Below are 115343 nucleotides of genomic sequence, written 5' to 3' on the forward strand. Positions count from 1 at the left end.
CGAGCCGCGAGGATGCTCAATTTGAACCCCTGGGAGCTCTAGTCCACTAGCGCTAAACCGCCAGCCCACGGTTGCGCCGCCATTGGCGGTACACCAGCGCAGTCACGGTTCCCGCGTACAGCATGCCCGTCACCATCAGAACCGCGTGCAGGCCCACCTGGACATACATCCAGCCGCCCAGCAGTGCCCCGCAGGCAAGCGCCATCCACAGAGCGAAATAGCGGAGCCAATCCAAGTGCGGGCCACCGAAGAGTGCGGCCACGAACCGCTGAGACATCTTCACCAGCGTGCCCGTCATGTACGTCAGGGAAATGCTTACCTCGCCGTCGCGTTCGAACGTGGAATTCATAGCGCCCACGGTGAAGGACAGGCTGTACACCGCCAACTGTTCGTGCCCGGTTAAGACCAGTACGGAGGCAATTGTTGAGGTGGTGCAGATAAACAGAAGAATCGCCTCGCGCGTGCGCGTCGGGGGCAAAAAGCGCCGCCCTAGTTGGCTGATTAGCGCTCCGATTCCCACGCCGATGAGGAACAACGCCATGACCCCGCCAGCCGTCATCGCAACGTCCCATTTCCCCGCATTGACCGCCGCAGTCAGGCGCGTGGTGTTACCCGACATAAACGACAGGAAGTACCCTCCCAGATACAAAAAGCCCAGCGTATCTACGAATCCTGCGATAGAGGATAGGTAGATAGCCAGTGCGTGTTCTCCGGTGCGGTAGCCTTTCATGGCGCAATCGTAGCAACCCTAGCTAGTCATCCCAGCTGGGATTGGTGATTCCCTCCTGCTTCGCACGGTGCTCTACTAGCGAAAGCAGGTAATCCTGTGCGCCCTGGTAAGCCTCGGCAAAACGCTCGTCGTCCACGTACATCCGCGCCAGAATCAGCTGCCGCGAGGTCGTAACCTCGTACCACTGGTTAATCGTTGCGCGGTGCCGCTCCACGAGTTCTTGTGCTTTTTCGCTATCGGGGGTGACGCCACCATCTCGGGCAGCGACCAAATCCGCCACGAAGCGGTCGTGGTTGGCCTTAACCTCCTGGAAGTCGCCGTCACTCATAGAGGCCAGCTTTTCCTGGGACTGCTGGTATTCAGGGGTGTCGCCCCAACGCTCGCGAGCTTCCTCCTGGTAGGCGGGCATCTGCTCGCCGAAGTACTGCTTGATCTTGTCCATTTGTTCCATGGTGTATCCCTCCACTCGGGTTGTTGTTATCAAATCCTCGACCGCACGCAATTGGCTCTCCACCTCGTCGCGCTTGCGCGCCAAGGCTTCCCGATGGGCGCGGAGGGCACGGTCAAGGGCAGCGTCGGAAGGCGCTTCAATCAGGTCGGGAATCTCCGCCAGCTTGAAACCCATGTCCCGGTACAGCACAATGGCCGCGCCGACGCGCAGATCTTCCTCGGTATAGAGGCGGTAGTCGCCCAGTGTGCGCCACTGTGGGCTGAGTAGCCCAATGGAATCCCAATGGCGCAGGGCTTTGGGCGTCACACCCAAAAAATCTGCAGCATCACCAATCGTGTATTCGGTCATGGGCTACATCCTTTCGGTTGCCGCAACGGCAAGGTCAAGCGAAGTGGTCAAGCGGTGGAGAGGGAAGACGCGAAGTTGTTATGAATTCATCTTCAGGAAACCTTGCGCTTACCTGCGGCCGATAGCTTGTGGAAGTTCAATTCTCGCAGGAAAAGGAACTCAATTACCTTGTCTAGTAATTCATCTAAAAAATCGCAGCAGCTGGAAGGCCAGAATGCGCCCAAGCAGTTCAATGTGAACCGCCGTAACTTCCTGGCGGGAACCGGAGCGTTGGGCGTCACCGCTGCACTTGCGCCAGCAGCGCAGGCACAGGCGTGGAACTCGTCAGCAGGCTCGCTGGCCGGATCCAGCTTCGGCCCGGGGCGCGGAAACGGCGGTGGCGACAACAACGGCGGCGCGGACATGCCGCTGAAGTTCAACGGCGACGGCAAGTTCAAGATCGTCCAGTTCAATGACACTCAAGACGATCACCTTACTGATCGCCGCACGATCGAGTTCATGGGCAAGGTGTTGGACCAGGAGAAGCCGGACTTCGCGCTGATCAACGGTGACGTGATCTCCTCTGGCCCCAAGACCACCGAACAGGCATTCCAAGCCGTCAACAACGTGGTGCTGCCGATGGAATCCCGCCAGATCCCATGGGCCATCACATTCGGCAACCATGACGAAGACTCCATGGAGGACGGCACTCAAGCCGACGAGATCGCGCTGCTGAACTTCGTGCGCAAGTACAAGTACAACCTCAACGTCGCCGACGACCCGATTCACGGCGAATCCAACGTATCCCTGTTGGTTCAGGGCAACGCCAACCCGGATCCGGCATTCGCCATCTGGCTGCTGGATTCCGGTAACTACATCGGCGAGGAGCTGGCGGGTCAGGAGACCAAGGAGATCCCCGGCTACGACTACATCCACAGCGACCAAATCCAGTGGTACCGCGATACCTCCCGGGGCTACGAAGAGCGCTACGGCAAGAAGATTCCAGGCCTGATGTACTTCCACATCCCGACCTACGAGCACCGCGATATGTGGTTCGGCGGGCCATACAATAACGACCTCATCAAGCATGGCGAGGCCAAGAAGCGCCACGGCATCGAGGGCGTGAAGAACGAGGATGTCTACGTCGGCGCCTTCAACCCCGGCATCTACTCCGCCGTTCGCGAGCGCGGCGACGTCCTGGGTATCTACTGCGGCCACGACCACATCAACACCTTCAACGGCAACTACTTCGGGGTAGAACTGGGCTACTGCCCGGGAACCGGTTTCGGCCCCTATGGGTTGAAGGACGGCACCTGGTCCATGCACACCCTGCGCGGCGCTCGCGTGTTCGAGCTGGACGAGGCTGACGAGCGAGTCTACAAGTCCACCCGCCTGGTATTCGCCAAGGAGCTGGGGCTGGACATGAACCCGAAGAAGCAGCCGTTGGAAAGGCCTGCTGACCTTCCGGAGTACGTGTCCTTCAAGTAACGCGCCGCCGGGTTCTGCGTCGCCGAGTTGTGCGCCGCCAAGCGATGCGCCGGCGCTCCCGGTGCAGCCAGCTAGGATAGGGGGCAATGTCCGTCAATTCCCCTGAGAACATCCTGCTGAACCTGCCCGACGAGCAAGCCACCACCGTCCGCGGCATCTTCGACGAGCTCGCGGCCCGCGGGTTTCCGCGACAGCGGCAGACTCCGCACATCACGGTCACGTTCTCTCCGAATATGGCCCCGCACGTCGTGGAGCGCGCCCGCGAGATCCTGCCATCCGCCGTGCCCTCGGAGCTTAGCCGCCGGGGCGTGGTCGTCTTCGGCACAGGAAAGAAACAGACGGTGGCGTGGCTGCTCGAAGCCACGGATGAGCTGGAGAACGCCGCCCGCGAGCTCAGTGCGCTCAACCCGGACGGTCGCGGCCCGCGCTGGGTTCCGCACCTCACGGTCGGATTAAGGTTGCCGCGGGATGTTGTTCCTTCCTTTATTGACGCCCTGTCTCAGATCACACCGCGAGAGTTTAAGTCCATCACCGCAGTTGAGGCGGCATATTGGAGGCCAAGCGTGGGGGAGCGTGTGGTGCTTGCCTGATGTCTGATTGAGGGTCGGGTGCGTAGGGGCGTCCCAAAGAAAGCACGAAAGAAAGAACACAGAAAAGTGGCCCCTGTCTCACCGAGGCTGCAGATGTTTGGTAACGTGCTCCGCGGCATAAAAACATAAACACAATTAAATGAAGAAGGTGTTCCTAACGTCCGCACCAACGAAAGAGCCGGTTGTAACACCGGCTTTTGTCTTTGCATGGTTAGTAAACTTCGCCCAGTTCATGATCTTCTACGTCCTCGTGACGACCATGGCGGGCTACGCCGTCAAGGAGTTTGCGGCCAATAACGCGAGCGCGGGCCTGGCCTCCAGTGCCTTCGTGATCGGCGCGACGGGGGCTCGCGTATTCTCGGGATTCCTGGTGGACGCGGTGGGGCGGCGGCGAGTGCTATTCACCGCGCTGGTGTTGGTCATCGTGACCTGTGCCTTCTACATTCCCGCAAACTCCCTGGGGCTGCTGATCGCCGTGCGCATTATCCACGGCATCGGTTATGCCTTCGCCAGCACCGCAGTGATGGCCGTCGCCCAGTCCGTGATTCCCAATGCACGCCGCGCGGAGGGAACCGGCTACTTCGCTCTGGGTACCACGCTGGCCACCGCGATCGGCCCGGCGCTGGGGCTATGGCTGGTGGGCTCCGTCGGCTACACCACCATGTTCCAGGTCGTGGTGGGCATGTCCATCGTGGCCTTCCTGCTGTCCTTGCTGGTGCGTTCCCCAGAGCCCAAGGGCGCGGATGCGCACCACCACCGTCCCACCTTTAGCCTCTCGGCTATCGTGCACCCGAAGGTTGCCCCCATCGGCTTCTTTATGCTGTTGGTCGGTGTGTGCTACGCAGGTGTGATCACCTACCTGAACAGCTACTCCGAGGACAACGACCTGGTCACCGGCGCCAAATACTTCTTCCTAGCCTATGCACTGGTGACCCTCGTGATGCGCTTCGTTCTGGGCAAGATCCAGGACCAGAAGGGCGACAACATTGTGATCTACCTGGGCTTGGTTACCTTCGCCATCGCCCTGGTTGTGCTCGCGTTTTCTACTCAGGACTGGATGGTGGTTTTGGCCGGTGCGCTGACGGGCTTGGGCTATGGTTCGCTGATGCCGGCCGCGCAGGCGATTTCCGTTAAGGCGGTCGAGCCACACCAGATGGGCGCGGGCATCTCCACGCTCTTCCTGCTGTTGGACGTGGGCGTGGGCTTCGGCCCGATCCTGCTGGGGATGATCGTTTCTGCCACCAGCTACCAGGCGATGTACACACTGCTTGCCGGGCTGGTCGCGGTCAGCGCTGCCGTGTACTTCCTTGTTCACGGCCGGAAGGTTAGCTAGAGTTCGCTAGAGTTCAACCTCCCCTTCCCGCGCCCTGACCCAAGATTGTTCAGGAAGATCGTTCAGGTGCTGCGGGAACCTCCGAAAGGATTCACCGTATGCTGCACGCCGTGAGCTTTGCGTTGGCCGATTCCGTCAACGTGCTGCTCATCGGCGTGCTTTTCGCTGTCGCGGTGATGCACCCGAGGCCGCGCCGCTACGCGCCCATCGCTGCAGTGCTAGTAGCGGGGGACTGGTTCGGGGTGTTCCTTCTGTCGCTGGCCGTGTTGTTGCTGTTCAACGGAATTTCGGACGCCGTGCAGACGGCCTTGGCCTCGCCGATTTTTGGTCTGGTCCTCATCGCGGTGGGTCTTCTAAGTGCCTTTTTGACGCTGCGAGGCGGCGATCCCACCCCGATGATCGATCGCCTGGCCCGCCCCCTCCGCCAAGCGTCGTGGAGGACCTTCCTTTCGGGCATGGCCCTGGGAATCGTTCAGTCGGCGACGTCCGCGCCTTTCTTCGCTGGCTTGGCGTACTTGAGCACCGTGGGGATCAGCTCCGCCGCGAAGTATTTTGCGGTCTTCCTCTACGCCACGCTCGCGCTGAGCCTGCCGGCGCTGTCTGGCCTGGCGCTGGGCTTTGTTCTGCGTAAGCCGGAAAGCGGGCTGGCACGGTTCATTGATGGGCTACGCCATAGGAAGGAACAGATGGTGGCGCTAGCGGGCTATGTGGTGGCGGCGATGCTCATCGTGCTGGGCCTGCTGAGCATCATTTAGGTTCGCCCAGAAACTCCATCCACGTGTCCCATTCGCGCTTGGTCTGCTCCAACCCGTCGTTCCAGGATTGCTCCAGGCGATCCATCCGACGCTCGGTATTGCTGACGTGCATCTTCTCCGGGTAGAACACCAACGCTTGGCCCTTAGCCTCCAGCTCCGCGATCTTGTCGGAGGCCAGGTTGTACTTCGGCGGCCGGTCGATCATTGCCTGAGCTACGGCGGGGCGTGAGCGCAGTAGGGCCTTAACAAGCTGCGGGCTGCGCAGTGCGGGGCGGACGTAGCCCTTGGGCTTAGTGCGAAGCACGAGGAACTTCTCAAAGCCATCCTCGATGGCGGCATCGATCAGCAGGCCACCGGAATCTCCGAGGGCACCATCGACATAATCCACCCCGTCGATGGTGGGCACGGGCATGAGGCCCGGCAGGGTAGAGCTGGCGCGGACCTTGCGCATGAGGTCCGGCAGATCCTTGATGTCCTCGCGGCGCCAATAGACCGTCTCTCCGTTGTCCGCGCGGGTCGCGCCGATGCATACCTGGGAGTTTGAGCGCTGGAAAGTCTCCCAGTCGAAGGGAAGATCATTTCCAGGGGCGCCAGCGGTCTCGTAGATGTACTCGGCGTTGAAGTAGCCGGTGCCACGGAGCAGGGATTTGAATCCGCCGGTTTTTGGGTGGCCGCCGAACTCCACGAAGGACTCGCGAGCGCGCTTCCTATCGCCGGAGAGGAAGTTCACGGTATGAGAAGCACCGGCGCTGATGCCGCCGACCCAGCCGAACTCGATATTGTGCTCCAGCAGCTGGTCGATGCAGGCGGCGGTGTAGCTGTTGCGCATGCCACCGCCCTCGAGCACGAGGGCTACGTCCTTCGCAGACAAGAGGTGAGCCTCCTTAGGCTTCTAGCGGATTTCTATATTTACATGTGTAGCGCACCTGCAGCGCTTAGTGGGCACGCAGCTTCTTTACCCCGCCGACCACCACGGCGATGAGTGCACCGACAAGCAGGCCGAACAGCAAGCTAAAGCCGGTCTCCATCAGCCAGGTAACCGCTCCTCCAAGGTGCTCAAAGCTTTCCACCACGTGGTGAACCGACTGGTACGGCCAGTGCAGGCCCAGCTCGTCGAAGCCAACCAGCAGGATATGACCACCGACCCACAGCATAGCCAGCGTGCCGACGATACCGATGGCGGTGAGCAGTTTCGGCATGCCCTTGACCAGGAGCAGACCGAACTTCTTCATACCCTTGCTGGCGCCTTCCCTGTTGGCGAGGGCAAGCCCGATGTCGTCGATCTTGATCAGCACGCCCACCACGCCATAGACGGCGAAAGTGACAATGAGGCCCACCAGGACCAACACCAGGGCGCGGGTCAGCAGCGGCTGGTCCGCAACCTCGTTGAGAGAGATCACCATGATCTCCGCAGAAAGGATCAGGTCGGTCAAGATCGCCCCGCGCACCAGTGCGCTCTCGGACTGGTCCTTCTCCTCATCGCCCTCGCCGGCCTCATCTTCGCCGGCCTCACCCTCGCTGTGACTACCCAGGCCGACCTTCTCTAGGACCTTTTCAGCGCCTTCGAAAGAAAGGTAGAAACCGCCGAGCATCAGCAGGGGAGTCAGCGCGCCGGGCAGCAGCCAACTCAGCAGCAAAATGATCGGCAGGATAATGATCAGCTTGTTGACGAGGCTGCCCTTGGTGATTTTCCAGATGATCGGCAGCTCGCGAGCCGGGGATACACCAGCGACGAACTTCGGGGTGACGGCGGCGTCATCAATAACAACACCCGCCGCCTTGGTTGAGGTACGTCCGGCGATGGCAGCGACGTCATCTGTCGTGGCCGCGGCCTTCTTGGCGATAAGTGCAATGTCGTCTAGTAGTGCCGCTAGGCCAGCTGCCATGAAATTCTCTTTCTCTTAAGCCGATTGGTTCTCGGCGTGTGCGTCGAGCGCCTCGGTGATGGGGGTGTCGCCCTTGTTGAACTCGATGAAGTGGCCGACCAGGTTCGGGCGATCCACAACCTCGGCGATCACTGCGGCCACATCGGCGCGGGAAACCTGGCTGGCCTGCAGCGCGTCGTCGCCGTTGGCGGTGCCATCAGCCTTCGGGGAGCGTGTTTCGATCTTAGCGGTCGGTTCGTCCATAGTCAGTGCGGACGGGCCGACGATGGTCCACTGGGTCGAAGATGCTCGCAGGTGGTCGTCCGCAGCGGCCTTGGCCTCGCAGTAGGTGAACATGGAGTGATCCTCCGGTACACCGTGATCGGTGCGGGAGTTGAAGTAGCTGACCATGACGAAGCGCTTGGTTCCGGCACCGTCGATGGAGCGGATCGCCGCATCGCGGTCCACACGGAGGGTGCGCGCATCGTCGCCACCGCCCACGCCCGCGGACCAGATGATCACGTCCTGATCGGCGAAAAGTTTCTCGAAGCCGGCCACATCCAGCTGCTCGATGTCCTGCACCACGGCCTTCGCGCCGGTGGCCTCCACATCCTCCACGTGATCGGGGTTGCGAATCACGGAAGTGACGGTGTGGCCGGCCTCTACGAGCTTCGGAGCCGCCAGCAGCGCCACCTTGCCGTGGCCTCCGAGGATCATGATGTTCTGTGCATTCTGGGTCGACATAGCTTCAATGCCTCCTTGAGGTGGGCTTGGTTCGTTCCTAACCACCCTCAACGGTACGGAAAGTCGCACTATTCCATCTATCCCAGCTTTAGTCCGCCTTCGCCACGAGCGGGCCGATGCCACCCGCCCCGATGCATACGGATTCGTCAGATGCACCAGAATCCGCCTCTGCACGCACCAAAAGGATTCCGCCGCCCCCGGAAACCCGCACCCAGCGGGGCTTTAGCTCCGTACCAACGTGCACATCCACGGCACGACTCTTGGTCTCCTTGGCATCCTCCAGCCCGTTGGGCGTGGTGATGGTCAGCGTCATATCCGTGCTGGCCGTCGCGTTCAGCTGCCACGTCCAATCCCCGAACGGCAGAGCGTTATCCAGCAGGATGGCCTGGGAGCGCCCTGCGGCGATGCGCACCCCGCACTCGGGTTCTTTACCTGCGGTGCTTGTTGCGGACGCCACCACCTCCGCATCCACAATCTTCCCCGACTCGTCGATGATCCGTGGCGGCTCGTCTACCTGCGTGACCGCCGGCTGGCCCGTCAGAGTGGAGACCCGGTCATAGGGGTGGACCACCGGTGTGAGGATGTCCAATGGAACCGGCTGATCCAACAGTTGCGGAGGTTCCCCCGAGCCATCCAACTTCGTGGAGGCGCGCAGGTTGGACAGGTAATCGGCGGTCCGGTCATTGCTCCACGCGCCAACCCAGGTGTAGGTGGAGGTAACGCTGATGGCTACCGCACTGAGAATCGCGCCCACCCCAACCCAGCGGGAGCGCGCGGCCGCGAAGCTGGGGGCGGGGCGGTTGGCGAGGTAGGGGCGTCCATAAGAAAGGGCGCAACAACCCACAACCAGTACGGCGAAAGTGAACCAGTCCGCGAAGTAGTGCATAGAGGAGAGCAGCAGCCCGGAAGTGCCGGTGCTGTTGCGAGCGCGGCCCAGCAACATGTAGATGGCGGCCAGGTAGCCGAGAACCAGAAGCAGGCCGAGAAGACGGTGTCGAGTATCGCGACGCAGCCACAAAGCGACCAGGACGAGCAGCAGGGCAATGCTGGCGATGCTCCACCACGTCGGAGCGGTGGCGAAAGTGCTGGAGGGTGACCAGCGATCCCACGACAACGGGCCACCGAGCGCGCCGGGTATCACGGTGGTGAACAGGCTGTTGGGCAGGGCAGACCACAGCGACTGGCTATTCGACTCCTCGCGCGGCAGCGGCGAGAGGGTGAGGAAGAGCAGCGACCAGACGACAAAAAGCGCGCCGGGAGCTGAAAAGAAGCGGGCGATGTCGCGCCGGGCCATGCCCACAAGCACAGCGAGGGCGAGGGCGGCCGGGACGATCGTGAGGGCTTTCTCCGTGAACAGCAGGGCTATGAGCAGAAACCCGGTGGCGAACACGGAGTAGCGGAGAAGCGCCTTGGGGGCTTTGGGAGAAGACAGCAGGCACACCATGAATCCCGCCATGCCGATCTGCCAGGCCAAGGCGTTGATGCCTGCGGACCACCAACCGGCGGCGTCCATGAGGAAAGGGCTGAAAATTAGCGCGGTGTAAAGCCCCAGGGTGGCGAGGCTGCGGCCGGTGAGTTGCACGCATACCTTCGCCCAGAGTGCGGCGGCGAGGGCGCTGAGCAGCATCAGCACAGTGGTGGGGAGCCACCAATTGAGCGGAGCTATGCGATGTGCCAGCACTTGCACGAGTGCGGAAGCCGGCATGAGGTGCCCGTCGTAGCTGGCGAAATAGTCGCCGAGGGAACCGCCGCTGAAGGTGGCGGGGATAAGGAAATCATCCCAGTAGAACGTGCGCTGGCTGAGCTGGAAGCCGCGGACAATGAGGGAGAGCAAAGCCACCGCACCCAGCCAGGCGGTGAACCCGCGGGGTGCGGTGCGGGAAGAGCTGTGTGGTGAAGGCACGGTGAAATGGTGTGGGCGGGGCGGCGCTACTCGCCGGCTTGGCCGCTTTGGTTTCCTGTGCTGACGGGCTGCACCGACAAGTACTCGACCTCCCCGGAGCACCCCTCCAGGTTCTTTACCGGCACGTAGGCGGCCTTGGTCTGCTCCGGTGGGTAGACGCGAAGCCCATCAGCATCCTGGGGCTTGCACTCCTGCGGGTCCAGGGCGCCGACCTGGGTGATTTTCACGGCCGCAGTAGCGGATGCGCCGGGGTCGAGGTTTACATCCTTGCTGGGCACTTCCTTTTCCCTCTGAGCGGGCTTGCCCAGTTGAGTGCCGTTGTGGTTCGCGACCATGGAAACGCCCGGGAAACCGCGCATCGAGCACGGCTTGGAGGAGGTGTTCTTAAAAACTACGTTGACCAGCGTGGAACCGGCTGCCCCCTGCGAGTCTGCGGTGGTGATCTCTAGATCGTTGGTGGCGCACATGCCGTTCTTGCCTACGGAGCCGTCTTCGGCCTTACTGTTGGCCGCGCCGGTGCTGGCTGTGCTGCGATCGGTAAGAGATTGGGCAGAGCTCTCGTCTGCAGATTCCTGGGTAGACGCTGCGTTGGAGGGGGTGGTGTCCTCGTCTTCGCAGGCGGTCAAGGTGAGCGAACCACCGGCGAGTAGCAGTGCGGCTGCGCCCGCGGCCAGGGCGGAGCGAGGAGCGCGGGATCGGGAGGTGACCGGGTGACGGCGTAGGCTCTTCATAGTTATCACTGTAAACACAAGGTAAGTATGTGGCCAATGAGATTGGCGTTTTGTTACCGAATGGTGAGCGGAAAGTGATGGAGCCGTATCCGGCGAGGGGGAGCACTGAAGGTAAGTTTCTTATGTAAATATCGCTTTCAAATCACCGAACCGCCGGAGCGCATTACACTCGGTGGGAAAGAACGTTCTCAACTTCACTGCTAGAGAGGCGAAGAATTAACCATGGGCTTCAACCCTGATTTCGAACCATTCCGTCTGCCCGACGAGTACCTCGCACTGCGCGAGGCCATCCGCGACCTGGCCGAGCAGCAGATCGCACCCCACGCCAAGGACGTTGACGAAGAAGAGCGCTTCCCACAGGAGGCCCTGGAGGCCCTGAACGCCGCAGGCTTCAACGCGATCCACGTTCCGGAGGAGTACGGCGGCCAGGGCGGCGACTCCCTCGCAGCGGTCATCGTCATCGAGGAGGTTGCCCGCGTTTGTGGTTCTTCCTCCCTCATCCCGGCCGTGAACAAGCTGGGCACCATGGGCCTGATTCTGCAGGGCTCCGAGGAACTGAAGAAGGAAGTCCTGCCGGATATTGCTAACGGTGCGATGGCTTCCTACGCGCTCACGGAGCGCGAGGCTGGTTCTGACGCCGGCGCGATGAAGACCCGCGCTGTCCGTGACGGCGACGAGTGGGTTATTAACGGCTCCAAGTGCTTCATCACTAACGGTGGTAAGTCCACCTGGTACACCGTGATGGCCGTGACCGATCCGGAGGCCGGCGCGCGCGGCATCTCTGCGTTCATGGTGAACAAGGATGACCCGGGCTTCAGTGTTTCCGGTTACGAGCACAAGCTGGGCATCAAGGGTTCCCCGACGGCTGAGCTTTTGTTCGAGGACTGCCGCGTTCCGGCTTCCCGCATGATCGGCGAGGAAGGCACCGGCTTCAAGACTGCTCTGCAGACCCTGGATCACACCCGTCCGACCATTGGCGCGCAAGCTCTGGGCATCGCTCAGGGTGCGTTCGACCAGGCCGTTGCGTATGTGAAGGAGCGCAAGCAGTTCGGCAAGGCTATCGCCGACTTCCAGAACACCCAGTTCATGCTGGCCGATATGAAGATGAAGATCGACGCAGCCCGCCTGATGATCTACACTGCGGCCTCCAATGCGGAGCGTGGCGTGGCTGAGGATGGTGCCAAGCTGGGCCTGATGGCTGCAGGCTCCAAGGCCTTCGCCTCTGACATCGCCATGGAGGTCACGGTGGACGCCGTCCAGCTGCTCGGTGGCTACGGCTTCACCCGCGACTTCCCGCTGGAGCGCATGATGCGCGATGCTAAGATCACCCAGATCTACGAGGGCACCAACCAGATCTGCCGTATGGTGATGGGGCGCCAGATCCTGGCGTAGCGGGCCGCAGCCCGTTCCCAGGGGGGAGGGCTCCCGCAATGTAGCTGCAGCGACAAAGGGTCCGAGCAGGATTGGAGATAGACGATGGAATTTGGGGTATTTGAAGATCCTGCTCGGGACATCTACGAAGAATTCCTCGAGCGCTACGAACAGCAGTATTACGCAGCAGGCTTAGATGATGCTTTCGATGCAGATCTAGGCGGCGAATGTGAGTATGCGTTGATGGATGCGGTGTTATTCAACGACGGCACCGAGGTGGTTATCGCACCTGACATGCTGGACAAGATTCTTTCTCTATTCTCCCCACAGAGCGAAAACGGTGAGATCCTGCGCGAGCATCTGCAGGAATGCCGCCCTGACTACGTAGAACGACCTATGCAGTAAGAAGATAAGTAGCCAGTAATGCTATTGGGGATTGCTGTATCGAGGAAGCTTCCGAGAACGGGGTCTCAAATAGTCGGAGAATTCGGAGATAGGCTATGGCTGTGGTCGACCCAATTTTAGAGATTTACGAAGAGTTTCTCGAACGCTACGAACAACAGTTTCTCGCTGCCGACATGGAAGAGGTTTTCTTCTCCTCTTTAGGTGGCGAATTCGAAACCACTCTTTTTAACGCTGTAGTCACTAGTGTGCGTTCAGAGGTAAAAATCGCTGATGACATGCTAGATAAGATCCTCTCCCTTTTCAGCCCAGACAGTTTTTTCGGACAGGTGCTACGCGAAGACCTAAAGAAATACCGACCTGATTACGTAGAACGGCCTGTGCCGTAAGAAAAAGAGTGGCCAGTAATGCTATTGGGAATTGCTGTATCGAGGAAGCGTCCTAGAACGGTGACTCTAATGGCCGGAGAATTCGAAGGAAGACGAAAGTGATCGAAAACCCTGCTCTAGCAATCTACGAAGAATTTCTCGAACGCTACGAACAGCAGTTCATTGCCGCAGACATGGATGAAGTATTCAGTCCAGCATGGGGAGGAGAATTCGAAGCAGCTCTCTTCGACGCAGTACTCACAAGCGCTGGCACGGAGGTCGTCATCGCGGATGACATGCTCGACAAGATACTAAGTCTGTATTCCCCCGAAAGCTACTTCGGCAAGGTGCTACGCGAAGACCTAAAGAAATACCGGCCTGATTATGTAGAACGGCCTGTGCAGTAACACGGCCTGTCAGTTCGGTAGTCCGCCCAACCAGACGGTGATCTGAACTGAGTCGTTGTAATACCTGGCTCGAGTTCCAGGAGAACTAAACGCCATGCCGGACGGCTTTTGCACCCCGCGTGGATGTATGAGAAAAGCACTTTCTCTTACTTCCGAGATGGTTGGAGTACATGTCCTTGCCATCGCCATTGGCTCTGATCTTGGCGTGCTTGCTGGAAATGTGAGATAGGCGGTTTCCGAAGTATGTCACCGCCCACTCGAACCCATCAAAATCGGGGTCGTACTTATAAGCAGCAATTCTTCCCAGAAGCGCGCACAGCCAGTCTGCGCACTGCACAGTTTGATAGAGGTGACTTTCCACCTCGAGAGGCGGTTCGAGGAGCTTTTCCGCGCTCTCATTGGTGAACATGAAAGCAGCGCTAGACGCGAAAATCTCTGCACGCTCTCTGGGGCCCTGTTTATCGAGAATCAGGAGGTAATTCTCATCGCTTGGGAGGCTCCAGCCAATACGCTGGATCAGCTGTTTCATAGCATGGTCGTACCGATCCTTTTCATACTCTCCAGTATCTTCGTTTGTTCCTCGAGGTTTCTCCTGTCCGTAGAAGACAACTTGGGCGTCTAGCTTGTCGAGGATGTTGAGAAGTCGGTTAATAAGGCGGCGCAGTTCAGAGTATTTCTGGGCGTTGCGGGTGGTGAGTAGTGCTGCACCCTTCTTCTCCCAATGCTCTACCTTCTTGCCTTTAGCCCTAACTTTGGCTTCTATTTCCTCTCTGAGCCCCGTTTCTTTTAGGTGTTTGAAAGAGCCGGAGAGTCGTCGGACATTCTGAGCGGGGATTATGAATCCACCGATGCCGAAAACTGGGTGGGTCTTAAAACGTGCATCGTATCGATTGACGTATGCGCCGTTGTGCCCAAATTCGTCGAAGTATCCGATGTGCATTGATTCCCCCTAATATGCACGAAAGCCCGTGTGGTGTTCACACGAGCCTCGGAAGTGGAGCACCTAGGTGCGTCCTCTACCGAGTCTAGTGTGGCTAGCTATCTGTGGTCAATATGCAGTGCGGGTTATGGCGTATTCAAATCGCCATTCGTCCGGGGCTGTGTAAGAGCTTCGCAGAGCTTTAGTTTCAGGGTTGCCTGAACATAACGATTATGTCCTCCGCACCCGACAGAAGGAGTAAAGGTGTTCGATTTCGGGCTGATGGCATGGCTGTCGAGGGCGCTAGTAACCCAAACGCACGCCCTGGGTGGCCAGCCAATCGGCCACGCTGCCGTGCTCGTGCAGCCCATCCAGCAGTCGCTGCGTGGAATCCAGCGCTCTGCGGGCTTCGTCGGCGGTGATGTAACCCGCCAGGAGTGCTTCGCCCAACTCGTCCAGGTCCAGTACCTGGACTTTCGTCTTTGAAGATGTGCCCGGGACGTAGCTAGAGCTCGACTGAGATTGTTCTGGGGAGGGAGCCTCCGGGAGGTGCGTCACCACATCCACGTAAATGTCGCGGGTGCGCCAGGTTGGTGGGGTGGTGGCGTCATCAATCTCGATAAAGGCTATGTCTATATAGAGATCCTGCGTGGGCTCGATACCGTCGAAGAAGTGGAACTTATTGAGGCGAATGTCCAGGTGGGGGACTAGCCAGGATTCGAGGTAGTGAAAACGCGGGTGGCCGGGAGTGGGGCGGCGCATGTAAAGCACTGGGTTGGGGTGGGCAGTGCCAGACTGCACAGTGGCGGGCTGGTTGGGGGAGAGCTCGTAGGCGTCTACGGCGCGCTCGAAGCCCTTCGGGTCGATGTTGATCGCGCGGGCGAGGTCGAAGGTTTCTTGCTTTACTTTATGCAGATCGGCCATGGTTCTGAGCGGTTGCGGTGAGTAGTGCGGGCGGGTCCAGAGGGGGTGTGGGGAGAGCGAGGTGTAGGTAGTGAATGCGGATATGAAAAAGGCCGCGCAGATATGCGCGGCCGAGGGGGCTTGAAGGCTCTGGAGTGTCTAGGCGAAAGCTACTAGACCTGCAGCAGTGCCGCGGTCGGCAGGAAGTTGCAGTTGGAGTTGCCGGACTCCTTCTCGTGAGTGGTTACGCCACCCTCGAGCAGGGCGATGACGGTGCCCTTGCCAGTCTTGGCAACACCGTTAACGGTGGCCGGACCCTTCGGATTGATGCCGGTGTAGCCCAGCGGGGTGCGGCCCATCTTGCCAGTGTTGATGTTGATCCAGTGGACGTTCATCGCGGTGGTCTGCTTCTTAGCTACCGTGCCGGTGCCCATTGCGGTGAAGACGAAGTTGACCTCGCCAGCGCCGATGCCTGGCAGCGGAAGCTTTGCTGGTCCGGGCACGCCCATTGCGGTGCCGACAGCCTTGTTCTTGCCGCCGATGCACTGGCCGGAAACGGTCGGCCAACCGAACTGGGTGAACGCCGGGGCGTTCTCCGGAACGTCAACGCCCGGCTTGCCATCGCCACGGAAGAAGCCGACCAGCTTCTTCAGGGAAGCCTTCACGTTCGGCGGCAGCTGCGGATTGTTGGCGAAAGCCTCGATCTGATCCAGGACGTGCGGCGCGGGGCGGCCCAGGTGATCGATGGAGCCCTGTACCTGGGCGCCGGCGGTAGTAGGAGCCACCACGGTCGGGACTGCCAGTGCGCAGGCAGTGGTCAGTGCAGCGGCGGCACGGGTCAAGCGTCGAGAGAAAGCCACGGTGAACCTTTCGGGTTTTTATTCAGTCATCTCAAATGCGTTTAAACAGAAGATGGGAACAACATTAGTCACATCTGTCACATTTGTCACGCTAGTAACGTTCGCTGGGAACCTTTTGTAAACAATAACACCTGTCTGCAAGCTTTTCTCAAGGTTTTGGGAAAAACTTCTTCGCGCCCTATGCGTTATTGTGGAGGACCAAAGGAGTAGGCTGTGAAAGGTTCCCCTGAAGTGCCTACACTGCACAACTAGCTTGAACTCTAGACTCTAAACACCCAAGTAAAGGAAAGTTCGGATCTGTGTCTTTGACTGAATTCCGCAATGTCGCCATCGTCGCGCACGTCGATCACGGCAAGACCACTCTCGTCGACGCCATGCTGCACCAGTCCGGCGCCTTCTCTTCGCACGGCGAAGTTGAAGAGCGCGTGATGGACTCTGGCGACCTGGAACGGGAAAAGGGCATCACGATCCTGGCGAAGAACACTGCCATCCACCGCAAGGGTCTGGGTAAAGAGGGTAGCGACCTGATCATTAACGTGATCGATACGCCCGGCCACGCCGACTTCGGCGGTGAGGTCGAGCGCGCCCTGTCCATGGTGGACGGTGTGGTTCTTCTTGTTGACGCCTCTGAGGGTCCACTGCCGCAGACCCGTTTCGTGCTGGGCAAGGCCCTGGCTGCCAAGATGCCGGTGATCATCTGCGTGAACAAGACCGACCGCCCGGACGCCCGCATCGATGAGGTCGTTGAAGAGTCCCAGGACCTGCTGCTGGAGCTGGCCTCCACCCTGGAGGACGACGAGGCTGCAGAGGCCGCCGAGCAGCTGCTGGACCTTCCTGTGCTGTACACCTCCGGCCGCGAGGGCAAGGCATCCACCGAGAACCCGGGTAACGGTAACGTTCCGGACTCCGAGGACCTGCAGCCGCTGTTCGACGTGCTCTACGACGTTCTGCCGGAGCCTTCCGCAGACGTGGATGGCCCGCTGCAGGCGCACGTCACCAACCTGGACTCCTCCTCCTTCCTGGGTCGCATTGGCCTGGTGCGCATCCACGCCGGCCGACTGCGTAAGGGCCAGCAGGTCGCCTGGATCCACTACGACGAGGACGGTAAGGAGCACGTCAAGACCGCCAAGGTGGCCGAGCTACTGCGCACCGAGGGCGTGACCCGCGTGCCGGCCGAGGAAATGATCGCCGGCGACATCGCCGCTATCTCCGGCATCGAGGACATCATGATTGGCGATACCCTGGCTGATCCCGAGAACCCGGTTGCCCTGCCGCGCATTACCGTCGACGAGCCCGCGATCTCCATGACCATCGGCGTGAACACCTCTCCGATGGCAGGCCGTGGCGGCGGCGACAAGCTGACCGCCCGTATGGTCAAGGCTCGCCTGGATCAGGAGCTGATCGGTAACGTCTCCCTGCGCGTGCTGCCCACCGAACGTCCGGATGCCTGGGAGGTTCAGGGCCGTGGCGAGATGGCTCTCTCCGTTCTGGTGGAAACCATGCGACGTGAAGGTTTCGAGCTGACCGTCGGTAAGCCGCAGGTGGTTACCCGCACCATCGACGGTACGGTTTACGAGCCCTACGAAAACCTGGTCATCGACGTCCCGGAGGAGCACCTCGGCGCCGTCACCCAGCTGCTGGCCGCCCGCAAGGGCCGCATGGAGTCCATGGACAACACTGGCACCGGCTGGATCCGCATGAAGTTCATCGTTCCGGCCCGTGGCCTGATCGGCTTCCGCACCGTGTTCATGACCGAAACCCGCGGCACCGGCATTGCCAACAGTTACTCCGCTGGCTACGAGCCGTGGGCGGGCGAGATCAAGGGCCGCGCCTCCGGCTCCCTGGTTGCCGACCGCTCCGGCCAGATCACCGCCTACGCGCTGATCCAGCTGGCGGACCGCGGCACCTTCTTCGTCGAGCCGGGCGCAGAGGCTTACGAGGGCATGGTCGTCGGCGCGAACAACCGCGACGAGGACATGGACATCAACATCACCAAGGAAAAGAAGCTGACCAACATGCGTTCCGCAACCGCGGACGCGACGGTGACCTTGGCCAAGGCCCGCACCCTGACCCTGGAAGAGGCCATGGAGTTCTGTGGCTTCGACGAGTGCGTTGAGGTAACTCCGGAGGTCATCCGCGTGCGCAAGGTGACCTTGAACGCCACCGATCGCGCCCGTGCCCGTTCCCGCGAGAAGCAGCGCAATAACAACTCCTAAAGTTGCCCTTGTTCTCATTCTTTCCACTGTCTAGCTCGTCGGCGCGCCGTTCTACCGGCGCACGCCGTCGCGGTTTTTGGGGTGTGACGCCCACCGCCGCGACCGCCCTGACGTCGGCGACACTCGCCTTAACGCTGGCCGCCTGCCAGGCGAATCCGGGCGAGGCTCCGACGGTGGAAGACCCTTCCGCCTCCACCCAAACTCAGCAGCCGCAGCCGGTTGATGAGAGCCTGCGGGAGATCGCGGTGGGCGTGGATCGCTTCACCGGCAACCTCAACCCGCACCTGGTGGGTAACCGCAACCCGGTGGTGGCGGCGGTTGCCGACTTGACCCTGCCGAGCGTCTACACAGATGGCTCGATGGGGGAGAACCTCAACGATGATCTGATCAGCGAGGTCAAGCCAAACGACCGGGAGAATCCGACGGAAGTGGTCTATACCCTGCAGCCGGAGGCGCAGTGGTCCGACGGCACGCCCATCACTATCTCCGACTTCCAATACCTGCATAAAGCGATTGTGGACGAGCCCCTCGCGGAGGCGAAGGGGCTGTACCGCCACATCACCTCCATCGAGCCGGAGAAGAAGGAAAAGAGCTTCAAAGTCACCTTCGATAAGCCTCTGAGTTCCTGGAAGCGACTGTTCACCCACCTTTTGCCCAGCCACATTTACCGGGCAGAGGGGCGCAGCTTCAGCACGATGATGGACGGGGGCTCCGTCGCTTCTGCGGGGCAGTACTCCGTGAAGTCCGTGGACGAGGGGCGCGGCCTGCTGGAACTGCAGCGCAACGACCGTTACTGGGGTTCTAAGGCGGCCAAGACGGACATCATCCGCTTCACCGCCGTGCCGAATGAATCTACTGGCGCGCAGATGATGCGCACTGAGCAGATCCAGATGTACATGACGCACCGTTCGGCCACCACCGACCTGGCTCTTAACCAGCTGCCCTACACGCAGATGCGCAACACCGCTCGGGGGGTGCAGCTGAACCTGCAGCTCAACCAGGCCAGCCCGATTTTCGCTGACCAGCAAACCCGCCGCCGGGTACTGGGCGCAATCAACGCGGAGAGGATCGCACGTATCGTCTCCCAGGATCCGGAGGTGGAGGCCCCGCGCTGGAACGTCACCCCGAAAACCGCCGCGGAAATGCCGCGTAACCTGCAGTCCGACCAGCGCCCAGACGGCATCGTCATCGGCGCAGTCACTGACGATCAGGTAGCGGTGGATGCCGCCCGCTCCGTCGTGGACCAGTTGCTGCACGCCGGAATTCCCGCCACCGTGCGCACTGGTAACGCGGGGGAAATTCTCGGCTCGGCTGTGGAGCAGGGAGAAGTCGATGGCGTGGTGACGTGGCAGCGTAGCCCGCAGGCCACCTTCGACTATGTGGAACAGTACGGTTGCACCACCGCTCCCGTAGGGGAAGACTCCGCGAAGCCGTCTGGCGACGCAGATTCGAAGGACCCGGCTGAGGGGAACGACAGCGGGGACGAAGGGGCGTCACACCCCAACATCCCCAAGGGCGGCAACCTCAGCGGCACTTGCGACCGTGACCTGGAAGAACGCCTCAACAAGCTCAGCGAAGGCCGTGCCGACCTCAACGACGAGCGGGAGAAGCTCGACGAGCGGATCGCGGAGATCTCCACGGTGCTGCCCATCCTGTCCGACCGTTTCACCGTGGTGACGTCGGACAGGCTCAACGGACCGACCCCGGGGCTGGAAGACTGGCCACTGGATAACAGCAGCTCGGTGCTGATCTCGGCGCCACGGTGGACCCTGAGCCCCATCGAGGAAAACAAACGCAACGCCGCAGAGAATGCCCTCAAGGAGGATTAACCCGTGACCAGCACCCCCGCCGAAACGCAGAAGATCACCGTGATGGCGGTGCATGCGCACCCGGACGACGAAACCCTGTGGACGGGGCTGGCGCTGGCTAAGGCGCGGCGGTTGGGCCACGACGTTTCTGTGGTCACCTGCACCCTCGGCGAGGAAGGCGAGGTTATCGGGGAGAAGTATCAAGCTCTTGTGGACGCCCAACAGTACGAGCACGGCACGGGAATGCTCGGTGGTTACCGTATTGCTGAGCTGCAGCGGGCGCTCAGTGCGCTGGGTGTGCAGCACGGGCCGAACCTTCTGGGCGGCTGCGGTGCGTGGCGAGATTCAGGCATGGAGGGCAGCGAGTCCATCCGCCACCCGCGGGCTTTTGCACGCGAAGATGAGGCCGCGCAAGATTTGCTGGATACGCAGGTCGAGCAGCTGATTGAGCAGATTCAGCGCGTCCGGCCGGAGGTGATTCTGACGTACGCTGCCGACGGTGGCTACGGGCACCCGGACCACAAGCAGGTGCACCGCATTGTGCACGAGGCCGTGCGGCAGCTGAGCGGCGCGGGTGCGGAAGGTGCTGGCGCAGACGTCTTCGTTCCCAGCCAGGTGCTGTGGTGCGTGACGGAGGAAGAGAAGTTCGCCGAGGGCATGCAGGGCCTCGAGGAGGACCCGGCGGCCGTGCCCGAAGGCTGGACCTTGCCTGCAGAGGGGGAGATCGCGACCGTGCCGTCTGCGGAGGTGGACCTGGTTATCCACGGCACCGCCGAGGACGTGGCGGCCAAGCAGGCCGCTATGCGCGCCCACGCCACCCAGATTTGGGTGGCTGATGGCACGGCCTCGGACGTCAATGACCAGGCGCGGGACTCTAACCCGCCGGCACCCACGGCCACGACCCTGTTCTGCCTGTCGAACCTCATTACCCAGCCGCTGCTGGATAGCGAAAGCTATCGCCTGGGTTGGACGGCCCCCGGCGTGCCCGAGGATTTCTTCGCCCGCGCGCTGGGGACTTAAGCCCTAAACCGCGTTGCCTTGGAGGTCCGGCGGGGTAGGGCACTAGGATGGATCGACGTGAACGCGAAGAAGGACGAGCCCAACTGGGGACACCCCACCAAGAGCCAGGCACGCCAGGATACAACGCGCGCTGAGCGCATTTCCGGCATCGTTTGGCTCTCTATCGGCGCGCTGTTCGGGCTGTTCATCAGCGTTTTGTACATTGGCTCTCGCATTACGGTGGGGGACACACTGGTGCCGCTGCCGTGGACCATCCTGTTTGCGTTCTTCTTTAACCGCGCGGTGACGAAAACCGCGCTTCTGTGGACTGATAACAAGCTGGTTGCAGGCATTCCCGCGCTGGTGTGGCTGGCCGGTTATCTGCTGGCGGTGATGTGGCCGGAGCTGCCTTTCGGCGAGGCGACGCTAATGCCGCAGACCGTGTGGTCTATGCTGCTGTTTGTGGTCGGTATGGCAGCGGCCGCGTGGCCGCTTCGCCCTCAGTTTTCACTGGAACCGCTGAAGTGACAGAATAGAAGCTCGAAGAGAGCTCTGTGGAGTATGACGAACTTTCCAGAAAGGGTAGGTATTTAGACGATGACCTACACGATTGCGCAGCCCTGTGTAGACGTATTGGACCGCGCTTGCGTAGAAGAGTGCCCCGTTGACTGCATCTACGAGGGCAAGCGCATGCTGTACATCCACCCGGACGAGTGCGTAGACTGTGGCGCCTGCGAGCCGGTCTGCCCGGTTGAGGCCATCTTCTACGAGGATGACGTGCCGGACGAGTGGGAAGAGTACAACGACGCGAACGCCGCCTTCTTCGACGATCTGGGTTCCCCGGGCGGCGCCGCCAAGCTGGGGCCGCAGGACTTCGACGCGGAGCTTATCGCCAACCTGCCGCCGCAGGCTTAGGTTTTATTCGCCTATCTGCTTTTTCTTTATTGACGCCCACACTTGCACCGGTTAGCGCCGGGCGCACTAAGCAGGCGGTATAAAGTACAAGCATGACCTTCAAGCGCACCAAAGTAGCCGACCGACTGCCCGACTTCCCGTGGGACTCGCTTGCCGAAGCTAAGGCCAAGGCGACCAGCCACCCAGATGGGATCGTGGATTTGTCGGTCGGCACTCCTGTAGATCCGGTCTCTCCGGCCATTCAGCTGGCGCTGACGGAATCCGCCGCGGAACCGGGGTACCCGCAAACGAAGGGCACCCCGGAGTTGCGGAAAGCCATCGTGGGGGCGATGGAGCGGCGCTTCCAGGTGCGGGGCTTAGATGCCGATACCCAGGTACTGCCGGTGATCGGCACCAAGGAAGCCATCGCCTGGATGCCCACTCTGTTGGGAATCGGCGCGGGCCACACGGTAGTGATCCCGGAGTTGGCCTATCCCACCTACGAGGTCTCTGCCCGCCTGGCCGGGGCTGACGTGCTACGCAGCGATTCGCTGCTGAAGCTGGGGCCGCAGACTCCGGCGCTGATCTACCTGAACTCCCCGGCGAACCCGCACGGCCAGGTGCTGGGCGTGGATCACCTGCGCAAGTTCGTGGAGTTCGCCCGGGAACGTGGCACGATCATTGTCTCCGACGAGTGCTACCTGGGCCTGGGGTGGGGCGAGGAGCGCCCCGTCTCGATCCTCGATCCGGAGGTGTGCGGGGGAGACTTCACCAATCTGATCGCGGTGCACTCGCTATCGAAGACTTCCAACCTGGCCTCCTATCGTGCGGGCTGGCTGGCCGGCGACGGCGAGCTAATCCAGGAGCTGCTGGGCATCCGCCGCCACGCGGGCTTGATGAACCCCGGACCGATCCAGTCCGCTATGGTGGCCGCCCTGGTGGAGGATGGGCACGAGATTCTGCAGAAGCAGCTGTACCGCCACCGCCGCGACCTGCTGCAGGCTGCTCTGTTGGAGGCTGGCTTCGACATCGAATACTCCGACGGCGGCCTGTACCTCTGGGCCACGCAGGGGCGCGACGGTCGCGAGACTGTCGCCGAGCTGGCCGATAAGGGCATCCTCGTTGCCCCGGGTGATTTCTACGGCCCGAAGGGAAAGAACTTCGTCCGCGTGGGCCTGACTGCCACCGACGAGCGCATTGAGGCCGCTGCCCGCCGTTTGGTTGGAGCGGACTCCAAAGCCGCCCAGTAGCGGGAGCTCTGAGCCCCCATCCCGGCCTTGCAACGCTGGCGCCCGCCGCCACGCCATGGCGTATCCGCTGTTAAAACCGTGCTGAGCGGCTGCGTCCCCGATGACGGTCGCACCTACCTTGCCGCCGCTGCGGGCGATTCTCCCTACGCCCCTGGCACGTTGCTGGCTCCGGGGCTTGCTCTTGAGGGACGGACGCCCACATGGGTTTATCCAGACTTTCCAGAAGAACCCCCAGAGCTATTGGCGGCGGACATTCCTGTTCTGTACTCCGGCCCGGATGCCGTGGTGGTGGATAAGCCGCATGGATTGCCGTCTACGCCAAACGGAAGGCTGCTGCGCGCTACAGCGCAATCGTTGATGCGCGTACGCCTGCAAGAGCCCGAGTTGGTGGCAGCCCACCGGTTGGACCGGGACACCCGCGGACTATTAGTGCTTGCGCGCAACCCGGCCACACGTGGGTTTCTGCAGACCCAATTCCAGCGCCGCGAAGTTTCCAAAACCTATCAGGCGCTGGCAGCGGATATCCCGGAGATTGGACCACAGTGGCAGGAGGTGCGGCTGCCGATGCTGAAGGTCAAAGACGATCCGCAGGTGAAGGTGGTGGACGGAGAAAAGTCACGGCTGACCGTCACACGCATTCGCAAGCTCGCCAGTTGTGCCGGTGCGGGAGTCTCCCCCTCGGAAGATACACACGCAGGCACTCCTACCGCCGTGTACGAGCTACAACCCCTGACGGGGTACACGCACCAGCTGCGGGTGCTGATGAATCACCTGGGCGCCCCCATCTACGGCGATGACACGTACCCGGAGTACCGTCCCGGGGCAGGCGCGTTGCGTTTGCGTGCCGTCGCTATTGAGTTGGCACTGGTGGCGTCAACAAAAGACAGGCAGCGCGTTGAAATTGCGCGCTGCCTGGAAGCTCCTTGGTCTCAGTGGGGGAGCAAACGACCCTAGTTAGTGCACGGGCCTAGGGTGCGGAGCTTAGTTGGCGTGTAGTGCCTCGTTGAGCTCGATGGCGGAGGCGTTTGCGACGGCCTCGACCGCGCCGGAGATAGAGTTGCGGCGGAACACAATGCCGCTGGCTCCTGAAAGCTCGGAGGCCTTGATGGACTCGCCTTCCTGCTTGCCCAGTTGCTTGGCAACCTCGCCGGTCAGGGTGACCTTGGTGCCGAAGGTGACGTACAGGCCGGCCTCGACCGTGACGTCGTCACCCAGAGAAATGCCTACGCCGGAGTTCGCGCCTAGCAGGCAACGCTCACCGACGGAGATAACCTCCTTGCCGCCACCGGACAGAGTGCCCATGATGGAAGCACCGCCGCCGATATCGGAGCCGTCGCCGACGACAACCCCACCGGAAATGCGCCCCTCAACCATGGAGGAGCCCAGCGTGCCCGCGTTGAAGTTAACGAAGCCTTCGTGCATGACGGTCGTTCCCTCCGCCAAGTGGGCACCAAGGCGCACACGGTCCGCGTCGCCGATACGCACGCCCGTGGGAACAACGTAGTCCACCATGCGCGGGAACTTATCCACGCTGTAGACCGTCACCGGACCGCGCTCGGCCTGTAGGCGGGCGCGGACAGACTCGAAACCGGGGACGGCACACGGTCCGTGGTTGGTCCACACAACGTTGCTGAGAAGGCCGAATAGGCCATCTAGGTTGCAGCCGTGGGGCTTGATCTTCCGGCCGGAGATCAGGTGCAGACGCAGGTAGGCGTCATACGCATCGGCGGGAGGGGTGTCCAGATCGGCAATCTTAGTGGTCACCGCCACGCGGCGGGTGCCGCGGACACCGTCCGCGCCGGCCAGTTTGGCAAAGGGGCGGAAGGAATCAGGGGCGGAGGCGCTGGCGTCAGTAAGATCGAGCACCTGTGTACCCGCCTCGGCGGAACCGTTGGCACCAGAATCAGCGCTATCGGCATCGGCTGAACCCAGGTCGAACTCGAAGAACCAGGTGTCCAGCACATCGCCAGAATCGGTCAGGGTGGCAAATCCATTTCCATAAGCAGAAGTCATGGTTGCCGATCCTACATATGAGTTTGTACCTATGTGGTGGAGTTGTTGTTTACCGCAGCAGTGCCAGCAGCGTCAGTACTGCCATCGGCCTCCTGCGATCCCTGCGTCTTCTGCAGCGCCAGGCCGATCAGGCTCAGAACGACAAAGGCGACAGCGACGGTGATGACCTGCAAACGGGCACCCTCATCGAAGAGCATCAGAACCATCAGGGCGATCAGCGCCAGGAACGTCAGCCAGGGCAGCACAGGGTAGCCCCACATGCGTACGGAGAGGCTGCCGTCGCGCTCGAAGGTGGGGCGCAGCTTGATCTCCGACAAAACGATAACCATCCAGATGACCAGCAGCGTGCCGCCGACGGCGTTGAACAGGATCTTGATCAGGTCCTCTGGACCCCACACCTGCAGCGCAACGGAGACGAAAGCGAAGAACAGGGAGCACCACACGGCGCGGTAAGGCACCTTCTGGGCGTTGGTCTTGCGGAACCAGCGCGGCGCGTTGCGTTCCTGGGAGAAGCTGTACATCAGGCGGCTGGTGGCATAGATCTGCGCGTTGAAGGCCGACAGCAGAGCCAGGACGATCACGACCTCCATGATCTCCGCGATGCCCGGGATCTGGGCGAGGGCCAGGATGCGGGTGAACGGAGACTCCTCGGCGGACTCAGCCTCACCCAGGGTGTCGAAGGGCAGCAGAGCGGTGATGAGAAAGACACTGCCCAAGTAGAAAATGGAGATACGCCAGATGACAGCGCGCACTGCGGCGGCGATGGAGTTCGCCGGATCCTTCGACTCTGCGGCGGCGATCGTCACGATCTCGATGCCACCGAAGGCGAAGGCCACAGCCAGCAGGCCTACCGCCATGCCGGAGATGCCGTTGGGGGCGAAGTCAGAGAAGTTGCTCAGGCCAGGGGAGTCGTAGCTGGGGAACAGCCCCAGCAGCAGGCCCGTGCCGATAACCAGGAAGATAATGATAACGGCGACCTTGATGAAGGCGAACCAGTATTCGAACTCGCCGAAGCCCCGCACACCTACCAGGTTCACGATGGTGAATAACACCACGCACACCAGGCCGGGAATCCAGCCTTCCACGCCGAACCACGCGCCCATGATCGCGCCCGCGCCGGTAATCTCGGCGCCCATCACCATGATCAGCATGAACCAGTACAGCCAGCCCAGGGCGAAGCCATTCCAGCGGCCGAAGGCCATCTGGCCGTAGGTGGCGAAGGTGCCGGAGGCCGGGCGGGCGGCGGCGAGCTCGCCGAGCATCTGCATCACGGCGATCACCACGATGCCGGCGACGATATAGGAAAGCAGCACCGCCGGGCCTGCGGCCTGGATGCCTACGCCGGTGCCGAGGAACAGTCCGGCGCCCACAGCTGAGCCCAAGCCCATCATTGTTAGGTGACGAGTCTCTAGGCCGTGCCCCAGCTCGTTAGAGGTGCCTTCCGCGGCACCTGAATCGGAGTTTCGAGTCTTCATACCAGAATTAGAACACAACCGCTCTTGATAAAGTTCAGCATGGGTACTTTTAGCCCCTGTGGCGGGTAGTTTTTCACCCTGCAGAACTCCTGCCTGCCCCCGACGGCGGGCTGCCAGCTGGTCTAGGATCGCAAGCAATGAATACTGCAGAACCTTCAGAATCTTCCAAAACTTCAGCACCTTCCATCGACCTTCTTGCAGGGGCGGTGCCTCTGACCCGCCAGCTCGTTGATATCTACAGCGAGTCGCACCACGAGCAGGAGATCGCCGACGCTGTCGAGCCCGCCCTGCGTGCCATCGAGAACGTAGAGGTCACGCGCCGGGGAAACACCCTGGTCGCGCGCACCCATCGCGACCTTGGGGATCGGGTGGTTCTGGCGGGCCACCTGGATACCGTGCCGCCGGCGGATAACCTGCCCTCGCGCCTGGGGCCGGACCCGGAGACGGGGGAGCAGACCATCTTCGGCCTCGGCTCCGTGGACATGAAGTCGGGCGCAGCCTGCTACGCGCATGCCTTCGCCACTCTGGCGAACTCCCCGGAGCTGGCCTGCGACCTGACGCTGGTGCTCTACGAGGGGGAAGAGGTGGCCACCAAGTACAACGGCCTGAACCACCTGGTGCAGTCCGACCCCGACCTGTTGGAGGGCGATCTGGCGCTGCTGGGCGAGCCGTCCGGGGCGATGATCGAGGCTGGCTGCCAGGGAACCATCCGCGTGAAGGTCACCGCCCTGGGAGCTCGCGCGCACTCCGCTCGCAGCTGGCTCGGCCACAACGCGCTCCACGATCTGGCCCGTGTGCTGGTGCGCGTGGCGGATTATGAGCCGCAGGACGTGGAGATCGACGGCCTGACCTACAAGGAGGGCCTCAACGCGGTCATGGCCGAATCCGGCGTAGCCAACAACACCATTCCCGACGAGGCCTGGGCTTTCATCAACTTCCGCTACGCGCCGCACCGCAGTGTGGACGAGGCTCTGGTGCACCTGTACGAGGTGCTGCAGGTGGGCACGCCCGATCACCCTGCCGAAGGTTTCTCTGTCTTTCTTGATGACGCCGCAGCCGCAGCCGCCCCAGGCTTGAACCAACCCTTCGCGGCGAAGCTTGTGGAGGCCACAGGAGGGCGGGTGCGCCCGAAGTACGGCTGGACCGACGTGGCCCGTTTCACCGAGCTGGGCATCCCCGCCGTGAACTTCGGCCCCGGCGACCCGGGGCTGTGTCACACGCCAGACGAGCGCTGCCCGGTGGCGCAGATCGAAGAGGTCAGTCGCCAGTTGATCCAGTTCCTCTCCCGCTAACGAGCGCCACGAGCCTGCAACCAGTAGCGTGAGAAGCACCAAGAAGTATAAAGATCGACCAGACATTTAAGGCACACGAACGCATGGCTACCAGCGAAAACAACCGAGAATTCCGACTCCGCGGACCGATGCTGCTGCGCGGCAAGAGGCACAACCAGAAGCAGAAGTCCACCACGGACCAGCGACTGCTGGGGGAGCAGGCCAGCATTGATTGGCTGCACACCGATCCGTGGCGCGTGATGCGTATTCAGTCCGAATTCGTCGACGGGTTCGGTGCGCTGGCGAAGATCCCGAAGGCTGTAACGGTGTTCGGATCCGCGCGCGTGAAGCCCGGCCACGAGTACTACGAAAAGGGCCTGGAACTGGGACGGCTGATCAACGAGGCCGGCTACGCGACAATCACCGGTGGCGGGCCAGGCCTGATGGAAGCCCCGAACCGTGGCGCGCAGGAATCCGGCGGCATGTCCATCGGCCTGGGCATCGAGCTCCCCATGGAGCAAGGCATGAACCAGTGGGTGGACCTGGGGCTGAACTTCCGCTACTTTTTCGTGCGCAAGACCATGTTCCTGAAATACTCGCAGGCTTTTATCTGCCTGCCCGGCGGCTACGGCACTCTGGACGAGCTGTTCGAGGCTCTGGTGATGGTGCAGACGGAGAAGATCCGCAAGTTCCCGATAATCCTGATCGGCAAGGAGTTCTGGGGCGGGCTGGTCGACTGGATCCATGACCGGCTGGTCGAGGAAGGCATGATCTCCCCAGAGGACGTGGACCTGTTCCACGTCACCGACGACCCGGCCGAGGCCGTGCGGATCTGCGTGGACGCACACGATAACCACGTGAGGAAGTTGAAGATCCGCCAGGAGGAGCTGGCACTGGAGCAAGAGCGGATCGACGCAGAGCTTGAGCGTTTCGGTGACGAGGCGGAGCTGGCCGAGGGGGCCAAGGAGAAGCCGACGAAGGGGTCGGGAACCAAGTAGAACCTCCGCAGGCCGCCGAAACGAGCCCTTGAGGCGGTAGATTAATAGGTATGTTTTGGTTGTTGTCTCTCGTCGGAGCGTTCCTCGTCGGTGCGCTCCTGGTTTATCTACTCGGTACTGTCTTCGGCCGCGGTGAGGCTCTGCCTCCCGTGACCGCGGGAAACGCAAAGCAACAGCACTGGGAGAACCTGGAGAACGGCCCGCTTACCGCCGAAGGGATCCGGGATGCCGGATTCTCTCTGGAGATTCGCGGTTACAACCAGGCTGAAGTGGACTTCTACATCGACCGGCTCGCTGGACGCATCGGGGAGCTGGAGCAGCAAGTCGGTGGCGCGGCTCACGCTACTAAGAGCCACGCTACAGAAGGACACGCTGTAGAAGACCACGCTGCACAAACAGACATCGCAGAACCCCGTGAACAGGAGCGTTAAGCAATGGCACCGATCCCAAACATTCCCCAGAAAGTGACCCGTGTGACGATCGGCCCGCGCGCGGAGGGGTCCGAAATCATCGAAACCCAGGTGAAGGTTGCACCTGGCGCGAATGCGCCGAGTGAGATTGAGCTGGACGCCACCGGCCAGTGGGTGGCGTGGGTGCCGAACGAGCCGAGCCGCCCGCTGGACCTTAGCGATGGCCGCGAGTTCCTGGAAGACGGTTGGCGGGGCGCCGGCGCCCGGCTGGTGCGTCGCATCGGCAAGGTTGTCGACGGCCACCCCGTGCGCGCAAAGAAGCACATTGTGCAGGTGCACTTGCCGGGGGAGTTCACGCCCGCCAATGTGCGCTCCCTGGTCATCGGACTGATCGTCGGCAACCACAGCTTCGTCACCACCAACAAGCGCAAGCCCGCCCGCGTGCGCGACGTTCACATCGTGCTGCCGGAAGGCTACGAATTCAACGGTTTCGACACTGCCGACTACGTTGCCGCAGTGACCGCAGGTAAAGCCTTGGGCAAGGCGACTTGCCTGTCGTGCGATCTGGCGAACGCGCCTGCCAACGTAAAGTCTCCGGAGTGGCTGGCCACCCGAGCCAAGAAGGCCGTGGAGGATCTGGACAGTGTTAAGGTGCGTCTGCGCGACGCGGGTTGGCTCAAGGACAAGGGCTTCGGTGGCATTCTGGCCGTCGGTGGGGGTTCCTCCCGACCGCCTATGCTGATCGAGCTGGTGTGGGATCCGCAGAAGGTAGATCAGCGCCGCCGCCGTCGCACCGTGGTGCTGGTGGGCAAGGGCGTGACCTTCGATACAGGCGGCATTAGCGTGAAGCCCGCTGCGGGCATGGACACGATGCGTACCGACATGACTGGCGGAGCCAGTGTCATTGCTGCCTTCCGTGCTTTGGCCGAGCAGCAGGTGCCGCGCAAGGTTGTGGCACTGATTCCGACGGCGGAGAACATGATCGATGGAAAGTCTTACCGCCCCGGCGATGTGGTGGAACACTACGGCGGGCTGACCTCCGAAGTGACGAACACCGATGCCGAGGGGCGCATGATCCTGGCCGATGCGGTGAGCTATGGAGCGAAGAAGTACAAGCCCGCCGCCGTGGTGACCGTAGCGACGCTGACGGGGGCCGCCAAGGTGGCGCTGGGCCTGCGCACCGGTGCTGTGTTCTCCGATAACTGGGGTGCGGGCGTCAAGCTCGCCCGTCGCGGCGCTATCGTAGGCGAGCGCTGGTGGCCAATGCCGATGCAGGACTACCTGGAGGAAAACGTAACCTCCAAGATTGCCGACGTGCGTCAAACCCCGAAGGGGCCGGGTGCGACCACCGCTGCGATGTTCCTGCGCCGTTTCACCCGTGGCGTACCGCTGATCCACCTGGATATCGCCGGCCCGGGGCGCGCGGAATCCACCTACGACGAAGTCACACCGGTGGGTACGGGCTTCGGCGCGCGCACGCTGGTGCAGTGGTTGATGCACTAGTTGGTTGATGCGCTAGTTCCAGTGGCGCATTAAGCTGCCCGCGGATACACGCCTGCCCGATATACATTTCGAGCAGTGGACGGTTTACGATGGGGTGGTCGTTTATTAGCTCCCGCCCGCGGGAGACTCGCAAAATTTTTCAGGAAGGAATCCGTTCGTGCTTGCAGATGTCATTGACCTCCTTGCCGACCCCGTAGACGGTTCGCGCTTGAGCGCCGGTGATGACGAGTGGCGCACTCTGGTTTCCGAATCCGGCCACAGCTATGACGTCGCGCGGCAGGGGTATGTGACTCTGGCGGGAGGCTCCGGCCTGCGTTACTCGGGCGACGATGCGTCGATGATTGACGCTCGCGAGACCTTCCTGTCCGGCGGGCACTTCGCCCCCTTCGTGGAGGCCGTGACCGCCAACGTTGAGAATGTGCTGGATGACGGCAATGTTGCTGCTGAGCACGCCCCGTCTATCGTGGAGATCGGCGCTGGTACGGGTTACTACCTGGCGCACACCCTCGACACGATCGAGCGCTCCCGCGGCGTAGGCATCGACGTGTCTACTGCGGCGGCGAAGCGCCTGGCCACGTCGCACTCTCGGGTCGGGGCTGTCGTGGCCGACGCCTGGTCGCGCCTCCCGATTCTTTCGGAAAGTGTTGACGCCATCATGGTTGTCTTCGCACCGCGTAATGCGGCAGAGTTTGCCCGCATCCTTACGCCGGAGGGACAGGTGGTTGTCCTGACCGCGGACGTCGGCCACCTGGGTGAGCTGCGTGAACCGCTGGGCATTCTGGATGTGGAGGAAGGCAAGGTGGAGCGGATGATCAACCAGGCTTCCGGCCACCTGGTGCCGGTAGGGGAGCCGGAGCACATTGAGTTCCCGATGCAGCTGGATCAGGCTTCCATCGCTGCGCAGATCGGCATGAGCCCCTCGGCGCGTCACATCCACCCGGATGTCTTGCAGGAGCGCATCGCTGCGCTGCCGGAGACCATGGAGGTCACGGCCCGCGCAGCCATCACGCGCCTGGCGAAGGCTAACCGCTAGCGCCGCGCTAGCCTCGCGCTACCGAGTGGCCGCTAGTCCTCGTCGAGGATTCCCTCGGCCACGTCGCGATCCGCGATGAGGGCCTCGGCCATGTAGCGCTCCTGCTCCTCCGGAGAGGTCAGGCCCGCCTGCATACGCATCAGGTGTCGGCCGGCGGTCTGCATGGAGGAGATGATCTTTGCCCCGCCCGTAGCGCGCACGTCGATGTCGGAGATCTGTGAGTGTGCCGGAATTGCGCTGGTGAGCGTCACCGCGCCACCGTCGGCGAAGATCTCACACACCGGACCGTCGAGGAAGATCGTCAGCGTATCCGAATCCGCATCCTTCAGCGGGGCGGTGCGAGTGTCCACGCCCAGGCGGGTGATGGAGACAGCGTCGTTGGTGTAGCTGATGGTTGCGATGACCTGCCCGGAATCGTCCGTCACGTCGACGTCGACACTGCCCTCGGTCGCATCCAGCTGGGCGGTCCAGAGGAATGCATAGTCAGAGAACGTGCGCACGGCGGTCGGGGCGCCGACGATGTCCTGGAAAAGCTCGCCGTCCACCAGCGTGAGGTAACGCGGTGCCGACAGGCAGTTCGCCCACTGCCCATCCAGCGAAGGGTGGGCACCCACCAGGCCGAACATCACCGGGGTGGAGTGGTCGATCACGCGGGGGCGCGTGAAGTCGTGGCCGAAGTCGATGACGGTGTACGAGCTGGTCAGGCTGAACGACGTGCCGCTGAGGTTGCCGACGATGTAGCCCGCGACCTCATCGGATTCTCCAGCGTCGCCGGGGAAGGTCACGAACAGGATATCGCGGCGGACGGAAGAGTCGGCGTCCACCATAGAAACAATGCGCGGCGCGAACGGGCGGCCGGGGCGCAGGGCTGCCTCGGCGGGCAGCTCGATGGGCCCCAGAACGCGCCAGTGCTGGCGGTCGGCGGAGCGCAGGACGACGATCTGCGCGTCCTTGTCGCCGGTGAGGGAGAGGGCGACCATGAGCCATTCCTCGTCGGGGTTGGCGGGATCGTCGTGGCGAATCACGCAGGGGGTCACCAGATTTTCCACTGGGAAGGCGGAATCGTCGATCTCGATGGGGCCCAGGCGACGGACGTGGGGATCTGGCAGGCTCGGATCGTCCGAAACCTCCGTGGCCTCCATCAAGTTCGGGATTTCCGCGCGCTCGATAGTGAAGGTGCGCGGGCCGCGCTGACCGTGGGGGATGTCCGCTGCCAGAGCCTGGTCTGTGGATGCCTCGTCCGTGGCGCGGGTGGTGACGAAGAACAGCTCAGCGCCCAGCCCCATCGGAACCGCCGCGCCGGCGAGGACGTCCACCTCGGCGCCGCTGGAGACATTGTTGCCGGCATCTTGAGCAGCATCGCCCTGCGCGGGGAGCCCCCGGTTCGGAACTACGACGTCGTCGCAGATGTCCCAGTCGTACGTAGCCTCCGAGGCCACCTGGTGCGCCCAGCGCGACCCCTCGGCAGCGCGGGGGCGGAACTGGTGGAAAACATGCAGGGCGTGGCCTGTGAAGACGGCGCCTGCGGGGGCTTCCAGCACCCCCGTTTCTGCGGTGACGTGCAGTTCCGGGCGGTGCTTATGGGAGGAAGAGTGCATGCTCCCATTCATACCAGCGGATTCTGTTTAAAGCAGGGACCTGTAAACGTCCACGGTCTGCTCGGCGATGGTGGCCCAACTGAAGGTCGTTACCGCGCGCTGACGGCCGGCCTCACCGAAGGCTCGCACCTTCTGCTGATCCGCTACGAGCGCATTCGTCGCGTCGGCCAGTCCACGTTCGAAGGTCTCCGCGTCGTTCTCGTCGTAGTGAACCAGGGTGCCGGTCTCGCCGTCGACGACGACCTCCGGAATGCCGCCCACGTCGGAGGCCACAACAGCCGTGCCGCACGCCATGGCCTCTAGGTTTACGATGCCCAGCGGTTCGTAGATGGAGGGGCACAGGAAGACATCCGAGGCCGACAGGATCTCCTGCAGGTTCGGCTTCTCCATCATTTCCTTCACCCAGTACACGCCGTCGCGCTCCGCCTGCAGCTTTTCAACCAGCGCGGTGACCTCGGCCTCGATCTCCGGGGTATCCGGCGCGCCGGCGCACAGGACAACCTGGATCTCTGGATCGAGGTGAGCGACCGCCTTGAGCAGGTGGGGCACGCCCTTTTGTCGCGTGATGCGTCCGACGAAGGAGACGATGGGGCGGTTGGGGTCGACGCCCAATTCCGTGAGTACGGATCGATTGCCAGCCTCCACGGCCGCCTCGAAGGTTGGGCGGGGTTGCCACAGCTCGGAGTCGATACCGTTGAGCACGACGTGGATGCGATCCGGATCGATGGCCGGGTATGCGTCGAGGATGGATTCCTTCATCTTGGCGGACACGGCGATGACAGCATCCGCGTTCTCCATCGCGTTCTTTTCCGACCAGGAGGAGACGTCGTATCCGCCGCCGAGCTGCTCGCGCTTCCACGGGCGGTGCGGCTCCAGGGAATGCGCGGTGGCCACGTGGGGGATGCCGTTTAGCAGGCCGCCGACGTGGCCTCCCAGGCCGGTGTACCAGGTGTGGGAGTGGACAACTTCGGCATCACCCAGAGAGTTCGCCATGCGCAGGCCGGTGGAGAGGGTCTTGATGGAACCGTTGGCCTCGGCAAGCTCCGAATCTACGCCGTGGACGTAGACATCCTGCTCCTCGCGCGGCCTACCCATGCAGTGCACGTCCACGTGCTCGAGCTTCCGCATGTAACGAACCAACTCGGTGACGTGCACGCCGGCACCACCGTAGATCTCTGGGGGATATTCCTTTGTCAGCATGGCGATACGCATGCCTCCAGATTAACCGCGCGGGCCACTACGTGTCCTGGCAACCAAACGGGCTGTTCATCGCGGATAACTAATTAGGGGGCACCGGGTGGTTACCCGATTGGCTGCTTGGCAAGCAAAAGTAAAGCTGTGTCGCTAGGTTGGAAAGTGTGAAGAGCAGATCAAACGTCTTGTCCATTGTCCTTGCCGGTGGCGAGGGGAAGCGCCTTTACCCTTTCACCGCTGACCGCGCTAAGCCCGCCGTTCCCTTCGGCGGTAACTATCGCCTGATCGACTTCGTGCTATCCAACCTGGTCAACGCCGGTTACTACAAGATCTGCGTATTGACCCAGTACAAGTCCCACTCCCTTGACCGTCACATCTCCCAGTCGTGGCAGCTGTCCGGCCTGACCGGCCAATACATCACCCCGGTCCCGGCACAGCAGCGTCTTGGCAAGCGCTGGTTCACCGGTTCTGCGGACGCAATTCTGCAGTCCCTCAACCTGGTGTACGACGAGCAGCCGGATTACATCATCGTGTTCGGTGCGGACCACGTCTACCGCATGGATCCGGAGCAGATGGTGCAGGAGCACATCAACAGCGGTGCTGGAGTGACCGTCGCTGGTCTGCGCGTTCCGCGTCACGAAGCAACGGCGTTCGGCGTGATCCAGGCCGACGATAACAACAAGATCGAGCAGTTCCTGGAGAAGCCCGCGGAGCCGCCGAGCGTGCCGGACGACCCAGAGGTCTCCTTTGCCTCCATGGGTAACTACGTCTTCACCGCGCAGACGCTGATTGACGCGCTGAAGGAGGACTCCGAGGATGAGAACTCCAACCACGACATGGGCGGCGACATCATCCCGCGCCTGGTCGACCGCGGGGAAGCATACGTCTACGACTTCTCCAACAACTACGTGCCGGGTGAGACCGAGCGCGACAAGGGCTATTGGCGCGATGTGGGTACCGTTGATGCGTTCTACGAGGCTCACATGGACCTGATCAGCGTGCACCCGGTGTTTAACCTGTACAACCAGCAGTGGCCGATCCACACCGCGGAGACGGGTAACCTCCCGCCCGCGAAATTCGTCAAGGGCGGCATTGCTCAGTCCTCGATGGTTTCGGCGGGTTGCATCATTTCCGCCGGTACGGTGCGCAACTCTGTTCTGAGCGAGAACGTGATTGTGGAAGAGGGCGCCTCTGTCGAAGGCTGTGTGATCATGCCGGGCGTACGCATCGGCCGTGGAGCAGTCGTGCGCCACGCGATCATCGACAAGAACGTTCAGGTTTCCGCGGGCGAGATTATCGGCGTGGACCGCGCTCGGGATCAGGATCGCTTCACCATCTCTAAGGGCGGCGTGGTCTGCATCGGCAAGAACGTGGTCGTCTAGCGCTGTTTTCTAGCGCGGTCGTAAAAGGCGAACCGCACCGGGAAGAACTGCGCCAGGAAGAATCCCTGCACCCTTCAGATTGGGCGCGGGGATTTCTTGTTAGCTGGTCTTGGTGATCAGGGTGGCACCGGCGCCGAGGGGGAGGCGGGAGATCTTGGCGTTGTTCAGCTCGCGGAAGAACTGATCTGCCTCGCGGGCGCGCACAGTCTGCCGGTCGGTGTGGCTTTCGTCGCCGACCAGGCCGTCCATCAGGCTATCCAGCAGGATCAGCACGCCACCGGTGCGCAGGGCGGGGAGCGTGGATTCCACGATGGCCGTGAATTCCTCCGTGGCTGCCTCTGCGACAGCGATGTCGTAGCTATCGTTCGCCAGTCGGCGAATAACATCCAGCGGTGCGCTGGGGAGGAATCGGAAGGTATTCGGGCGCTGGCCTGCGTTGGCAAAAGCCTGCTTGGCCAGCTGCTGGTGCTGCACCTCCGGTTCGATGCAGGTCAGGTGGCCTTCCACCTGGGCTGCGCTCAGCCCCTTAAACAGGTGCAGGCCAATCACACCGCTGGCGGGGGAAACAATAATGCCGGTGGGGGTGTGCCCCTGGGCGGCGGCGTTCGCGCCAGCGCGGGTGGCGATGAACTCCAAGAACTCGGCAGTCATCGCATCGGGGGTGAGCAGACCGAACTCTTCCGCGGCCTCGACGGCAGCGGTGGTCACCTCGTCCGGCTCGGTGGTCGCCCGGACGTACTCACGGATGGCCTCAATGGGGGAAGATGATGCAGCATTCACGCTTCCACACGATAGGCCAGGAATGCGTCGATGTTTTGCTTGCCCTCGGCATGTCAGACGGTGGCGTCAAAAATAGAAAAGAGAGTAAACAGAAGTGACCGAAGTGACGAACTTTCTTTGCTCCCCCGATAGGGGTAAAAACCTCACAGGAAACTGCCAGGTGAGTAGCACAACATTTTGAGGACGACTAGCCATAATTATGGTCATGAACGCAGACCAGAACCCCGTTCCGCGAACCACCGCCGAGTTCGACGCAGGGACGGGTGAGCTTCCGACCTGGGGGGAACTGGTCGCGGAGCACGCCGACAGTGTGTACCGCCTGGCCTACCGGCTCGCGGGTAACCAGCAAGATGCAGAAGACCTCACGCAGGATACGTTTATGCGTGTCTTCCGCAGCCTGAAGAGCTACCAGCCGGGCACCTTTGAAGGCTGGCTGCACCGCATCACCACCAACCTGTTCCTAGACATGGTCCGGCGCCGCGCGAAGATCCGCATGGAGGCGCTGCCGGAGGATTACGACCGCATCGAAGGCGGCATCGCCGACCCCGCGGCCACGTTCGAGCTCAACAACCTCGACCCGGCGCTGGAGCAGGCGCTGGATCAGCTGGCTCCCGAATACCGCGTGGCGGTCGTCCTGTGCGACGGGCTGGGCATGAGCTACGACGAGATTTCCCAGACCCTCGGCATCAAGATGGGCACCGTCCGCTCCCGCATCCACCGCGCCCGCGCGCAACTTCGGGGTAACCTGGAGCGTAACCAAGGCGAACTGGTTTTCACCGGCCAGGCCTAGCTCGGTCTAGGTCTGGCTTAGCTGCTACCGGCAGCTAAGAAACGTTGAACGCAACCGCAACTGGGACATGCAGAAAGGCAGGTAGGGCACGTGACATCTTTCGTAGAGAATTTTCCGGGGGAGCTGTCCGTAGACCACCTGTCCACCGAAGCCATCGCCGCACTGGTTGATGGGGAGCTATCCCGCCGCGCCGAACACCGCGCAAAGATCCACCTGGTGCACTGCGAAACCTGCCGTGCGGAGGTGCGCGCTCAACGCAGCGCAGCGCACCGCCTGCGGGAGCACGCCTCGGCGGTGCACACCCCCGGCGGACTGATGGAAAAGCTGCAGCGCATTCCGGATGAGTGCGACGAAGACGAGGCCCCGCATCGCTTCTCTGTCGATGGCTGCCGCCGCCCCGAAACTCTCGTCGACCGCGTAGATCTGCTGCTGCGGAAGCTCTCCTTCCTCGGCAAGTAAAGTGAAAGTCTCTACGGAGTAAGTTAGGTTAGACAGGTGTTTTCCAATGTAGGTTGGGGCGAAGTCCTCGTACTCTTGATCGTTGCGCTGTTTCTAATCGGCCCGGAGCGCCTGCCGGGGCTCATCAAGGAAGCCCGCGCGATGTTGCTGGCGGTGCGTAAGGCCGTATCGCAGGCAAAGGAACAGATCGACGGGGAGCTGGGGGAGGACTTCCGGGAGTTTTCCAAGCCGCTGCAAGAGCTCAACTCGGTGCGCCAGATGGGCGCGAAGGGCTTCATCACCAAGACGCTTCTGGATGACGACGATAGCTTCCTGACCTCCTTCAACGAGACGAAGCAGGATGTGAAGGACACCGTCGATACGGTGCGCAAGCCGAACCTGCGCGAGTCCCTTAAGGCCGACAAGAACAAGAGTTCCGCGCAGTCCCAGCCCGCCCCTGCCAGTGGTAGTGCGGACAACGGCGGGATTGCTGTGACCCAGCAGTCCAACGCAGGAGAGTCCCGCTCCGGCCTCGATTCCCCAGTCGCCGATGCCGCCGAGCAGCTGACGGGGGATGCGGGGAACACGGATTCTGCTAAAGAAAAGCCCTCCGCACCCGGCTACGGGTGGGAGGACGTGACCTAAGGCTCTTTGTTTAGGCGCTGTGCCTGTTTCGCCTGTTTCGTTTATTTCTTTGTGACGCCGAGGTTCAGCGACTTACCTGCCAGCGAACTGCGGCGCACCGCCAGCTGATCGGCGATTCCGCCGAAGGCGATGGCGGCCGGCGAGTTCGGCTCGGACAGCACAATTGGGTTGCCCAGGTCGCCGCCGACGCGCAGGTTCGGATCCAGCGGGATCTGGCCCATCAGTGGCACCTTGGCGCCGGTGATCTGGGAAAGGCGATCAGCGACGAACTGGCCGCCACCGGAGCCGAATACCTCCATGCGGGAGCCGTCCGGCATGTCCATCCAGCTCATGTTCTCGATCACGCCGCCGATGCGCTGGCGGGTCTGCTGGGAAATCGAGCCGGCACGCTCTGCAACCTCCGCGGCGGCGGCCTGCGGGGTGGTGACGATCAGCAGCTCGGCATTCGGCACCAGCTGTGCCACCGAGATCGCCACGTCGCCGGTGCCCGGCGGCAGGTCCAGCAGCAGGATGTCCAGGTCGCCCCAGAAGACGTCGGCCAGGAACTGCTGGATCGCGCGGTGCAGCATCGGGCCACGCCACACGACGGGGGAGTTATCGCCGATGAAGTGGCCGATGGAGATCAGTTTCACGCCGTGCGCCTGCAGCGGCATGATCATTTCGTCTACCTGGTGTGGCTTATCCGTGGAGCCCATGAGGCCGGGGACGGAGTGGCCGTAAATGTCGGCGTCGATCACGCCGACCTTGAGGCCGCGCTTCTGCAAAGCGACGGCGAGGTTTACGGTCACGCTGGACTTGCCCACGCCGCCCTTACCGGAGGCGACTGCAAATACTCGGGTGGTGGAATCGGCCTGGGCGAAGGGGATCACCGGGTCGGCCGAGTCTCCGCGCACCATCTGGCGGATATTTCGGCGCTGCTCGTCGCTCATCACGTCGGTGGTGACCGTGACGTTTTCCACGCCTTCGACGGAAGCCGCGGCCTCGCGCGTCTTCTCCGTCAGGTGGTTCTTCATCGGGCAGCCGGCGATCGTCAGGTAGATCTCCACGGCGACATCACTACCGTTGATGTCGATGGACTTCACCATGCCGAGATCCGTGATCGTGCGGTTTAGTTCAGGATCCTCTACGCGGGATAGCGCGCTGCGTACAGCGGATTCAGTGACTTGGGACATGATGGGTTTCAGTCTATCGAACGACCGGCGAGACGCTAATTTGGCCTCGCCTGCGGGTGCCGGGGTTAGTCCCCGCGCGCATCCCCGCGGGCTTCTTCATCGCGGCGGGAGTCGTTGATCTTGTCGTCGATGCGCTGCAGGATGTCGTTGAGCTCCTCCAGCTCGCGGCGCAGATAATCGCGCGTGACGGTCTCGCCCACGGCAATGCGCACGCTGGCGACCTCGCGGGCCAGGAACTCCGTATCGGCCTTGGTCTCCGCGGCGCGCCGGCGGTCCTCATCCAGGCTGACGCGGTCACGGTCATCTTGGCGGTTTTGCGCCAACAGGATCAGCGGCGCGGCGTAGGCCGCCTGAGTGGAGAAGGCGAGGTTCAGCAGGATGAACGGGTAGGGATCCCAGTTCCACCACATGCCGCCCAGGTTCAGGGCGATCCAGGCGACCACGATGACGGTCTGATAGAAGAGGTACTTGCCGGTTCCCAGAAAGCGGGCGATGTTCTCGGCTACCCGGCCCACTCCATCGCCATCCAGGTTGAACTTCTTCTTCTGGCGAGTGGCATCGGTTGGTGTATCGAGATCCGCGCGGGAAAACTTGCGAGCCATAGTGTGCCTATACCTCCTTCACTTCTGAGTTGGCCGGTGTTGCTGACGGTGTTGACACTGCCGACGTCGCCGACGTCGCCGACGCTGTCGGAGAATCCACACGCCAGTCTTCCTCACGCCAGTCCTCTGGCAGCATGTGGTCCAGCAGGTCATCGACGCTCACGGCTCCCAGCAGGTGCTGGTCGTGGTCCAGCACTGGGCCGCACACCAGGTTGTATGTCGCAAAGTAGCGCGCCGCGGTCTCCTGACTATCTTCGGCGAACAACGCCGGCAGCTCCAGATCCAGGATGCCGCCGATCAGGGAGGACGGGGGTTCGCGCAGCAACTTCTGTAGGTGGACACAGCCCAGATACTTGCCTGTCGGGGTGGCCTGGGGAGGCCGCACAACAAAGATCAGGGAGGACAGGGATGTCGGCAACTCTGGGTTGCGCGCGTGGGCGAGAGCTTCGGCGACGGTGGCCTGGGGCGTCAAAATGATCGGCTCGGGCGTCATCAACGCACCCACAGTTTCGGGCGAGAAGTCCATGAGACGACGGACGGGCTCCGACTCCTCGGGATCCATCAGCTCCAGCAGGACGTCCGAGGTGTCCTCCGGCAGCTCGGCCAGAATATCGGCGGCATCGTCCGGATCCATCTCCTCCAGGACGTCCGCGGCGCGCTCGATGTTCAGGTGTTCAAGAATCGCCGCCTGATCGTCGTCCGGCATCTCCGCCAGCACGTCCGCCAGACGCTCATCGTCCAGCTCGGAGGCGATCTTGTTGCGTCGCGCATCGTCCATCTCCACCAGGGCGTTCGCCACGTCGGCGTTACGCATTTGTTGGAACGAGGCGATCAGCTCCGCATCCTGGTTCACCGCGCCCGTGCCCGAGGCGTGGAGACCCTGGATGTGTTCGATAGGGATGACGTCGATTGACGTCTTGCGACCCAGGCGGCTGCGCTGAGTCACTGCCAGATTGCGGATTTTCCATTCACGGCGACGGCTACGGGTGAGCTCTACGTCCGTGATCTCCACGGCCTTGCCATGCAGTTCCTCGTGTGCTGGATCGTCCGTGTGCACCTTTGAACCAATGAGGTCCTCGAAGATCGTCAGCTCTGCAGAGCGGGACTTAAAGGGCCGCAGGTTCACGGAACTCGACGTGGTGGTGATGTCCGTGCCGGTGATCGTTGCGATGCGGAGCATCGGGAGGAAGATCTTGCGTTTGTTCGCAATCTCCACCACCAAGCCCAAGGCAGTCGCATTGTCGCCGTGGATGGTGATGACGACATCGCGGACACGGCCGACGGACTCGCCGTCTGGCCCCAGAACAACAAGGCCAGCCAAACGTCCTGCATAAACACGACTAGTACTCATGGGTACTTAGGTTACTTCATAGCCCCTTCGGGGTAGAATGTGGCGAGTTAGAAGGCGTTTGGATAGCGTACAGCGAACAAAGGGGCACGAGAGAGATGCGAATGCTGGGCGGGCGAAACGTGGCGTCAATAATCGCGACAGCAACCTGCCTGGCAGCCATCGGCGGCTTGACGGCCTGTGCCGAAGAACAGCCCGAGCCCTTCCTGATTGGGGTGCCGGAGAAGTCAGTAGACGACGCACCTATGCCCGAGCGCTACGCCGATGCTTTCGCGCGCTACCTGGTGCGAGAGCTCAATGAAGAGGATCGCAAGGGGGAGCGAGAGCTGGTGCCGGCGGATCAGCGGGTTCGGCAGCTGCGCACCGGGGAGATCAACGTTACCTTCGGCTGTACGGGGGAGCTGCTGGACCTACTAGACCGCAACCGGGCGAAGGAGCTGCGGCAGGAACTGAAGAAGGCAGGCAGCGGGGAAGGCGTCGGCGGGGAAGAGGTGGATGAGAAAGCCCTCGTCTACGACGAACTGCTGAGTTCCCTGCCGCAGGAGGTTGGCGCGAGTTTGCCCGGGGATGCCACCCCCTGCTCGGATAGTTCGCTACCGCAAAACGCAGTGGTGCTGTACGCGAAGCGGGTGGTCGGGCGCGATGAAATCCGACAGTTGAACTCCGTCACGCAGGGGACGTCGATGGAGATGCTCGGGGCCTAGGAGCAGCCGCTGCCTGTGGCTGTATGAGGCGCGCAGCGCGAAAGAGCCCGCCACGTGAACCTTGGAGGTTCGTGGCGGGCTCTTGGGCTTGCTTGGGCGCTAGCGCGGGGCTAACGCCTGGCGGGGGAGCGCTTTACTCGAAAGCTTCCTCCAGCAGCTGCTTCTGCTCCAGCTGGTGCACCTTCGCAACACCGGTTGCGGTGGAGGACTGTGCACGGCGGGACACGCGCTTCATCTTGATACCCGGGATGTGCTCCGGCAGCTGCAGAGCCAGGAACGGCCACGGGCCTTGGTTGGCCGGCTCGTCCTGAACCCAGCGCACCTCGGCGTTCGGGTAGTTATCCAGCGCATCCTGGATGCGGTTGAACGGAATCGGGTGCAGCATCTCCACGCGAACGATGGCGACATCGTCGCGGCCGTCTGCCTGACGCTTCTTCTCCAGATCCCAGTAGATCTTGCCCGAGCACATCAGGACGGTCTTGACGTTCTCGTTCTTGCCGTTCTGGTTCGGATCGTCGATCACGGACTGGAACTTCTTCACCTCGGTGAAGTCCTCCACGGAGGAAACAGCCATCTTGTTGCGCAGCATCGACTTCGGGGTGAAGACGACCAGCGGGCGCTTCAGGGAGCCCAGAGCGTGGCGGCGCAGCAGGTGGAAGTAGTTCGCCGGGGTGGACGGCTGGGCGATGGTCCAGGAGCCCTCAGCGGACATCTGCAGGAAACGCTCGATGCGGGCGGAGGAGTGGTCCGGACCCTGGCCCTCGTAGCCGTGCGGCAGCAGCAGTACCAGGGAGGAAACCTGACCCCACTTGGCCTCGCCGGAGGAGACGTACTCGTCGATGATGGTCTGGGCGCCGTTGGCGAAGTCGCCGAACTGAGCCTCCCAAGCCACCAGGGCATCCGGGTTACCCACCGAGTAGCCGTACTCGAAGCCCATGCCCGCGTACTCGGTCAGAGCGGAATTGTAGGCCTCGAAGCCGCCGCCCTTACCGGATTCGCGTGCGAGCTCCTCCAGCGGGCTGTAGCGGTCGTGGTCGTCGTGGTCGAAGAGGATGGCGTGGCGCTGGGTGAAGGTACCGCGCAGGGAATCCTCACCAACCAGGCGCACCAGTTTGCCACCGTCAACCAGGGAGCCGAAGGCCAGCAGCTCGGCGAAGCCCCAGTCGATCTTGCCGTTGCGGGACATTTCTTTGCGGCGCTTGATCACCGGCTTTACGCGCGGGTGCGGGGTGATGTGATCAGGAACATCGGCAAACAGGTCGCCGATGTGCTCGATGAGCTCGCGATCCACAGAGGTATCCAGGCCACGCGGCAGCTCCTGGGAACCGGTAATGCCGCTCTGCTCCTTCGGCTTGGCGCCCTTCTCGGCCTCGCGTACCTGGGTGAACACGGTCTCCAGCTGCTCGTGGAAGTCGCGCTGGACGCGCTCGATGTCTTCCTCGGTCAGGTCGCCGCGGCCCAGCAGGGTCTCGGTGTACTGATCACGGGAGCTCTTCGTATCACCAATCAGCTTGTACATCAGCGGCTGGGTCATTGACGGATCGTCGGCCTCGTTGTGGCCGCGACGGCGGTAGGTAACCAGGTCGATGAATACGTCCTTGCCGAAGCGGTTGCGGTAATCCACAGCCAGGTGTGCCACCCATACGACTGCCTCTGGGTCGTCGCCGTTGACGTGGAATACCGGGCTGTCGAAGCCCTTCGCCAGGTCGGTGGCGTAGTGGGTGGAACGACCGGCATCCGGGGTGGTGGTGAAGCCGATCTGGTTGTTCACGATGATGTGGACGGTACCGCCGACCTCGTAGGCCTCCAGGCGAGCCAGGTTGATGGTCTCCTGCACAATGCCCAGGCCGGTGAAGGCAGCGTCGCCGTGCAGCAGCAGCGGCATGACGGTGTGCTTCTCGTGCAGCTGATCCTGCTTGGCGCGGGCAATGCCCTCCATGACCGGGTTCACGGCCTCCAGGTGGGAGGGGTTGGCGGCCAGGTAGATGTCGATCTCGTTGTCGCCGAACATCTGGTGGTAGTGGCCCTCTTGGCCCAGGTGGTACTTCACGTCGCCGGAACCGCCAGCAGCGCCCGGATCGATGTTGCCCTCGAACTCGGTGAAGATCTGTGCGTAGGGCTTGCCCACGATGTTGGCCAGCACGTTCAGGCGGCCACGGTGCGGCATGCCGATGATGACCTCGTCCAGAGCTGCGTCGGCAGCGCGGTCGATGGCAGCGTCCATCATCGGGATCAGGGTCTCGGCGCCCTCCAGGGAGAAGCGCTTCTGGCCGACGTACTTGGTCTGCAGGAAGTTCTCGAAAGCCTCGGCGGAGTTCAACTTCTGCAGGATGTACTTCTGCTGTGCCGGGCTGAATCCCTCCTGGCCAGCCTCGATGCGATCCTGCAGCCAGGTGCGCTCTTCGGCGTCCAGAATGTGGGTGTACTCCGAGCCAACCTTGAGGGTGTAGGCCTTGCGCAGGTGGGCAAGAACCTCACGCAGCGTCATGGTCTCGCGGCCAGCGAAACCACCGACGTGGAAGGTGCGGTCGAAGTCCCAGAGGGTCAGGCCGTGGGACTCGATGTCCAGGTCGGAGTGATCCGGGATAGGCAGACCCGGCTGAGTCCACTGCAGCGGGTTGATGTTAGCGATCAGGTGGCCACGGGAGCGGTAGGCCTCGATCAGCTGCATCACGCGGGTGGATTTATCCACGCCGATGTTCGGCAGATCCTGGCTCCAACGGGTCGGGGCGTAGGGCACGCGCATGGCGTGGAAGATCTCGTCCCAGAACTCGTCGTTGATCAGCAGGCGGCTCATCGTGCGCAGGAACTCACCGGACTCCGCACCCTGGATGATGCGGTGGTCGTAGGTGGAGGTGATGGTTACCAGTTTGCCGATGCCCATCTCGCCCAGGCGATCCTCGGATGCGCCCGCGAACTCGGCGGGGTAGTCCATGGAGCCCACGCCGATGATGGCGCCCTGGCCCTTGGTCAGGCGTGGCACGGAGTGGCGGGTGCCGATGCCGCCTGGGTTGGTCAGAGAGATGGTCACGCCGGTGAAGTCGTCCATCGTCAGCTTGCCTTCGCGGCCGCGGTGGACAACGTCCTCGTACTTCTCGATGAACTCGCCGAAGGACATCTTCTCGGCTTCCTTGATGGCAGCAACCACCAGGGAACGCTGACCGTTCTTGCCCACCATGTCGATGGCCAGACCTAGGTTGATGTGCTCCGGGGTAACGAGGGTCGGCTTGCCGTCGACAACCTCGTAGGAGTTGTTCATATCCGGGTGGGCCTTGACGGCCTGCACCAGGGCGTAACCGATGATGTGAGTAAAGCTAATCTTGCCGCCGCCGCGCGCACGCAGGGTCTCGTTGACCATCGCACGGTTTTCGAACATCAGCTTCGCCGGCATATCGCGCACGGACGTAGCCGTCGGGATTTCCAGGGAAGCGTCCATGTTCTTAACTACGGCCCTTGCGGCGCCCCTAATGGGGAACTCGCCAGGCTCCGGTGCCTCCACCGGCTGCTTCGGAGCAGGCGGGGCGGTGCGCTTCGGGGTGGGCTTAACGCTGCTGTCCTGGTTCTGGGATGCAGAACCCTTAGGCTGCTTGCCACCCGCCGTCGTATCCCGGTTGGGGGTGACGGTGTTCTTAGTGGAGCTTTGGCCGCCCGTGGTCTTCTGTGCTCCGTCGCCCGCCGCAGCCTGGGTGTTGCCCGACGAACTTACCGGAGAGGAATTTTTCTCAAAGTAATCGCGCCATTCAGCGTCGACGGACTTTGGGTCTTCCTTGTACTGCTGGTACATCAAATCGACCAGCCACTCGTTTTGACCGAAATTTGCGCTGCTCACAGCAGGTCCTCGCCTCTTTCCTTTATGACTTTAAGTCTCGCCGTTCCACCCTACTACAAACCCTTTGGTGGCCTTAGGGCGGCATTCCACAATTCGGCATATGGTCCGCCGTTTTGTAGTAGGTTGTTATGCTCACCAATTTCGACGATTCGGCCGTGATCCATCACCACGATTGTGTCGGCCCGGGCAGCGGTGCGCAGCCGGTGCGCGACGATGAGCGCGGTGCGGTTGCGAGTCACGCGATTGATTGCCTTGACGATCTGAACTTCCTCCTCGTCGCTGATGTTGGCCGTCGCCTCGTCCAACAACATGATGGTCGGCCGAATGTATTCCGCCCTTGCTAGCGCGATCATGTGTTTTTGCCCGGCGGAGAGCGTGCTCGTTCCGGGGGAGATGCGGGCGCTCAGCCCACCGGGGATCGTCTGCAGAATTCTCTCGCCGCCGATTCGCTTGACCGCCGCCTGCACCTCCGCCAGGTTGGTGTGGTTTGCGTCGTCTGCGCCGTAAGCGATGTTCTCGGCCACGGTTCCGGCAAATAGATGCGGTTCCTGCGGCACGGTGCCGATACAGCGCCGCCAGCCGCGCACGTCGAAGGTTCGGATGTCCGTTCCATCCGCCCGCACGGTTCCCTCCGTAGGGTCCATGAATCGGTTTACTATCCGCAGGAGAGTGCTCTTGCCAGCGCCCGTTGCGCCGACCACCGCCGTGGTGCCGCGGAAGGTGTGGTCGATGTCTAAGGTTGGCTCGCCGGCTTCACTGTGTTCGCCGTGTTCGCCGTGTTTATTGTTTCTGTATTTATATATGACGCCCTCACACCGAATCGCCGGGCCTTTCACAAAGGTCGGTACTTCTGCGTTGCCTGGTGAGGTGATGGCCGGGCGTTCGTTAAGCAGTTCGCGGATTCGGGAGACGCTCACGCTGGCTTGCTGGAACTGATCGAACACCTGGGAGAGCTGTTGGATCGGGCCGAAGAGCATCGTCAGGTAGAGGCTGAATGCGACCAGCGCGCCCTCGGTGGTCTGGCCACTGGCAATGAGGGCTCCGCCGGTGCTGAGTATCGCGGCCTGCGCGAGCTGGGTGAGCAGGTTAATGCCGGGGAAGTACAGACTCACCGCCGTTTGAGAGTGGGTGCGCAGGCGAAGGTATTCGCGGGATTCGTTTTCCAGGCGGGTCTGCAGTGCCGCACCGTAGCCGAAGGCCTGGCCAGTGGGCAGCCCCATGAGGGCTTCCTGGAACGTTGAATTGACCTGGCTGATCTGACTCCTGGCGCGGGTATAGAGGCGGCGGGAAATTATGCGGAACATCACCGTCGCCACCACGATCACCGGTAGGAACAGCGCGACTATTCCGGCCAGGGTCAGGTCAGTGCTAATAAGCATTCCGAGGATGCCAAGAGCCAGGGTGGCCGACACGATCGTTTGGGAAAGTCCGGACTGCAGGAAGTTGGAAAGCGAGTCGATGTCGGTCGTAAGGCGGGTCATGATCCTGCCGCTCGACTGGCGGTGGAACCACAGAAGATCCATTCCGGTGATGTGTCGGAAAAGCCGATTGCGCAGTGTAAAAATCAGCCGTTCGCCGGTCAGCGTGGTGAGCACGGTGTTGGCCACCTGCGCGCCCCAGGAAAGCACGACCACCAGCAAGGCAGCTGCGCAGGTGATCCACAGTGCGCCCATGTCGTTGTCCGCGACTCCGCCGTCGATGGCGTGGCGAATAAAGGTGGGTAGGGCGATGTCTGCGGCGGAGGAGAGAAACAGCGTGACGACCACCGCTGCGATGAGCCCAGGAACCATGGCAAACAAGGTGCGAAGGCGGAAGCTCCCGCCGTCGTCAAGATCCGCGATTCGAGGTTCCACGGATGGATACGTCGCGGGATCGGCTGCGTCTTCGTAGTCGGCCGGTAAATCCGCATCGGGGGCGCTGTCGAAGGCTTTGGAGGTTTCGGCTGCGACTGGGGCTGAATCAGCCGCAATTGTCTGCAGAGCTGCAGGCAGGGAAATCGTCTGGTCAGGATCGCGGAAGCCGCCGTCCGCGCGGTGGCTGATGTAAATCACCGTTGGGTGGGACACAGCGGTGCGGAGGTTAGCCAGAATCTGGGCCTCGGTGGCCTGGTCGATGGCCGAGGTGGCGTCGTCGAAGATTATCGTGTGCGGGGCTCTCAGCAGCACCCGTGCGATAGCGATGCGCTGGCGCTGCCCGCCGGAGAGCGTGATGCCCCGCTCGCCGACGATGGCATCCAGCCCGCCCGCCTCGCGGATGAAGCGATCGGCGCAGGCCAGCCGGGCGGCTTCCCAGATCTCTGCCTCCGTGGCCGAGTAGCCGAGCAGAATGTTCTCCCGGATCGTCACGGAATAGAGGAATGCCTCGTCCATCACCAGCGCTGGCCGGTCGGATTCTTCAACTTCCAGCAGCGGAATCGGTGTGCCGTCGGCGGCACTCACCACCTGGATGCCCGCCGCATCCTGGGTGTTCAAGCCGGCCAAGGCGTGCGCTAGGCGGGTCTTTCCCGAAGCCACCGGGCCTTCCACGATCGTCGTGCTTGACGGTGAGATGCTCAGCCGAATCGGGGGTTGTCCCGGGGCGATTGGAACGCTGCCGACAAACCCCATGGGGTCGCGCACAGGAGTGGTGCCGGTGGGGCGCGGCGGGGCGTCAATAATCTCGAAAATACGATCCGCACACGGTTGGGTGACGTGTACATTGACGAGCGTCCCCGCAGCCATGCGAGTAAGCCGGGCAAGCATGGTGATGAACGTGGAGACCGCCAGGAAGTCACCAACGCTGATCGCTCCGCGCATGGCCAGCCAACCGCCCAGTGCAATCGCCGCCACCAGCGCCACGTTCGGCAGGGCGGAAAGAGCGGGCTGGAAGACGGCGCTGAGCTTGCCTACGCGCATGTTAATGCCGTACTGCCGGGCGGATTCGCGCCGGTAGCGGCCAATCTCGCGTGGCTCCTGGGCGAAGCTCTTCATCACCTGCACACCGGAAACAGTGCGTTCAACCTGCTCCGCTACCACCGCTGCTTGGCGCTGCGAAGCTAGGGACGGGCCGTACAGTTTTGTACGCGAGGCATAAGCCACGGCGAAAAGCAGCGGGATCTGCACCGTAACAATCCCGGCGATGGGCGGGGAAATCCACAGCACCACGGCGAAGATCAGCACCAGCTCGAGAATGCTGGAAGCCATCAGCGGGAGCATCGCGACCATGCCCTGCACCTTCGTCAGATCCGTGATGGTGCGCGAGATCACCTGGCCGGTGCCGAAAGACCGCGCTGCGTCCTCGTCAACTGCCTGGATCGCCGCAAACATCCGAGTGCGCAGACTGTGCTGAGTGCGCACGCTGAACGTGCCAGAGAGGAAACGCCGCAACGCCTGCGTAACGAAACGCGCGCAGGCTACCGCCACCAGCAACCCGATCGCGCGCGTGCTGCCGTCCACGGAAGCGCCAGCGAGCAGCGGCAACAGCAGCTCAATAGCGGGCAAGAGCACGGAGAAAACCACCACAGCGGCGAATAACCACCGGTGGCGACGGGCGGATTCTCGGATGACTCTGAACACGGCGATGATTCTAACGCGGGGGTCGGACAACCCCCGACGAGCTAGAAGATCTCGTCGGCCTCGCGGATGAAGACGTGCACGTTGTCGACCATGCGCTCTGCGATCTTCCGGTTGGCCTTCGCCCCCAGGTAAGCGCCGACGCCGAACGGCAGAACCTTCTTAAACATTGCCCCGCCGAAACTCTTGCGTACCTGGCGGAATGCGAAGCGCCCCAGGACGTTGTTGGCCTGCTTTAGCTCGACAGAGCCAGCTTTGCGCAGCTTGCGCGCACCGCGCAGCCGGTTGGCGGCCTGCAGCGAGCTAAAGGTACGGTCTTCGGCCAGCGCCTGCACCAGCTCCTTGGCCGTAGCCCCGGAGATCGCCAGGTACACCACCGCACGGCGAGTCTCCTCCTTGGAGATGTCGATGCCATTCAACTCGGCGGAGGCCAGGGCGTAGAGCGCACAAACCTCAATGAGCAGCGCGGATTCCGCCGCGATGCCTGCCAGGGAGAGCAGCGTACCCACGCCTGGGACTGCGGCCACGCCGCCGGTGCCCGCGCCGGAGCCCGTGGCCAGGTTCTTAAAGTGCGTGTCTAGAACCTCCTGTCGGCGCTGGGGTGTGGCGTCACCATGCTTCTTCTCGATCTTCGTCACATAGGACCGGATGAGCGGCTCCTGGACAGAAACCGTGCGATCGATTGCCTCGAAGAAGCGGCGAGCGAACGGCCCGGAAGGATAGGGCGCACGCCGCGCCTGCTGGATGAGCTCAGAGGTAGCGGTGGCCTCGTCACGCGGTTGATCGGACTTGCCGAAGTTGAGAATTCCCATGGGCACCAACAGTAGGCCAAAAGCGCGCCGGCGGTGGACAGGCGCTTGCACGACCGTTGGCAGGCGTTAGAGCTTAGGATGGTGAAATGATGAATCAGGACGGCGTGCGGGTAGAGACCACGGGTGGGGTCCTCCGCGGAATCCGGGTGGACGGCGTGCGGACATGGCGTGGCATCCCATTTGGTGCCGCGGAACGCTGGAAAGCCCCACGCCCGGTGCGCTGGCAAGGGGAGTGGTCGGCGGAAGAATACGGGAACGTCGCACCCCAGACGGCCTACAACTGGAAAGACGAAGTCATCGGCGACGAGGACTGCCTGAACCTGGATATCGTCCGGCCAGATACGGACGCCAAGCTGCCAGTTGTGGTGTTCCTACACGGCGGCGGGTTCTTCGCCGGGGCTTCCCACACCGCAGTGCTGCGTGGGCATAACTTCGCCAAAGAACTGGATGTGGTTTACGTCGCTCTGAACTTCCGGCTTGGCGCGCTGGGGTATGTGGACATGAGCTCCCTGGACGTCCCCGACGCAGCGAGCTGCGAACCCAACCCCGCGACCCGCGACCAGCTCCTGGCGCTGGAATGGGTGCGAAAGAACATCGCGGGATTCGGGGGCGATCCGGACAATGTGGTCCTGATGGGCGAATCCGCAGGCGGGACTTCCGCCGCCGCTCTGATGACCATTCCTACAGCACGGGGCTTATTTCACCGGGTGATTCTGCAGTCGGCGCCCGTGATGAGCGTGCACACCAACGCCCAGTCGAACCTCTGGGCACGCAAGCTCACGCAGTATTCCGGACTGGTTCCGCGCACAACCTCCATCGCCGAGTTGCGCGCTTTGCCCTTCGCCGACGTAGTGCGCGCCGGGCAGCAGATGCTGTGGCGGGGCCGTGGATTGCGGGAGATGAATATGGCATTCGGCATCGCCATCGACGGCGAACTGCTCGCCGACCACCCTTTGGGAATCTTCGAGCGCGCCGAACACCAGCGGATCCCGTTGCTCATTGGGACCAACAACGACGAGCTATCCGCCGCACAAATGCTGTTCTTCTCTAAGAATGCTCGTATAAGGGCAGCTCGGACGATGTTGCGCGCCCACGATCCCGTACTAGCCGAGCAGATCGAAACCGCCTATGGGGACATAGGGCGCCGCGGGGTGTTCGCCCAAATGCTTGCCGACGCCGTGTTCTGGTCACAGTCCATCCGACTCGCCGAGCTGCACCAGGCGGCCGGGGCGCCCGTGTGGATGTATCGCTTTGACTATGCCCCGGCGATGTTACGGCGGCTCGGGGTGGGTGCGATGCACTCGATGGAGCTGTCGGCTCTTTTTGGTGACGCCAAGTCCTCGAAAGCCAGCTTCGTTTTGGGAGGGGAGATGGCCGCGGTCTCCGAGCACATGCAACGGGCCTGGAAGAGGTTTATCTGGGGCGCGGACCCGGGCTGGGCGCGTTACTCGCTGGAAAACCGGGCGACGCAGGTGTTTGAGCGAGAGATGAGGCTGGAAGAAGATCCTCGCGCGGAGTTTCGCCGGGTGTGGGAGAAGTTCGACATGGGAGGTTGGGAAGGTGATGAAAGCTCCGTGGCGATGCCCAGGCCAGGCCGCTAGTGCGGGCACGGAGCGACTGACACGGCAGGGGTGCGGTGGGTCGACGGCGGGGTGCGGCGGGCACACGGGAAGTTCAAAGTGAGTTCATGAGGGGGGCTAATCACCCGATTGGTTTTGCATGGAGACGTGTTGTCCGGGATCGGGTTAATATGGTGCTCAAGTCTCGGAATGCACGTTCGCTTCGGACTGAAACACCTCATAAAACACTAGGAAATACTAGGGAGACGTTGGCTGTGGGTTTCTACGAGGACATTGCTCAGGCGCTGGATACTGAGGGTATTGAGTCGCGAGTAAACGACGACATGTTGTTTGTACCGATCGCTCCGGAGCTGGAGATTCATTTTCAGCAGATCGAGCAGACGAGCACCACGGCAGGCATCAACTCGGCGAATGTGTTCATGGCCAAGGGGGAGCTCGACGAGGTTGCAGGCATTGAGGAGTTTGAGGACACCCTGGTCGGCGTGGTGTTCTCCGTAGAGGCCGCCGTTGCGGTGGTGGCACAGTATATTGCGACTGACCAGTGCATTACCGTGCTGCATGACCTGCTGGAAGGCACCGACGATCGCATCTCCGACCTGGAGTTTGAGCAGGATCTAATTGAGCCGATGCTGGCGCGCGCAGAGGTGGGCAATGGCTCCCTGATCACCGTGATGCTGGGCTCCGGAACTGACGAGCCCGAAGCGACCGTGACCTTTGTGACCTTCGGCGAGGAGTACGACGAGCTGGTGGCACAGGCTGAGGCCGAGCTGGATAGCGACGAGACCTTAAGCGACTTCGAGCGCGAAGTTATGTATCAGAATGTCCTCGAGGATGCCGCCGAGATGACCCAGGAGGTTCTGGAGCTGGGTACCTTCACGGACTTCGATCAGCTCTTTGACGCCCTGGCGGTCGCACAGGTGCAGGCCACCGAGTGGGAAGAGCTGTTGGTCCCGTTAGAGGACGAGTTTGACTACTACGACGACGAGTTTGACGACGAGGACTCTGACGACGAGGACGGGGACGCAGCAGAGGACAAGGACTAGCTCACGCGGCGCGCGGAGCCGGAGCCTTGCCGGCCTGCAGATCCTCCTGCGTCATCAGCGCATGCCACGTCAGGCTAACTTGAGCCTGATGTTTGCGATCCCGGAATTCCTGCGGATCCTCCCGCACAGTCCACGCCTGTCCCAGGATGAACTTCAGCAGGCGGGCGGACTCATTGTGCATCCACTGTGGACACTCCACCGACACCGTGACCAGGAACAAGTCCTGTCCCTCCGGTGCCTGCTGCCCACTTAGTCTGTGCCACAGTAGAGAGGTCATGCGCCGCCGCGAAACGTGCACCATTGCCGTGGAATCACCGGCCTCTACTGTGAAGCGAGGCGCCTGCCAACCAGGGGTAATGCGGATCAGGCTACGCGGATGGCGCAACATGGCGCGGGCCTCCGCCGCTGCGCGGTGAGGCTCGCTCAAAGCGAAACTCCGAGCTGATGGGCGCTGGTTAGCTGGGCGCGGGTTAGCTGAGCGGGGGATTGGTGTGCGCCGGGTGGTGATGCGAGACTTCATGGTGGCTCACTTCCTTACTTGTGTTGATCATCCGAGCCAGACCTCCGCTGCGGAGACCCGCCAGCAGTGGTCTGCGTTCAGGAATGCAGAGTAGGCAACGGGGTGGACAAGGTGGCGTCACTAAGAAAAGGAATAGAACACACAATCGAATAAGGGAAGATGTTGCAAGCGACCGACGACAATAGCCGGTGCGATAGCATGGGCGCAGCAGGTGCGCGAGCGCAGGCGGAAACAGCAGGCGGAAACAGCAGGCGAGGAAAGACAGGTTAGGGAGCAGCGACATGGCGGAAACCACAGCCAATGTAGCCATCGTAGGAGGCGGGCTAGCCGGACTCGCCGCAGTGCGAACCCTGCATAAAAGTGGCGTGAACTGCACAGTCTTTGAAGCCAGTGACAGCCTTGGCGGGCGCGTGCGCAGCGAGAAGATCGACGGCGTAACCGTCGACCACGGGCTGCAGACCTTCAACTCGTGGTACCCGGCGGTTAAAGAAATCCTGCAGCCAGGGGAGTACGCCGCGCTGGGGATCCGCTACTTCCAGCCCGCGATCCAAACCCTCACCGACGATGGGTTGGCGCTGATCTGCGACCCGATCCGCGCGCCGCACCTGATTCCCAACCTTATGCGTTCGAAGGCGCGCAGCGCCCTATCCTTCCGGGACCTTCTGGCCCTAAGGCGCTGGCTAAAGTCCGAGCTTTCCCACCGCTCTAGCCTCGAGCTGCGCAGCATCAAGCAGAAGTACATAGACGAGGACGTGAAGACCTGCGAATCGCTGGACCAGCGGGGTGTGCGCCGACGCACCCGGGCTGTGGCCATCGACCCGTTGTTGCGCGCATTCCTGTTCGATGCGGAAAACGAGTCTTCCGCGATTTTCGCCAAGTGGATGGTCGCCACGATGCTGCGCGGCAACCTGGCAGTGCTGGAAAACGGCATGGGCGAACTATCGGCGGCGCTCGCGCGCGTGCCGGGGGCTGAGTTCCGGTTGAACTCGCCGGTAACTGCCCTCGAGGAGGATGGCGACGGGGTACGGGTGACGGTCAACGGGGCGGAGACCGAACACTTCTCACACGTCATCGTAGCCGTCGATCCGCGGCGGGAATCCGAGCTGCTGGGCTCGCCGGAAGTGCCCACGACCAGCGTTTCTTCCTGGTGGTTCGTGTCCGACGAGCCGGTGATGGACGAAGGCCTGCTGACTGTGGATGGCACTCGCAGCACCCCCATTACGTCGGCTACGGAGGTTACCGCCGCCGCCCCCAGCTATGCGCCGGGCAAGCACCTGGTGGCCGCTAACCACGTGCACCCGCGCAGTTCGAATCCTGCTGAGGGCCCGTCGGTGGCTGAGGTGCAGCGCGGTCTGGGCTCGCTGTTTGGCGTAGATTCTTCCGGTTGGGAGCTAGTTAAGGAGCAGAGGTTTATTGACGCCATCCCGCTCATCCTCCCGCAAAGCCTGCAACGCATAGGCAAGGAACTGGGGGAGCGGGAACTCCAAGGCGGTCGCATCGCTCTGGCCGGTGCCCAGCACGCCACACCGAGTATCGACGGCGTGCTGCGCAGCGGGCAGCGGGCGGCGAACCACGTGATCGCCCAGCTTGAGCTGTAGCTTTAGCTGTGGGGCTGCAAAACCCTGGGGTGCTTTCCAGGGGATTTTGCGTAAATCGCTTTATCGGTCAAGGCAGCGTAGGCTTGGACAACGATGAGTGATACTGAAAACGTCACCGGCGACGTGAACCAGCCGGTTAATGACGAGTCGGTATCTCAGAATGAACTGCAGGGTGGCATCACGGAGAATTCTTCCCAGGATTCTGCCGTGGAAAAGCACGAGCCACGAGATGTGACTAATGAGGCAGTGGAGTCTGAGAACGCCGAAGCGAAAGTTCCAGAAAACGACAATAAGCAAAGCGAAAAACAGGGCGAAGAGCAGCAGCCCTCTTTCGATGGGCTGGGATTGCCCGAAAACGTACTAGCTGCAGTCAAGAAGGTCGGCTTCGAAGTACCTTCCCCGATTCAGGCAGAAACCATTCCGGTGCTCATGGAAGGCCACGACGTGGTCGGCCTCGCACAGACCGGTACCGGTAAGACGGCCGCATTTGCGTTGCCGATTCTGTCGCGTATTGACGTGTCGAAGCGTCACCCCCAAGCCCTTGTATTGGCACCGACGCGCGAGCTTGCGTTGCAGGTTGCCGAGAGCTTCCAATCTTTCTCCGAGCACCTGGGCGGCATCCACGTGCTGCCGATCTACGGCGGCCAGGCCTACGGCGTACAGCTGTCCGGTCTGCGCCGGGGTGCGCACATTGTGGTCGGTACGCCCGGCCGCGTGATCGACCACCTGGAGAAGGGCAGCCTGGATATTTCCGAGCTGCGCTTCATGGTGCTCGACGAGGCAGATGAGATGCTGAACATGGGCTTCCAGGAGGATGTCGAGCGCATCCTGGAGGATACCCCCAGTGAGAAGCAGGTTGCCCTGTTCTCTGCGACGATGCCCTCCGGTATTCGTCGCCTGTCGAAGCAGTACCTGAACGATCCGCAGGAAATCACGGTTAAGGCCACCCAGCGGACCAGCGAAAACATCGAACAGGATTACCTGCTGGTCAGCCACCGCGACAAGCTGGACGCGCTGACCCGCATCCTCGAAGTCACTGAGTTCGAGGCCATGATCATGTTCGTGCGCACGAAGAACGAGACCGAGGAGCTGGCAGAGCGCCTGCGTGCCCGCGGTTTCAACGCGGCCGCCATCAATGGCGATATTCCCCAGAACTTGCGTGAGCGCACCGTGGACCAGCTGAAGGATGGCCGCCTGGACATCCTCGTGGCCACCGACGTTGCCGCCCGTGGCCTGGACGTCGACCGCATCACCCACGTGTTCAACTACGACATTCCGCACGATACCGAGTCCTATGTGCACCGCATTGGCCGCACGGGCCGTGCAGGTCGTAAGGGTCGCGCCATTTTGTTTGTGACGCCCCGTGAACGCCGCCTGCTGAAGGCCATCGAAAGGGCGACCAAGTCTCGGTTGAATGAGATTGAGCTGCCGACGGTGGACGCGGTGAACGAGGCTCGCAAGGAGAAGTTCCGCGACAGCCTGACGGAATCCCTGGCGGACCCGCAGATCGGTATCTTCCGCGACCTGGTGAAGGAGTACGCGGAGTCCAACGAGGTGGAGCTGGCGGATATTGCGGCAGCTCTAGCTGCCCAGCAGCAGGCCGGCGAGGACTTCCTGATGAAGGAGAAGCCGAAGGAGGAGCGCCCGCGCCGCCGCGATCGCTATGGCGACGACAACCGCAGCGGAGGCGGAGCGTACAAGCCCTTCGACGAGCGCTTCAATAAGGAAGCTCCCCGCATCACGGATCGCAACGGCAAGGAGCTGGCGGTGTACCGCCTGTCGGTGGGCCACCGTCAGCGCGTGCGCCCGGGTGCCATCGTCGGTGCCCTGGCCAACGAAGGTGGTATGAACTCTCGCGACTTCGGTCGCATCAGCATCTTCGCGGAGCATTCCCTGGTGGAGCTGCCGGCGGATCTGCCGATGGAGGTGTTCCACGCGCTGGATCAGACCCGCGTTTCGGGCCAGCTGATCAACATTGAGCCGGATCCGGGTGCGCCGGCTGGTCGCCCGGGCAGCCACAAGCGCCAGCACCGCAACGACCGCGGGGATCGTGGTGGACGTGGCGGACGCGGCGGTCACGGTGGCCGTGGCGGACGCAACCGCCGGGATGATCGTGGAGATTGGAACGACCGTGGTGGCCGCGGCGGACGCGGTTTCAAGTCAGACCGCGGGCACCGTGGAGGTTGCCGCTAGACCCTAAGCGGTCAAATGTCGTTAGAACGAGAATACGGGCGCCCGGTCGAGGAACAGCATAATTCTGCAACGCTCTAACCTGCGCGTTCTTGTTAATGAGACTGTCGTTCATTTACGTATTCTCGTTCTAACGACATCCGCCCTTTGCCCGCTGAGGCTGAAGCACCCATATAAGCGGCTATCAAATAGAAACGCACCCCGGGCCCGGGGTGCGTTTTTCGTGTACCCGCGGCCTTATCCGCGGGTTCTAATTAAAGCTTTAAAAGCTGAAGGGGCTTAGACGAACATCAGGATCGCCGTGACCAGCCACAGCAGGTTGAAGATGCCCGCGAACATTGCCGCCTGCCCCGGGATCTTGGAGGTGTCCGCATCTGCGGCCTTGGCAGCCTCTGCCTCGGAAGCCGGAGCGTCACCGGCCTCGACAGCGTTCAGTGCAACCAGACCCTGGCGCTGACGGGGGATAACCAGAGCAATCAGAACACCCCAAGCAGCGATGGCCAGCAGCAGGGCGAAGTGCAGCGCGGTGTTCTTCATTGCGCCGTCCACGACGAAGAATGCGATGAGACCCAGTACCGGTACCAGCAGGGAAATGAAGCCATAAGAGCGGGTAATGCGGTGTACCAGTCGCAGGGCGCCTACAGCTGCCGGGTCACCGGACTGTGCCTTGCGGAACTGGGGAGCGTACATGGAAGAAGCGATAGCAACGGGGCCGATCAACAGGATCGCCGTCAGAACGTGAAGCGCAACAATAAAAGTAGACATGTCCTCTATCCTCACAGATGAACAGGGGCTTTGTCACCTTTAAAAGTCGCGCGCCCTATAGGTCGCAGGCTTCCCGAGCCGCCTGTGCATCCGCTGCCGAAAGCGCCAATCCATAGTCGCCGACTACCCGCACGAAGCGCGCGCAGTAGCCACAGCGCTCCACCGGGGGCAGCCATTCGCTCAGGGTGGCATCGGACTTCTCCCGGTTCACCTCGGATGCCGTCACCAGCAGATTTCGCTGCATGTCGTTTGCAAACGCCCGCCGCTGCGCTTTCGGCCACGCATAAGCTCCCAGGTCCCACGCGGCCGCCAGCGGGACGATGTGGTCTATGTCCACCCCGTGGCGGTCCATGGGGTGGTGTGTATAGGGATCGACGCCCCTTCGTTCCCCCGCCGCTCCGTCTCCATCGTCGTTGGCGCACCCACCGGCCGAACCTCCGAAGGTCTGGACCAGTAGTAAGTCCCGAGTATCGCACACGCCACGGTCGGTGACCTGCATTGCCCACCCGTCGCCGAAGCGGGCGCGGGAGTACCCCAGCACCCGTGGTCGGGCGGGGATCTGGCGAATGCGATGCAGGTACTCCCTAACCGTTTGCTGATCCTGCTGTTGGTGACGATGTGGCGTCGCCACCCAAGAAACAACACAGACCACAACAACCAGGAACAGGCAATAGAACGTGAAGGGCTGAGACAGGAAAAAGCGCCGCATGCAGTCTTAGACTGCAGCGGCGCTAGAAAGGTTCGCTCAAGATAGCGGTTGCGCTACTTGGCGGTAACCTCTGCGGCTTCCTCGAAGTCGATGTCCTTCTTGATGGCCACCTTGGAGAGCTTGGCTGCCTCGTCGAAGGTATCGGTAACCTCCTTGGATGGAGCCTTGGTCATCAGGGTAACGGCGACCATGACGATGACGTTCAGGGCCACGCCCGGGATCATCTCGTACAGTTCGAACGGCTTGTCCATAACACCGAACTGCGGCAGGCCACCCCAAATGAAGGCGACGATGGCGCCGGTGACCAGACCAGCGGCGGCTCCCGGAGCGTTGAGGCGGCGCCAGTACAGCGAAGCCAGGATGACCGGGCCGAAGGAAGCGCCGAAGCCCGCCCAGGCGAACTCGACCAGACCCAGGATGCCGGACTCCGGGTTAAGAGCAATCACACCGGCGAAGACAGCGACAACCAGCACAGAGATACGGGAGAGGTTCTTGAGGGACTGATCGGATGCGTTCTTGTTGATCAGGCCGTTGTAGATGTCCTCAATCAGCGCGGAGGAGACAACCAGCAGCTGAGAAGAAATGGTGGACATGATCGCCGCCAGGACTGCGGTCAGGATCAGACCAGCGATCAGCGGGTGGAACAGGATGCGGCCCATGTCCAGGAAGATTGTCTCGAAGTTCTCCTGGTCAGTGATGGCGATGGACGGATCCATACCGAAGAATGCCGGGCCGATGATGGCGACCATGACGGTGCCGACCAGGCATAGGAACATCCAGCCCACGCCGTAACGCATACCTGCACGAGCATCGGACGGGCTGCGCAGCGCCATGAAGCGCACGATGATGTGCGGCTGGCCGAAGTAGCCCAGTCCCCATGCCAAGTTGGAGATGATGGTGACGAAGGAGACGCCGGTAAACAGGGAGAACCAGTCCGGGTTCGGCTCAATGGTCTCGAGGCCGTAAGCGTTTTCCAGTTGGTAGGTCCAGATAGCACCCGGATCATCCATGTGCAGCAGTGCCATGACCGGCACTAGCAGCAGGGAGACGAACATGATGCAGCCCTGGACGGTGTCGGTGAAGGAGACGGCCAGGAAGCCACCGATGAAGGTGTAGCCCACGGTAACGGCGGCGATGATGATCATGCCAGTCAGGTAGTCACCTTCGAAGGTGGACTCGAAGTAGCGGCCACCGGCGACCATGCCGGAGGAAACGTAGAAGGTGAAGAACACCAGAATGATGATGCCGGCGGCGATACGCAGGAAGTGGCTGCGATCATTGAAGCGATTCTCCAAGAAGGAGGGGATCGTGATGGAGTTGTTCGCCACCTCGGTGTAGGAGCGCAGGCGCGGTGCGGTAACGATCCAGTTCACTGCGGCACCGATCAGCAGGCCGATGGCCATCCACATCTCGGAGAAGCCGAGCATGTAGAGCGCGCCCGGTAGCCCCATGAGGAGCCAGCCGGACATGTCCGACGCGCCGGCTGACAATGCGGCGACGAAGGGGTGCAGGTTACGTCCGCCGAGCATGTAATCCTCATACTCGTCGGTCTGGTTGAAACTATAAAGTCCAATCAGCAGCATGATGATCAGATAGATCACCATGGCTATGACAAACCATGTTTGGTCAGCCACAAACATCATCTCCTCAAGTTGAATGTATAAGTTCTATACGTCAGCTTTCGGGCTCTCGGTGCTCCGAAGTACAGAAGGCGCGCGCATGTGTGACGCGCACAACTCGGTATCCACGTTAGCGAAGACGTTCACGTTGCGAAGGGTGTCCGGGGTACGTGGTAGAACTTCCAGCATGGGATTCACGCATCAGATGCACGTTGTTGCACCCACGTCGGGCGGGCTGTGGTTGTGGGTAGAGCGTGTCGAGGGGCACGGAGTGGTGCTTGATATCGACGAGCTGGAAATTGGCGATCTACCTGCGGTTTGTATGGGTATTTTGGGGTCGCGCCCGTGGCGAAATAGGGGTGGGATCTGGCTGTCCACCCCACGGGGAAGGGTTAAGGAATTACCGGTACCTGCGGTGGCTTTAACACCCGAAGAATCCGTTGAGCTCATGGGGCCATTATGCGAGTATGCGAATAAAAGTATCGATACTGGAGCTACTGATAAGCGTGGGCTGATTGACGGGCTAGGTCCGGAGCTTAAATTCCTTATGAATTTATGCGCTTTTGTTGAGGAATCTGTGCGGGCCGGGCGCGTGATGGTGCGGATGGAGCGTGTGGATGATCAGTGGTTCCCGCGCTGGACCCTTGCGCCAGCAGGCGACCACATGCGTGTGCTGCAGCAGTTCCGCGAGCGGGTGCCCGGAGTACTGACGCGCAACGGTGGCGCAGACGTTGTGGATCGCATGGCCGACGAGTTTGCGCACTGGATTGCGGTGACTCACCTGCGCCGTGAACTGAGCGATTTCACCTCGGATTTTGTGCGGGCTCTGGCGACGGGAACGGCGACCCGGCGAGGTGGGGCCAGCACCGTGGCAAGCCTCAGCCAGTGGCGGCGCGAAGCTGAAGCCCAGGCGGGGCAGCTGGTGTTCTTGTTGTCCACGCCCTCCGAGGTAGAAGAAGACGGTACCGAACCAACTTGGTGGCTGCAGATTGCCTATTCCCAGAACGGCGGGCCCTTCGAGCCCCTGAACCCCGCCGCAATGAACGAAGAGCTGAGGGAGCAGGTCATCCGCAGTCTCTACAAGGTGGAGGACGTGTGGCAAGAGTTCAATCCGCACGTGCGAAGCCTGCTGGCGTGGGTAAATATCGGCGCGAATCAGCGGGAGCGGGAATGGTGGCGTCCAGAAGAACTGCCGAGCGCGCAACCAACCCTGGGTACGAACCTGGACATCACCGAACTAGCGAGCTTCCTAGACCACGGGGCGGAGGCGCTGCGCGAAGCCGGATTTAGCGTGATGATTCCGCGTGGGTGGGGCAAGGTGCGCCCGCGGGTAAAGGCTAAGGCCACCCCGGTGGGGCAGGGGCCGGGGTCGGGCAAGCTTGGCATGGATCAGCTGATGAACTTCTCCTGGGAAGTCAGCCTGGGCGACGGCGGCGCAGCAGGGGCTAACGGTGCCGATGGTGCCGACGGAACCGGTGAGGAACTGGACGAGGCCACCCGCCAGGAGCTGTTGAACGCTGCCGAATCGATCGTGCGCATCAACGGCGAGTACGTTTACCTGGATCAGGAGGCCCTCTCGACCGCCCGCAAGTGGTTCGCGGAAGTGACCAAGGAGCAGGACAAGCCGCTGGGGGAAGCCACCGTGAGCGTGCGCGACATCCTGGAAGCCGACCTGTTGAGCGCCAGCGAAACGGTGGATACAGACCACGAATTCCGCGTGGTGGCCGACGGCTGGGTGGAACGATTGCTCGATGGCGGGGCGCAGGTGGATCCGCCAGAGCCGGTAGAAGCCCCCGCTGCTGTGCAGACCACCCTGCGCGATCACCAACGCCGCGGTTTAAGCTGGCTGGCCTGGATGCACCGCCATCGCATCGGCGCGATTCTGGCCGACGATATGGGGCTGGGCAAGACCCTGCAGGTGCTCGCTCTGTTGGCCTGGGAGCGTGAGGTCGACGATTGCGCCGGCCCCACACTGGTGGTTGCTCCCACCACCGTCGTGGAAGCCTGGCGGGCCGAAGCCGCGCTGCACGTGCCGAGCCTGGAGGTCTTGGTTGATCACGGTTCGGGGTTGCTCACCGATAAGGAGTTTGGTGACGCCACGTCCCAGGGGCTGGAGGGCAAGCAAAAGAAGCCGGATCTGGTGGTGACAACCTACGGGCGCGTGGCCAGGAATACTGCGCGCTACCAGCAGGTTCAGTGGGGCCGAGTGGTGGCCGACGAGGCGCAGGCCATCAAGAACCCGGCGACGAAGCAGTCCCGCGCGGTGCGCTCGCTTAATGCAGAGACGCACATCGCACTGACCGGCACCCCGGTGGAGAACCGGCTGAGCGACTTGTACGCGATCATGGACTTTGCGAACCCCGGAATTTTCGGCTCTGCCGCCGCCTTCCAGAACCGACTGGCCATCCCCATCGAGCGCTACGGTGACGAGGAGGCGAAGCGGCGGCTGCGCGGTCTGGTGCAGCCCTTCACTCTGCGCCGCTTGAAGGACGACGCTGCGATTGGGCTGGACTTGCCGGAGAAGCAGGACATCGTGGAGCGCGTGCCATTGTCCCGGGAGCAGGCGGCGCTGTACGAGTCCTTTATTAAGGACATGGAGATGCGCCTGCAGCTCCCCGGTGGCAAGCGGAGGGCCAACATCCTGGGGGCGCTGGTGAAGATCAAGCAGATCTGTAACCACCCGGCGCACTTCGCGGGCGACGGCTCCGGCATCCTGGCCGATGGCAAGCATCGTTCGGCAAAGGTTGAGCGCATCTTCGAGATCACCGGCCAGGCGCTGGAGCAGGGCAAGAAGGTGCTGATGTTCACGCAGTTCCCGACGTTCGGCAAGATGCTGGCGCCGGAGTTGCAGAGCACTTTCGGTGTGGAGGTTCCCGTGCTACACGGCGGGCTGTCGCGTGCGAAGCGCACGCAGATGGTCCGCGAATTCCAGAGCGCCGATGGGCCGCCGATCATGATCCTCTCAGTACGGGCTGGCGGCACCGGCATCACCCTGACGGAAGCCTCGGTGGTGATCCACATCGACCGCTGGTGGAATCCGGCAGTGGAGGACCAGGCCACGGACCGGGTCTATCGGATCGGCCAAAACAAGTCCGTGGAGGTTTATAAGCTGGTGGTGCAGGGCACCATCGACGAGAGAATCCACGACATCATCATGAGCAAGCGGGAGTTGGCAGGAGATATCGTCGGCGCAGGCGAGGGGTGGATCGCCAACCTCGACGATGAGGAGCTGAGCGAGCTGCTGCAGCTGCGCGAGTCCACTCAGCTGGAGGAAAACGATGGTTAGCAAGCAACCGAAGAAGCGCACGCGCACGGATGCGACCTGGGGCGACAACGTGGTGCTCGCTGACTTTGGAGCCAAGCGACGCCAAGAAATGGACCGCCTGCGGGATCAGCACGGCACCCACATCCGTGGAGAGGACAGCTGGGCCAGCTCGCAACTGATGGAGTCTATTTCCAGGTCCACAGACTCCGGCAGGCTGGCGCGCGGCCGCGAATACTTCCGCGGCGGCAAAGTGCTGAGCGTTGAGTTCGCGGAGAATGTGGTTGCAGGGCTGATCCACGGCTCGCAGCTGGAGCCTTTTGAAACGTCCATTCACCTGCGGAGGCTCACGGACCGCCAGCGGGATTTCGTGTACCACGAGATGCTCTCCGACAGCTCGCACATCCGCTCCCTCTTAAGTGGCGGCGCGCCGGGCATGGACGTCGCCTCGGTGCTGATGCACCCCGGGCACGTCAACCGGGTGTACTGCAGCTGCCCGGATAAGTCCGCGGTCTGTAAGCACGTGGTGGCACTGGCCTATTCTGCGGCGGAGAAGCTGGATAGGGACGCCAGTATTCTGCTGAAATGGCGGGGGCTTAACGCGCAGGAGCTGCTACGCCCAGTTCAGGGCTGGGGTGGTGGGGGCGTGGGGGCGTCACCAATTAGGCAACAACAAGCACCACACCCCGCAGAGAAACAGGCTGACCAGCTGGAGCAGGTGGATTCGGCCGAGTTCTGGGGGACGGCGGCGGAGCCGGTGAAATGGGAGCCTCTGCAGTGGGAATCGGGCATGGAACAGGGCGATCAAAAGGCTTTGAAAGAAGCCATGCGGTCGGTGACCTGGCATGCGGTGGATCAGCTGAAGGCCATGCATGAGCTGGAGGTTTGCTATGAGACCCTGGAGGCGGTCGAACCTTTGTTCTATTATGAAGCTGGCTTGTCTGGAGGGGCTGATAGAACTACAGACGAGACAAGTGGCGAAGTAGACGGCAACGCTAGCGATAACGGCAACACTGACAACAACGGGCAGGGGTAAGGCATGGCACAACCTATGGCAATTACATCGGCGCGCCGGGTGCGGATCTTGCACACGTCGGATTGGCAATTGGGGATGAAGCGCCGCTTCTTGAGCAGCGAGGCGCAGTCGCGTTTTGATGAATCGCGGTTGGAGGCGGTCGAGGCGCTGTTGGGGCTCGCGGAGGAAAGGCAGTGTGACGCCATCGTGGTGGCAGGCGATGTCTTCGACGATAACCTGCTGAAACCAGAGATTTACGGGCGTGCGATGGACGTGCTAAAGCGCACAAAAGTGCCGGTGTTCCTTCTGCCTGGAAACCATGATCCGCTGGACGCGGCCAGCGTGTACCACCGGGAGGAGTTCACCGAACTGGCGAATGTTTATGTGCTTAGGGATTCGGCTCCAGTGGCGGTGCCGAACTCCGGTGGCGCGGGCGCGGCTGGTGTTCCTCTCGAGATTGTGGGTGCCCCGCTGCGGGGGAAGAACGCGGACGAGGACCTGGTGGCGGCCGCGCTGAGAGATTTGGAGCCGGTGCAGGGAGCGGGCGTGCGCGTGCTGGTGGGGCACGGGGCAGTAGGCTCCTTCGGCGACAAGGATGATCTAGACCGCATCGACGTGGACAACGCAGCCCGGGCGTGCCGCGAGCGGAAGGTGGACTACGTGGCGCTGGGTGACACGCACTCGACAATGCCACTGGACGCGGACGCATCACGGGCGCGGGTGTGGTACTCAGGCGCACAGGAGGTCACGGCGTTCGTTGAACCAGACGGGGGTGGCGAAGCGAACTCCGGAAACGTGCTGATGGTGGACATCGCGGTGGATCCGGCGCGACCAGCACAACAGGCGGACGTTCAGGTAGAGGAGGTTCCGGTCGGGCGCTGGGCATTCAAGGCGCTGAACGCGACGGTGAACTCGGCGGCGGATATCGACGAGTTCCTGGAGCGGCTAGAGGGAATCGACGCAAAGCGCACCACCGTGGTGAAGTACGCGCTGGAGGGAACGCTGTCCGTCCACGATGCCGCTTACCTGGACGAGCGGATCACGAAGATCGCGCCGACCTTCGCTGCTTTATACGCGCGCGAGCGGCTAATGAAGCTGCATGTTATTCCCGACGAGGACGAGCTTTCCGAGGGGCTGCTCAGTCAAGGCTTTGTCGGCGAGGCGGTGGAAGAACTGCAGCAGCTGGCGAATTCCGATAGCAAGGATCCGCAACGGGTAGAGCGGGCACAGCAGGCGCAGGATGCGCTGCGGCTACTCGTGCGCTTGGCACACCAGGCGGAGAAGGCTAACTAGGGGAGAGGGACGGCAAGGAAATGACATCTTCTACCAAGGCATCGCCAAAAGCCAGCTTCGTGCTGGAGAGCTTGGATGTGCGCAACTTCGCGGGCATTGAGTCCGCGCATTTTGCCCCAAGCGCCACGGGCGTGACCGTCGTTCACGGCAGTAACGAGGCCGGAAAATCTAGTCTGATGAACGCCTTTGGCCTGCTGCTTTCGGATTGGAAGGTCTCGACGACCTCCAAGAAGGTCAGTGGCTTTTTCCCCGTGGGCAGCGGCACCAAGCCGAGGATCACCGCCCGTATGCAGTTGGGCGAGAACCTGGTGGAGTACACCAAGGACTTCGAGAAAAAGAAGGTGCTCCTAGATGTGCTGCGCCCCTCCGTGCGCAACTACACCGGCGACCAGGCAATGGAGAAGTTCAGCGAGCTGCTGAACGAGAGCATCGACTCCGCCCTGCGCGAGGCACTCTTCGTCAGCCAAGGACAGCGCCTGGACGCACTCGACTTCACGGCCATCCCCTCCCTGTCCTCGGCCCTGCGCACCGCCGGTGATGACGCCACAGTGAGCGCCGCCAGTGGTATCAGCGAAAATGACCAGGGCGCCGCGGAGCTGCTAGTCCGCCTGATCGACGACGAGGACAAGAAGCTGCGGGACCGCCGAGCCAACAGAAATTCCAAGGGAGAGCTGGCCGCCGCCGAGGCAGATTTGGCGAGTGCACAGGAAGCCCTAGCGACCGCCAAGCTTGAGTACAACAATGCGCAGGCAGCGATCCGTGAAATCGAATCCAAACAGATTCAGCGCGCCGATGCCGAAGACGATCTACCGGATGCGCAGAAAGAGTTCGACGAATGCGCCGAACGATTAGAGGCTGCGAAGAAGATCGCGGAGGCCTTAAGCGCCTTGGAAAACGAGCTGGAACTGAAACAGGACCAGGTCGGGCGATGGCAAGAGGCATCCGAGGCGCGGGAGAAGCAGAAGCTAGCGCAGGGGGAGCTAGAACAGTCGCTCAAAACTGCGACGGAGGAGCTACGTGGCGTCCAGAAAAGGGCTGAGGAACAACAGGCCGAGCGCGACGAGGCGAAGAGCGCCTTCGATAGTGCCCACGCCGCGTACGTGCGTGCGGATAAGCGTGCCAAGCTGGCCACCGCGCTAAAGAACGCGGCGGACATCCAGGGGCGGCTGGAGTCCGCGACGGAGGAGCGGGATAGCGCGGTGAAGCTGGATGCGAAGGTAGCGGAGCTGGCTCAAAAGGTGGATCGCAACCCGGCCACGCCGCAGGCGGAACAGAAGATCCGTGAGGCGATGACGGACCTGGACGCGCAGATAAAGATCCGCGATGCGGGCGCGACTTCCGTTCGTATCGCAGGGCCGGCCGACAGCACCATCGTGGACAACGGAGTGGAGGCCGCCCTGGGGGAGAGCGGCCTGGAGAAGAAGGTCACCACCGAATGGACCGTTGGCCTGGGTGAATACGAGGTGTGCGTCACCCCGGCGCAGGATTCCAGCAACCTCGACCTCAACGTCGACGAGGCGCTGCAGAAAGTAAATGCGGAACTATCGGCGGTCGGGCGCGAGCGTATTGCGCTCGAGGATCCGCGCGCGGAAGTACTTGAAGAGTTTGGGCATGCCGTTCGGGCACGGAACGAGGACGAGGAAACCCTGCGTGACCAGCGTGCGAGCCTCAAGGCCATCCTCGGCAAGCGAACACTTTCCGACCTGAACGGTCAGGTGGAAAACCTCACCGCCGAGGTCGAGAAGCTACTGGAAACCAGTAGCTCCCTGCGTAGTGACGCCAACGTGGAAGCCGGCGAAAACATCGACGAAGCAGAAGAAGGTGCCGCGCTGGAGGCAGCCACCCGAGCCCGTGACGAAGCCAACGGACGGTTGCTTTCCCTACAGAACAGCGACGCGATCGAGCGGAAGATCCAGTACGAAGCGAAGGTGGAAAACCTGCAACAGCAGCTGGATGCGGCAGCGAAGGATCTGGAAGCAGCCCGCGAGCGATACTCCGACGAAGAACTGAACGCGAAGCGTACCCAGGCAGCACAGGCCGTGGATGCGGCACGCGAAAAGCTCGATTCCAAGAGGCAGGAAGTAGGCGAGCTCGGCGACGTGGCGGACGTGCAGGCGAGCTTCGAGGGGGCTCGGAGCCGGGTAAACATGCTGAACCAGCAGGTACAGGAATGCCGCGTGGACATTGCCGCCTTGAACGCCAAGCTCGGGCAGGCTCGCGGTTCCGCAGAAACCAAGGAACAGTCAGAGGCGGAAGTAGAGCGTCTCAAGGGCGTGGTCGCTAGGCTGCGCAGGCAGGCGGATGCCGCGGAGCTACTGCATCAAGTGGTTCAGGAATCGCGGAAGCGGATGCAGGAAAAGTACTCCGAGCCGTATCGCAAGGCCCTGAACAAGCTCTCCGGGATTGTCTTTGGCAGCGATGTTGATCTGGACGTCGATGAGAAGTTCCAGGTTTCGAGCCGCGCTATCGGCAACGTGCGGTTGGACAAGGAGCAGCTCTCCGGCGGTGCGCAGGAGCAGGTGGAGATTCTGCAGTTGCTTGCCATCGCCCGCCTGGTGGGGCACGACGGCAGCGGGGTGCCGATATTCCTGGACGACGTGCTGGGATTCAGCGATACCGACCGGGCCAAGAGCATGAACAAGGTGCTTGGCGCCTTGGGGCGGGATAATCAGATAATCGTCCTGACCTGCGACAAGGATAGGTTCTCCCGGATCCCGGGCGTGGATTTCCAGAGTATCGACAGCCTAAAGAAAGCCGGAGCTAGTTCCTAGTAGTCGCTGTACTCGTCGTAGTAGTCGTAGTAGTCATACTGCGCGTCGTCATAACCGTCGAGGTATCCCTCGTAGTAAGAATCATCCGGCGCGGGTGCAGGCTCGGCCGGGCGGGCGGCCATCATCTTGTTGGCACACGTCGACGTCCACCCCGACGTTCCGTCGGTAAAGAAAGTTGTGCCGGTCTCGTGCATCGAGGGATCCCCGCAAGAGGCGATCGTCTTATTCATGACGGATGGGTTCGCCTGCCCCGGCGCCTCAGTGTGGCCAATGACCACCTCGCCGGTGGTGTTCGTCTGCTGCTGCGAACCGCCCGGGGTAGGTGCCGGGGACTTAGCCTCTGAGTCCTTTGAGGCCTTTGAGGGCAATAAGAATTACTTTAAGAATACCCAGCGAGTGCCCCAAAGCGACGTTATTATTGCCACAGAAGAGAACACTTAGGAGTGCTCCCATGAAGTCCCACTCAAAGCCTCGCTCAAAGTCCCATTCGCTAGCAGTAAAGATCGCTGCAGTAATCACCTCAGCCGCCCTACTGGGGTCGTGCAGCCTCATTTCTTCCGAAGATTCGGATCAGGCCGAAAACTCGGCACAGTCGGTGACCGACGGAATGCAGCGCGTCGAAGAAGGGCGAATCTCCCTTGAAGTTCCAGCAGACTGGGAAGAGACCGAGGACTTCAAACCAACGGAGAATGGTTTCACCACGTCTTGGTCTAACGCGGACAAAGAGGCCGATAAAGAGCCAACGGACGTGATTCGTCTGAGCTCTGACCAGGGGCAAGGGCCTACGGCAACCGCCACGATGGGGTACTTCGAAGTGAACGCCCAGTTCCGAACCACCCACGGAAGAGACTTCGAACTAGGCGAGTCCCGCGACCTGGATATCGAAAACGCCGACGAGGCTAAGCTGACCACTTGGACGACGAACGAAAAGTCCGGCAAGACTCTGCACGGCGCGTGGGTGTTCGTCTCCGCAGGAAGCGGTGGAGCCGCTGGAGTTGAGATCTTGGCGCTCACCCTGTCCGAGGAAGAGATCGAGGCGATCATCGACTCGGTAGAGTTCGATCCGAGGAAATCGGAGGAATAAGAACGCCCCGAGTGCCCCTGGCTTGAAAAGAGTGCCCTCGGCGAGATTCGAACTCACGACCCCTGGTACCGGAAACCAGTGCTCTATCCCCTGAGCTACGAAGGCGTGTATCGGCGGTTCACTTTGTGTTCACGTCAATACGGGTTGAAAGTCTAGCACTGCACTGGGGCAGGAGTTCAATCACCTCCGCCACTGCGTGAAGTGTCCGGCCTCACTGCTAGTGTTTAATGCTGTGACTCCTGCTGAATTGTCTGAACTGATTACCGAAACTGCCCGCACGACCCTGGATGCCCACGGTCTGGATTCCTCCGTAGTGCCGGAGAGCGCCACCGTGGAGCGCCCGCGCAACCCGGAGCACGGCGACTACGCAACGAACATCGCCATGCAGGTGGCAAAGAAGGCCGGTACGAACCCGCGTGAGTTCGGCACCTGGCTGGCGGAATCCCTCGGCGCGCACGAGGGCATCGACGAAGCCACTGTCGCAGGCCCGGGCTTCATCAACATCCGCTTGGCCGCCGCTGCGCAGGGCAAGATCGTCGAGGACATCCTCACCGCCGGTGCAGACTTCGGCCGCGGCGACGAGCTCGCTGGCTCGGCCATCAACTTGGAGTTCGTCTCCGCCAACCCGACTGGCCCGATCCACTTGGGCGGTACCCGCTGGGCGGCCGTGGGCGACTCCCTGGGGCGTGTGCTTACCGCCCGCGGTGCGAAGGTCACCCGCGAGTACTACTTCAATGATCACGGCGCGCAGATCGACCGCTTTGCCCGCTCCCTGGTGGCTGCCGCGAAGGGCGAGCCCACTCCGGAGGACGGCTACGGTGGCGATTACATCCAGGACATCGCCTCCCAGATCGTGGAAGCTAACCCGGATTGGCAGCAGCTCGGCGCGGACGAGGCACAGGAACTGTTCCGATCCCAGGGCGTGGAGCTGATGTTCGCCCACATCAAGCGCACCCTCGCGGAGTTCGGCACGGAGTTCGACGTGTACTTCCACGAGAACTCTCTGTTCGAGTCCGGTGCGGTGGAGGCTGCGATCCAGAAAATCAAGGACAACGGCAACCTCTACGAGGCCGATGGTGCCTGGTGGCTGCGCTCCACCAACTTCGGTGACGACAAGGATCGTGTGGTCATTAAGTCCGACGGCAACGCGGCGTACATCGCCGGCGACATCGCCTACGTGGCCGACAAATTCGACCGTGGCCACAACTTGTGCATCTACATGCTGGGCGCCGACCACCATGGCTACATCGCTCGCCTGCGTGCAGCGGCTGCCGCCATGGGCTACGACCCGCAGCAGGTGGAGGTGCTCATCGGCCAGCTGGTGAACCTGGTCAAGGATGGCAAGGCCGTGCGTATGTCGAAGCGCGCCGGCACCGTCATCACCCTGGATGACCTGGTGGAGGCCATCGGCGTGGACGCTGCCCGTTACGCGATGATCCGCAGCTCTGTGGACTCGTCCCTGGATATCGACATGGATCTGTGGGCTTCGAAGTCTAACGACAACCCAGTGTTCTACGTCCAGTACGCGCACGCCCGCCTGTGCTCTCTGGCGCGCAAGGCCGCAGACCTCGGCGTCACTCGCGAGGGCGCCGACCTTTCCTTGCTGACCCACGACCGCGAAGGCGACCTGATCCGCACCCTCGGCGAGTTCCCAGCCGTGGTGAAGACCGCCGCCGAGCTGCGCGAACCGCACCGTGTGGCTCGCTACGCCGAGTCCCTGGCCGGCACTTTCCACCGTTTCTACGATGCCTGCCAGATCCTGCCTAAGCCGAGCGACGACGAGCAGACTGTGGCCGAGAACCAGGCCCTGTTCGCCGCCCGTCTGTCCCTGGCCGCGGCTTCCCGTCAGACCCTGGCCAATGCGCTCGAGCTGTTGGGTGTGTCCGCCCCGGAGCGCATGTAGTTGTTGTTTTTCTTTGTGACGCCACCACCTCCCGCCCCCTGCCGATAATTCACTCACCTAGGAGATTCCCTTGGATCCGGAGACTCACCTGAACTCCACGCCGTTGCGCCGTCGCACGGCCAGCACCGCGGAGTTCAACGCGATTCCCGCGCACGTCTACCCGCTGACCCTTCGTCGCGAAACGGCAGGGGAGCGACAGGGCGAGGTCACCATCGGTGGCGTGCCAATCACCGAGATCGCCGACACGTTTGGCACGCCGGCGTTCGTGATGGACGAGGAAGACTTCCGAACCCGCTGCCGCCGCCTGGCGAAGGCTTTCGGTGGCGGGCACTTCGTGCACTACGCTTCCAAGGCATTCCTGTCGAAGACTGTCGCCCGCTGGGCGATGGAGGAGGGGCTATCCCTGGACGTTGCCTCCCTCGGCGAGCTGCAGGTCGCCCTGGCCGCGGGATTCCCCGCCGAGCGCATCACCGTGCACGGCAACAACAAGTCCCCGGAGTTTCTGCGCCTGGCAGTTTCCGAGGGTGCGGAGCTGATCGTCGTGGACTCGCTGCAGGAGATCGAGACGCTGTCCACTGTCGCTGGCGAGCTGGGGAAGTCCCAGGATGTGCTGGTGCGTGTGACCCCTGGCGTGCACGTCGATACCCACGAGTTCATCGCCACCAGCCACGAGGATCAGAAGTTTGGATTCTCCCTGGCCTCCGGAGCAGCTCATCATGCGGCCATGGCGTGCCACGCTGCTGATGGCGTGCGCCTGCGCGGCTTGCACTGCCACGTCGGCTCCCAGGTGTTCGAGGCCTCCGGATTCGCCCTGGCCGCCGAGCGCCTGCTGGGCCTGTGGAAGCAGCTGTTGGATTCCACCGCGACGCTTTCGGACGCCCCCACGTCGCTGGATACCCTCGATCTCGGTGGTGGCTACGGTATCGCCTACATGCCGGATCAGGAGGCTCTGGACGTGGAAGAGGTGGCGTCCGAACTCAAGAGCAAGGTGCGCAAGGCAGCAGAGGCGGCCGGCGTGCCCGAGCCGAAGCTCAACGTCGAGCCGGGCCGAGCGATTGCCGGACCATCGATGATCACGCTCTACCGGGTGGGCACGGTGAAGGACGTCGAGGTGGCCGAAGGCATGACCCGCCGCTACATCTCCGTCGACGGCGGCATGAGCGACAACATCCGTCCCGCCCTCTACCAGGCGGAATACGATTGCCGCGTGGCCAACCGCGAGGTCGACGGTGAGCTGCTGCCGACCCGCATTGTGGGCTCCCACTGCGAGTCGGGCGACGTGCTGGTCAATGACGCGCTGGTGCCGGAGGACGTTCGTCCCGGGGACCTGTTGATGATCGGCGCCACGGGCGCGTATTGCTACGCGATGGCCTCTCGGTACAACATGATGACCCGCCCTCCGGTGGTGCGAGTGTCCGACGGCGAGGCGCGGTTGATGATTCGCCGCGAAACTATCGACGACGTGCTGGCTTTGGAGGAGTAACTTCCTGGATACAGGGCAAAACAGGGGTAATGGACAGCTTTGTCTAGTCGCACGGTAGATTGGTGCGATAACCTAAGAAAAAATTACCAACTTTCCTCTCATTTGAGACCTTACAAAGGAGCGACAAAGGAGCGACATGACCGAGCAGAAGTTTAAGCCAGGCAAGGGAATCGGCCAGACCGTAGGTGTGGCTCTGCTGGGCATGGGTACCGTTGGTGCAGAAGTGCTGCGGCTGCTGGAGGAGCGCAGTGATGAATTCGCAGCCCGCATCGGTGGCCCGCTGGAGGTCCGGGGTATTGCCGTCAGCAATTTGTCCAAGCCCCGCCCGGGTGTGGATCCGGAGAAGCTGACCGACGACGCGCTGTCTCTGGTGGCCCGCGACGACATTGACCTGGTCATCGAGGTCATCGGCGGCATCGAGTACCCGCGCGAGGTCGTGCTGGCGGCGCTGCGCGCCGGCAAGTCCGTCGTCACCGCCAACAAGGCTCTCATCGCCGCTCACGCTGACGAGCTGGCTGCCGCTGCCGACGAGTCCGGCGTGGATTTGTTCTTCGAGGCGGCCGTTGCCGCCGCCATCCCGGTTGTTGGACCGCTGCGCCGCTCCCTTGCCGGCGACAAGGTCAACCAGGTGATGGGCATTGTCAACGGCACCACTAACTTCATTCTCGACGCAATGTACACCCGGGGTGCCAGCTACGACGAGATGCTGGCAGAGGCCACCGAGTTGGGTTACGCGGAGGCCGACCCGTCCGCCGACGTCGACGGCTTTGACGCCGCCAGCAAGGCCGCCATCCTGGCCTCCCTGGCGTTCCACACCCGCGTGTCCGGCGAGGACGTGCATACCGAAGGCATCCGCGACATTACCGTCGCCGACATCGAAGCGGCCAAGGCCGCAAACTCCACCATCAAGCTGCTGGCTATCTGTGAGCGTCTGGTGGATGAGGAAGGTAAGGAATCTGTGTCTGCAAGCGTGTACCCGGCGCTGATCCCCAGCAGCCACCCGCTGTCCAGCGTCTCTGAGTCCTACAACGCAGTCTTCGTCGAGGCGGAGTCCGCCGGTCGCCTGATGTTCTACGGCAACGGTGCCGGTGGCGGCCCAACCGCCTCTGCCGTCCTGGGTGACGTCGTGGCCGTGGCCCGCAACATCGTGCTTGGTGGCCGCGGGCCAGGGGAGTCCACCTACGCCTCCCTGCCGATCGCCAACTTTGGTGATGTTCGTACCCGCTACCACGTGGATATGCAGGTGGATGATCGCCTGGGCGTGCTGGCCGAGGTGGCCTCCGTGTTCTCTGAGCAGGGTGTGTCGCTGAAGACCGTGCGTCAAGAAGGGCTGAATGACGGTGCGCGCCTCGTCGTCATCACCCACAGCGCGAAGGAAAAGAACCTGGAAGAGACCGTGGCGAAGCTCAAGGAGCTCGACGCTGTCAAGGCGATTGACTCCGTCATCCGCATGGAAGGCTAAACTCTAAGAGCGCTTTAAGCCAAGACCGACAACTGGGAAGAAACGACAGGGAAGCTATGACGAACAAGGTTCTGAACCACTGGACCGGCCTGATCAACATGTACCGCGATCGGATGCCGTTCGCGAAGGATTGGGAGCCGGTGACCCTCAACGAGGGCGGCACCCCGCTGCTGCGCGCGAACTACCTGTCGGAGATCACCGGCTGCGAGGTCTACCTCAAGATCGAAGGTGCCAACCCCACCGGTTCCTTCAAGGATCGCGGTATGACCGTGGCCGTCACGGACGCTTACCACAAGGGCCAGAAGGTCCTGATGTGCGCCTCGACCGGCAACACCTCGGCCTCCGCGGCGGCCTACGCGGCCCGCGCCGGTCTGAAGTCCGCCGTGCTGATCCCAGAAGGCAAGATCGCCCAGGGCAAGCTCGCGCAGGCAGTAATGCACGGCGCGCAGATCATCCAGGTACGCGGCAACTTCGACGACTGCCTCGAGCTGGTCCGCAAGACCACCACCGAGTTCCCAGAGATCGCCCTGGTCAACTCCGTGAACCCGATGCGTATCGAGGGGCAGAAGACCGCCGCGTTCGAGATTGTGGATTGCCTTGGTGACGCCCCCGATGTTCACTTCCTGCCAGTCGGCAACGCGGGCAACATCACGGCGTATTGGAAGGGCTACTCCGAGTACGCGGAGGACGGCGTTTCCACCCAGCGCCCCGTGATGAAGGGCGTGCAGGCAGCCGGAGCTGCCCCGCTGGTCAAGGGCGAGCCTGTGCTGGAGCCGGAGACGATCGCTACGGCGATCCGTATCGGCAACCCGGCTTCCTGGCAGCAGGCCGTTGCAGCCAAGGAGGAGTCGGGTGGCGACTTCCGCGCGCAGACCGACGAGCAGATTCTGGAGGCCTACCGCACCATCGCTGGCCGCGAGGGCATCTTCGTCGAGCCGGCCTCTGCATCTTCCGTTGCAGGTCTGCTGGACGCTCACGCCAACGGCGAACTGACCGCCGGACAGCGCATCGTGTGTACCGTCACCGGCCACGGCCTGAAGGATCCGACGACTGCGCTGTCTCAGATGCCGGAGCCCACCGTCACCGACGTGGACCCGCACGCCGTTGCAGACAAGCTGGGGTTGAAGTAATGGGCGTCGAGATCCCCGTTGGCCGCAAGGCCACCGTCAAGGTTCCCGCATCGACCGCGAACCTGGGACCTGGCTTCGATACCCTCGGCCTGGCGCTGGGGCTGTACGACTATGTGACTGCCGAGGTCATCGAGTCCGGCTTGGAGGTCGAGGTCACCGGTGAAGGCGAGGGTGAGGTTCCACTGGACGAGCGCCACCTGGTGGTACGCGCCCTGCGCGCAACGCTGAAGGAAGCCGACGTGACGGTTCCGGGGTTGCGTGTCAGCTGCACGAACTCCATCCCGCAGTCCCGCGGCCTGGGATCTTCGGCCGCCGCAGCGACTGCAGGCGTGGCAGCGGGCAATGGCCTGGCAGGGTTCACCCTGGACGACCAGGCACAGGTGCAGATCGCCTCTACCTTTGAGGGGCACCCCGATAACGCGGGCGCATCCGTGCTGGGCGCGGGCGTGGTCTCGTGGACGAACACCCCCATCGACGGAGTGTCCGCACCGGCCTATCACGCCCGTCGTATCGACGTGCACCCGGACATTAAGGCCACCGCGTTTATCCCGGACTTTCACGCCTCGACGGAGGCGATCCGCCGCGTGCTGCCGTCCGACATTAGCCACGTGGACGCCCGCTTTAACGTCTCCCGCACGGCAGTAATGACCGTCGCGCTGCGCGACGATCCGGAGCTGCTGTGGGAGGGCACTCGTGACCGCATGCACCAGACCTACCGAGCCGAGGTGCTGCCGGTGACCGCCGAGTGGGTGAACCGTCTGCGCAACCTGGGCTACCCGGCGTTCCTTTCGGGCGCGGGTCCGACGATCCTGGTGCTCAGCACCGAGCCGGTGGACAATGCACTGGTGGAAGAGGCTCGCGGCCGCGGGATGAAGGTCCTGGAGCTGGACATCGCCGGTCCGGTCGAGGTGGATGTCACCGGGTAAGGCGGAGCTGGTGACCGATGGGTTCTGCAATCCGTACACCTCACGCACGTACCCCTCGGGGGACACGGAGGTGATCTCGACGGGCATGGAGTACCTGTTCGGGCCGCCGTCCGGGAAAACGCAGCGGGAACGGTCGATGAGCAGTTTCGCGGACAAGGGACGTGACGGGTTCATTCGGGGTGGGTCGCCGACCACAGGTGATCCGGACGCATTCAGCGATCCCGGGCACCGCAACCTGATCCTCGGGGTGCTGCGGCTGCTGGGCGTGGGGTAGGCGGAGAAGCTGCCCGGTTGAAGTACCGGGAGTGTGAGGTCTCGACGGCCGTGCGGTCCCGGGCGGGGATGGTGACGACCTCCCTTCTGCGGCTGGAGGACCGGGTCACGCACCGCCGGCGAGGGTTTCGTCCCGGTCCTCGGTCTGAGCACCGCTGCTGGAAACCTTGTCTGCAGCGATGATCTGGTCCAGCAGGCCGGGGAATGCTTTCTCCAGGTCATCACGGCGCAGTCGGGTCATGCGGCCGTTGCCGACGTCTCGCTGCCACACGAGGCCGGCATTGCGCAGTACCCGGAAGTGGTGCGTCCGGGTCGATGGGGCCCAGGGGGTCCCGAACACGCTGCAGAACTGCTCTGTGCCCTCCGGTTGTGATGCCAGATTGACGATGACATGCCGTCGGTTTTCGTCGGACAGTGCATGGAGGATCTTCGACAGGTCAAACTCTTCGACACTCGGGTGTCCATCCTGATCAGGCATTGCGCAATTCCTTGGGGCTCGGGGGCATTGACTACTTCTATGGTACCTACCCTGGGTGGTGTCATGTAGGCATGCCCGTGCCTACTTCCCGACCGTCACCGGGAGATTCAGCGGGCGGTGGACGAGTACGCCCGTGTCCTACTGCACGGCGTCCACCGGGGACGCCAGGGTGAGGTCAGGGAGCGCGGCGGTCAACACCACCAGGGTCTCGTGGATCTCCATGCGGGCCATCGCCGCGCCCATGCAGTGGTGCATACCGTAGCCGAACTGGAGATGCCGCTTGGATGTGCGTGCGGTGTCCACGATCCAGGGTTCGGGGTAGACCTGCGGATCCCGGTTGGCAGCGTGAGCGTCTGCGTAGACCGTCTCCCCCTCGCGCACTGTTCCCCCGGAGACCGCCACATCGCGCGATGCGATCCGCGGGAACGTGGAGATCCTGCCGAGTGGGAGTAGGCGCAGGAGTTCTTCGGTGACCACTGGGATGCTGTCGGGGTTCGTGGACATCAGCTCCCAGAGCTCGTGGTGTGACAGGGCCACGAAGACGATCTTTGAGAGTTCCGACAGCACATTCTGGTCGCCGCCGACCAGCGATCCGAGAAGCAGAGCTGCGTACTCACCGTCGGTGACCGGCGGGGTTGCTTCCTCGCGGACGGCGAGCAGGTTCTTGATGAGTCCGTCGTTGAGGGGGCGTCTGCCGGCGATGAGGTCTTCCAGGTAGTGATACAGCTCCCAGAAGTCCTCCAGCAGCTGCGGGATGTCGGTGTCATGCGCGAGTTGCATCTGCCGCGACAAGTGCCGAAATCAGGGAATGTCGTCGTCGGGGACGCCCAGATAGGTGGCGTTGACGTTGATCGTCAGGGGTTCGAGCAGGTCGGTCATCAGGTCGAAGCTGGACGCGGGTGTCAGCGCATCGGCGGCGTCGGAGACGATGCGACGGACCGTCGGGGCGAAAGCCGCCATCGTGTTGGCGCTGTAGGCTGCGGCGACGAAGCGTTTCAGCCTTCCGTGGTGCGGATGATCGAGATTGAGGAGCATCTCCTCGGGCATGACCGTCGGCAGGAAGCTGGGGCCATCGTCGACGTTGGTGTCGCTGCGGATGAACGAGGTGTCCGTCAGAATCTTCTGGACATCGGGGTAGGCGGTCAGGTGCACGGCCGTATGCCCCGTGGGAAGAACGACCTGGGGAAGCCCACCTGGGGAAAGGTCATCGAGCGGTGTCACCATCGAGGGCGGCATCAGGCCGGGGATGGAGCGGAGGTCGAAGCGTGCGGATGTGGGTGGTGTGGTGGTGGTCATGGTTTCCTCCATGGATCTCTACAGGATGTTCAGTGGGTGTCGGTGTGTTCGCTGCGGCGGATGGCCAGGACGGCGATGGCGATCACGACCACCAGAACAGCGACAATGAGAACGGTTGTGGTGAAAGCACTGGTGTAGACGTCGGGGTGTCCGGGTTGGCCGGCTGCGGTGTCGGTCGCGGCGTCGCCGGTGAGCTTCTGCCCGATCAGTGTGGACAACAGGAGGGCGTAGCCTGCGACGAAGATGGCCTCACTGCCGACCCGGAAGAAGTTGAGCAACCCGGCAGCGGTGCCGGTGCGTTCCGGCGGGACCACCTGAAGGGCGTGGCCGTCCACAAGCCCAATGGGGAGGCCGAAGCCGAATCCGAGCAGGATCATCGGAACGATGATCCAGGCCAGGGAACGGTTCTCGCTGAGTAGCATGAGTCCCAGGTCGCCGAGGATCAGGACGGCAAGGCTCGTGTAGATGACAGACCCAACGTTGATCCAGGTGACGGTGTCGACGAGCTTGGCGGCGACAGTGGGTGCGATGACCACGGGGATGGTCATGGCGAGCATGAGCAGACCTGCCTGACCTGCGCTGAGATCTCGGATGCCGCTGAACGCTGAGGGGAGATAGGTCAGCAGGGTGACGAAGCCAATCGACCCGGCTACGGGTACCAGGCACATGGCGAGGAACTCCCGGTTGCGCAGCAGGGACAGGTCCAGCAACGGGGCGCGGTCTGACGTGCTTGGTGCCACAGCAGGGGCCGCGGCGGGGAGAACACGGGAGCTCAGCGCAACAGCGGCGAGGATAAGGCCGTGAACAGCGAAGACGCCGCGCCAGCCGACCCCGGCGACCAGGGCACCGGAGATGGTCGGTCCGAGCGCGAGACCGAGCCCGTTGACGGTGCCGAACAGGGCGAAAGCACGGGCACGGGCGGAGCCGGTGAAGGCGTTGGACAGCATCGAACTCGCACCGGTGAGGATCGCGGCGGCACCGATTCCGGCGATGATGCGCATGGCATCGAGCAGGAGCAGCGACGGGCTCGCCGCACTGATCAGACTGGTGGCGGCGAACAGGATGCTGCCGATAACGAAGGTGAGGCGGTAGCCGATGCGGTCGCTGAGTGCTCCCCACGCGAGGACACCGAGGGCGAAGGCGACGTTGAAGCCGTTGACCACCCACTGCAGTGCCGTGGTCTGGGTGCCGAGGTCGGTGGAGATCTTCGGAAGCGCAATGGCTGTCCCGGCGATGGACATCGGGGTGACGAACTGGGCTATCAGGATGATCGGGAGCGTCCAGCGACTCGGGGGTGCCGCCGCCGTTGTCTTGGATTGCGTCGATGTGGCTGTCATGGGTGTGTCCTTTCGGTAGGTACGATGATATTAGTAGGTACCAGTATCGTAGTTACTTCGCAATGTGAGGAGAGCACGGGACATGGAAAACACCAGCGCAGGAACACCAGATCAGTCGGATGAAATCGTGGATGTGGCCATCGTCGGAGGCGGTCCGGTCGGCATGCTGGTGGCAGCTGAGCTGACGCTGCAGGGACTGACTGTGGTGCTGTTCGAGCCGCGGACAGAGGTCGACCGCAGACCGCGAGCAGGCACAGTCCACGCCAGGTCGCTGTCGCACCTGGCCCGGCGTGGATACGTCACATCGGTCACGCCTGAGGAGATTGAACGGCGCTCCGGTACCGTCCGGCGTGCGGAGTTCCAGTTCGCCGGCTCTGCCGGGCTCACGCTGAGCGCACCCGCTCAGGAGCCGTCACCGTTGGCGGGGATACCGCAGGCCCAGTTGGAAGCGACGTTTGAGCAGCGGGCACTGTCACAGGGGGCAGACATCCGCCGGGGGACAGTCGTGCGGTCGGTCACCGTCGACGACGGCCACGACGGAGTCCTGGTCCAGTTCACCGACGCAGACGGACGCCCGGCACTTCACTCCGGAAGGGTCCGGGCACGGTACTGCATCGGGGCAGATGGAGGGCGCAGTCTTGTCGCCAGGACGGGGAACTTCCCGGCGGTCGAGACCCCCGCGACGATGAACGCCATCTCGGCGCTCGCCTACAGTGACGATGGTTCGGTTCCTCCCGGATGGAATCAGACGGAAACCGGATGGACAATGCACAACCCCGGCTTCGGGCGGCAGGGACGTGTCATCGGCATGGACTTTGACGGCCCGTCCCGGGACAGGTCTGTGCCCGAAGCGACTGAGTATGTGGACCTGGTGGAGCGCATTCTCGGAGGGCCGGCGAACCTGTCAGGGATCACCCACCTCACCCGGTTCAGCGACTTCGCACGGTACCGCCTGTCGATGCGCGACGGGAGACTCCTGGTCGTCGGTGACGCTGCGCATATTCACTACCCTCTGGGAGGACAAGGCCTGAACACCGGTATGCAGGACGCGTTCACCCTGGGCTGGCGGCTGGCCGCAGTCATCAAAGGTGTGCAGCCGGAAAGCTGCCTCTCCGAGTGGTCCCGGATGCGGTCGCACGCAGCGGCTGTCGTCATATCCAACACAGTTCTCCAGTCGCGGATGATGCACCCGCAGCAGGGGACGGCCCTTCGCGACTCCATTCACATGCTGCTGACCGTGCCTGGGATCCATGACGCTTTCGCAGACATGATCTCCGGGCAGTTCCAGCCGGGATTCGCTACGGATCTGGCGATCACCGAGCAGCAGACGGGAGAGGAACTCAGCCTTGCCCGGCTGCTGATCCCCGGCCGCGCTGTCGAGCTGCGTGTCGACGATGACGCTCCCCGCGTGGGGACCCACGATCCGGAACGGCTGGTGGTTACCGGAACCATCCGCCCCACTCCGCCGTGGCGAAGCGCTTACATCACCCCTGACGGCTACTTTGCGGAGACGACTCCGTAAGTACGCGGCGCACGTCGGCGATGGCCTGCTCGGCGGTGATGTACTGGACTGCGGTCCATCCGGCCCTGCGGGCCGCGGCACAGTTCTCAGGAAGATCGTCGATCAGAACACAGTCCTCCGCGGCGACGCTAGCCGCATCAGCAGCGATGGCGAAGATCTCTGGATCAGGCTTCCGGACGCCAACCCTGCAGGAGTCGATGATGACGGTCGCCACCTCGTCGAGGTCGACCATCGCCCGCCAGTGGTGCTGTTGCAAAGTTGGGTGGAGAACCGCGAACACTCCTTTCTTCGTCGCCTGGCCAGCATTATGGCCCAGCCTGCTTAGATATTCTGGAAGACCCGGTTGACGATCACCGCGTCCGGGTTCGGTTGCCCGTAGGCAAACATCGTGCCTTGCCCTTTCCGCAATGAGTGCATCGCCTCCATCCCTGTCAACGTCCGATATGCAGATGTCCGGTTCGTAAACGCGCCTTTCGGCCCGAGGATCCGCTTCAGCCGACCATGGTCGCCTTCTAGGATGTTGTGGAGGTATTTCACCTGCCGGTATTCCACTGTTGGCGGGCAGATTCCCTCTGACTTCAACTCGGCGATTGCCCTGGCTAGGGAAGGTGCTTTATCGGTGTTGATCACTCTGGGATACCCAGCTGACGCATTGGATCTGAGGGCCTTGGTCAGGAAACGCTTCGCCGCGGCCACGTTCCGCTTCGGAGAGAGGTAAAAGTCCAGGGTCTGACCACCGGCGGTGATCGCCCGATAGAGATAGCACCACCTGCTGCCGACCCGGATATAGGTCTCATCCACCCGCCAGGAACTGGCCTGCCAGTCAGGTACCTGCCGGTACCACCGTGTTTGCTTGTCCAGCTCACGGGCGTATTTCTGGACCCAGCGGTAGATCGTGGTGTGATCGACCGGTACGCCCTGCTCGGTCATCATTTCCTCCAGATCGCGGTAGCTCACCCCGTAGCGGCAGTACCACCGCACACTGCCCACAGAATGATGTCACGGGGGGAAATGACGACCGGAGAAGATACCCATGGCTGTGATTAGTTCACGTCGCTCTTCCTACTGCCCCAACTTTGCAACAGCACCGGTAAGGCCGGTAACCAATCCTGGGAAACTATTCTTGGGGTTCTAGAGAATCCTGGGCAGTAGCTGGGGCGAGAGATTGCTTCCTCTCGCCCCGGCTTTTCTGTATCACGCCGAAAAGTGCCGGGACGATGGAGAAGGCGACGATTCCGAGGAAAATGGCCTCGATGTTGTTCCGTACGAACTCCACCCCGCCGAATAGCGACCCCAGGTAGACGATGCCGCTGGCCCACAGCACACCGCCTATCACGTTGAAAACAATGAATGTGTGATAGCGCATGCCCGACATTCCAGCTACCAGTGGGGCATAGGTGCGAACGAAGGGTACGAAGCGGCACAGGATGATCGTGATCGCCCCGTATTTCTCAAAGAACGCCTCAGAGCGGTGCAGGTGTTCCTGTTTAAAGAAGCGCCCGTCCTTGCGGTTGCGCAGCGCAGGGTGGAAGCGGTGGCCAATCCAGTAGCCCACCTGGTCGCCTAGGATTGCCGCGATCGGGGTAATCAACAGCACCTGCCACAGCGGTGCGAAGCCATCAGGCTGGCTGGCTAGAAGGCCCGCTGTGAAGAGCAAGGAATCACCGGGCAGGAAAGGAAAGAACAGCCCGGATTCGATAAAGATAATCGCAAAAATGGCGGGCAAAATCGCCGCGCCGAAAGGTCCGGAACCCGAAAGCAAATACATTGGGTCGAACCACTGCGGCCCGAGGGCCAGCACAGTTACATCGGTCATGCAGGAAAACGCTACTCTACTTTCTCCCGCAATAGTTGGAATGGTTCCTGTTAAATTCTGGAGAATTTACCCCGACGACCCAGGGGTGGTGACCCTTGCCCGCCCCAGCCCGCCCTCAGCAGGCATCCGGGTGCGCCCCTTAAATCGTGATGATCTCGAACTTCCCCTCGCGGAAGTACTGGCGTAGGTCTTTCTTGTCGAACTTATCCACGCTGGTCTTGTCGATGTGATCCACGAAGGTCCAGTTCTCTGGCACCATCCAGCCGGGCACGCGTTGGCGAAGTTCCTCGGCCAGCTCTTGTGCAGTTTCCACAGTCCAGGGGGTCTCCTCGGCAACCACTACTACTGCGAGCGGGCGCTGCCCCCATTTCTCCGATGGAATACCGATCACTGCAGCCTCGATCACGGCTGTGGGCTCCAACAGGTAGTTTTCCAGCGCCGCGGAGTAGATCCATTCGCCGCCTGAACGGATGATGTCCGCCTTGCGGTCGTGAATCGTCAGGTAGCCGTCTTTGTTCACTGTGGCGATGTCGCCGGTGCGCAGCCAGCCGTCATCGGTAAAGCGCGGGCTGTCGTCCATGTAGTACGAAGCCGTTACTGTGTTGCCGCGTACTTGCAGTTCGCCTTCGTTGCGGTCGTTGGCTTCTAGCACGTTGTCGTTGTCGTCGACGATGCGGTAACGCATACCTGCGTGGAAGCGCCCTTGGCTTTCGCGATACTTGGCGCGGGCAGCGCCAGCCACACCAGCGGGCGGGTGGGCAACGGTGCCCACCGGGCCGGTCTCCGTCATACCCCAGGAGTGGATGATGTCCACGCCGAAGCGTTCCTCCCAGGCGTCGATCATGGCGGGGGAGACCTGCGAGCCGCCGACGTAGATCTCCTGCAGGCTCATCTTCTTGGGGTGCTTCTTGGTGTAGTGCACCAGCAGACCGGTCCACACCGCAGGGGACCCATGGGCTTGGCGTGGCATGGCGTCTGCGATCACATGTGCCAGGTGCTCCGGGGTGGCGCTGCGCCCGGTAAACACGATCGGAGCGCCGGCCATAAAGGCAGCTAGTGGCACGCCCCAGCTGAGGACGTGATAGATCGGCACACAGCATAGAAAGCTGGTGCCATTGCGGATACTGAAGCTATCGGCGGCGCGCAGCTGCATGGAGTGCAGCCACAGTGCGCGGTGGGAGTAGACCACGCCTTTCGGTGGGCCTTCCGTACCAGTGGAAAAACAGATGGCCGCCGGGTCAGTCTCTTCCATGTCCGGCCAGTCGAAGTCGGCGCTGCGCCCGTCGAGTGCGGCCTCTAGGTTTAGAACGCGCAGGTGGCTCAAGCCCGGCTTGCCTTGTTTGCCTTGCACGGCGATGAGCTGCTGTACCGCCTCGGTGTCCGCTAGGTTCGGCCCAATCACCAGCACCGCCTCCACGCAGGGGCAGTCGGCTAGTAGCGGGACGATCTGGTCTTTACAGGTCGGGTCGAGCACCAGCACTTTCGGCGCCGCCTTGTTGATGATGTGCGTGATCTGGGTGTTCATGAGGTGCCGGTTGATGGGGTTAAAAACCGCGCCCATCGAGGCCACGGAGAGCAGCACCTCCAGGTGCTCGGTACAGTTCGGCAGTACGGTGGCTACGCGGTCGCCGCGTTCAATGCCGAATTCGTCGCGCAGCATGTTGGCCATTGCGGCCGCGCGGATACCGATGTGCAGGAAGCTGGTTTGCTCCGCAGTTTCGTCAAAATACGTGGTCACGGTAGTGTTTCGGTGAACGCTGGCCCCGTATTCCAGGATCGTCGCTACGGATAATGGGATCTCCTGCATCGTCGACTTCATGCATTTCAGCCTAGCCGTTAGGTACTCGCGGTGTGGGAGGTGCTATGGTTAGCTACGGAAGCCGGATGTGAGGCTCGTTTCTTTTCTCTTTCTTTCTTTTTACGACGCCACCCCGCGCTACACCCGCCGCCAGTCGCATCGTGGGACGTTAAGGCGGCAATCTTTCTGGAAGATTCCCGCAATCTTTGGGTTAATTTAAGAACTGTTGTCGAATACGCATGTCTGGCCAACCCTGGGGCTTCGCAGGCTTTTGAAGGGTCGATGAAGAAGCCGGACGTGAAAGGACTTTTGTGAGCCTGTCCGATATTTTGGCTCGTGGCCAAGCCAATGGCCTCGCCTCGTTGAAATTGCCGGAGCTACGCCAGATTGCAGCGGCACAGGGGCTGAAAGGTACCTCTGGTCTCCGCAAAGGTGAGCTAATCGCAGCCATCGAATCCGGTGGTGCATCTGGTGGCGGTGGAGCGCCCCGGAAGCCGCAGCCTGCTGAAGAACCTGCGCCGAAGGAAAAGCCGGTTGAGGAGGCGCGGGAGGGGCGTCACCAAGAAAAGCGCCCAGAAGAAACCGCAGAAAGCGCCGAAAAGCGCGGTAAGGGCGACGGCAAAGATCGCGGCGAAGATCGCGAAAAGAACCGCGACGAGCGTGGCGACAACAACCGCGACGATAATGAGCGCGAAAACAACCACCGCGACGACAACAACCGCGGCAATCGCCGCAACCGTCGCAATCGCCGTAACCGCCGTAACCGTGGCCGTGACAATAATCGCGACAATAACCGCGATAACAACCGCAACAACGGCAACAACAGCGGGGATGGTAATAACGGTGGCGGCAACAACAACCGCGAACCGAAGCCGGAAGAGCTTACGCCTGTCGCGGGCATCCTCGATTTCGTCGATGCGAACACCGCGTTCATCCGCACCACTGGCTACCACGCGGGGCCGACGGACGTGTACGTGCCGATCAACACGGTGCGCAAGTACGGCATGCGCCACGGCGACGCGATCGTCGGCACCATCCGTCCGAAGAACAACAACAATAACGGCGGCGGACGCGGACGGAATCGCCAAAAGTACACGCCGATCTACCAGGTAGAGACCGTTAACGGCCTTACCCCCGAGCAGGCATCAGCACGCCCGAACTTTGCGAAGCTGACCCCGCTGTACCCGAACCAGCGCCTGCGACTGGAGACCGACCCGAAGACGCTGACCACCCGTGTGATCGACCTGATCATGCCCATCGGCAAGGGGCAGCGTGCGCTGATTGTCTCCCCGCCGAAGGCCGGTAAGACGACCATCCTGCAGGACATCGCCAACGCGATCTCCACGAACAACCCCGAGTGCTACCTCATGGTCGTGCTGGTGGATGAGCGCCCGGAGGAAGTGACGGACATGCAACGCTCCGTCAAGGGCGAAGTCATCGCCTCCACGTTCGACCGCCCGCCAGGGGAGCACACCAACGTTGCCGAGCTAGCCGTCGAGCGCGCAAAGCGCCTGGTAGAGCAAGGCAAGGACGTTGTTCTGCTGCTGGATTCCATCACCCGCCTGGGTCGCGCGTACAACAACTCCTCGCCGGCCTCTGGCCGCATCCTGTCCGGTGGTGTGGATTCCAACGCGCTGTACCCGCCGAAGCGCTTCCTGGGCGCTGCCCGCAACATTGAAAACGGCGGCTCCCTGACGATCATCGCCACCGCGATGGTGGAGACCGGCTCGGCCGGCGACACGGTGATCTTCGAGGAATTCAAGGGCACCGGCAACGCGGAACTGAAGCTGGACCGCAAGATCTCCGAGCGCCGCGTGTTCCCGGCTGTGGATGTGAACCCGTCGGGCACCCGCAAGGACGAGTTGCTACTCAGCCCGGAAGAGGCGCGCATCATGCACAAGCTGCGCCGTATCCTGTCTGCCCTGGATTCACAGGCGGCCATCGATCTGTTGATCAAGCAGCTGCGTAAGAACAAGACCAACCGGGAGTTCATGCTGCAGGTTGCCAGCTCCGCGCCTCTGGCAGGCGAGGACGAGGAGGATTAAACCATGAGCCAATCACCGTCAGTCATCGACGACATTCTGGCCGAGTATCAGGGCCTGGAGATGCAGCTGAGCGATCCTGAGCTGCACAATGACCCAGCGGCGGCCCGCAAGGTCGGTAAGCGCTTTTCCGAGCTGCAGCCGATCATTCAGACGCACCAGAAGCTCGAGCAGGCCCGCGAGGATCACGAGGCCGCGTCCGAGATGGCATCCGAGGACAAGGAATTCGCCGAAGAAGCCAAGCGCCTAGAAGAGGAGATCGGGGAGCTGGAAGAGCAGCTAACCGACCTGCTGGCTCCGCGCGACCCGCACGACGGCGACGACATCGTCATGGAGATCAAGTCCGGCGCCGGCGGCGAGGAAGCCGCGCTGTTCGCCGGTGAGCTGGCGCGCATGTACCAGCGTTACGCTGAACGTCACGGCTTTAGTACCGAGATCCTGGGGCTGAACGAGACCGACCTGGGTGGTGTGAAGGACATGACCCTGTCCATCCGCTCCAAGCAGCCCTCCCGCGATGGCGCGTGGTCGGAGTTCAAGTTCGAAGGTGGAGTGCACCGCGTGCAGCGCATCCCCGTCACCGAGTCGCAGGGCCGCATTCAGACCTCCGCGGCGGGCGTGCTGGTGTACCCAGAGCCCGACGAAGTCGAGGATGTGCAGATCGACGACAAGGACATCCGCGTGGACGTCTACCGTTCCTCCGGTAAGGGCGGCCAGGGCGTGAACACTACGGACTCGGCGGTTCGCATTACCCACCTGCCGACCAACATTGTGGTGACCTGTCAGAAGGAGCGCTCCCAGATTCAGAACCGCGCCCGCGCGATGCAGGTTCTGGCTGCGCGCCTGCAGCAGATGAAGGAAGAAGAGGCCGAGGCCGAGGCAGCCGAAGGCCGCGCAGCGCAGATCCGCACCATGGATCGTTCCGAGCGCATCCGCACCTATAACTTCCCCGAGTCCCGCGTCTCCGACCACCGCATCGGTTACAAGGCCAACAACCTGGATTCCGTCCTGGATGGCGACCTGGAGGCGCTGCTCGCGGCACTGAAGGAAGCCGACCGCGTACGTCGCCTCGAGGCGGAAGACTAGCCTTTCCGTCGCCTCGGCGGTGGTAGAGCGACAGAACGGTGGGACATTGAACATCAACCAGGCGATCCGGGAGGCCACCGCACAGTTGAGCGCGGCGGGCATCGATTCTGCCGCCGTCGACGCGCGCCTGCTGATGCGCTACCTGCTCGCCGACCCCGGCACTGGCTCAGCTGCGCCCCGCGCCGCCGTCGAACCCGGCACTCTCTTTATGCGCGCCGACGAACCCGCCCCCAGCGCCTATGCCGACTGGGTGGCCCGCCGCGCCGCGCGCGAACCCCTGCAGCACATCGTCGGCTCCGCCCCCTTCTGCGGTCTGGACCTCTTTGCGGAGCCAGGCTGCTTCGTCCCGCGCCCCGAAACTGAGCTGCTCGCCGACTGGGCCGCGCGTTTCCTCAAGGGGCGCCCCGCGCCGCACGTGGTCGATTTATGCTGCGGCCCCGGCACGTTGGGGCTCGGGGTTTCTCTTCTTTATGACGCCCCCATCTCCCTGACCGGAATCGAACTATCTCGTGACGCACTGCGGCTGGCCGAGAAGAATGCTCGGCTTGTCCCGCAGGTTAATGCCACTTTCGTTCAGGCTGATCTGGCTGTCGACGATCCCGCGGAGTTGCCAGCGACGGCGGGCGTTTCCCCCGAGGCTTTCGCACCCGCGGACGTGGTGGTGTGCAACCCTCCGTACGTGCCGGAATCAGCGGAGGTTTCCCCCGAGGTGGCGGCCGACCCGCACGCTGCTGTGTTCTCCGGGGACGACGGGTTGGAGCTCATGCCACGGGTACTGCAGTGGGCTGAGGCGCTGGGGCGGCCAGGTGGTGGCGTCGGAATAGAACACGACGACTCCAACGGTGCGCAGGTAGCGGCCATGATGCAGCAACGCGGCTGGCGAGAGATCACTCAACACCGCGACCTGGCCGGCCGACCGCGTTTCGTCACCGCCCTGCTACCGCAGTAGTACCGGCGATGGGGTTAAGGTAGAGCACGTAATAAATGAGCAAGGAAGGGCCGCAATGTCGAGAACCGTAGACGCAACCGATCCGCAGAACCGCGAGGCCGCGCTAGACGCCGCGGCGAATGCGGTGAAGGGCGGACGGCTGGTCGTGCTGCCGACCGACACGGTCTACGGCATCGGCTGCGATGCCTTCGACAACGAGGCAGTGGCCGCCCTGCTGCGTGCGAAGGGGCGCGGCCCCGACATGCCCGTGCCCGTCCTGGTTCCCAGCTGGACCACCATCCAAGGGCTCGTGCGCGAATACACCTACAACATGCGCAAACTCGTCGAGGCCTTCTGGCCGGGCGGACTGTCGATGGTCGTCCACCAGGCGCCCAGCCTGCCATGGAACCTGGGGGATACGCGCGGCACCGTGATGCTGCGCATGCCCAACCAGCCCATTGCGCTGGAGCTGCTCGAACGCACCGGCCCGATGGCGGTTTCCAGCGCCAATATCTCCGGCCAGCCGCCGGCGACGAATGTGCAGATGGCCGAGGATCAGCTGGGCGCGGACGTGACTACCTACATTGACGGTGGGGAAGCGCACCACGGCGTGGCCTCCACCATCGTTGACCTTTCGTCTGGCCGCCCGCGCATCCTGCGCGAGGGGGCGGCCACCACCGAGCGCGTGGCCGAGGTTCTGGGCATGAGCAGTGCGGAGCTGCGGGGAGACGTCTAATGACAGTCCTTGCCCAGCCGGCTATCGGCGCAGGTATTCCCCTGCGCGAGTTGGTGTTGGTGCTGCTCGTCGCCTGCACGGTGACGTATCTGGTGACTGGTGTGGTGCGCTCGGTGATCTTGCGCTACGGGCGGATGGCCGCCCCGCGCGAGCGCGACGTGCACCAAGTTCCGATGCCCCGGCTGGGCGGGGTAGCGATGTTTACGGGGCTGGTAGTGGCCGTTGTGGTGGCGAACCAACTGCCCGCGCTGACGCGCGGGTTCCCGCCGGTAACACCCGATATGACGGCGGTTCTGATGGCCGCCTTTGTGATTGTGGTCGTCGGAGTGGTGGATGACCTCTACGACATCTCCTGGGTGCTGAAGCTCGGCGGGCAGGTCGTGGGTGCCGTGGTGATGAGCCTGATGGGCCTTAGTTGGTACCTTTTTTATCTGCCGTTCGGGGACGGCACCACGCTGATCCTGGACCAGGTCCAGTCCACGATCCTGACGGCGCTTTTGACCGTCACGATCGTGAACGCGATGAACTTCGTCGACGGCCTAGACGGTCTGGCCGCGGGGTTGGGGGCGATCGCCGCCGGGACGATCCTGATTTACTCGCTGACCATCCTGCATGATCAGGGTGGCACCGTGGCGGCCTACCCGCCGGCGATTATTTCGGCAGCATTGGTGGGAATCTGCATGGGTTTCCTGCCTCACAACTTCTCGCCCGCGCGTATCTTCATGGGGGATAGCGGCGCGATGCTGATCGGCCTGCTGCTGTCCGCGGCCTGCACATCGGCATCCGGGCGCATCAACGCGGCGCTGTACGGGCCGGCGGATATGTTGGCTCTGCTGTCGCCGATGATTGTGGTTCTGGCGGCCCTGTCCATTCCACTGCTGGACCTGGTGATGGCAGTTGTGCGCCGCGTGTCCCAGGGCAAGAGCCCGTTTTCCCCGGACAAGAAACACCTGCACCACCGACTGCTGCACATTGGCCACAGTCAGAAGCGCGTGGTTCTGGTTTTGTACACCTGGGTTGGGGTAGTGGCCTTCGGTGCAGTGGGACTGACCGTGCTGCCTCTACACGTGATGGCTATTTCCTTTAGTTTGCTGGTGATCGTTGCCATCGTGGCGACGGTGGTGCCGCTGTGGCGGGAGAATCGGAAGTCAAACACGGCTCAGGTAAGCTAATCGCCATGACTGAGGCGACTGAGAACAACGGTGCTGCAAAAGACGCTGCGGTGAACGGTGCTGGGGTGAACGGTGCTGCGGGCGCTAAAGAGCTGCCCGAGCTGAACGACGTATCCCAAGCCAGCGACCACGTCGGCCCGCTGAAGGCTGCCATGCGTTCCGGAGCGCTGGCGCTGGTGGTGCTGGGTGCGCTTTCCCTGTTGGTGTGGGGTCTTATCAGCGGCACCGAGGGGCTGTGGGGAGCAGGCATCGGGTGGCTGGTCGGCGGCGGATTTATGCTGCTGACGGTAGTGATCGTGCTGTTTAGTTCCAACACTTCGCCCTCGATGACGATGGGCTTGATCCTGGGCAGCTGGCTGGTTAAGGCGGCGGTGCTGCTGGGCATTCTGTTCTTCCTGAAGGACAAGACTTTCTACGACACCGCAGCGCTGGCCGTAACCGTGATCTTGAGCATGGTCGCCGTACTGGCCATCGAGACGCTGGCAGTTACTCGCACCCAGAAGCTTTACATCAGCTAGCGAGGCTAACGGCATCTAGTGCTAGTGCCCGAATCCACGCCCCGGTTTGCATAGCCAATGCAGGCCGGGGCTTTTTGTTTGTTGTGATGCTACGGGTGGCACTGCTTGCGCGCAGAGAGATAACGCCCTCACGCGGAGAGGCGACAACTGTCAGTAGCGAGCTGGGGTAAGTGCAGCGGGGAGGGAGCGGAGGTAGGCCTAAACACATACAAATGATTCTGGAACCAAAAACGTTGAAAACCACGACCAAGTGGGGGGACCCGCAACGTGTTTCACTTAGCGATTCGCGAGATAAAGCTGATATTGTTCTATCGGGCCATTTATTGGCACACGTATGTGTGAACAGTAGATACGGCACCGGCTGATTATGTAGGGACGTGCGACGGAGTCCCTCAGCGTCGGCCTAACTCTTCGAAAAGAGACCTCCATCGCACCGCAGTGATTCTGTGCAATCTTGCGGCCCAATCACGGGAGAGAACGCTGAGCGTAACAACCTTGGCCATGAAGGGCGAGTTTCACGTACCTTCATTGGAACACGAATTCTTCCCGGGGCAAGTGGATAGCAACCAGCTGTGGTTCAGTGAGTTTGCTGGTGGAGCCTTCGCGCTCGACCGCCTCATGGTCATCCGTATTGTGATGATTCTTCTGGTTACCGCATTCTTCTTCTTTGCAATGCGGAAGCCGAAGCTGATTCCGAGCGGCGTACAGAACGTTGCTGAGTACTTCTTGGACTTCGTTCGGATTCACATCGCGGAGGATATCTTGGGCAAGAAGGAGGGGCGCCGGTTCCTGCCGATCATCGCCGCTATCTTCTTCACTGTTCTTGCCGTCAACATGTCGACGATCATTCCGTTCATGAACATTTCAGCCAGCGCTCGAGTGGGTCTGCCACTGGTGCTGGCTGTTGTCGCGTATATCGCATTCATCTACGCGGGTGTGAAGCGCTATGGCTTCGGCAAGTACATCAAGTCCTCGCTGATCATTCCTGGTTTGCCTTCTTGGCTCCACTTCATCGTGGCGCCGATCGAGGCATTCTCCACATTCGTCCTCCGTCCGGTAACGCTGACGATTCGTCTTATGGCGAATATGTTGGCTGGACACATCATCCTCGTCATGCTGTTCAGTGCCACGAACTTCTTCTTCTGGCAGATGAGCGGTTGGACTGTGGCTGCTGGCGGCACGATCCTCTTCGCGATCGCCTTCACCCTGTTCGAGCTCATGGTGATCTTCCTGCAGGCATACATCTTCTCCCTGCTGACCGCCGTGTACATCGAGCTGTCCCTCCACGCAGACGAGCACTAATTCGCCCCTTTTTAAGTACTCAAATGACCAAGCCGGACAACGACAAAAGAAAAGCTGCAACCGGCTGGTTCTCAGAAAGGTAATGGAAACCAAATGAACGACATCTTCCTCATCGCGCAGGACACCACCACCAAGTTCCAGGGCTTCGGCACCATCGGCTACGGCCTGGCTGCTATCGGCTCCGCTATCGGTGTGGGTAACGTTGCAGGTAAGACCGCTGAGGCAATGGCTCGCCAGCCCGAGATGGCCGGCCAGCTGCGCACCACCATGTTCCTGGGTATCGCTTTCGCCGAGGCACTGGCGCTGATCGGCTTCGTCGCCGGCTTCCTGTTCTAATTTCAGTGCGATTGGCCGCTCGTTAAGAGCACTTTCTAACCACCGCACCAGAATCGAAAGCTGGAGACTATGACGAACACCTTTTTGTTAGCAGCTGAGAAGCTGCCGATGGAGGAGTCGGTAAACCCGCTGCTTCCTCCGCTGTACGACATCGTCTGGTCCATCATTCCTTTTGCAGTCATCCTGTTTGTCTTCTGGAAGTTCGTGCTTCCGAAGTTCCAGGAAGTGCTGAATCAGCGCGAGGACCAGATCGAGGGCGGCATTCGGCGCGCCGAGTCCGCTCAGGCAGAGGCTAAGGCTGCCTTGGAGAAGTACAACGCTCAGCTTGCTGAGGCACGCACTGAGGCTGCGCAGATTCGTGATGACGCCCGTTCTCAGGGTCAGAAGATCATCGCGGACATGAAGGCTCAGGCAACCGAAGAGTCCAACCGTATCGTCGAGTCGGGCCACAAGCAGCTCGAGGCACAGCGTTCCGCCGTTGTCACCGACCTGCGCAAGGAGATGGGTGAAAACTCCATCAACTTGGCTGAGCGCCTGTTGGGCGAGCAGCTGTCGGACGACGTGAAGCGCTCGGGCACCATCGATAACTTCCTCGCCGGACTGGACAACGTCGGCGCATCCGGGAAGTGATCGGTATGCACGCAGCGAGCCGAGAGGCAATTGAGCGCCTCGAGCAGACCCTGGATCAGGGTCTTAACGAGACCTCCGACAAAGTGGGCACCGGTGTAACCACCGGCACCGAGCTGTTCGACGTTGTCGAGCTGCTCGACAGTGACCGCGGCCTGCGTGTCGCGCTGATCGACCCGGCGAGGGATGCCAACACCCGCGTGGAACTGGCCAAGAGCCTGTTCGACGGCAAGGTATCTGCCTCGACGGAAGAAATCGTGTCTGCTGCTGTATCCCAGTCGTGGTCCAACACTCGCGACCTGCGCGACGGACTGGTGAAGCTGGGCCGCCTGGCCCTGCTGCGCGCCGCCGACGCTCAAGGTCAGCAGGACCGCGTTGAAGACGAACTGTTCCAGCTGGCTCGCATCATCGAACGTGAGCCGGAGCTGGAGCTGAAGCTGGCCGACCGCGCCGCATCCCCGGATGCTCGCCGCGACCTGCTGGCAAAGGTCCTGTATGGCAAGGTCACTTCCACGACCGAGGCACTGGCGCTGCAGGCAATTGGCCGTCTGCGCCAGCGTCCAGTCGAGGAACTTGACTCGTTGGTTGACGAGGTAGCTGCACTGGAGGGACGCACCGTAGCGCGTGTCCGTGCCGCAGCTGCCCTGGGTGAACAGCAGAAGTCGACTCTGTCGGACAAGCTGGAAAAGATTTACGGTCGCAAGATTGCGGTCCACTCCGAGGTTGATACCAGCCTCCTCGGCGGTGCCGTGATCCGCGTCGGACACGAGATTATCGACGGCAGCACTGCAGGTAACCTGCGGCGCCTCCGCGCGTCGATCGCTTAGGGCGTCATATAAAGGCGCCCCAAGGAACCGACAAAGACCAAGCAAGAAAATAGATGCTGGAAGACGAAACCGAGAGCAGGAAGAACATGGCGGAGCTGACGATCTCCTCCGATGAGATCCGTAGCGCGATTGCGAACTACACCTCGAGCTACTCCCCGGAGGCCTCCCGTGAGGAGGTCGGCGTGGTCACGGCGGCTGCAGACGGTATTGCCCAGGTAAGCGGCATGCCCTCTGTGATGGCTAACGAGCTACTCGAGTTCCCAGGCGGCGTGATTGGCGTCGCACAGAACCTCGACACCGACAGCGTCGGCGTCGTGATCCTGGGTAACTTCGAGACCCTCAAGGAGGGCGACGAGGTCAAGAGGACCGGCGAGGTCCTGTCCATTCCGGTTGGGGAGAAGTTCCTCGGCCGCGTTATCAACCCACTGGGTCAGACCATCGACGGCCTGGGCGACATCGAGTCCGAGGAAGAACGTGCCCTCGAGCTCCAGGCGCCCTCCGTTCTGATGCGTCAGCCCGTCGAGGAGCCGATGCAGACCGGCATCAAGGCTATCGACGCAATGACCCCGATTGGCCGTGGTCAGCGTCAGCTGATCATTGGCGACCGCAAGACCGGTAAGACCTCGGTCTGCATCGATACCATCCTGAACCAGCGCGACAACTGGGCAACCGGCGACCCGAAGCAGCAGGTTCGCTGCATCTACGTTGCTGTTGGCCAGAAGGGTTCCACGATCGCTTCGATTCGTAAGACCCTGGAAGACCACGGCGCGCTGGAGTACACCACCATCGTGGCAGCACCGGCATCCGACTCCGCCGGCTTCAAGTGGCTGGCACCGTTCACCGGCGCCGCACTGGGCCAGCACTGGATGTACCAGGGCAAGCACGTCCTGGTTATCTACGATGATCTGACCAAGCAGGCTGAGGCCTACCGTGCGATCTCCCTGCTGCTGCGTCGCCCGCCGGGCCGCGAGGCTTACCCCGGTGACGTCTTCTACCTGCACTCCCGTCTGCTGGAGCGCGCAGCGAAGCTGAACGACGAGCTGGGCGGTGGTTCCCTGACGGCACTGCCGATCATTGAGACGAAGGCGAACGACGTGTCTGCCTTCATTCCGACCAACGTTATTTCCATTACCGACGGTCAGGTATTCCTGGAGTCCGACCTGTTCAACCAGGGTGTCCGACCGGCTATCAACGTTGGTGTGTCCGTCTCCCGTGTTGGTGGTGCCGCACAGACCAAGGGCATGAAGAAGGTGTCCGGCTCCCTGCGTCTGGACCTGGCCGCATACCGCGACCTGGAGGCATTCGCTGCCTTCGCATCCGACCTGGACCCGGCTTCCAAGGCACAGCTGGAGCGCGGTAAGCGCCTGGTCGAGCTGCTGAAGCAGAAGGAGACCGAGCCACAGTCCGTCGAGGACCAGATGGTTTCCATCTACCTGGCCGGCGAGGGCGAGTTCGACGACGTTCCGGTTGAGGACGTTCGCCGCTTCGAGTCCGAGCTGCTGGAGAACCTGCACGCTTCCCACGGTGGCGTGTTCGAGCAGATCAAGGGTGGCACCCCGTTCAGCGACGAGTCCAAGGCCGAGCTGGCTGGCGCAGTCCAGGACTTCAAGCAGGGCTTCCAGACCACCGACGGCACCCCCGTCATCAACGAGCCGGAAGCTCGCCCGCTTGGCGACGACGAGGTCACCAAGTCTCAGATCACTGTCTCCCGCAAAACCCAGTAGGCGCGGAAGGTAAGTGAGCACAGTGACCACCAAGACCATTAATGAAACAGAAGGGAGGCGATAGTTATGGCTAGTCTTCGCGAACTGAGGACACGCATCAAGTCCGTGAACTCGACTAAGAAGATCACGAAGGCCCAGGAGCTCATCGCCACCTCGAGGATCACGAAGGCTCAGGCACGTGTTGACGATGCGGAGCCTTACGCGGATGAAATCACCCGCGTGGTTCAGCGCCTGGCCTCCGCCAGCACCCTGGATCACAAGATCCTGCAGGAGCCGACGGATGCTTCCCGCGCCGCAATCCTCGTGGTTTCAAGTGACCGTGGCATGTGCGGTGGCTACAACAACAACGTCTTCAAAAAGACTGCAGAGCTGCGCAAGCGCCTGGAGAACGAAGGCAAGGACGTTGTTCTGTACGTCTCTGGTAACAAGGGCATCTCCTACTACAACTTCCGTGGCGAGAACATCGCAGGTGCCTGGTCGGGCTACTCTCAGGACCCCGACTACGCGGCTACCCACGATGTGCGCCGCCACCTGATTGACGGCTTCGTCGCCGGTTCCGAAGGAACCGCAAAGTGGCGCGAGGGCCTCAACGCGGAAGAGGGGCAGGCTGTACAGGGATTCGACGAGGTGCACATCGTGTACACCCGCTTCGAGTCCATGCTGAGCCAGAAGCCAGAGGCACACCGACTGTTGCCGATCGAGACTGTGGTTGAGGAAGAGAAGTTCGAGCTCGGCGAGGATCTGGTCTCCGACAAGGTTGACCAGGTTTCTGCCGACTACGACTTCGAGCCCGACCCAGACACCCTGTTGAAGGCCTTGCTGCCGCAGTATGTCTCCCGAGGCATCTTCGCAGCAATGCTGGAGTCTGCGGCGTCGGAATCCGCAGCGCGTCGTACCGCGATGAGCGCCGCAACCGACAATGCGACCGACCTGGTCAAGCAGCTTTCCCGAGTTGCCAACCAGGCTCGTCAGGCCCAGATTACCCAGGAAATTACAGAGATCGTCGGTGGCGCATCCGCGCTCGCCGATAGCGGAGAAAGTGATTAAGTATGACTACAGCAAACCAGGTTCAGCCTTCTGCTGAATCGGCTGTTGCGGGCCGCGTCGTGCGAGTTATCGGCCCGGTCGTCGACGTGGAGTTTCCGCGCGGCCAGCAGCCAGCACTGTTCAACGCACTGACCGTCGAGGTTGACCTCGAGGCAGTGGCAAAGACCATCACCCTGGAGGTTGCACAGCACCTCGGGGACAACCTCGTGCGCGCCGTGTCCATGGCGCCGACCGACGGCCTGATCCGTGGCGCTGAGGTTACCGATACCGGCAAGCCGATTTCCGTACCGGTCGGCGACGTTGTCAAGGGCCACGTCTTCAACGCTCTGGGCGACTGCCTGGACGAGCCGGGCCTGGGCCGCGACGGCGAGCAGTGGGGCATCCACCGCGAGCCACCGGCATTCGACCAGCTCGAGGGCAAGACCGAGATCCTGGAGACCGGTATTAAGGTCATCGACCTGCTGACCCCGTACGTGAAGGGCGGCAAGATCGGCCTGTTCGGTGGTGCAGGTGTGGGTAAGACGGTGCTCATCCAGGAGATGATTACCCGTATTGCCCGCGAGTTCTCCGGTACCTCCGTGTTCGCCGGTGTTGGTGAGCGTACCCGTGAGGGCACCGACCTCTTCCTGGAAATGGAAGAGATGGGCGTGCTGCAGGATACCGCGCTTGTGTTCGGCCAGATGGACGAGCCGCCGGGAGTCCGTATGCGCGTGGCTCTGTCCGGTCTGACCATGGCGGAGTACTTCCGCGATGTTCAGAACCAGGACGTGCTGCTGTTCATCGACAACATCTTCCGTTTCACCCAGGCTGGTTCTGAGGTTTCGACCCTGCTGGGTCGTATGCCTTCTGCCGTGGGCTACCAGCCCACCCTGGCTGACGAGATGGGTGTTCTGCAGGAGCGTATTACCTCGACCAAGGGTCGTTCCATTACCTCCCTGCAGGCCGTTTACGTGCCGGCCGATGACTACACCGACCCGGCACCGGCTACGACCTTCGCCCACCTGGATGCGACGACCGAGCTGGATCGTTCCATCGCCTCGAAGGGTATTTACCCCGCAGTGAACCCGCTGACCTCTACCTCTCGTATCCTCGAGCCGGGTATCGTCGGCGAGCGTCACTACGAGGTTGCCCAGCGCGTGATCCACATCCTGCAGAAGAACAAGGAGCTGCAGGACATCATCGCCATCCTGGGTATGGACGAGCTCTCGGAAGAGGATAAGATCACCGTTCAGCGTGCACGTCGCCTGGAGCGCTTCCTGGGCCAGAACTTCTTCGTTGCGGAGAAGTTCACCGGTATCCCGGGCTCCTACGTGCCGCTGGCCGACACGATCGACGCCTTCGAGCGCATCTGCGACGGCGAGTTCGACGCTTACCCGGAGCAGGCCTTCAACGGTCTGGGTGGCCTGGACGATGTCGAGGCTGCTTACAAGAAGATGACCGAAAAGTAAGGGGTTAAGCACATGGCTGAGATTGCCGCACAACTGGTCTCCGTGGAACGTCCGCTGTGGGTTGGTACCGCAACGTCCGTTACCGCGCAGACCACTGAGGGCGAGATCGGCGTGCTCCCTGGTCACGAGCCTCTGCTCGGCCAGCTGGTCGAGAACGGCGTCGTTACCATTCGGACGAACACCGGTGAGAAGCTGGTGGCCGCGGTGCAGGGCGGGTTCCTGTCCGTGTCCTCCAAGAAGATCACCATTCTGGCGGATTCTGCAACGTGGGCCAGCGAGGTCAACGTTGCGGATGCCGAGTCCCGCAAGCAGTCTGCAGAGACTGAGCACGACAAGGCCGTCGCAGAGTCCGAGTTGCGCGCTGTGAAGCGTATGGAAGTGTAAAGCTATCTAGCTTTCAACTTCCCTGACGAACGGGTCCCACTGTTTCATCGGTGGGGCCCGTTTTGCTTTTTCGAAACCCACTTCATGCCTGTAAGTTAGGTATATGGCGTGGTTGTTGTATTTTCTTGCGGCGGTGGCGCTGTTCGTCGTCATCGCCGTTGTGTGGCGCTTTTTTGCGCTGCGTTCCCAGGGGTATCCCGTGGTCGTCCGGCGCCTGCCAAGTTCTGATGGCAGGCACTGGCGCCACGGGATTTTGAAGTATTCGGGCCAATCCGCCAAGTTCTACAAGCTGCGTAGCCTGCGCCCAGCTTCGGATGTGGTGCTTACGCGCCTGGGCACCGCAATCGTTTCTCGCCGCGAGATCACCCCGCGGGAGGCCGCCTTCTTGGAGGACGACCTTCACGTCGTCGAGGTTGTTCACCGCAAATCGCATTGGGAGATCGCCCTGGACAGCGCCGGGGATACCGCGCTGGTGTCCTGGCTGGAGTCCGCCCCTTCGGAGCGCCGCATACCCCGTCATTGATTCGCCGCCAGCTTCGGTAGCGTAGGCTGAACAATTATGCGCTTAGTCATTGCCCGCTGCTGTGTCGATTACGTCGGACGCCTGGAGGCCCACCTGCCATCCGCCGACCGTTTGATCCTGATGAAGGCCGATGGTTCGGTTTCCATCCACGCCGACGATCGCGCGTATAAGCCGCTCAATTGGATGATGCCGCCGTGTTCCCTCAAGGCCGTCGAGGCTAGCTCTTTTGATGGTGATGACGCCCCTACGGAGTATTCGGAGCTAGGCAATGAGGGGGTCGAGCAGTTGTGGATCGTCACGAATCCAAAGGGGGAGCAGCTGCGGATCCAGATTTTCGAGATCTACTCCGATACGGAGCACGACCTCGGGGAGGACCCTGGCCTGGTGAAGGATGGCGTGGAGGCGCACCTGCAGGAGTTGCTGGCTGAGCAGATTGAAATCTTGGGCGAGGGTTACTCTTTGATCCGCCGCGAGTACCCGACGGCTATCGGTCCGGTGGACATTTTGTCCAAGGACTCTACGGGCGCGACTGTGGCCGTGGAGATCAAGCGCCGTGGTGGTATCGACGGTGTGGAGCAGCTTACCCGCTATGTGGAGCTGCTGAACCGGGACGAGCTGCTGGCTCCCGTGACGGGCGTGTTTGCCGCCCAGGAGATCAAGCCGCAGGCTCGCACACTGGCGGAGGACCGCGGTTTCCGTTGCGTTACCCTGGACTATGAAGCAATGCGAGGAACCGACTCCTCGGAGCTGCGGCTTTTCTAAAAGACTCAGCTCTCTCAGTCGGTTTTAGCCCTCAACAGGCGATTATATTCTCCCGCGCGGCCAGCGCGTGGGAGGGCAAGTAAGAAAGGACACTTACAAGGTGACGAATCCTTCAAATACTCCTCCGTCCCGCTTTGTTGCCGGGGCAGTGGACCTGGGTGCGGTGAAGCAGCAGGCTGAGCAGCGGGCGCAGGCGCAGGCCCGCGCCGCCCAGGCGGGAGCGGCTGGCGCTGGCGCCGCCGCTGGAGGTACTGGCGCGGCAGGTCAGCCGGGTGCGGCCGGTGGAACCGGCGCAGGAGGCACCGGAGCTTCCGTAGCTTTCGTAAGTACCATTACCCCGGAGAACTTCGAGCTGGACCTCGTTGTTCGTTCCACTCAGGTGCCGGTAGTTACGCTGCTGGGTTCCGCACGCTCGGAAGCCTCGGAGCAGATGCGCCAGGACTTCACCAAGCTGGCTGAGTCCCAGCAGGCACCGACCAAGTGGCTTTTCCGTTATGTGGATGTGGACGCCACCCCGGAGGTCGCCCAGGCCTTCGGCGTGCAGGCAATCCCTACCGTCATCGCGCTGGCCGCCGGTCGCCCGCTGACCAACTTCGAGGGCGGCCAGCCCGCCGCGCAGCTGCACGGCTGGGTAGATGCTGTGGTGCAGGCCGTAGACGGCAAGCTGCGCGGCCTGGCTCCGGGGGAGGATCCGGCTAATGCGGCCGGCGGTGGCGCAGGGGCCGACTCGGATGGTGCTGACGCGGACCAGGATGCGGGTGACCCGCGCCTGGCTGCCGCCGCCGAGAAGCTCGAGGCGGAGGATTACGCGGGCGCAATTGCGGAGTATGACGCCATCCTTGCCAACCCCGCGCAGGCCGATGAAGAGCTCGTAGGGGAGGCCCGCGCGGCGCGTGCCAATGCGCTGCTGATGCAGCGCCTGTCCACGGGCGGGGATGAGTTCGCAGAATCCGACCGCCTGCTGCTGGCGGGAGACAAGCCCCAGGCCTTCGACCTATTGATCGAAGAGCTGCGCCCGTCCGCAGAAGGCAGCGCAGATCACAAGAAGCAGGCGAAGGCTCGCCTGCTGGAGCTGTTCAGCCTGTTCGACCCGGCGGATCCGGAGGTCATCGCGGGCCGCACCCGCATGGCCTCGGCACTGTTCTAGGCGCCACACCCGCCCAGGCTCGGGAGCTGGGCCGGGTCGGCCCAAGATGCTCCGGCCGCGAGAGCTGAGCCGGGCTTAGCTCTCTAGCACGAACCAGCGCGCGGTGTGCGCCGGGATCTGCAGCACAGCGGAGGCGTCCATGCCGTGGGAGCCGGTGGGCTCCGTGTGCAGGTCGCCGCTTACGCGCCCGGCACCCTCGTATTGCACGTCGTCGGTGTTCAACACCTCGCGCCACGTGCCGGCCTGCGGCAGGCCGATGCGGTAGTTCTCTTGGGTGGTGCCCGAGAAGTTAATTACACACGCCAGCTCGCGCCCACGGTGGCGTCGAATAAAGGAAAGAACGTTATTCGCCGAGTCGTCGCTGGCGATCCATTGGAAGCCCTCCGGCGCGTGGTCCTGCCCCAGAGCGGGCTCGGAGTGGTAGAGCTTGTTTAGCTGGCTGGTCAGGGCGCTGATGCCGCGGTGGAACTCGCCCTCCCAGCCTTCGAGGTTGTGCCAGTCCAGGCCGCGGGACTCGTTCCACTCCTCGGTCTGGCCCCATTCCTGGCCCTGGAAGAGCAACTTCTTTCCCGGGTGCGCCCACATGAACGCCAGGTAGCTGCGCACCATCGCCGCCTTATCCCAGGCGGAACCGGCGGGCATGCGCGACCACAGGGTTCCCTTGCCGTGCACGACCTCGTCGTGGCTGATCGGCAGCACGTACTTCTCGGAGTAGGCGTAGACCATCGAGAACGTGATCTCGTTGTGGTGGTAGCTGCGGTAGGCCGGGTCGCGCTGGATGTATTCCAGGCTGTCGTGCATCCAGCCCATGTTCCACTTCAGGCTGAATCCCAGGCCGCCCTCGCTGGTGGGGGCAGTCACGCCTGGCCAAGAGGTCGACTCTTCGGCGATAGTCAGCGAGCCCGGGCACTCGCGGTGCACGGTGGCGTTCATTTCCTTCAGGAAGTCCACCGCATCGAGGTTCTCGCGCCCGCCGTACTGGTTCGGCAGCCAGTCATCGCGGGAGTAGTCCAGGTACAGCATCGAGGCCACGGCATCCACGCGCAGGCCGTCGATGTGGAACTCCTTGCACCAGTACAAAGCGTTGGCCACCAGGAAGTTGCGCACCTCGTTGCGGCCGAAGTCGAACACGTAGGTGCCCCAGTCCGGCTGCTCGCCGCGGCGCGGATCCGGGTGCTCGTAGCAGGCCTCGCCGTCGAAGCGGCCCAGAGCCCAGCCGTCCTTGGGGAAGTGCCCCGGAACCCAGTCCATGATCACGCCGATGCCTGCGCGGTGCAGCGAATCGATCAGATAGCGCAGATCGTCCGGGCCGCCGTAGCGGTTGTTCGGCGCGTAGTAGCTGGTCACCTGGTAGCCCCAGGAGGGCTCGAAGGGGTGCTCGGAAACACCCATGAGCTCTACGTGGGTGTAGCCCAACTTCTGTACGTACTCCACCAGCTCCCCGGCCAGCTCCCGGTAGTTGCGACCCTTGCGCCAGCTGCCCAGGTGCATTTCGTAGATGCTCATGGTCTCGTCCACGCCTACGGCGGCGCTGTGGGCCAGCCACTCGTCGTCGCCCCAGGCGTAGTCGCTGTCCGCTACGACGATGGAGGCGGTCGCGGGGGCGGGCTCGGCCAGGCGCGCCATCGGGTCGGCCTTGTCCAGGCGCACGCCGTCGCCGGTGGTGATGGAGAACTTGTAGTGCGCCCCGGCGCCCACGCTGGGGATCCACAGCTCCCAGATGCCGCTACTACCCAGCGCGCGCATGGGGTGCTGGTTAGCGTTCCAGCCGTTGAAGTCGCCGATCACGGAAACACCCGCAGCATGCGGCGCCCACACGGAAAAGGCCACGCCACCGTCCACTACATGCGCGCCGAGAACCTTCCACAGCTCCTCGTGGCGGCCTTCACCGATGAGGTAGCGGTCGAGGTCGCCGACGGTCGGCAGGCGGCGGTAGGGGTCTTCCAGGGTGGCAGTGGTGCCGCCGGCCCAGGTGACTTCGAAGACGTAGGTGTCTACGAAGTAGTCCACGGTCGCGGTGAATAGCGCCGGGTATTCCTCTACCGGCTCCATCTGCACCGGCTCGCCGCCGTTGATGCGCACGGAGACGGACTCCGCCCCGCACTGAACCGTGCGGATGGTGGTGGTTCCGTCGCCGTTCTCGTGTGCCCCAAGCACGTCGTGCGGGGCGTGGTGCCTACGTTCTGCGAGCCGGTGGTAATCGTGGTTCATACCCGCCGATTCTACCTGCGGGGATCGTATTCTTCCTGGGCTCGCGTGCAGACGCGCTCGCGCTCACCCTCACCAAGGGTGGGCAGCCGGAAGATGTGCGCAACCTGGAAGTCCGGATCCAGGCGCACATAGTTGCTGGCGCCCCAGGTGTAGGTCTGGTTCGTCGGCAAGTCGGTGACCTCGAAGCGCGCATTTTCCGGCGCGCCCAGGCCAAGCGCTTCGGTATCCAGGTGCACAGAGCCCTCGACGATCGCGTTGGGGTTCAGGTTTACCACCACGAGCACCGCGTTGCCGGTAACACCGTCGACCTTCGAGTACGCGAGGAGGTCGTCGCTCGTGGTCTCGTGCAAGCGCAGGGTGCGCTGTTGTTGCAGCGCCGGGTTTTCTTGACGCCACAGGTTCAGATCCCTGATCCATTCAGCGCAGTTGTCCACTGAGTAGTCGCGCGGACGCAGCTCGTACTTCTCGGAGTCCAGGTACTCTTCCGAGCCCGCGTGAACCGGCGTGGATTCGTAGATCTCAAAGCCGGAGTACACGCCCCACAGCGGGGAGAGGGTGGAGGCCAGAGCGGCGCGGATAGCGAACATGGCCTTGCCGCCGGTCTGCAGGGATTCGTGCAGGATGTCCGGGGTATTGACGAACAGGTTCGGGCGGAAGACATCGGCGTAGTTGGCGATGTCCCCGGCGAACTCCTCCAGCTCCTCCTTGGTGGTCTTCCAAGTGAAGTAGCTGTAGGACTGCGTGAATCCCGCCTTGGCCAGGCCGTAGAGGCGTGGCGGTCGGGTGAAGGCCTCGGAGAGGAAGACCACGTCCGGGTCGGTGGCGTGGACCTCGGCGATCAGCCACTGCCAGAAGTTCGTGGGCTTGGTGTGTGGGTTATCCACGCGGAAGATGCGCACGCCGCGGCCGATCCACAGGCGCACAACCTTCAGCACCTCGCGGTACAGACCCTCCGGGTCGTTGTCGAAGTTCAGCGGGTAGATGTCCTGGTACTTCTTCGGAGGGTTCTCGGCGTAGGCGATGGTGCCGTCCGGCAGCACGGTGAACCACTCCGGGTGTTCCTTAGCCCACGGGTGGTCGGGGGCGCACTGCAGCGCAAGGTCCAGGGCGACCTTCAGACCCTGCTTGTTGGCGTCGGCGACGAAGTTCTCGAAGTCCTCGACGGTACCGAGGCGTGGGTGTACGGCCTCGTGGCCGCCGTCCTTGGAGCCGATGGCCCACGGGGAGCCGACGTCCTCCGGGGTGGGGGTCAGAGTGTTGTTCTTACCCTTGCGGTTGATCTCGCCGATCGGGTGAATCGGCGGCAGGTACAGCACGTCGAAGCCCATGTCCGCGATGCGCGGCAGGTCCGCGGCAGCGGTGGCGAAGGTGCCGTGCACCGGGTTGCCGTCGGCATCCCAACCGCCAGTGGAGCGGGGGAACATCTCGTACCAGGCGCCCACGCCGGCGGTCTTTTCCTCCACCAGCACGTGGAACTCCGGGCCGCGGGTCAGCAGGTCGCGCAGCGGGCGCTTGTCCAGGGCCTCCTTGATTTCCGGAGACAGGGCGGTGGCCAGGCGCTCGTCGATGCTCAAGGATTCATCGCGCAGCTGGCCTGGCACGGAAGCCACCAGCTCCCGGTGCTTACGGGAGGCCTTCTCCGCCGCCCGCTCGAACAGGCGCGCGCCGAGCTCAAAATCATTGGCCAGCGCCTGGGCATCCTGTCCTGCGGCTACCTTCTTGGTGATTGCGTTGAACCATGTGGCTGCTGGATCCGACCAGGCGTCAACACGAAAGGTCCACATACCCGGCACATCCGGAACGAACACGGCATGGCGACGGTCGACGTCATCGGGGTCAGGCGACATCGTGATCTTCGCGCGGCCACCCTCGGCACCGGCGGGGCGACGGACGACGAGGGTGGCGGAGATGGCGTCGTGCCCCTCGCGCCAGACGCTCGCGCTGACCGGAAACACCTGGCCGACGATGGCCTTGGCGGGGGTGGCTCCGTGGGAGATGACGGGGGAGATGCAGTCGATGCCGAGGCGGCCGGTCATGGGGAAGCTCCTTTAAATGGCAGTGGGGGATCCGTTGGCGATTCGCGTTGGTGCTTACACAGCAAGCCTATGTTGTTGGCACACTTCGCGCGGATCTTGAGGCACCATGGGGGAGTGAGCGAGAACGTGACGAACTTGATTTCCACCCCGGCCACCGCGCAGGCTGACGAGGACGACCTGATCGTAAACATGCGCAACGTCTCCGTTGTGCGCGACGGACGAGCCATCCTGGCGCCGATGGATTGGCAGGTGGAGCTGGACGAACGCTGGATCATCGTCGGCCCCAACGGGGCGGGTAAGACCACCCTGATGCGTCTGGCATCGGCGCAGATGTTCCCGACCACTGGCACCGTGAAGCTCATCGGCGAGCAGGTGGGCAAGGTGGATCTGCGCGAGCTGCGCACCGCCATCGGCATGAGCTCCTCGGCGCTGGCACAGCGCGTGCCGGGGGATGAGAAGGTCGCGGACATCGTGATTTCCGCCGGTTATGACGTGCTGGGCCGCTGGCGAGAGGATTACGACGAGCTGGACTACGAACGCGCCATCGAGATCCTGGAAAGCGTCGGCGCCTACCACCTGGCCGAGCAGACCTGGAGGACCCTAAGCGAAGGCGAACGCAAGCGCGTGTTGATCGCCCGCGCCCTGATGAACGACCCCGAGCTACTACTGCTGGACGAGCCGGGCGCGGGCCTGGATCTCGGCAGCCGCGAGGACTTGGTGGCGCTGCTGTCGGACCTGGCGGCGGATGCGGACTCCCCGGCGATCGTGATGATCACCCACCACGTGGAGGAAATCCCGCCGGGGTTCACCCACGCCCTGCTGCTGGACGAAGGCGAGGTTGTGGCCCAGGGAATCCTGGAAGACGTAATGACTAGCGAGAACCTTACCCGCACCTTCCACCAGCCGATCGAAGTCAAACACGAGGATGGCCGCTGGTTCGCCCGCCGCAGCCGCCAGCGCCGGGGAAGTCACCGTTCCGGTGGGGCCGGTGGAGCCAGTGGAGCCCGGTGAAGACAGCGACCACCGCTAGGAAGATCGGTAGACTCTGATCCATGAAGGAAAACCGTTTGGGCCCAGTGCAGCCACGTCACGCGTCAACGGTGATTCTGTTGCGCGACACGTTGTCGGGGATCGAGGTGTACGTCCAGGAGCGTGCCTCGACCATGAAGTTCTGCGCGGAGATGACGGTTTTCCCAGGCGGCGGGGTGGATTCCCGAGATATGCCGGGAGACGTCGACGGCGATGGCCACATGTCGCCGGCCATCAATTGGCAGGGCGCAGAGGTCAAGTGGTGGGCCAAGCGCCTGCAGAAGCCGGAATCCATGGCCCGAGCTCTGGTCTGCGCTGCGGTGCGTGAGACCTTCGAGGAGTGCGGCACGTTGCTGGCCACCCACCGCGATGGCTCCCCAGTGGTGGACACCACTCCCTACCAGGAAGAACGCAAGCTGCTGGAAAACCACCAGCTGAGCTTCTCCGACTTCATGAGCAACAACAACCTGGTCTTGCGCTCCGACCTGCTGCGCCCCTGGGCCAACTGGGTCACCCCGGTGGAGCAGCCGATCCGCTACGACACGGCCTTTTTCGTGGCCGCCATGCCGGAGGGACAGGAGACCAGGGCCGATACCCCGGAGGCCACCTCGACGGGCTGGTTCCGTCCCTCCACGCTGCTGGACGGGTGGCGCTCCCGCAAGATCTCCCTGATGCCACCGACGTGGGCGCAGCTGAAGTTGCTGGATACTTTCCGCACGGTCGAGGAGGTTCTGGATTTCTCCTCCAGCCTTTCCGTCGACCCGGTGCTCGAGGAGCCCGTCGACGAGCCGTACATGGCCGAGTACTACCTGATGGAACAGCAGATGTACGGCGCGCCCGCTCGCCAGTTCGCGCCGGGCATGAAGTTCGTCGTAGACCCCGCCGAGATGCCGGAGAACCCTTTCGCCAGCCGCCCCGACTCCTACGAGCAGTAGGACGCGCGCAAGAATGGCCTTTTCTGCTGCCGAGCTGGACTTTTTGCTCGCCGATTGCGCCGCTGGCTCGCCCCTTATTAATGACGCCACCACGTACCAGCTGACCAAGAAATCCCTCGTGCAGGACCTTTCCCACCTGCGCAAGACACACGGCGAGCACGCTCGTGCCCTGGTGGAACTGGTACAGGCCCGCCGGGCAGGCAAGCTGCCGGAGAGCTGGCTGATGGATAGCGAATCCGTCCAGCAGGCCACCCCGCCGGTGGTCGCCGCGTGGCGCGCGGAGGTGTTGAAGGCCGCCGGGGTGGAGGCTGCCGTGGATGTCACCTGCAGCATCGGCACCGAGCTGCACGCGCTGGCCAATGCAGGGCTGCGGGCACTGGGCGGGGACCTGGACCACCAGCGCCTGCGGATGGCTCGCTTCAATGTGCCCGAGGTTCCGGTCGCGCGCATGGATGCGCTGCGCCCCGCCTTCGTTGATGATCTGACATCCGGCACGCTGAAGTCCGGCATGCCGAGATCCGGCGTGGTGGTGGCGGACCCCGCACGCCGGAACTCCTCGGGGCGCATCGCCAGGTTGGAAGACCTGCAGCCGCCACTGCCGGATCTTATGGACTGCTACGACAATCTGGTGGTCAAATGTGCGCCGGGTATCGACTACTCCGAGTTTGACGGGCACGTGGAGGTCGTTTCCGTCGACGGAGGAGTAAAGGAGACGTGTCTTTATTCACCCGCGATCCTGGGGCGGGGACGCCGGGCGGTGGTGATGGGGGCGTCATCAGTTAAAGAAACAGTGACAAGCGACGAGCCCGAGACCGACCGCGTGGGCGGGGCAGGGCGCTACATCGTGGACCCCGACGGTGCCATCGTGCGCGCCGGGCTGGTGCGCCAGTACGCGGCGCGGCACGGGCTGTGGCAACTGGATCCGCACATCGCGTACCTGACAGGCGACGAGCTGCCCGCGGGCGTGCGTGGCTTTGAGGTTATTGAAGTAGTGCCGCTGAAGAAGGCGCGCCCCGCGTTGGTGACGTTAGGTGCCAAGAGCGTGGAAATCCTCGTGCGCGGCGTGGATGTGGACCCCGACGAGCTGCGGAAGAAGTGGAAGCTGAAGAAGGGCGGCGCGGGCGGAAGCAGTGCCGAGGCAGCGAATTCCGCGTACTCAGTGGTGGTTACGCGCATCGGCGAGGGCGGCGCCGCCAAGGCTGTGGCCTTTATCTGCCGGGCGCGCCGCAGCTCGCGGGGGTAGTTCTAAAACAATATAGGAAATTTGTGGCGGTGGTCACCTGGTGGTAGGTACTATGGTGCCAAATCACAATACCCAAGCAGGAAGGTCAACGAATGTCGAACATCGTTGTTCTGGTTAAGCAGGTGCCGGACACCTACTCCGAGCGCAAGCTCACCGACGATGACTTCACCCTCGACCGCGACAGCGCAGACGCTGTCCTGGACGAAATTAACGAAAACGCTGTTGAGGCTGCACTGCAGCTGAAGGAAGCAGACAGCTCCCGCAACGTCATCGTTCTGTCCGTCGGCCCGGAGCGCGCAACCGAGGCGCTGCGCAAGGCACTGTCCCTGGGCTGCGACGAGGCCAAGCTGGTTGTCGACGAGAACCTGGCTGGCTCCGACGCACTGGGCACCGCATGGACCCTGTCCAACGCCCTGAACCAGATCGAGGACATCGAGCTGATTATCGCCGGTAACGCCTCCACCGACGGTGGCGCTGGCTCCATCCCGGGCCTGCTGGCTGAGTACCGCCAGATCCCGGCTCTGACTCACATGGAAGAGCTGAGCGTTGAGGGCGGCAAGGTCACCGGTAAGCGCGTTACCGAAGAGGGCGTGTTCGGCCTGGAGGCTCCGACCCCGGCCATCGTGTCTGTGACTGAGAAGTCCAACACCCCGCGCTTCGCTGCCTTCAAGGGCATCATGGCTGCCAAGAAGAAGACCATCGAAGAGCTGTCTCTGGAAGAGATCGGCGTGGACGCTGCAAACGTTGGCCTGGCAAACGCCACCACCTCCGTTTCCGCTTCCACCCCGAAGCCGCCGAAGTCGGCTGGTGAGATCGTCAACGACGAGGGCGAGGGCGGCAAGCAGCTGGTCGAGTTCCTGGTCAAGGAAAAGCTGGTTTAAGGGAAGTAGGGATTTAAGGACATGACCAACGTACTAGTACTGGTTGAGCACGGTGAGGGTCAGCTGAAGAACTCCACCGTCGAGCTGATCACCGCTGCACGCGTGTTCGGCACCGTCGGCGCCGTTGTTGTTGGCGCTCCCGGCACCACCGAGAAGCTGCAGGGCGCACTGGCCGAGGCCGGCGCAGAGACCATCTACGCCGCAGAGTCCGATCAGGCAGAGTCCCTGCTGGTTACCCCGGAGGTCGACGCGCTGTCCGGCCTGGCAGCACAGCTGCAGGTTCCGGTTATCGTCTCCGCTACCGCAACGGGCAACGAGGTTGCAGGCCGCGTAGGCGCCCGTGTTGCTTCCGGTGTTCTGTACAACACCAGCAGCATCACCGCCGAGAAGTCCGCTGAGATCAGCATCTTCGGTGGCGCTTACACCGTTACCGCTTCCGCCGCTGGCGCATCCCCGGTCTTCACCCTGGCTCCGGGCTCCCTGGATCCGGAGCCGCAGGCTGCTGCTGGCAACGTCCAGCAGGTTGAGCTGCCGGGCGCTGGCCCGACCGCCGTCACCATCACCTCCTTCGCTCCGGCTGAGGCTGGCGACCGTCCGGACCTGACCGAGGCCAACATCGTGGTCTCCGGTGGCCGTGGCGTGGGTGGCTCCGAGGGCTTCACCGACGTTGTCGAGCCGCTGGCCGACGTCATGGGTGCTGCTGTTGGTGCATCCCGTGCGGCTGTGGATGCCGACTACTACCCGGGCAAGTTCCAAGTCGGTCAGACCGGTGTTACGGTCTCCCCGAACCTGTACATCGCACTGGGTATCTCCGGCGCTATCCAGCACAAGGCTGGTATGCAGACCTCCAAGACCATCGTTGCTGTGAACAAGGACGAAGAGGCTTCCATCTTCGAGATCGCAGACTTCGGTGTTGTCGGCGACCTGTTCAAGGTTGCTCCGCAGGCTACCGAGGAGCTGAAGAACCGCAAGTAGATCTTCGCCCTAGGCTTTAACAGCCGCCCTGTCGCCACTACTGGCGCGGGCGGCAGCCATTAACCGGCGCCCTTTCGCTTAGCTTTACGCAGGCGGGAGGGCGCCGGTTTCCTTATGCCCTGCTCGGTGCTATGCGTCTGTTTGGCGCTTTGCGTCCTGCTGCCGGATGTAGTCCTCCATGTACGGCAGTGTGAATCGCACGCGACCGAATCCCGCCGGCTCAATCAGATCGCGGGTAATCAGGCGGCTCCGCCAGGTGGACAGTCCTCTCGGTTCCACGCCCAGGTGAGCGGCGATGTCGCCAGTTTTGACAGCTCTCGTTGCCGGTGCTGCTGCGCTCACCGCTTCTGGTTCGGACGCCCCCTCGTCGACACTAATCGCAGCCATCGCGCGGAGGAAGTTCATTTCCCCCTCCGGCAGGCGGCTGAGCGCGGGCCGGTGGACGTGGCTGGTCATGCGGTCGATAGCTCGCTGGGAGGCAGTCTCCACGTGTGTGGCCTCGATGGTGCCCGAACCGTCGATTCCGGCAGCCGCCCAGGACAGTGCACCGACCACTTGGATGAGGTACGGGTATCCGCGGCAAATGTCGGTGGCGCGGCCTAGGGCGTCATCAGTAAAAGGGCGGCCAGAATCCGCGGCAGTGATGGCGAGAGTCTTCGAGACCTCCTCAGTCGGCACAGCGTGGAGGTCTACGCGGAAGGCGCGGCGGAGGAACGTGGTGCCCTCGTGTTGTAGCAGGGTGTCCACGCCGTGGGGTAGGCCCGCGCAGACGAAGGCGATGTCGCGCTCGTCGCGCATGAGGTCCTGGACCGCTGTGGCCAGGCGGTGGAGCTGGTCGAGGTCGGCGGATTGCAGCTCGTCGAGGGTGATGAGGATGCCAGTGCCGGTGATTGCGTCGGAGAGTTCGCGTAGGCGGGTGATGAGCGTCGGTACGCTGCGGAGTTCCTCAGCTCGGGAGTGGGCTTCAGTACGGAAGCTGCCCACACCGGTGATGGAGGCCCCGGAAAGTTTGCGCTCCGGTGGCTGCTCGATGCTAGTGATGGCGGTGGGGATGGTCGTTTCAACCAGCTCCGCGATCATGTCGCTATTGGGGTAGGCGCGCAGGACGATCCAACCCTGGGCGCGGGCTTTGTCCTCGATCTCGTTAAGCAGCACCGTTTTGCCCACGCCACGGAGACCGCTGGCTAAGATCGTGCGGTGCGGGGAGCCGGGGCCTTCGGCGAGACTGAGCTCGAAATCCTGCAGTAGCTCGGCCCTGCCCGCCAGGTAGTACGGCGACGTGCCGAAGCTGGGGCGGAAGGGGTTGCGCGGGCCGGGTGCAGCGGGCTGGCGTGAGGGATCGGACATGCCCCACAGCATAGCGGCACTCTGGCAGATTTTGTTAGATCTGTTAGATCTCGGTGGGCTTGTTAGAAGTGTTAGATCTAGCTGCACCCTTCTTGTTCGTCCGGAGCAAATGGATGATCGTGATGAACAGACCAGGAACCGCAAGGACAAGAAGCGCGATCAGGGCCATAAACAAAAATCCTGCGAGCCCCATTGTTATCGCTTCTGTAGATACCCGCTCTGAGTACCTGAATAGTACCAAGAGGCAAAGGTCCCGTGAGCGGTGTTTGGTGACCAAGAAGTAGGGTAGGGGCGTGAACAAGACCAACAGCGCAGAAACCGACGGGGCGGGAACTAGCGGCGCGGGAGCTGGTGCCGCGGGACGTAGTGCAGCGAGCGCGCGGGGGCGCCTGTACGTGGACAACGCGGCGTCCCAGGCCCTGCGACCCGAAGCGCAGGAGGCGATGGAGCGTGCCGCAGGGCTGCTGAACCCCGCAGGCCAGTACAAGACCGGGCGCGATGCCCGTCGCAGCCTCGAGGACGCCCGTGAGCAGATCGCCGAACTCCTCGGCGCGGATGCAGCAGAGGTGATCTTCACCGGCTCCGGCACGGAGGCCGACAACATCGCCATCCAGGGGCTCGCGTTTGGATCAAAGGCCCACCGGGGCGCGCACGTGATCGCCAGCTCCGACATTGAACACCCCGCCGTGGTCGAGTCCGTCGACTGGCTCACGGCCGGGCCGCTCGATCTGGGCTTTGACCGTGCGGTCCTTCCTGTGGACGCCGCCGGCCGCATCCGCGCCGAAGACTGGATTGCCGGCCTAGAAGGCAGCGAGGGCTCGCCCAGCGACCTCGCACTGCTGACCTGCATGTGGGCCAACAACGAGACCGGCGCAATCCAGCCGGTGGAGAGTCTCGCCAGCTTCGCCCGCGACAACGGCGTACCCTTCCACACCGACGCGGTGCAAGCTGTCGGCCACATCCCCGTCGACTTCCACGCCCTCGGCGCCACCACGCTGGCCGCCAGCGCCCACAAGTTCGGCGGCCCGAAGAACACGGGCCTGCTGCTCGCCCGCCGGGACGCGGACATCTTAAGCCCCGTGCGCGGAGGCGGCCAGGAGCGAAAGCTCCGCTCCGGCACCGTGAACGTGCAGGGTACGGTGGGATGCGCGGCGGCGTTGGCGTCATCAATCAAGGAACTAGAACAAGCAACCGCCAGAATGCGCGTGGCGCGCGAGAGGCTACGGGCGGCGGCGCAGTGCATCGACGGCGTGCGGATTTGGACTCCCGAGGTCGGCGCGCTGCCCGGGCACCTGCACATGAGCTTCCCCGGCGCGGAGGGCGACTCACTGATCATGCTTTTGGACGCCGCAGGGGTGGACGCATCGACAGGCTCTGCTTGCAGCGCTGGGGTGAACCGCGCCAGCCACGTGCTGACCGCCATGGGCGTGCCAGTGGACGTTGCCCGGGGAGCGCTGCGGTTAACCCTGGGCGCGGACATCACCGAAAAACAGGTCGAGTACCTGGCGGGCATCCTGCCGCGCGTGGTCGAGCAGGCCCGCGCCGCCGGAATGGCCTAACCCGCCGGTACCCGAGTAGGGTGCCAAACATGCGAGTAGTAGCAGCAATGAGTGGCGGTGTGGATTCCGCCGTGGCGGCCTCCCGAGCGCTCGAGGCCGGGCACGAAGTGATCGGCGTACACCTGGCGCTATCCCAGTCTCCCGAGGCCGTGCGGGCGGGTTCGCGCGGGTGCTGCTCCCTGGAGGACTCCGCGGACGCACGCCGCGTGGCCGACAAGCTGGGGATTCCTTTCTACGTGTGGGATTTTTCTGACCGCTTCAAGGCCGACGTGATCGACGATTTCGTGGATTCCTACGCCATCGGTGAGACTCCGAACCCGTGCCTGCGGTGCAACGAGAAGATCAAGTTCGAGGCGCTGCTGGACCGTTCCATCGCGCTGGGATTCGACGCAGTGGTGACCGGGCACTACGCCCGCCTGCACGACGGCGTGATGCGCCGCGGAGTGGACGCCAACAAGGACCAGTCTTATGTGCTGGGCGTGCTGACAGACGAGCAGCTGGCACACTGCATGTTCCCGGTTGGAGACACGATCAAGCCGGAGATCCGCGAAGAAGCGAAGGACCACGGTTTCGGCGTGGCTTCCAAGCCGGACTCCCACGACATCTGCTTCATTCCCGACGGCCAGACGCAGGCGTTTCTAGGCAAGCAGATCGGCCTGCGACCGGGGCTGATGAAGGACCAGGACGGTTCGACCGTCGCGGAGCACGACGGCGTGTATGGCTTCACCATCGGCCAACGCAAGGGCTTGGGACTTCCGCGCGAGGGGCTGGACGGCAAGCCGCGCT

Annotated in this window: 103 protein-coding genes and 1 tRNA gene (2 of these 104 only partly in view); 66 read left to right on the forward strand and 38 right to left on the reverse strand. The window is 62.5% G+C overall.

Annotation, left to right across the window (positions count from 1 at the left end; all coding sequences use genetic code 11):
* Window positions 1-25, forward strand: partial view of a type II toxin-antitoxin system Phd/YefM family antitoxin gene (locus QKE30_RS02400; protein WP_005293177.1) — the 3' end only. The gene continues 215 nt to the left of window position 1, outside the view; the window shows 25 of its 240 coding nt (coding positions 216-240); its start codon lies off the left edge, out of view; its stop codon occupies window positions 23-25.
* A gap of 27 nt (window positions 26-52) precedes the next feature.
* On the opposite strand, the gene QKE30_RS02405 is transcribed toward QKE30_RS02400, so the two are convergent.
* The gene (locus tag QKE30_RS02405; RefSeq protein WP_347934004.1) at window positions 53-730 is read right to left on the reverse strand and encodes a YoaK family protein; all 678 of its coding nucleotides are present in this window, start codon (window positions 728-730) and stop codon (window positions 53-55) included.
* Between the two features lie 22 nt (window positions 731-752).
* Window positions 753-1529, reverse strand: a complete 777-nt coding sequence (locus QKE30_RS02410) for a MerR family transcriptional regulator (RefSeq protein ID WP_347934005.1) — start codon at window positions 1527-1529, stop codon at window positions 753-755.
* 168 nt (window positions 1530-1697) lie between these two features.
* Here QKE30_RS02410 and QKE30_RS02415 point away from each other — a divergent pair, with 168 nt between their 5' ends.
* The 4 genes from QKE30_RS02415 (at window position 1698) to QKE30_RS02430 (ending at window position 5674) form a co-directional block, all read left to right on the forward strand.
* Window positions 1698-2996 (forward strand): metallophosphoesterase family protein, encoded by a 1299-nt coding sequence (locus tag QKE30_RS02415; RefSeq protein ID WP_347934006.1) that lies wholly within the window; start codon window positions 1698-1700, stop codon window positions 2994-2996.
* A gap of 86 nt (window positions 2997-3082) precedes the next feature.
* On the forward strand, window positions 3083-3586 hold the full coding sequence (locus QKE30_RS02420) for a 2'-5' RNA ligase family protein (RefSeq protein WP_035012367.1): 504 nt from the start codon (window positions 3083-3085) through the stop codon (window positions 3584-3586).
* 139 nt (window positions 3587-3725) lie between these two features.
* On the forward strand, window positions 3726-4919 hold the full coding sequence (locus tag QKE30_RS02425; RefSeq protein WP_035012368.1) for an MFS transporter: 1194 nt from the start codon (window positions 3726-3728) through the stop codon (window positions 4917-4919).
* A 98-nt stretch (window positions 4920-5017) separates the two neighbouring features.
* Window positions 5018-5674 carry a hypothetical protein gene (locus QKE30_RS02430; protein ID WP_035012369.1) on the forward strand — a complete coding sequence of 219 codons (657 nt, stop codon included), beginning with the start codon at window positions 5018-5020 and terminating at the stop codon, window positions 5672-5674.
* Here the strand turns inward: QKE30_RS02430 and QKE30_RS02435 are convergent.
* The 5 genes from QKE30_RS02435 to QKE30_RS02455 form a co-directional block, all read right to left on the reverse strand.
* Window positions 5667-6545 carry a patatin family protein gene (locus QKE30_RS02435; protein ID WP_347934009.1) on the reverse strand — a complete coding sequence of 293 codons (879 nt, stop codon included), beginning with the start codon at window positions 6543-6545 and terminating at the stop codon, window positions 5667-5669. The two genes, QKE30_RS02430 and QKE30_RS02435, sit on opposite strands and share 8 nt — an antisense overlap.
* A gap of 64 nt (window positions 6546-6609) precedes the next feature.
* Window positions 6610-7560, reverse strand: coding sequence for a DUF808 domain-containing protein (locus QKE30_RS02440; RefSeq protein WP_347934011.1), 951 nt, complete (start codon window positions 7558-7560; stop codon window positions 6610-6612).
* Between the two features lie 15 nt (window positions 7561-7575).
* The gene (locus QKE30_RS02445) at window positions 7576-8283 is read right to left on the reverse strand and encodes an SDR family oxidoreductase (protein WP_347934012.1); all 708 of its coding nucleotides are present in this window, start codon (window positions 8281-8283) and stop codon (window positions 7576-7578) included.
* An 88-nt stretch (window positions 8284-8371) separates the two neighbouring features.
* A complete protein-coding gene (locus tag QKE30_RS02450; protein WP_239200182.1) occupies window positions 8372-10186 on the reverse strand; it encodes a hypothetical protein in 1815 nt (604 codons plus the stop codon).
* Window positions 10187-10212: 26 nt separating this feature from the next.
* On the reverse strand, window positions 10213-10917 hold the full coding sequence (locus tag QKE30_RS02455; protein ID WP_239200179.1) for a DUF4232 domain-containing protein: 705 nt from the start codon (window positions 10915-10917) through the stop codon (window positions 10213-10215).
* Between the two features lie 222 nt (window positions 10918-11139).
* Between QKE30_RS02455 and QKE30_RS02460 the strand changes: the two genes are divergently transcribed.
* The 4 genes from QKE30_RS02460 to QKE30_RS02475 all read left to right on the forward strand — a co-directional run bounded on the left by QKE30_RS02460 (window position 11140) and on the right by QKE30_RS02475 (window position 13465).
* Complete coding sequence (locus tag QKE30_RS02460) at window positions 11140-12309, forward strand: acyl-CoA dehydrogenase family protein (protein WP_034985701.1); 1170 nt, start codon at window positions 11140-11142, stop codon at window positions 12307-12309.
* 84 nt (window positions 12310-12393) lie between these two features.
* Window positions 12394-12693 (forward strand): hypothetical protein, encoded by a 300-nt coding sequence (locus QKE30_RS02465; protein WP_239200176.1) that lies wholly within the window; start codon window positions 12394-12396, stop codon window positions 12691-12693.
* Window positions 12694-12788: 95 nt separating this feature from the next.
* On the forward strand, window positions 12789-13079 hold the full coding sequence (locus tag QKE30_RS02470; RefSeq protein WP_239200173.1) for a hypothetical protein: 291 nt from the start codon (window positions 12789-12791) through the stop codon (window positions 13077-13079).
* 98 nt (window positions 13080-13177) lie between these two features.
* The gene (locus tag QKE30_RS02475; RefSeq protein WP_239200170.1) at window positions 13178-13465 is read left to right on the forward strand and encodes a hypothetical protein; all 288 of its coding nucleotides are present in this window, start codon (window positions 13178-13180) and stop codon (window positions 13463-13465) included.
* Window positions 13466-13550: 85 nt separating this feature from the next.
* On the opposite strand, the gene QKE30_RS02480 is transcribed toward QKE30_RS02475, so the two are convergent.
* The 3 genes from QKE30_RS02480 to QKE30_RS02490 all read right to left on the reverse strand — a co-directional run bounded on the left by QKE30_RS02480 (window position 13551) and on the right by QKE30_RS02490 (window position 16147).
* Window positions 13551-14405 (reverse strand): DUF3800 domain-containing protein, encoded by an 855-nt coding sequence (locus QKE30_RS02480; protein WP_239200167.1) that lies wholly within the window; start codon window positions 14403-14405, stop codon window positions 13551-13553.
* Window positions 14406-14687: 282 nt separating this feature from the next.
* Window positions 14688-15308 carry a DUF402 domain-containing protein gene (locus QKE30_RS02485; RefSeq protein ID WP_239200164.1) on the reverse strand — a complete coding sequence of 207 codons (621 nt, stop codon included), beginning with the start codon at window positions 15306-15308 and terminating at the stop codon, window positions 14688-14690.
* Window positions 15309-15460: 152 nt separating this feature from the next.
* Entirely contained in the window at window positions 15461-16147 is a 687-nt protein-coding gene (locus tag QKE30_RS02490; protein ID WP_035005571.1) for a hypothetical protein, read from the reverse strand.
* 299 nt (window positions 16148-16446) lie between these two features.
* Here QKE30_RS02490 and typA point away from each other — a divergent pair, with 299 nt between their 5' ends.
* The 7 genes from typA to QKE30_RS02525 all read left to right on the forward strand — a co-directional run bounded on the left by typA (window position 16447) and on the right by QKE30_RS02525 (window position 24268).
* Window positions 16447-18363 (forward strand): translational GTPase TypA, encoded by a 1917-nt coding sequence (gene typA, locus QKE30_RS02495; protein ID WP_071057119.1) that lies wholly within the window; start codon window positions 16447-16449, stop codon window positions 18361-18363.
* A gap of 8 nt (window positions 18364-18371) precedes the next feature.
* Window positions 18372-20192, forward strand: a complete 1821-nt coding sequence (locus QKE30_RS02500) for an ABC transporter family substrate-binding protein (protein WP_256329868.1) — start codon at window positions 18372-18374, stop codon at window positions 20190-20192.
* A 3-nt stretch (window positions 20193-20195) separates the two neighbouring features.
* Window positions 20196-21191, forward strand: a complete 996-nt coding sequence (gene mshB / locus QKE30_RS02505) for an N-acetyl-1-D-myo-inositol-2-amino-2-deoxy-alpha-D-glucopyranoside deacetylase (protein WP_071057115.1) — start codon at window positions 20196-20198, stop codon at window positions 21189-21191.
* Window positions 21192-21248: 57 nt separating this feature from the next.
* Complete coding sequence (locus QKE30_RS02510; protein ID WP_237746326.1) at window positions 21249-21698, forward strand: hypothetical protein; 450 nt, start codon at window positions 21249-21251, stop codon at window positions 21696-21698.
* 69 nt (window positions 21699-21767) lie between these two features.
* Window positions 21768-22085: a ferredoxin gene (gene fdxA, locus QKE30_RS02515; protein WP_011273859.1), complete on the forward strand. Its 318-nt coding sequence runs from the start codon at window positions 21768-21770 to the stop codon at window positions 22083-22085.
* A gap of 92 nt (window positions 22086-22177) precedes the next feature.
* On the forward strand, window positions 22178-23314 hold the full coding sequence (dapC, locus tag QKE30_RS02520) for a succinyldiaminopimelate transaminase (protein ID WP_347934015.1): 1137 nt from the start codon (window positions 22178-22180) through the stop codon (window positions 23312-23314).
* Window positions 23315-23392: 78 nt separating this feature from the next.
* Entirely contained in the window at window positions 23393-24268 is an 876-nt protein-coding gene (locus tag QKE30_RS02525; RefSeq protein ID WP_071057111.1) for a pseudouridine synthase, read from the forward strand.
* A gap of 27 nt (window positions 24269-24295) precedes the next feature.
* Here QKE30_RS02525 and dapD read toward each other — a convergent pair whose 3' ends face one another.
* Entirely contained in the window at window positions 24296-25327 is a 1032-nt protein-coding gene (gene dapD / locus QKE30_RS02530; RefSeq protein WP_071057109.1) for a 2,3,4,5-tetrahydropyridine-2,6-dicarboxylate N-succinyltransferase, read from the reverse strand.
* Between the two features lie 29 nt (window positions 25328-25356).
* Window positions 25357-26802 carry an amino acid permease gene (locus tag QKE30_RS02535; protein ID WP_071057107.1) on the reverse strand — a complete coding sequence of 482 codons (1446 nt, stop codon included), beginning with the start codon at window positions 26800-26802 and terminating at the stop codon, window positions 25357-25359.
* 137 nt (window positions 26803-26939) lie between these two features.
* Between QKE30_RS02535 and dapE the strand changes: the two genes are divergently transcribed.
* From dapE to QKE30_RS02560, 5 genes are all read left to right on the forward strand, one after another.
* A complete protein-coding gene (gene dapE, locus QKE30_RS02540) occupies window positions 26940-28094 on the forward strand; it encodes a succinyl-diaminopimelate desuccinylase (protein WP_071057105.1) in 1155 nt (384 codons plus the stop codon).
* A gap of 83 nt (window positions 28095-28177) precedes the next feature.
* Window positions 28178-29071, forward strand: a complete 894-nt coding sequence (locus QKE30_RS02545; RefSeq protein ID WP_347934017.1) for a TIGR00730 family Rossman fold protein — start codon at window positions 28178-28180, stop codon at window positions 29069-29071.
* A 50-nt stretch (window positions 29072-29121) separates the two neighbouring features.
* Entirely contained in the window at window positions 29122-29502 is a 381-nt protein-coding gene (locus tag QKE30_RS02550; protein WP_347934018.1) for a DivIVA domain-containing protein, read from the forward strand.
* Between the two features lie 3 nt (window positions 29503-29505).
* Window positions 29506-30984 (forward strand): leucyl aminopeptidase family protein, encoded by a 1479-nt coding sequence (locus QKE30_RS02555; protein WP_347934019.1) that lies wholly within the window; start codon window positions 29506-29508, stop codon window positions 30982-30984.
* A 157-nt stretch (window positions 30985-31141) separates the two neighbouring features.
* Window positions 31142-32017 carry a methyltransferase domain-containing protein gene (locus QKE30_RS02560; RefSeq protein WP_035005593.1) on the forward strand — a complete coding sequence of 292 codons (876 nt, stop codon included), beginning with the start codon at window positions 31142-31144 and terminating at the stop codon, window positions 32015-32017.
* 32 nt (window positions 32018-32049) lie between these two features.
* On the opposite strand, the gene QKE30_RS02565 is transcribed toward QKE30_RS02560, so the two are convergent.
* Entirely contained in the window at window positions 32050-33615 is a 1566-nt protein-coding gene (locus tag QKE30_RS02565) for a GH32 C-terminal domain-containing protein (RefSeq protein WP_071057097.1), read from the reverse strand.
* Between the two features lie 27 nt (window positions 33616-33642).
* On the reverse strand, window positions 33643-34827 hold the full coding sequence (gene glgA / locus QKE30_RS02570; RefSeq protein WP_071057095.1) for a glycogen synthase: 1185 nt from the start codon (window positions 34825-34827) through the stop codon (window positions 33643-33645).
* 146 nt (window positions 34828-34973) lie between these two features.
* On the opposite strand from glgA, the gene glgC reads away from it, so the two are divergent.
* Window positions 34974-36191: a glucose-1-phosphate adenylyltransferase gene (gene glgC, locus QKE30_RS02575; protein ID WP_071057094.1), complete on the forward strand. Its 1218-nt coding sequence runs from the start codon at window positions 34974-34976 to the stop codon at window positions 36189-36191.
* A 99-nt stretch (window positions 36192-36290) separates the two neighbouring features.
* Here the strand turns inward: glgC and QKE30_RS02580 are convergent, their stop codons facing one another.
* A complete protein-coding gene (locus QKE30_RS02580) occupies window positions 36291-36971 on the reverse strand; it encodes a methyltransferase (RefSeq protein WP_071057093.1) in 681 nt (226 codons plus the stop codon).
* Window positions 36972-37170: 199 nt separating this feature from the next.
* Here QKE30_RS02580 and sigE point away from each other — a divergent pair, with 199 nt between their 5' ends.
* The 3 genes from sigE to tatB all read left to right on the forward strand — a co-directional run bounded on the left by sigE (window position 37171) and on the right by tatB (window position 38844).
* Entirely contained in the window at window positions 37171-37761 is a 591-nt protein-coding gene (gene sigE, locus QKE30_RS02585) for an RNA polymerase sigma factor SigE (protein WP_239200106.1), read from the forward strand.
* 90 nt (window positions 37762-37851) lie between these two features.
* Entirely contained in the window at window positions 37852-38220 is a 369-nt protein-coding gene (locus QKE30_RS02590) for a zf-HC2 domain-containing protein (RefSeq protein ID WP_071057091.1), read from the forward strand.
* A gap of 36 nt (window positions 38221-38256) precedes the next feature.
* Complete coding sequence (tatB, locus tag QKE30_RS02595; protein ID WP_071057090.1) at window positions 38257-38844, forward strand: Sec-independent protein translocase subunit TatB; 588 nt, start codon at window positions 38257-38259, stop codon at window positions 38842-38844.
* A 41-nt stretch (window positions 38845-38885) separates the two neighbouring features.
* Here the strand turns inward: tatB and QKE30_RS02600 are convergent, their stop codons facing one another.
* The 3 genes from QKE30_RS02600 to QKE30_RS02610 all read right to left on the reverse strand — a co-directional run bounded on the left by QKE30_RS02600 (window position 38886) and on the right by QKE30_RS02610 (window position 41969).
* A complete protein-coding gene (locus QKE30_RS02600; RefSeq protein WP_071057088.1) occupies window positions 38886-40016 on the reverse strand; it encodes an Mrp/NBP35 family ATP-binding protein in 1131 nt (376 codons plus the stop codon).
* 65 nt (window positions 40017-40081) lie between these two features.
* Entirely contained in the window at window positions 40082-40618 is a 537-nt protein-coding gene (locus QKE30_RS02605; protein WP_071057086.1) for a DUF1003 domain-containing protein, read from the reverse strand.
* A 7-nt stretch (window positions 40619-40625) separates the two neighbouring features.
* Complete coding sequence (locus QKE30_RS02610; protein WP_071057084.1) at window positions 40626-41969, reverse strand: CBS domain-containing protein; 1344 nt, start codon at window positions 41967-41969, stop codon at window positions 40626-40628.
* 101 nt (window positions 41970-42070) lie between these two features.
* Here QKE30_RS02610 and QKE30_RS02615 point away from each other — a divergent pair, with 101 nt between their 5' ends.
* Window positions 42071-42670 (forward strand): hypothetical protein, encoded by a 600-nt coding sequence (locus tag QKE30_RS02615; RefSeq protein WP_347934023.1) that lies wholly within the window; start codon window positions 42071-42073, stop codon window positions 42668-42670.
* Window positions 42671-42803: 133 nt separating this feature from the next.
* Here QKE30_RS02615 and QKE30_RS02620 read toward each other — a convergent pair whose 3' ends face one another.
* The 3 genes from QKE30_RS02620 to QKE30_RS02630 are packed head-to-tail and all read right to left on the reverse strand — an operon-like array spanning window position 42804 to window position 50862.
* Entirely contained in the window at window positions 42804-46499 is a 3696-nt protein-coding gene (locus tag QKE30_RS02620; RefSeq protein WP_071057080.1) for a multifunctional oxoglutarate decarboxylase/oxoglutarate dehydrogenase thiamine pyrophosphate-binding subunit/dihydrolipoyllysine-residue succinyltransferase subunit, read from the reverse strand.
* 53 nt (window positions 46500-46552) lie between these two features.
* Window positions 46553-50053 (reverse strand): ABC transporter ATP-binding protein, encoded by a 3501-nt coding sequence (locus QKE30_RS02625; protein ID WP_347934024.1) that lies wholly within the window; start codon window positions 50051-50053, stop codon window positions 46553-46555.
* A 41-nt stretch (window positions 50054-50094) separates the two neighbouring features.
* A complete protein-coding gene (locus QKE30_RS02630) occupies window positions 50095-50862 on the reverse strand; it encodes a hypothetical protein (protein ID WP_347934026.1) in 768 nt (255 codons plus the stop codon).
* 86 nt (window positions 50863-50948) lie between these two features.
* On the opposite strand from QKE30_RS02630, the gene QKE30_RS02635 reads away from it, so the two are divergent.
* Together QKE30_RS02635 and QKE30_RS02640 are read left to right on the forward strand one after the other, a co-directional pair.
* Complete coding sequence (locus QKE30_RS02635; RefSeq protein WP_347934027.1) at window positions 50949-52463, forward strand: carboxylesterase/lipase family protein; 1515 nt, start codon at window positions 50949-50951, stop codon at window positions 52461-52463.
* Window positions 52464-52696: 233 nt separating this feature from the next.
* A complete protein-coding gene (locus QKE30_RS02640; RefSeq protein WP_347934075.1) occupies window positions 52697-53485 on the forward strand; it encodes a hypothetical protein in 789 nt (262 codons plus the stop codon).
* Between the two features lies 1 nt (window position 53486).
* Here the strand turns inward: QKE30_RS02640 and QKE30_RS02645 are convergent, their stop codons facing one another.
* Window positions 53487-53912 (reverse strand): hypothetical protein, encoded by a 426-nt coding sequence (locus QKE30_RS02645; protein WP_347934028.1) that lies wholly within the window; start codon window positions 53910-53912, stop codon window positions 53487-53489.
* 374 nt (window positions 53913-54286) lie between these two features.
* Between QKE30_RS02645 and QKE30_RS02650 the strand changes: the two genes are divergently transcribed.
* Both QKE30_RS02650 and QKE30_RS02655 read left to right on the forward strand, forming a co-directional pair.
* Window positions 54287-55603, forward strand: a complete 1317-nt coding sequence (locus QKE30_RS02650) for an NAD(P)/FAD-dependent oxidoreductase (protein WP_297667272.1) — start codon at window positions 54287-54289, stop codon at window positions 55601-55603.
* Window positions 55604-55696: 93 nt separating this feature from the next.
* The gene (locus tag QKE30_RS02655) at window positions 55697-57796 is read left to right on the forward strand and encodes a DEAD/DEAH box helicase (protein ID WP_347934029.1); all 2100 of its coding nucleotides are present in this window, start codon (window positions 55697-55699) and stop codon (window positions 57794-57796) included.
* A gap of 276 nt (window positions 57797-58072) precedes the next feature.
* Here QKE30_RS02655 and QKE30_RS02660 read toward each other — a convergent pair whose 3' ends face one another.
* The 3 genes from QKE30_RS02660 to putP are packed head-to-tail and all read right to left on the reverse strand — an operon-like array spanning window position 58073 to window position 60910.
* Complete coding sequence (locus QKE30_RS02660) at window positions 58073-58558, reverse strand: hypothetical protein (protein WP_297668020.1); 486 nt, start codon at window positions 58556-58558, stop codon at window positions 58073-58075.
* Between the two features lie 55 nt (window positions 58559-58613).
* Window positions 58614-59267: an HNH endonuclease family protein gene (locus QKE30_RS02665; RefSeq protein WP_255717157.1), complete on the reverse strand. Its 654-nt coding sequence runs from the start codon at window positions 59265-59267 to the stop codon at window positions 58614-58616.
* Window positions 59268-59320: 53 nt separating this feature from the next.
* Window positions 59321-60910 carry a sodium/proline symporter PutP gene (putP, locus tag QKE30_RS02670; RefSeq protein ID WP_297668018.1) on the reverse strand — a complete coding sequence of 530 codons (1590 nt, stop codon included), beginning with the start codon at window positions 60908-60910 and terminating at the stop codon, window positions 59321-59323.
* 523 nt (window positions 60911-61433) lie between these two features.
* Between putP and QKE30_RS02675 the strand changes: the two genes are divergently transcribed.
* From QKE30_RS02675 to QKE30_RS02690, 4 genes are read left to right on the forward strand one after another with little or no spacing between them, the layout of a single operon-like run.
* Window positions 61434-64172: a DEAD/DEAH box helicase gene (locus QKE30_RS02675; RefSeq protein WP_347934031.1), complete on the forward strand. Its 2739-nt coding sequence runs from the start codon at window positions 61434-61436 to the stop codon at window positions 64170-64172.
* Entirely contained in the window at window positions 64165-65184 is a 1020-nt protein-coding gene (locus tag QKE30_RS02680) for an SWIM zinc finger family protein (RefSeq protein WP_347934032.1), read from the forward strand. Before QKE30_RS02675 ends, QKE30_RS02680 begins: the two co-directional genes overlap by 8 nt.
* A 15-nt stretch (window positions 65185-65199) precedes the next feature.
* Window positions 65200-66456, forward strand: coding sequence for an exonuclease SbcCD subunit D (locus QKE30_RS02685; RefSeq protein WP_347934033.1), 1257 nt, complete (start codon window positions 65200-65202; stop codon window positions 66454-66456).
* Between the two features lie 20 nt (window positions 66457-66476).
* The gene (locus QKE30_RS02690; RefSeq protein ID WP_347934034.1) at window positions 66477-69227 is read left to right on the forward strand and encodes an AAA family ATPase; all 2751 of its coding nucleotides are present in this window, start codon (window positions 66477-66479) and stop codon (window positions 69225-69227) included.
* Here QKE30_RS02690 and QKE30_RS02695 read toward each other — a convergent pair.
* Window positions 69224-69595: a hypothetical protein gene (locus QKE30_RS02695; protein ID WP_246816876.1), complete on the reverse strand. Its 372-nt coding sequence runs from the start codon at window positions 69593-69595 to the stop codon at window positions 69224-69226. The genes QKE30_RS02690 and QKE30_RS02695 overlap by 4 nt on opposite strands.
* 83 nt (window positions 69596-69678) lie before the next feature.
* Between QKE30_RS02695 and QKE30_RS02700 the strand changes: the two genes are divergently transcribed.
* The gene (locus QKE30_RS02700; RefSeq protein ID WP_347934036.1) at window positions 69679-70311 is read left to right on the forward strand and encodes a hypothetical protein; all 633 of its coding nucleotides are present in this window, start codon (window positions 69679-69681) and stop codon (window positions 70309-70311) included.
* A gap of 32 nt (window positions 70312-70343) precedes the next feature.
* Here the strand turns inward: QKE30_RS02700 and QKE30_RS02705 are convergent.
* Window positions 70344-70416 (reverse strand) — tRNA-Arg (locus tag QKE30_RS02705).
* A 127-nt stretch (window positions 70417-70543) separates the two neighbouring features.
* Here QKE30_RS02705 and argS point away from each other — a divergent pair.
* The 6 genes from argS (at window position 70544) to QKE30_RS02735 (ending at window position 77489) form a co-directional block, all read left to right on the forward strand.
* A complete protein-coding gene (gene argS / locus QKE30_RS02710) occupies window positions 70544-72214 on the forward strand; it encodes an arginine--tRNA ligase (protein WP_347934037.1) in 1671 nt (556 codons plus the stop codon).
* A 103-nt stretch (window positions 72215-72317) separates the two neighbouring features.
* Window positions 72318-73697, forward strand: coding sequence for a diaminopimelate decarboxylase (gene lysA, locus QKE30_RS02715; RefSeq protein WP_347934076.1), 1380 nt, complete (start codon window positions 72318-72320; stop codon window positions 73695-73697).
* A 136-nt stretch (window positions 73698-73833) separates the two neighbouring features.
* On the forward strand, window positions 73834-75159 hold the full coding sequence (locus tag QKE30_RS02720; protein WP_034985613.1) for a homoserine dehydrogenase: 1326 nt from the start codon (window positions 73834-73836) through the stop codon (window positions 75157-75159).
* Window positions 75160-75215: 56 nt separating this feature from the next.
* Window positions 75216-76289, forward strand: a complete 1074-nt coding sequence (gene thrC / locus QKE30_RS02725) for a threonine synthase (RefSeq protein WP_035003552.1) — start codon at window positions 75216-75218, stop codon at window positions 76287-76289.
* Window positions 76289-77215 (forward strand): homoserine kinase, encoded by a 927-nt coding sequence (gene thrB, locus QKE30_RS02730; protein ID WP_239200040.1) that lies wholly within the window; start codon window positions 76289-76291, stop codon window positions 77213-77215. The genes thrC and thrB overlap by 1 nt, the downstream gene beginning before the upstream one ends.
* Entirely contained in the window at window positions 77202-77489 is a 288-nt protein-coding gene (locus tag QKE30_RS02735; RefSeq protein WP_239200037.1) for a hypothetical protein, read from the forward strand. Before thrB ends, QKE30_RS02735 begins: the two co-directional genes overlap by 14 nt.
* Window positions 77490-77594: 105 nt before the next feature.
* Here the strand turns inward: QKE30_RS02735 and QKE30_RS02740 are convergent, their stop codons facing one another.
* The 4 genes from QKE30_RS02740 to QKE30_RS02755 all read right to left on the reverse strand — a co-directional run bounded on the left by QKE30_RS02740 (window position 77595) and on the right by QKE30_RS02755 (window position 80599).
* The gene (locus tag QKE30_RS02740) at window positions 77595-77966 is read right to left on the reverse strand and encodes a helix-turn-helix transcriptional regulator (RefSeq protein WP_239200034.1); all 372 of its coding nucleotides are present in this window, start codon (window positions 77964-77966) and stop codon (window positions 77595-77597) included.
* 138 nt (window positions 77967-78104) lie between these two features.
* The gene (locus tag QKE30_RS02745) at window positions 78105-78746 is read right to left on the reverse strand and encodes a cytochrome P450 (RefSeq protein WP_239200031.1); all 642 of its coding nucleotides are present in this window, start codon (window positions 78744-78746) and stop codon (window positions 78105-78107) included.
* A 21-nt stretch (window positions 78747-78767) separates the two neighbouring features.
* Window positions 78768-79262 carry a hypothetical protein gene (locus tag QKE30_RS02750; protein ID WP_239200028.1) on the reverse strand — a complete coding sequence of 165 codons (495 nt, stop codon included), beginning with the start codon at window positions 79260-79262 and terminating at the stop codon, window positions 78768-78770.
* Between the two features lie 29 nt (window positions 79263-79291).
* Entirely contained in the window at window positions 79292-80599 is a 1308-nt protein-coding gene (locus QKE30_RS02755) for an MFS transporter (RefSeq protein ID WP_239200025.1), read from the reverse strand.
* A 64-nt stretch (window positions 80600-80663) separates the two neighbouring features.
* Between QKE30_RS02755 and QKE30_RS02760 the strand changes: the two genes are divergently transcribed.
* Window positions 80664-82121 (forward strand): FAD-dependent monooxygenase, encoded by a 1458-nt coding sequence (locus QKE30_RS02760; RefSeq protein ID WP_297667991.1) that lies wholly within the window; start codon window positions 80664-80666, stop codon window positions 82119-82121.
* Here QKE30_RS02760 and QKE30_RS02765 read toward each other — a convergent pair.
* The 4 genes from QKE30_RS02765 to QKE30_RS02780 form a co-directional block, all read right to left on the reverse strand.
* Window positions 82084-82377 (reverse strand): HAD-IA family hydrolase, encoded by a 294-nt coding sequence (locus QKE30_RS02765; protein ID WP_239200022.1) that lies wholly within the window; start codon window positions 82375-82377, stop codon window positions 82084-82086. The genes QKE30_RS02760 and QKE30_RS02765 overlap by 38 nt on opposite strands.
* A 65-nt stretch (window positions 82378-82442) precedes the next feature.
* Entirely contained in the window at window positions 82443-83111 is a 669-nt protein-coding gene (locus QKE30_RS02770) for an IS6 family transposase (RefSeq protein WP_239200019.1), read from the reverse strand.
* Between the two features lie 127 nt (window positions 83112-83238).
* The gene (locus QKE30_RS02775) at window positions 83239-83937 is read right to left on the reverse strand and encodes a DedA family protein (RefSeq protein ID WP_239200016.1); all 699 of its coding nucleotides are present in this window, start codon (window positions 83935-83937) and stop codon (window positions 83239-83241) included.
* Between the two features lie 139 nt (window positions 83938-84076).
* A complete protein-coding gene (locus QKE30_RS02780; RefSeq protein ID WP_239199998.1) occupies window positions 84077-85756 on the reverse strand; it encodes a long-chain fatty-acid--CoA ligase in 1680 nt (559 codons plus the stop codon).
* A gap of 290 nt (window positions 85757-86046) precedes the next feature.
* Here QKE30_RS02780 and rho point away from each other — a divergent pair, with 290 nt between their 5' ends.
* From rho to QKE30_RS02865, 17 genes are all read left to right on the forward strand, one after another.
* Window positions 86047-87780: a transcription termination factor Rho gene (gene rho / locus QKE30_RS02785; RefSeq protein ID WP_347934040.1), complete on the forward strand. Its 1734-nt coding sequence runs from the start codon at window positions 86047-86049 to the stop codon at window positions 87778-87780.
* A gap of 3 nt (window positions 87781-87783) precedes the next feature.
* Window positions 87784-88860 carry a peptide chain release factor 1 gene (gene prfA / locus QKE30_RS02790; RefSeq protein ID WP_347934041.1) on the forward strand — a complete coding sequence of 359 codons (1077 nt, stop codon included), beginning with the start codon at window positions 87784-87786 and terminating at the stop codon, window positions 88858-88860.
* Window positions 88861-88906: 46 nt separating this feature from the next.
* Window positions 88907-89809: a HemK/PrmC family methyltransferase gene (locus QKE30_RS02795; RefSeq protein ID WP_347934042.1), complete on the forward strand. Its 903-nt coding sequence runs from the start codon at window positions 88907-88909 to the stop codon at window positions 89807-89809.
* Between the two features lie 55 nt (window positions 89810-89864).
* Window positions 89865-90524, forward strand: coding sequence for an L-threonylcarbamoyladenylate synthase (locus QKE30_RS02800; protein ID WP_005292994.1), 660 nt, complete (start codon window positions 89865-89867; stop codon window positions 90522-90524).
* Window positions 90524-91696, forward strand: a complete 1173-nt coding sequence (locus QKE30_RS02805) for an MraY family glycosyltransferase (RefSeq protein ID WP_347934043.1) — start codon at window positions 90524-90526, stop codon at window positions 91694-91696. The genes QKE30_RS02800 and QKE30_RS02805 overlap by 1 nt, the downstream gene beginning before the upstream one ends.
* 5 nt (window positions 91697-91701) lie before the next feature.
* A complete protein-coding gene (locus QKE30_RS02810) occupies window positions 91702-92214 on the forward strand; it encodes a hypothetical protein (RefSeq protein WP_347934044.1) in 513 nt (170 codons plus the stop codon).
* A 501-nt stretch (window positions 92215-92715) separates the two neighbouring features.
* A complete protein-coding gene (gene atpB, locus QKE30_RS02815; protein ID WP_070488303.1) occupies window positions 92716-93516 on the forward strand; it encodes a F0F1 ATP synthase subunit A in 801 nt (266 codons plus the stop codon).
* A gap of 93 nt (window positions 93517-93609) precedes the next feature.
* The gene (locus QKE30_RS02820) at window positions 93610-93852 is read left to right on the forward strand and encodes an ATP synthase F0 subunit C (RefSeq protein ID WP_005292984.1); all 243 of its coding nucleotides are present in this window, start codon (window positions 93610-93612) and stop codon (window positions 93850-93852) included.
* Window positions 93853-93921: 69 nt separating this feature from the next.
* Window positions 93922-94482 (forward strand): F0F1 ATP synthase subunit B, encoded by a 561-nt coding sequence (locus QKE30_RS02825; RefSeq protein ID WP_034985593.1) that lies wholly within the window; start codon window positions 93922-93924, stop codon window positions 94480-94482.
* 5 nt (window positions 94483-94487) lie between these two features.
* A complete protein-coding gene (locus QKE30_RS02830; protein WP_347934045.1) occupies window positions 94488-95306 on the forward strand; it encodes a F0F1 ATP synthase subunit delta in 819 nt (272 codons plus the stop codon).
* Window positions 95307-95392: 86 nt separating this feature from the next.
* Window positions 95393-97030 carry a F0F1 ATP synthase subunit alpha gene (gene atpA / locus QKE30_RS02835; protein ID WP_347934077.1) on the forward strand — a complete coding sequence of 546 codons (1638 nt, stop codon included), beginning with the start codon at window positions 95393-95395 and terminating at the stop codon, window positions 97028-97030.
* Window positions 97031-97096: 66 nt separating this feature from the next.
* A complete protein-coding gene (locus QKE30_RS02840) occupies window positions 97097-98077 on the forward strand; it encodes a F0F1 ATP synthase subunit gamma (protein ID WP_347934046.1) in 981 nt (326 codons plus the stop codon).
* A gap of 2 nt (window positions 98078-98079) precedes the next feature.
* Window positions 98080-99525, forward strand: a complete 1446-nt coding sequence (gene atpD, locus QKE30_RS02845) for a F0F1 ATP synthase subunit beta (RefSeq protein ID WP_005292972.1) — start codon at window positions 98080-98082, stop codon at window positions 99523-99525.
* Between the two features lie 12 nt (window positions 99526-99537).
* On the forward strand, window positions 99538-99909 hold the full coding sequence (locus QKE30_RS02850) for a F0F1 ATP synthase subunit epsilon (protein ID WP_347934047.1): 372 nt from the start codon (window positions 99538-99540) through the stop codon (window positions 99907-99909).
* Window positions 99910-100012: 103 nt separating this feature from the next.
* The gene (locus QKE30_RS02855) at window positions 100013-100432 is read left to right on the forward strand and encodes a DUF2550 domain-containing protein (RefSeq protein WP_347934048.1); all 420 of its coding nucleotides are present in this window, start codon (window positions 100013-100015) and stop codon (window positions 100430-100432) included.
* 36 nt (window positions 100433-100468) lie between these two features.
* Window positions 100469-101194 carry an endonuclease NucS gene (gene nucS / locus QKE30_RS02860; protein ID WP_347934049.1) on the forward strand — a complete coding sequence of 242 codons (726 nt, stop codon included), beginning with the start codon at window positions 100469-100471 and terminating at the stop codon, window positions 101192-101194.
* 100 nt (window positions 101195-101294) lie between these two features.
* Window positions 101295-102341, forward strand: coding sequence for a tetratricopeptide repeat protein (locus QKE30_RS02865; protein ID WP_347934050.1), 1047 nt, complete (start codon window positions 101295-101297; stop codon window positions 102339-102341).
* A 75-nt stretch (window positions 102342-102416) separates the two neighbouring features.
* Here the strand turns inward: QKE30_RS02865 and glgB are convergent, their stop codons facing one another.
* Window positions 102417-104552 carry a 1,4-alpha-glucan branching protein GlgB gene (glgB, locus tag QKE30_RS02870; RefSeq protein ID WP_347934051.1) on the reverse strand — a complete coding sequence of 712 codons (2136 nt, stop codon included), beginning with the start codon at window positions 104550-104552 and terminating at the stop codon, window positions 102417-102419.
* An 11-nt stretch (window positions 104553-104563) separates the two neighbouring features.
* On the reverse strand, window positions 104564-106588 hold the full coding sequence (locus tag QKE30_RS02875) for an alpha-1,4-glucan--maltose-1-phosphate maltosyltransferase (protein ID WP_347934052.1): 2025 nt from the start codon (window positions 106586-106588) through the stop codon (window positions 104564-104566).
* Between the two features lie 69 nt (window positions 106589-106657).
* Here QKE30_RS02875 and QKE30_RS02880 point away from each other — a divergent pair, with 69 nt between their 5' ends.
* The 5 genes from QKE30_RS02880 (at window position 106658) to QKE30_RS02900 (ending at window position 111651) form a co-directional block, all read left to right on the forward strand.
* Window positions 106658-107599 carry an ABC transporter ATP-binding protein gene (locus tag QKE30_RS02880; protein ID WP_347934053.1) on the forward strand — a complete coding sequence of 314 codons (942 nt, stop codon included), beginning with the start codon at window positions 106658-106660 and terminating at the stop codon, window positions 107597-107599.
* Window positions 107600-107640: 41 nt separating this feature from the next.
* Window positions 107641-108552 carry a hypothetical protein gene (locus QKE30_RS02885; protein WP_049049862.1) on the forward strand — a complete coding sequence of 304 codons (912 nt, stop codon included), beginning with the start codon at window positions 107641-107643 and terminating at the stop codon, window positions 108550-108552.
* 13 nt (window positions 108553-108565) lie between these two features.
* Complete coding sequence (locus QKE30_RS02890) at window positions 108566-109795, forward strand: SAM-dependent methyltransferase (protein ID WP_347934054.1); 1230 nt, start codon at window positions 108566-108568, stop codon at window positions 109793-109795.
* Window positions 109796-109887: 92 nt separating this feature from the next.
* Window positions 109888-110676: an electron transfer flavoprotein subunit beta/FixA family protein gene (locus QKE30_RS02895; protein ID WP_034985575.1), complete on the forward strand. Its 789-nt coding sequence runs from the start codon at window positions 109888-109890 to the stop codon at window positions 110674-110676.
* A gap of 21 nt (window positions 110677-110697) precedes the next feature.
* A complete protein-coding gene (locus tag QKE30_RS02900) occupies window positions 110698-111651 on the forward strand; it encodes an electron transfer flavoprotein subunit alpha/FixB family protein (RefSeq protein WP_035012055.1) in 954 nt (317 codons plus the stop codon).
* 129 nt (window positions 111652-111780) lie between these two features.
* On the opposite strand, the gene QKE30_RS02905 is transcribed toward QKE30_RS02900, so the two are convergent.
* The gene (locus tag QKE30_RS02905) at window positions 111781-112998 is read right to left on the reverse strand and encodes an ATP-binding protein (RefSeq protein ID WP_347934055.1); all 1218 of its coding nucleotides are present in this window, start codon (window positions 112996-112998) and stop codon (window positions 111781-111783) included.
* Window positions 112999-113387: 389 nt separating this feature from the next.
* On the opposite strand from QKE30_RS02905, the gene QKE30_RS02910 reads away from it, so the two are divergent.
* Window positions 113388-114557 carry a cysteine desulfurase family protein gene (locus tag QKE30_RS02910; RefSeq protein ID WP_347934078.1) on the forward strand — a complete coding sequence of 390 codons (1170 nt, stop codon included), beginning with the start codon at window positions 113388-113390 and terminating at the stop codon, window positions 114555-114557.
* A 29-nt stretch (window positions 114558-114586) separates the two neighbouring features.
* Window positions 114587-115343 carry the 5' portion of a tRNA 2-thiouridine(34) synthase MnmA gene (gene mnmA, locus QKE30_RS02915; protein ID WP_297667331.1) on the forward strand. Its footprint extends 431 nt past the window's final position, so 757 of the gene's 1188 nt are visible here — the first part of the coding sequence; its start codon is at window positions 114587-114589; its stop codon lies beyond the right edge, outside the window.

The organism is Corynebacterium sp. c24Ua_83 (assembly GCF_039907245.1).
Classification (GTDB): Bacteria; Actinomycetota; Actinomycetes; order Mycobacteriales; family Mycobacteriaceae; genus Corynebacterium.

What these genes read in the sequence shown, in the direction of transcription:
- QKE30_RS02440 (WP_347934011.1), bottom strand. Translation starts at nt 7,560, where the DNA reads ATGGCAGCTGGCCTAGCGGCACTACTAGACGACATTGCACTTATCGCC.
- QKE30_RS02680 (WP_347934032.1), top strand. Translation starts at nt 64,165, where the DNA reads ATGGTTAGCAAGCAACCGAAGAAGCGCACGCGCACGGATGCGACCTGG.
- QKE30_RS02455 (WP_239200179.1), bottom strand. Translation starts at nt 10,917, where the DNA reads ATGAAGAGCCTACGCCGTCACCCGGTCACCTCCCGATCCCGCGCTCCT.
- QKE30_RS02405 (WP_347934004.1), bottom strand. Translation starts at nt 730, where the DNA reads ATGAAAGGCTACCGCACCGGAGAACACGCACTGGCTATCTACCTATCC.
- QKE30_RS02665 (WP_255717157.1), bottom strand. Translation starts at nt 59,267, where the DNA reads ATGCGGCGCTTTTTCCTGTCTCAGCCCTTCACGTTCTATTGCCTGTTC.
- QKE30_RS02410 (WP_347934005.1), bottom strand. Translation starts at nt 1,529, where the DNA reads ATGACCGAATACACGATTGGTGATGCTGCAGATTTTTTGGGTGTGACG.
- QKE30_RS02465 (WP_239200176.1), top strand. Translation starts at nt 12,394, where the DNA reads ATGGAATTTGGGGTATTTGAAGATCCTGCTCGGGACATCTACGAAGAA.
- QKE30_RS02740 (WP_239200034.1), bottom strand. Translation starts at nt 77,966, where the DNA reads ATGCCTGATCAGGATGGACACCCGAGTGTCGAAGAGTTTGACCTGTCG.
- QKE30_RS02485 (WP_239200164.1), bottom strand. Translation starts at nt 15,308, where the DNA reads ATGGCCGATCTGCATAAAGTAAAGCAAGAAACCTTCGACCTCGCCCGC.
- thrB (WP_239200040.1), top strand. Translation starts at nt 76,289, where the DNA reads ATGGGCGTCGAGATCCCCGTTGGCCGCAAGGCCACCGTCAAGGTTCCC.
- dapD (WP_071057109.1), bottom strand. Translation starts at nt 25,327, where the DNA reads ATGACTTCTGCTTATGGAAATGGATTTGCCACCCTGACCGATTCTGGC.
- QKE30_RS02655 (WP_347934029.1), top strand. Translation starts at nt 55,697, where the DNA reads ATGAGTGATACTGAAAACGTCACCGGCGACGTGAACCAGCCGGTTAAT.
- QKE30_RS02820 (WP_005292984.1), top strand. Translation starts at nt 93,610, where the DNA reads ATGAACGACATCTTCCTCATCGCGCAGGACACCACCACCAAGTTCCAG.
- prfA (WP_347934041.1), top strand. Translation starts at nt 87,784, where the DNA reads ATGAGCCAATCACCGTCAGTCATCGACGACATTCTGGCCGAGTATCAG.
- QKE30_RS02675 (WP_347934031.1), top strand. Translation starts at nt 61,434, where the DNA reads ATGAATTTATGCGCTTTTGTTGAGGAATCTGTGCGGGCCGGGCGCGTG.
- dapE (WP_071057105.1), top strand. Translation starts at nt 26,940, where the DNA reads ATGAATACTGCAGAACCTTCAGAATCTTCCAAAACTTCAGCACCTTCC.
- QKE30_RS02565 (WP_071057097.1), bottom strand. Translation starts at nt 33,615, where the DNA reads ATGCACTCTTCCTCCCATAAGCACCGCCCGGAACTGCACGTCACCGCA.
- QKE30_RS02480 (WP_239200167.1), bottom strand. Translation starts at nt 14,405, where the DNA reads ATGCACATCGGATACTTCGACGAATTTGGGCACAACGGCGCATACGTC.
- QKE30_RS02830 (WP_347934045.1), top strand. Translation starts at nt 94,488, where the DNA reads ATGCACGCAGCGAGCCGAGAGGCAATTGAGCGCCTCGAGCAGACCCTG.
- QKE30_RS02430 (WP_035012369.1), top strand. Translation starts at nt 5,018, where the DNA reads ATGCTGCACGCCGTGAGCTTTGCGTTGGCCGATTCCGTCAACGTGCTG.
- QKE30_RS02615 (WP_347934023.1), top strand. Translation starts at nt 42,071, where the DNA reads ATGCTGGGCGGGCGAAACGTGGCGTCAATAATCGCGACAGCAACCTGC.
- QKE30_RS02780 (WP_239199998.1), bottom strand. Translation starts at nt 85,756, where the DNA reads ATGAAGTCGACGATGCAGGAGATCCCATTATCCGTAGCGACGATCCTG.
- QKE30_RS02855 (WP_347934048.1), top strand. Translation starts at nt 100,013, where the DNA reads ATGGCGTGGTTGTTGTATTTTCTTGCGGCGGTGGCGCTGTTCGTCGTC.
- QKE30_RS02825 (WP_034985593.1), top strand. Translation starts at nt 93,922, where the DNA reads ATGACGAACACCTTTTTGTTAGCAGCTGAGAAGCTGCCGATGGAGGAG.
- glgB (WP_347934051.1), bottom strand. Translation starts at nt 104,552, where the DNA reads ATGAACCACGATTACCACCGGCTCGCAGAACGTAGGCACCACGCCCCG.
- QKE30_RS02840 (WP_347934046.1), top strand. Translation starts at nt 97,097, where the DNA reads ATGGCTAGTCTTCGCGAACTGAGGACACGCATCAAGTCCGTGAACTCG.
- QKE30_RS02445 (WP_347934012.1), bottom strand. Translation starts at nt 8,283, where the DNA reads ATGTCGACCCAGAATGCACAGAACATCATGATCCTCGGAGGCCACGGC.
- QKE30_RS02535 (WP_071057107.1), bottom strand. Translation starts at nt 26,802, where the DNA reads ATGAAGACTCGAAACTCCGATTCAGGTGCCGCGGAAGGCACCTCTAAC.
- QKE30_RS02630 (WP_347934026.1), bottom strand. Translation starts at nt 50,862, where the DNA reads ATGGGAATTCTCAACTTCGGCAAGTCCGATCAACCGCGTGACGAGGCC.
- atpA (WP_347934077.1), top strand. Translation starts at nt 95,393, where the DNA reads ATGGCGGAGCTGACGATCTCCTCCGATGAGATCCGTAGCGCGATTGCG.
- QKE30_RS02690 (WP_347934034.1), top strand. Translation starts at nt 66,477, where the DNA reads ATGACATCTTCTACCAAGGCATCGCCAAAAGCCAGCTTCGTGCTGGAG.
- QKE30_RS02875 (WP_347934052.1), bottom strand. Translation starts at nt 106,588, where the DNA reads ATGACCGGCCGCCTCGGCATCGACTGCATCTCCCCCGTCATCTCCCAC.
- atpB (WP_070488303.1), top strand. Translation starts at nt 92,716, where the DNA reads ATGAAGGGCGAGTTTCACGTACCTTCATTGGAACACGAATTCTTCCCG.
- QKE30_RS02880 (WP_347934053.1), top strand. Translation starts at nt 106,658, where the DNA reads ATGTTGTTGGCACACTTCGCGCGGATCTTGAGGCACCATGGGGGAGTG.
- QKE30_RS02610 (WP_071057084.1), bottom strand. Translation starts at nt 41,969, where the DNA reads ATGAGTACTAGTCGTGTTTATGCAGGACGTTTGGCTGGCCTTGTTGTT.
- thrC (WP_035003552.1), top strand. Translation starts at nt 75,216, where the DNA reads ATGACGAACAAGGTTCTGAACCACTGGACCGGCCTGATCAACATGTAC.
- nucS (WP_347934049.1), top strand. Translation starts at nt 100,469, where the DNA reads ATGCGCTTAGTCATTGCCCGCTGCTGTGTCGATTACGTCGGACGCCTG.
- QKE30_RS02470 (WP_239200173.1), top strand. Translation starts at nt 12,789, where the DNA reads ATGGCTGTGGTCGACCCAATTTTAGAGATTTACGAAGAGTTTCTCGAA.
- QKE30_RS02720 (WP_034985613.1), top strand. Translation starts at nt 73,834, where the DNA reads ATGACCGAGCAGAAGTTTAAGCCAGGCAAGGGAATCGGCCAGACCGTA.
- atpD (WP_005292972.1), top strand. Translation starts at nt 98,080, where the DNA reads ATGACTACAGCAAACCAGGTTCAGCCTTCTGCTGAATCGGCTGTTGCG.
- QKE30_RS02700 (WP_347934036.1), top strand. Translation starts at nt 69,679, where the DNA reads ATGAAGTCCCACTCAAAGCCTCGCTCAAAGTCCCATTCGCTAGCAGTA.
- QKE30_RS02800 (WP_005292994.1), top strand. Translation starts at nt 89,865, where the DNA reads ATGTCGAGAACCGTAGACGCAACCGATCCGCAGAACCGCGAGGCCGCG.
- QKE30_RS02750 (WP_239200028.1), bottom strand. Translation starts at nt 79,262, where the DNA reads ATGACCACCACCACACCACCCACATCCGCACGCTTCGACCTCCGCTCC.
- QKE30_RS02895 (WP_034985575.1), top strand. Translation starts at nt 109,888, where the DNA reads ATGTCGAACATCGTTGTTCTGGTTAAGCAGGTGCCGGACACCTACTCC.
- QKE30_RS02660 (WP_297668020.1), bottom strand. Translation starts at nt 58,558, where the DNA reads ATGTCTACTTTTATTGTTGCGCTTCACGTTCTGACGGCGATCCTGTTG.
- QKE30_RS02555 (WP_347934019.1), top strand. Translation starts at nt 29,506, where the DNA reads ATGGCACCGATCCCAAACATTCCCCAGAAAGTGACCCGTGTGACGATC.
- QKE30_RS02635 (WP_347934027.1), top strand. Translation starts at nt 50,949, where the DNA reads ATGATGAATCAGGACGGCGTGCGGGTAGAGACCACGGGTGGGGTCCTC.
- QKE30_RS02605 (WP_071057086.1), bottom strand. Translation starts at nt 40,618, where the DNA reads ATGGCTCGCAAGTTTTCCCGCGCGGATCTCGATACACCAACCGATGCC.
- glgA (WP_071057095.1), bottom strand. Translation starts at nt 34,827, where the DNA reads ATGCGTATCGCCATGCTGACAAAGGAATATCCCCCAGAGATCTACGGT.
- QKE30_RS02755 (WP_239200025.1), bottom strand. Translation starts at nt 80,599, where the DNA reads ATGACAGCCACATCGACGCAATCCAAGACAACGGCGGCGGCACCCCCG.
- QKE30_RS02885 (WP_049049862.1), top strand. Translation starts at nt 107,641, where the DNA reads ATGAAGGAAAACCGTTTGGGCCCAGTGCAGCCACGTCACGCGTCAACG.
- QKE30_RS02420 (WP_035012367.1), top strand. Translation starts at nt 3,083, where the DNA reads ATGTCCGTCAATTCCCCTGAGAACATCCTGCTGAACCTGCCCGACGAG.
- QKE30_RS02600 (WP_071057088.1), bottom strand. Translation starts at nt 40,016, where the DNA reads ATGTCCCAAGTCACTGAATCCGCTGTACGCAGCGCGCTATCCCGCGTA.
- QKE30_RS02545 (WP_347934017.1), top strand. Translation starts at nt 28,178, where the DNA reads ATGGCTACCAGCGAAAACAACCGAGAATTCCGACTCCGCGGACCGATG.
- dapC (WP_347934015.1), top strand. Translation starts at nt 22,178, where the DNA reads ATGACCTTCAAGCGCACCAAAGTAGCCGACCGACTGCCCGACTTCCCG.
- QKE30_RS02850 (WP_347934047.1), top strand. Translation starts at nt 99,538, where the DNA reads ATGGCTGAGATTGCCGCACAACTGGTCTCCGTGGAACGTCCGCTGTGG.
- QKE30_RS02425 (WP_035012368.1), top strand. Translation starts at nt 3,726, where the DNA reads ATGAAGAAGGTGTTCCTAACGTCCGCACCAACGAAAGAGCCGGTTGTA.
- QKE30_RS02900 (WP_035012055.1), top strand. Translation starts at nt 110,698, where the DNA reads ATGACCAACGTACTAGTACTGGTTGAGCACGGTGAGGGTCAGCTGAAG.
- QKE30_RS02905 (WP_347934055.1), bottom strand. Translation starts at nt 112,998, where the DNA reads ATGTCCGATCCCTCACGCCAGCCCGCTGCACCCGGCCCGCGCAACCCC.
- putP (WP_297668018.1), bottom strand. Translation starts at nt 60,910, where the DNA reads ATGATGTTTGTGGCTGACCAAACATGGTTTGTCATAGCCATGGTGATC.
- fdxA (WP_011273859.1), top strand. Translation starts at nt 21,768, where the DNA reads ATGACCTACACGATTGCGCAGCCCTGTGTAGACGTATTGGACCGCGCT.
- QKE30_RS02685 (WP_347934033.1), top strand. Translation starts at nt 65,200, where the DNA reads ATGGCAATTACATCGGCGCGCCGGGTGCGGATCTTGCACACGTCGGAT.
- QKE30_RS02735 (WP_239200037.1), top strand. Translation starts at nt 77,202, where the DNA reads ATGTCACCGGGTAAGGCGGAGCTGGTGACCGATGGGTTCTGCAATCCG.
- QKE30_RS02460 (WP_034985701.1), top strand. Translation starts at nt 11,140, where the DNA reads ATGGGCTTCAACCCTGATTTCGAACCATTCCGTCTGCCCGACGAGTAC.
- QKE30_RS02775 (WP_239200016.1), bottom strand. Translation starts at nt 83,937, where the DNA reads ATGACCGATGTAACTGTGCTGGCCCTCGGGCCGCAGTGGTTCGACCCA.
- QKE30_RS02810 (WP_347934044.1), top strand. Translation starts at nt 91,702, where the DNA reads ATGACTGAGGCGACTGAGAACAACGGTGCTGCAAAAGACGCTGCGGTG.
- QKE30_RS02745 (WP_239200031.1), bottom strand. Translation starts at nt 78,746, where the DNA reads ATGCAACTCGCGCATGACACCGACATCCCGCAGCTGCTGGAGGACTTC.
- sigE (WP_239200106.1), top strand. Translation starts at nt 37,171, where the DNA reads ATGGTCATGAACGCAGACCAGAACCCCGTTCCGCGAACCACCGCCGAG.
- QKE30_RS02890 (WP_347934054.1), top strand. Translation starts at nt 108,566, where the DNA reads ATGGCCTTTTCTGCTGCCGAGCTGGACTTTTTGCTCGCCGATTGCGCC.
- QKE30_RS02650 (WP_297667272.1), top strand. Translation starts at nt 54,287, where the DNA reads ATGGCGGAAACCACAGCCAATGTAGCCATCGTAGGAGGCGGGCTAGCC.
- QKE30_RS02805 (WP_347934043.1), top strand. Translation starts at nt 90,524, where the DNA reads ATGACAGTCCTTGCCCAGCCGGCTATCGGCGCAGGTATTCCCCTGCGC.
- QKE30_RS02550 (WP_347934018.1), top strand. Translation starts at nt 29,122, where the DNA reads ATGTTTTGGTTGTTGTCTCTCGTCGGAGCGTTCCTCGTCGGTGCGCTC.